This window comes from Heterorhizobium halophytocola (genome assembly GCF_017873095.1).
Taxonomy (GTDB): domain Bacteria; phylum Pseudomonadota; class Alphaproteobacteria; order Rhizobiales; family Rhizobiaceae; genus Allorhizobium; species Allorhizobium halophytocola.
On record NZ_JAGGJU010000013.1, the window covers coordinates 1 to 113,718 of the forward strand.

General features: G+C 58.8%; 103 protein-coding genes and 15 pseudogenes (1 of these 118 only partly in view). 63 read left to right on the forward strand and 55 right to left on the reverse strand.

From position 1 onward, the window contains the following. A pseudogene (locus J2Z17_RS20705) lies at positions 1–893 on the reverse strand (hypothetical protein); the annotation flags it as partial. A 245-nt stretch (positions 894–1,138) separates the two neighbouring features. Between J2Z17_RS20705 and J2Z17_RS20710 the strand changes: the two are divergent. Then, positions 1,139–2,320, forward strand: a complete 1,182-nt coding sequence (locus J2Z17_RS20710; protein ID WP_209947829.1) for a Fic family protein — start codon at positions 1,139–1,141, stop codon at positions 2,318–2,320. A 102-nt stretch (positions 2,321–2,422) separates the two neighbouring features. Here J2Z17_RS20710 and J2Z17_RS20715 read toward each other — a convergent pair. Further along, positions 2,423–4,257 (reverse strand): annotated as a pseudogene (locus tag J2Z17_RS20715) (hypothetical protein). Positions 4,258–4,582: 325 nt separating this feature from the next. Between J2Z17_RS20715 and J2Z17_RS20720 the strand changes: the two are divergent. Beyond that, positions 4,583–5,821, forward strand: a pseudogene (locus tag J2Z17_RS20720) (IS256 family transposase). A 66-nt stretch (positions 5,822–5,887) separates the two neighbouring features. Here the strand turns inward: J2Z17_RS20720 and J2Z17_RS20725 are convergent. Beyond that, positions 5,888–6,193: pseudogene (locus tag J2Z17_RS20725) on the reverse strand (hypothetical protein); the annotation flags it as partial. Positions 6,194–6,394: 201 nt separating this feature from the next. Between J2Z17_RS20725 and J2Z17_RS20730 the strand changes: the two are divergent. Then, entirely contained in the window at positions 6,395–7,501 is a 1,107-nt protein-coding gene (locus J2Z17_RS20730; protein ID WP_209947831.1) for a Fic family protein, read from the forward strand. A gap of 152 nt (positions 7,502–7,653) precedes the next feature. On the opposite strand, the gene J2Z17_RS20735 is transcribed toward J2Z17_RS20730, so the two are convergent. Beyond that, positions 7,654–8,043 carry a RidA family protein gene (locus tag J2Z17_RS20735; protein WP_209947833.1) on the reverse strand — a complete coding sequence of 130 codons (390 nt, stop codon included), beginning with the start codon at positions 8,041–8,043 and terminating at the stop codon, positions 7,654–7,656. Positions 8,044–8,171: 128 nt separating this feature from the next. Here J2Z17_RS20735 and J2Z17_RS20740 point away from each other — a divergent pair, with 128 nt between their 5' ends. The 4 genes from J2Z17_RS20740 (at position 8,172) to J2Z17_RS20755 (ending at position 12,217) form a co-directional block, all read left to right on the forward strand. Further along, positions 8,172–8,783: a TetR/AcrR family transcriptional regulator gene (locus J2Z17_RS20740; RefSeq protein ID WP_465261892.1), complete on the forward strand. Its 612-nt coding sequence runs from the start codon at positions 8,172–8,174 to the stop codon at positions 8,781–8,783. Between the two features lie 72 nt (positions 8,784–8,855). Further along, a complete protein-coding gene (locus J2Z17_RS20745; protein WP_209947837.1) occupies positions 8,856–10,286 on the forward strand; it encodes an MFS transporter in 1,431 nt (476 codons plus the stop codon). A gap of 127 nt (positions 10,287–10,413) precedes the next feature. Next, the gene (locus J2Z17_RS20750; protein ID WP_209947839.1) at positions 10,414–11,169 is read left to right on the forward strand and encodes an SDR family oxidoreductase; all 756 of its coding nucleotides are present in this window, start codon (positions 10,414–10,416) and stop codon (positions 11,167–11,169) included. Positions 11,170–11,233: 64 nt separating this feature from the next. Then, positions 11,234–12,217 carry an aldo/keto reductase gene (locus tag J2Z17_RS20755; protein WP_209948152.1) on the forward strand — a complete coding sequence of 328 codons (984 nt, stop codon included), beginning with the start codon at positions 11,234–11,236 and terminating at the stop codon, positions 12,215–12,217. Between the two features lie 152 nt (positions 12,218–12,369). Here J2Z17_RS20755 and J2Z17_RS25290 read toward each other — a convergent pair. Together J2Z17_RS25290 and J2Z17_RS20760 are read right to left on the reverse strand one after the other, a co-directional pair. Then, positions 12,370–12,674: pseudogene (locus J2Z17_RS25290) on the reverse strand (hypothetical protein). A gap of 152 nt (positions 12,675–12,826) precedes the next feature. Further along, on the reverse strand, positions 12,827–13,036 hold the full coding sequence (locus tag J2Z17_RS20760) for a cold-shock protein (protein ID WP_209948154.1): 210 nt from the start codon (positions 13,034–13,036) through the stop codon (positions 12,827–12,829). A gap of 482 nt (positions 13,037–13,518) precedes the next feature. On the opposite strand from J2Z17_RS20760, the gene J2Z17_RS25555 reads away from it, so the two are divergent. Both J2Z17_RS25555 and J2Z17_RS25295 read left to right on the forward strand, forming a co-directional pair. Then, the gene (locus J2Z17_RS25555) at positions 13,519–13,689 is read left to right on the forward strand and encodes a response regulator (RefSeq protein ID WP_342454443.1); all 171 of its coding nucleotides are present in this window, start codon (positions 13,519–13,521) and stop codon (positions 13,687–13,689) included. 330 nt (positions 13,690–14,019) lie between these two features. Further along, a pseudogene (locus tag J2Z17_RS25295) lies at positions 14,020–14,288 on the forward strand (type II toxin-antitoxin system RelE/ParE family toxin). A 145-nt stretch (positions 14,289–14,433) separates the two neighbouring features. On the opposite strand, the gene J2Z17_RS20770 reads toward J2Z17_RS25295, so the two are convergent. Then, on the reverse strand, positions 14,434–15,333 hold the full coding sequence (locus J2Z17_RS20770) for a LysR family transcriptional regulator (protein WP_209947841.1): 900 nt from the start codon (positions 15,331–15,333) through the stop codon (positions 14,434–14,436). A gap of 116 nt (positions 15,334–15,449) precedes the next feature. Here J2Z17_RS20770 and J2Z17_RS20775 point away from each other — a divergent pair, with 116 nt between their 5' ends. Genes J2Z17_RS20775 through J2Z17_RS20790 form a run of 4 tightly spaced genes read left to right on the forward strand, consistent with a single transcriptional unit; the run spans position 15,450 to position 18,431 of the window. Beyond that, positions 15,450–16,328 (forward strand): NmrA/HSCARG family protein, encoded by an 879-nt coding sequence (locus J2Z17_RS20775; protein WP_209947843.1) that lies wholly within the window; start codon positions 15,450–15,452, stop codon positions 16,326–16,328. A gap of 46 nt (positions 16,329–16,374) precedes the next feature. Then, a complete protein-coding gene (locus J2Z17_RS20780; protein WP_209947845.1) occupies positions 16,375–17,334 on the forward strand; it encodes an alpha/beta hydrolase in 960 nt (319 codons plus the stop codon). 2 nt (positions 17,335–17,336) lie between these two features. Then, on the forward strand, positions 17,337–17,726 hold the full coding sequence (locus J2Z17_RS20785; RefSeq protein WP_209947847.1) for a hypothetical protein: 390 nt from the start codon (positions 17,337–17,339) through the stop codon (positions 17,724–17,726). A 51-nt stretch (positions 17,727–17,777) separates the two neighbouring features. After that, entirely contained in the window at positions 17,778–18,431 is a 654-nt protein-coding gene (locus J2Z17_RS20790; RefSeq protein WP_209947849.1) for an NAD(P)-dependent oxidoreductase, read from the forward strand. Between the two features lie 379 nt (positions 18,432–18,810). Here the strand turns inward: J2Z17_RS20790 and J2Z17_RS20795 are convergent, their stop codons facing one another. Further along, on the reverse strand, positions 18,811–19,716 hold the full coding sequence (locus tag J2Z17_RS20795) for a LysR family transcriptional regulator (RefSeq protein ID WP_209947851.1): 906 nt from the start codon (positions 19,714–19,716) through the stop codon (positions 18,811–18,813). Between the two features lie 115 nt (positions 19,717–19,831). Here J2Z17_RS20795 and J2Z17_RS20800 point away from each other — a divergent pair, with 115 nt between their 5' ends. From J2Z17_RS20800 to J2Z17_RS20815, 4 genes are all read left to right on the forward strand, one after another. After that, positions 19,832–21,148: an amidohydrolase family protein gene (locus J2Z17_RS20800; protein ID WP_209947853.1), complete on the forward strand. Its 1,317-nt coding sequence runs from the start codon at positions 19,832–19,834 to the stop codon at positions 21,146–21,148. Between the two features lie 79 nt (positions 21,149–21,227). Beyond that, positions 21,228–22,391, forward strand: a complete 1,164-nt coding sequence (locus J2Z17_RS20805; protein WP_280923391.1) for an arabinose transporter — start codon at positions 21,228–21,230, stop codon at positions 22,389–22,391. A gap of 53 nt (positions 22,392–22,444) precedes the next feature. Then, positions 22,445–23,218 (forward strand): SDR family NAD(P)-dependent oxidoreductase, encoded by a 774-nt coding sequence (locus tag J2Z17_RS20810; RefSeq protein WP_209947857.1) that lies wholly within the window; start codon positions 22,445–22,447, stop codon positions 23,216–23,218. A 430-nt stretch (positions 23,219–23,648) separates the two neighbouring features. After that, a complete protein-coding gene (locus J2Z17_RS20815; protein WP_209947859.1) occupies positions 23,649–23,912 on the forward strand; it encodes a hypothetical protein in 264 nt (87 codons plus the stop codon). Positions 23,913–23,991: 79 nt separating this feature from the next. Here the strand turns inward: J2Z17_RS20815 and J2Z17_RS20820 are convergent, their stop codons facing one another. Continuing rightward, positions 23,992–24,882 (reverse strand): LysR family transcriptional regulator, encoded by an 891-nt coding sequence (locus J2Z17_RS20820; RefSeq protein WP_209947861.1) that lies wholly within the window; start codon positions 24,880–24,882, stop codon positions 23,992–23,994. A gap of 96 nt (positions 24,883–24,978) precedes the next feature. Between J2Z17_RS20820 and J2Z17_RS20825 the strand changes: the two genes are divergently transcribed. From J2Z17_RS20825 to J2Z17_RS20835, 3 genes are all read left to right on the forward strand, one after another. Beyond that, positions 24,979–26,037 carry an aldo/keto reductase gene (locus J2Z17_RS20825; RefSeq protein WP_209947863.1) on the forward strand — a complete coding sequence of 353 codons (1,059 nt, stop codon included), beginning with the start codon at positions 24,979–24,981 and terminating at the stop codon, positions 26,035–26,037. Positions 26,038–26,526: 489 nt separating this feature from the next. After that, positions 26,527–26,844: an Atu4866 domain-containing protein gene (locus J2Z17_RS20830; RefSeq protein WP_209948156.1), complete on the forward strand. Its 318-nt coding sequence runs from the start codon at positions 26,527–26,529 to the stop codon at positions 26,842–26,844. A gap of 514 nt (positions 26,845–27,358) precedes the next feature. Next, entirely contained in the window at positions 27,359–28,528 is a 1,170-nt protein-coding gene (locus J2Z17_RS20835; RefSeq protein WP_209947865.1) for an alpha-hydroxy acid oxidase, read from the forward strand. On the opposite strand, the gene J2Z17_RS20840 is transcribed toward J2Z17_RS20835, so the two are convergent. The 11 genes from J2Z17_RS20840 to J2Z17_RS20890 form a co-directional block, all read right to left on the reverse strand. Then, positions 28,509–29,456 (reverse strand): SMP-30/gluconolactonase/LRE family protein, encoded by a 948-nt coding sequence (locus tag J2Z17_RS20840; protein ID WP_209947868.1) that lies wholly within the window; start codon positions 29,454–29,456, stop codon positions 28,509–28,511. The two genes, J2Z17_RS20835 and J2Z17_RS20840, sit on opposite strands and share 20 nt — an antisense overlap. A 4-nt stretch (positions 29,457–29,460) precedes the next feature. Next, a complete protein-coding gene (locus J2Z17_RS20845; RefSeq protein ID WP_209947870.1) occupies positions 29,461–30,753 on the reverse strand; it encodes a TRAP transporter large permease in 1,293 nt (430 codons plus the stop codon). Beyond that, positions 30,753–31,271, reverse strand: a complete 519-nt coding sequence (locus tag J2Z17_RS20850) for a TRAP transporter small permease (RefSeq protein ID WP_209947872.1) — start codon at positions 31,269–31,271, stop codon at positions 30,753–30,755. The genes J2Z17_RS20845 and J2Z17_RS20850 overlap by 1 nt, the downstream gene beginning before the upstream one ends. A gap of 1 nt (position 31,272) precedes the next feature. Continuing rightward, complete coding sequence (dctP, locus tag J2Z17_RS20855; RefSeq protein WP_209947874.1) at positions 31,273–32,247, reverse strand: TRAP transporter substrate-binding protein DctP; 975 nt, start codon at positions 32,245–32,247, stop codon at positions 31,273–31,275. 62 nt (positions 32,248–32,309) lie between these two features. Continuing rightward, the gene (locus tag J2Z17_RS20860; RefSeq protein WP_209947876.1) at positions 32,310–33,254 is read right to left on the reverse strand and encodes a tripartite tricarboxylate transporter substrate binding protein; all 945 of its coding nucleotides are present in this window, start codon (positions 33,252–33,254) and stop codon (positions 32,310–32,312) included. Then, positions 33,251–34,294 (reverse strand): amidohydrolase family protein, encoded by a 1,044-nt coding sequence (locus J2Z17_RS20865; protein ID WP_209947878.1) that lies wholly within the window; start codon positions 34,292–34,294, stop codon positions 33,251–33,253. Before J2Z17_RS20865 ends, J2Z17_RS20860 begins: the two co-directional genes overlap by 4 nt. Positions 34,295–34,297: 3 nt before the next feature. Continuing rightward, on the reverse strand, positions 34,298–35,803 hold the full coding sequence (locus J2Z17_RS20870) for a tripartite tricarboxylate transporter permease (protein WP_209947880.1): 1,506 nt from the start codon (positions 35,801–35,803) through the stop codon (positions 34,298–34,300). Between the two features lie 7 nt (positions 35,804–35,810). Beyond that, entirely contained in the window at positions 35,811–36,272 is a 462-nt protein-coding gene (locus J2Z17_RS20875) for a tripartite tricarboxylate transporter TctB family protein (protein WP_209947882.1), read from the reverse strand. A 66-nt stretch (positions 36,273–36,338) separates the two neighbouring features. After that, positions 36,339–37,298, reverse strand: coding sequence for a Bug family tripartite tricarboxylate transporter substrate binding protein (locus J2Z17_RS20880; RefSeq protein ID WP_209947884.1), 960 nt, complete (start codon positions 37,296–37,298; stop codon positions 36,339–36,341). A gap of 27 nt (positions 37,299–37,325) precedes the next feature. Beyond that, entirely contained in the window at positions 37,326–38,006 is a 681-nt protein-coding gene (locus J2Z17_RS20885) for an RraA family protein (RefSeq protein WP_209947886.1), read from the reverse strand. Between the two features lie 10 nt (positions 38,007–38,016). Then, positions 38,017–39,018 (reverse strand): hydroxyacid dehydrogenase, encoded by a 1,002-nt coding sequence (locus tag J2Z17_RS20890; protein ID WP_209947888.1) that lies wholly within the window; start codon positions 39,016–39,018, stop codon positions 38,017–38,019. 123 nt (positions 39,019–39,141) lie between these two features. Between J2Z17_RS20890 and J2Z17_RS20895 the strand changes: the two genes are divergently transcribed. From J2Z17_RS20895 to J2Z17_RS25310, 5 genes and pseudogenes are all read left to right on the forward strand, one after another. After that, positions 39,142–40,098 (forward strand): LysR substrate-binding domain-containing protein, encoded by a 957-nt coding sequence (locus J2Z17_RS20895; RefSeq protein WP_209947890.1) that lies wholly within the window; start codon positions 39,142–39,144, stop codon positions 40,096–40,098. Positions 40,099–40,191: 93 nt separating this feature from the next. After that, a pseudogene (locus J2Z17_RS20900) lies at positions 40,192–40,363 on the forward strand (IS6 family transposase); the annotation flags it as partial. A 445-nt stretch (positions 40,364–40,808) separates the two neighbouring features. Next, positions 40,809–40,974, forward strand: a pseudogene (locus J2Z17_RS25660) (integrase core domain-containing protein); the annotation flags it as partial. A 234-nt stretch (positions 40,975–41,208) separates the two neighbouring features. Beyond that, positions 41,209–41,400, forward strand: a pseudogene (locus J2Z17_RS25305) (IS21 family transposase); the annotation flags it as partial. Beyond that, positions 41,384–41,513, forward strand: a pseudogene (locus J2Z17_RS25310) (IS3 family transposase); the annotation flags it as partial. The pseudogenes J2Z17_RS25305 and J2Z17_RS25310, both read left to right, overlap by 17 nt. A gap of 193 nt (positions 41,514–41,706) precedes the next feature. Here J2Z17_RS25310 and J2Z17_RS20910 read toward each other — a convergent pair. Next, the gene (locus J2Z17_RS20910) at positions 41,707–41,877 is read right to left on the reverse strand and encodes a hypothetical protein (protein WP_209947892.1); all 171 of its coding nucleotides are present in this window, start codon (positions 41,875–41,877) and stop codon (positions 41,707–41,709) included. A gap of 626 nt (positions 41,878–42,503) precedes the next feature. Here J2Z17_RS20910 and J2Z17_RS20915 point away from each other — a divergent pair. The 10 genes from J2Z17_RS20915 to J2Z17_RS20960 all read left to right on the forward strand — a co-directional run bounded on the left by J2Z17_RS20915 (position 42,504) and on the right by J2Z17_RS20960 (position 51,359). After that, complete coding sequence (locus tag J2Z17_RS20915; RefSeq protein WP_209947894.1) at positions 42,504–42,812, forward strand: type II toxin-antitoxin system RelB/DinJ family antitoxin; 309 nt, start codon at positions 42,504–42,506, stop codon at positions 42,810–42,812. Continuing rightward, a complete protein-coding gene (locus tag J2Z17_RS20920; protein ID WP_209947897.1) occupies positions 42,796–43,101 on the forward strand; it encodes a type II toxin-antitoxin system RelE/ParE family toxin in 306 nt (101 codons plus the stop codon). Before J2Z17_RS20915 ends, J2Z17_RS20920 begins: the two co-directional genes overlap by 17 nt. Positions 43,102–43,394: 293 nt before the next feature. After that, positions 43,395–44,276 (forward strand): DMT family transporter, encoded by an 882-nt coding sequence (locus J2Z17_RS20925; protein WP_209947899.1) that lies wholly within the window; start codon positions 43,395–43,397, stop codon positions 44,274–44,276. Positions 44,277–44,685: 409 nt separating this feature from the next. Continuing rightward, positions 44,686–45,090, forward strand: a complete 405-nt coding sequence (locus J2Z17_RS25315; protein ID WP_245224254.1) for a hypothetical protein — start codon at positions 44,686–44,688, stop codon at positions 45,088–45,090. After that, a complete protein-coding gene (locus tag J2Z17_RS20935) occupies positions 45,087–45,374 on the forward strand; it encodes a DUF1488 family protein (protein ID WP_209947901.1) in 288 nt (95 codons plus the stop codon). Before J2Z17_RS25315 ends, J2Z17_RS20935 begins: the two co-directional genes overlap by 4 nt. 448 nt (positions 45,375–45,822) lie before the next feature. Beyond that, complete coding sequence (locus J2Z17_RS20940; protein ID WP_342454444.1) at positions 45,823–46,236, forward strand: hypothetical protein; 414 nt, start codon at positions 45,823–45,825, stop codon at positions 46,234–46,236. A 58-nt stretch (positions 46,237–46,294) separates the two neighbouring features. Continuing rightward, positions 46,295–46,456, forward strand: coding sequence for a hypothetical protein (locus J2Z17_RS20945; RefSeq protein ID WP_245224275.1), 162 nt, complete (start codon positions 46,295–46,297; stop codon positions 46,454–46,456). 97 nt (positions 46,457–46,553) lie between these two features. Next, on the forward strand, positions 46,554–48,833 hold the full coding sequence (locus J2Z17_RS20950; protein ID WP_209947906.1) for a glycosyltransferase family 4 protein: 2,280 nt from the start codon (positions 46,554–46,556) through the stop codon (positions 48,831–48,833). Positions 48,834–48,871: 38 nt separating this feature from the next. Continuing rightward, positions 48,872–50,185 carry a glycoside hydrolase family 130 protein gene (locus J2Z17_RS20955; protein ID WP_209947908.1) on the forward strand — a complete coding sequence of 438 codons (1,314 nt, stop codon included), beginning with the start codon at positions 48,872–48,874 and terminating at the stop codon, positions 50,183–50,185. Between the two features lie 40 nt (positions 50,186–50,225). Beyond that, the gene (locus J2Z17_RS20960; RefSeq protein ID WP_209947910.1) at positions 50,226–51,359 is read left to right on the forward strand and encodes an AGE family epimerase/isomerase; all 1,134 of its coding nucleotides are present in this window, start codon (positions 50,226–50,228) and stop codon (positions 51,357–51,359) included. A 324-nt stretch (positions 51,360–51,683) separates the two neighbouring features. Here the strand turns inward: J2Z17_RS20960 and J2Z17_RS20965 are convergent, their stop codons facing one another. From J2Z17_RS20965 to copC, 7 genes are all read right to left on the reverse strand, one after another. Continuing rightward, complete coding sequence (locus J2Z17_RS20965) at positions 51,684–51,851, reverse strand: SDR family oxidoreductase (protein ID WP_209947912.1); 168 nt, start codon at positions 51,849–51,851, stop codon at positions 51,684–51,686. Between the two features lie 157 nt (positions 51,852–52,008). Next, on the reverse strand, positions 52,009–52,785 hold the full coding sequence (locus tag J2Z17_RS20970; protein WP_209947914.1) for an anti-sigma factor family protein: 777 nt from the start codon (positions 52,783–52,785) through the stop codon (positions 52,009–52,011). Further along, the gene (locus J2Z17_RS20975; RefSeq protein ID WP_209947916.1) at positions 52,782–53,306 is read right to left on the reverse strand and encodes a sigma-70 family RNA polymerase sigma factor; all 525 of its coding nucleotides are present in this window, start codon (positions 53,304–53,306) and stop codon (positions 52,782–52,784) included. Before J2Z17_RS20975 ends, J2Z17_RS20970 begins: the two co-directional genes overlap by 4 nt. A 55-nt stretch (positions 53,307–53,361) precedes the next feature. Continuing rightward, on the reverse strand, positions 53,362–54,816 hold the full coding sequence (locus J2Z17_RS20980; RefSeq protein ID WP_209947918.1) for a YncE family protein: 1,455 nt from the start codon (positions 54,814–54,816) through the stop codon (positions 53,362–53,364). A 13-nt stretch (positions 54,817–54,829) separates the two neighbouring features. Then, positions 54,830–55,333: a DUF305 domain-containing protein gene (locus J2Z17_RS20985; RefSeq protein WP_209947920.1), complete on the reverse strand. Its 504-nt coding sequence runs from the start codon at positions 55,331–55,333 to the stop codon at positions 54,830–54,832. Positions 55,334–55,453: 120 nt separating this feature from the next. After that, positions 55,454–56,338, reverse strand: coding sequence for a copper homeostasis membrane protein CopD (copD, locus tag J2Z17_RS20990; RefSeq protein ID WP_209947922.1), 885 nt, complete (start codon positions 56,336–56,338; stop codon positions 55,454–55,456). Continuing rightward, positions 56,335–56,703 (reverse strand): copper homeostasis periplasmic binding protein CopC, encoded by a 369-nt coding sequence (gene copC / locus J2Z17_RS20995; protein WP_209947924.1) that lies wholly within the window; start codon positions 56,701–56,703, stop codon positions 56,335–56,337. The genes copD and copC overlap by 4 nt, the downstream gene beginning before the upstream one ends. A gap of 201 nt (positions 56,704–56,904) precedes the next feature. On the opposite strand from copC, the gene msrB reads away from it, so the two are divergent. Further along, the gene (gene msrB / locus J2Z17_RS21000; RefSeq protein ID WP_209948162.1) at positions 56,905–57,405 is read left to right on the forward strand and encodes a peptide-methionine (R)-S-oxide reductase MsrB; all 501 of its coding nucleotides are present in this window, start codon (positions 56,905–56,907) and stop codon (positions 57,403–57,405) included. A gap of 111 nt (positions 57,406–57,516) precedes the next feature. Here msrB and J2Z17_RS21005 read toward each other — a convergent pair whose 3' ends face one another. Then, complete coding sequence (locus J2Z17_RS21005; RefSeq protein ID WP_209947926.1) at positions 57,517–58,503, reverse strand: quinone oxidoreductase family protein; 987 nt, start codon at positions 58,501–58,503, stop codon at positions 57,517–57,519. 20 nt (positions 58,504–58,523) lie between these two features. On the opposite strand from J2Z17_RS21005, the pseudogene J2Z17_RS21010 reads away from it, so the two are divergent. Then, positions 58,524–59,096 (forward strand): annotated as a pseudogene (locus tag J2Z17_RS21010) (LysR substrate-binding domain-containing protein); the annotation flags it as partial. A 28-nt stretch (positions 59,097–59,124) separates the two neighbouring features. Here J2Z17_RS21010 and J2Z17_RS21015 read toward each other — a convergent pair. Further along, complete coding sequence (locus J2Z17_RS21015; protein WP_209947928.1) at positions 59,125–60,534, reverse strand: amidase; 1,410 nt, start codon at positions 60,532–60,534, stop codon at positions 59,125–59,127. Positions 60,535–60,644: 110 nt separating this feature from the next. Here J2Z17_RS21015 and J2Z17_RS21020 point away from each other — a divergent pair, with 110 nt between their 5' ends. Both J2Z17_RS21020 and J2Z17_RS21025 read left to right on the forward strand, forming a co-directional pair. Further along, entirely contained in the window at positions 60,645–61,211 is a 567-nt protein-coding gene (locus J2Z17_RS21020) for a TetR/AcrR family transcriptional regulator (RefSeq protein ID WP_209947929.1), read from the forward strand. A 200-nt stretch (positions 61,212–61,411) separates the two neighbouring features. Continuing rightward, a complete protein-coding gene (locus J2Z17_RS21025; RefSeq protein WP_209947931.1) occupies positions 61,412–62,362 on the forward strand; it encodes a sulfatase-like hydrolase/transferase in 951 nt (316 codons plus the stop codon). A 586-nt stretch (positions 62,363–62,948) separates the two neighbouring features. Here J2Z17_RS21025 and J2Z17_RS21030 read toward each other — a convergent pair. The 3 genes and pseudogenes from J2Z17_RS21030 to J2Z17_RS21040 form a co-directional block, all read right to left on the reverse strand. Next, positions 62,949–63,374: a type II toxin-antitoxin system VapC family toxin gene (locus tag J2Z17_RS21030; protein WP_209947934.1), complete on the reverse strand. Its 426-nt coding sequence runs from the start codon at positions 63,372–63,374 to the stop codon at positions 62,949–62,951. Next, positions 63,374–63,616 carry a type II toxin-antitoxin system Phd/YefM family antitoxin gene (locus J2Z17_RS21035; RefSeq protein WP_209948164.1) on the reverse strand — a complete coding sequence of 81 codons (243 nt, stop codon included), beginning with the start codon at positions 63,614–63,616 and terminating at the stop codon, positions 63,374–63,376. Before J2Z17_RS21035 ends, J2Z17_RS21030 begins: the two co-directional genes overlap by 1 nt. A gap of 253 nt (positions 63,617–63,869) precedes the next feature. Beyond that, positions 63,870–64,100: pseudogene (locus J2Z17_RS21040) on the reverse strand (transposase); the annotation flags it as partial. A 150-nt stretch (positions 64,101–64,250) separates the two neighbouring features. Between J2Z17_RS21040 and J2Z17_RS21045 the strand changes: the two are divergent. After that, complete coding sequence (locus J2Z17_RS21045) at positions 64,251–65,279, forward strand: hypothetical protein (protein ID WP_209947936.1); 1,029 nt, start codon at positions 64,251–64,253, stop codon at positions 65,277–65,279. Between the two features lie 64 nt (positions 65,280–65,343). Here the strand turns inward: J2Z17_RS21045 and tnpC are convergent, their stop codons facing one another. The 4 genes and pseudogenes from tnpC to J2Z17_RS21065 all read right to left on the reverse strand — a co-directional run. Next, positions 65,344–66,900: an IS66 family transposase gene (gene tnpC / locus J2Z17_RS21050; protein ID WP_209947938.1), complete on the reverse strand. Its 1,557-nt coding sequence runs from the start codon at positions 66,898–66,900 to the stop codon at positions 65,344–65,346. A gap of 69 nt (positions 66,901–66,969) precedes the next feature. Then, positions 66,970–67,323, reverse strand: a complete 354-nt coding sequence (gene tnpB, locus J2Z17_RS21055) for an IS66 family insertion sequence element accessory protein TnpB (RefSeq protein WP_162732556.1) — start codon at positions 67,321–67,323, stop codon at positions 66,970–66,972. Then, positions 67,320–67,697, reverse strand: a complete 378-nt coding sequence (gene tnpA, locus J2Z17_RS21060; RefSeq protein WP_245224256.1) for an IS66-like element accessory protein TnpA — start codon at positions 67,695–67,697, stop codon at positions 67,320–67,322. Before tnpA ends, tnpB begins: the two co-directional genes overlap by 4 nt. 96 nt (positions 67,698–67,793) lie before the next feature. Continuing rightward, positions 67,794–68,570, reverse strand: a pseudogene (locus J2Z17_RS21065) (IS30 family transposase); the annotation flags it as partial. A gap of 303 nt (positions 68,571–68,873) precedes the next feature. Here J2Z17_RS21065 and J2Z17_RS21070 point away from each other — a divergent pair. After that, the gene (locus J2Z17_RS21070) at positions 68,874–69,611 is read left to right on the forward strand and encodes a hypothetical protein (RefSeq protein ID WP_209947940.1); all 738 of its coding nucleotides are present in this window, start codon (positions 68,874–68,876) and stop codon (positions 69,609–69,611) included. A gap of 6 nt (positions 69,612–69,617) precedes the next feature. Here the strand turns inward: J2Z17_RS21070 and J2Z17_RS21075 are convergent, their stop codons facing one another. Beyond that, positions 69,618–71,039 carry an ISNCY family transposase gene (locus J2Z17_RS21075; protein ID WP_209947942.1) on the reverse strand — a complete coding sequence of 474 codons (1,422 nt, stop codon included), beginning with the start codon at positions 71,037–71,039 and terminating at the stop codon, positions 69,618–69,620. Between the two features lie 737 nt (positions 71,040–71,776). Continuing rightward, positions 71,777–72,013: pseudogene (locus J2Z17_RS21080) on the reverse strand (GDP-mannose 4,6-dehydratase); the annotation flags it as partial. Between the two features lie 583 nt (positions 72,014–72,596). Between J2Z17_RS21080 and J2Z17_RS21085 the strand changes: the two are divergent. The 7 genes from J2Z17_RS21085 to J2Z17_RS21115 all read left to right on the forward strand — a co-directional run bounded on the left by J2Z17_RS21085 (position 72,597) and on the right by J2Z17_RS21115 (position 78,999). After that, on the forward strand, positions 72,597–73,646 hold the full coding sequence (locus tag J2Z17_RS21085; RefSeq protein WP_209947944.1) for an ABC transporter substrate-binding protein: 1,050 nt from the start codon (positions 72,597–72,599) through the stop codon (positions 73,644–73,646). Positions 73,647–73,657: 11 nt separating this feature from the next. Continuing rightward, positions 73,658–74,554 carry an ABC transporter permease gene (locus J2Z17_RS21090; protein ID WP_209947946.1) on the forward strand — a complete coding sequence of 299 codons (897 nt, stop codon included), beginning with the start codon at positions 73,658–73,660 and terminating at the stop codon, positions 74,552–74,554. Then, positions 74,551–75,354, forward strand: a complete 804-nt coding sequence (locus J2Z17_RS21095; RefSeq protein ID WP_209947948.1) for an ABC transporter permease — start codon at positions 74,551–74,553, stop codon at positions 75,352–75,354. Before J2Z17_RS21090 ends, J2Z17_RS21095 begins: the two co-directional genes overlap by 4 nt. Then, positions 75,351–76,436, forward strand: a complete 1,086-nt coding sequence (locus J2Z17_RS21100) for an ABC transporter ATP-binding protein (RefSeq protein ID WP_209947950.1) — start codon at positions 75,351–75,353, stop codon at positions 76,434–76,436. Before J2Z17_RS21095 ends, J2Z17_RS21100 begins: the two co-directional genes overlap by 4 nt. Positions 76,437–76,545: 109 nt before the next feature. Continuing rightward, the gene (locus tag J2Z17_RS21105) at positions 76,546–77,409 is read left to right on the forward strand and encodes a TauD/TfdA dioxygenase family protein (RefSeq protein WP_245224257.1); all 864 of its coding nucleotides are present in this window, start codon (positions 76,546–76,548) and stop codon (positions 77,407–77,409) included. Between the two features lie 5 nt (positions 77,410–77,414). Continuing rightward, positions 77,415–78,095, forward strand: a complete 681-nt coding sequence (locus J2Z17_RS21110; protein ID WP_209948168.1) for an RraA family protein — start codon at positions 77,415–77,417, stop codon at positions 78,093–78,095. A 1-nt stretch (position 78,096) separates the two neighbouring features. Beyond that, the gene (locus J2Z17_RS21115) at positions 78,097–78,999 is read left to right on the forward strand and encodes a carbon-nitrogen hydrolase family protein (protein WP_209947952.1); all 903 of its coding nucleotides are present in this window, start codon (positions 78,097–78,099) and stop codon (positions 78,997–78,999) included. Here the strand turns inward: J2Z17_RS21115 and J2Z17_RS21120 are convergent. Continuing rightward, complete coding sequence (locus tag J2Z17_RS21120; RefSeq protein ID WP_209947954.1) at positions 78,956–79,177, reverse strand: helix-turn-helix domain-containing protein; 222 nt, start codon at positions 79,175–79,177, stop codon at positions 78,956–78,958. The genes J2Z17_RS21115 and J2Z17_RS21120 overlap by 44 nt on opposite strands. 145 nt (positions 79,178–79,322) lie before the next feature. Between J2Z17_RS21120 and J2Z17_RS21125 the strand changes: the two genes are divergently transcribed. The 4 genes from J2Z17_RS21125 to J2Z17_RS25625 all read left to right on the forward strand — a co-directional run bounded on the left by J2Z17_RS21125 (position 79,323) and on the right by J2Z17_RS25625 (position 82,308). Continuing rightward, on the forward strand, positions 79,323–79,757 hold the full coding sequence (locus J2Z17_RS21125; RefSeq protein WP_209947957.1) for a helix-turn-helix domain-containing protein: 435 nt from the start codon (positions 79,323–79,325) through the stop codon (positions 79,755–79,757). 124 nt (positions 79,758–79,881) lie between these two features. Beyond that, a complete protein-coding gene (locus J2Z17_RS21130; protein WP_209947959.1) occupies positions 79,882–80,955 on the forward strand; it encodes an ornithine cyclodeaminase in 1,074 nt (357 codons plus the stop codon). Beyond that, the gene (locus J2Z17_RS21135) at positions 80,952–82,139 is read left to right on the forward strand and encodes an MmgE/PrpD family protein (RefSeq protein WP_209947962.1); all 1,188 of its coding nucleotides are present in this window, start codon (positions 80,952–80,954) and stop codon (positions 82,137–82,139) included. Before J2Z17_RS21130 ends, J2Z17_RS21135 begins: the two co-directional genes overlap by 4 nt. Further along, entirely contained in the window at positions 82,027–82,308 is a 282-nt protein-coding gene (locus J2Z17_RS25625) for a hypothetical protein (RefSeq protein WP_377300004.1), read from the forward strand. Before J2Z17_RS21135 ends, J2Z17_RS25625 begins: the two co-directional genes overlap by 113 nt. On the opposite strand, the gene J2Z17_RS21140 is transcribed toward J2Z17_RS25625, so the two are convergent. Further along, a complete protein-coding gene (locus tag J2Z17_RS21140; RefSeq protein WP_209947964.1) occupies positions 82,241–83,638 on the reverse strand; it encodes an amidohydrolase family protein in 1,398 nt (465 codons plus the stop codon). The genes J2Z17_RS25625 and J2Z17_RS21140 overlap by 68 nt on opposite strands. Further along, on the reverse strand, positions 83,583–84,380 hold the full coding sequence (locus tag J2Z17_RS21145; protein ID WP_209947966.1) for a response regulator transcription factor: 798 nt from the start codon (positions 84,378–84,380) through the stop codon (positions 83,583–83,585). The genes J2Z17_RS21140 and J2Z17_RS21145 overlap by 56 nt, the downstream gene beginning before the upstream one ends. A gap of 247 nt (positions 84,381–84,627) precedes the next feature. Here J2Z17_RS21145 and J2Z17_RS21150 point away from each other — a divergent pair, with 247 nt between their 5' ends. From J2Z17_RS21150 to J2Z17_RS21175, 6 genes are all read left to right on the forward strand, one after another. Continuing rightward, positions 84,628–85,341, forward strand: coding sequence for a winged helix-turn-helix domain-containing protein (locus J2Z17_RS21150; RefSeq protein WP_209947968.1), 714 nt, complete (start codon positions 84,628–84,630; stop codon positions 85,339–85,341). Between the two features lie 148 nt (positions 85,342–85,489). Then, entirely contained in the window at positions 85,490–86,194 is a 705-nt protein-coding gene (locus J2Z17_RS21155; protein WP_209947970.1) for an autoinducer binding domain-containing protein, read from the forward strand. Positions 86,195–86,358: 164 nt separating this feature from the next. Then, on the forward strand, positions 86,359–87,579 hold the full coding sequence (repA, locus tag J2Z17_RS21160; protein ID WP_209947973.1) for a plasmid partitioning protein RepA: 1,221 nt from the start codon (positions 86,359–86,361) through the stop codon (positions 87,577–87,579). After that, positions 87,576–88,577, forward strand: a complete 1,002-nt coding sequence (gene repB / locus J2Z17_RS21165; protein WP_209947975.1) for a plasmid partitioning protein RepB — start codon at positions 87,576–87,578, stop codon at positions 88,575–88,577. The genes repA and repB overlap by 4 nt, the downstream gene beginning before the upstream one ends. A 209-nt stretch (positions 88,578–88,786) precedes the next feature. Then, on the forward strand, positions 88,787–89,995 hold the full coding sequence (repC, locus tag J2Z17_RS21170; protein WP_209947977.1) for a plasmid replication protein RepC: 1,209 nt from the start codon (positions 88,787–88,789) through the stop codon (positions 89,993–89,995). A gap of 645 nt (positions 89,996–90,640) precedes the next feature. Then, positions 90,641–90,964: a DUF736 domain-containing protein gene (locus J2Z17_RS21175; protein WP_209947979.1), complete on the forward strand. Its 324-nt coding sequence runs from the start codon at positions 90,641–90,643 to the stop codon at positions 90,962–90,964. A gap of 35 nt (positions 90,965–90,999) precedes the next feature. Here J2Z17_RS21175 and J2Z17_RS21180 read toward each other — a convergent pair whose 3' ends face one another. The 4 genes from J2Z17_RS21180 to J2Z17_RS21195 form a co-directional block, all read right to left on the reverse strand. Continuing rightward, positions 91,000–91,275: a WGR domain-containing protein gene (locus tag J2Z17_RS21180; protein ID WP_209947981.1), complete on the reverse strand. Its 276-nt coding sequence runs from the start codon at positions 91,273–91,275 to the stop codon at positions 91,000–91,002. Between the two features lie 136 nt (positions 91,276–91,411). Next, positions 91,412–93,334: a Ti-type conjugative transfer system protein TraG gene (gene traG / locus J2Z17_RS21185; protein WP_377299991.1), complete on the reverse strand. Its 1,923-nt coding sequence runs from the start codon at positions 93,332–93,334 to the stop codon at positions 91,412–91,414. Beyond that, a complete protein-coding gene (traD, locus tag J2Z17_RS21190) occupies positions 93,315–93,530 on the reverse strand; it encodes a conjugal transfer protein TraD (RefSeq protein ID WP_209947984.1) in 216 nt (71 codons plus the stop codon). The genes traG and traD overlap by 20 nt, the downstream gene beginning before the upstream one ends. A 4-nt stretch (positions 93,531–93,534) precedes the next feature. Next, positions 93,535–93,798: a TraC family protein gene (locus J2Z17_RS21195; protein ID WP_209947986.1), complete on the reverse strand. Its 264-nt coding sequence runs from the start codon at positions 93,796–93,798 to the stop codon at positions 93,535–93,537. Positions 93,799–94,370: 572 nt separating this feature from the next. Between J2Z17_RS21195 and J2Z17_RS21200 the strand changes: the two genes are divergently transcribed. Next, entirely contained in the window at positions 94,371–95,213 is an 843-nt protein-coding gene (locus J2Z17_RS21200; RefSeq protein WP_209947988.1) for a DUF932 domain-containing protein, read from the forward strand. A 167-nt stretch (positions 95,214–95,380) separates the two neighbouring features. Here J2Z17_RS21200 and J2Z17_RS21205 read toward each other — a convergent pair whose 3' ends face one another. Together J2Z17_RS21205 and J2Z17_RS21210 are read right to left on the reverse strand one after the other, a co-directional pair. Beyond that, positions 95,381–97,096, reverse strand: a complete 1,716-nt coding sequence (locus J2Z17_RS21205) for a thiamine pyrophosphate-dependent enzyme (protein WP_209947990.1) — start codon at positions 97,094–97,096, stop codon at positions 95,381–95,383. A gap of 17 nt (positions 97,097–97,113) precedes the next feature. Then, the gene (locus tag J2Z17_RS21210) at positions 97,114–98,763 is read right to left on the reverse strand and encodes an FMN-binding glutamate synthase family protein (protein WP_209947992.1); all 1,650 of its coding nucleotides are present in this window, start codon (positions 98,761–98,763) and stop codon (positions 97,114–97,116) included. Positions 98,764–99,291: 528 nt separating this feature from the next. On the opposite strand from J2Z17_RS21210, the gene traA reads away from it, so the two are divergent. The 3 genes from traA to J2Z17_RS21225 all read left to right on the forward strand — a co-directional run bounded on the left by traA (position 99,292) and on the right by J2Z17_RS21225 (position 103,760). Then, positions 99,292–102,660, forward strand: a complete 3,369-nt coding sequence (traA, locus tag J2Z17_RS21215) for a Ti-type conjugative transfer relaxase TraA (RefSeq protein ID WP_209947994.1) — start codon at positions 99,292–99,294, stop codon at positions 102,658–102,660. A 253-nt stretch (positions 102,661–102,913) separates the two neighbouring features. Continuing rightward, positions 102,914–103,387 (forward strand): Hsp20 family protein, encoded by a 474-nt coding sequence (locus J2Z17_RS21220; protein ID WP_209948172.1) that lies wholly within the window; start codon positions 102,914–102,916, stop codon positions 103,385–103,387. A 73-nt stretch (positions 103,388–103,460) separates the two neighbouring features. Then, positions 103,461–103,760 carry a DUF982 domain-containing protein gene (locus J2Z17_RS21225; RefSeq protein ID WP_209947996.1) on the forward strand — a complete coding sequence of 100 codons (300 nt, stop codon included), beginning with the start codon at positions 103,461–103,463 and terminating at the stop codon, positions 103,758–103,760. A 167-nt stretch (positions 103,761–103,927) separates the two neighbouring features. Here J2Z17_RS21225 and J2Z17_RS21230 read toward each other — a convergent pair whose 3' ends face one another. Beyond that, complete coding sequence (locus J2Z17_RS21230) at positions 103,928–104,509, reverse strand: hemerythrin domain-containing protein (protein ID WP_209947998.1); 582 nt, start codon at positions 104,507–104,509, stop codon at positions 103,928–103,930. A gap of 79 nt (positions 104,510–104,588) precedes the next feature. Continuing rightward, a pseudogene (locus tag J2Z17_RS25320) lies at positions 104,589–104,767 on the reverse strand (transposase domain-containing protein); the annotation flags it as partial. Positions 104,768–104,792: 25 nt separating this feature from the next. Here J2Z17_RS25320 and J2Z17_RS21235 point away from each other — a divergent pair. After that, positions 104,793–105,284 (forward strand): GyrI-like domain-containing protein, encoded by a 492-nt coding sequence (locus J2Z17_RS21235; protein ID WP_209948000.1) that lies wholly within the window; start codon positions 104,793–104,795, stop codon positions 105,282–105,284. Between the two features lie 325 nt (positions 105,285–105,609). Here J2Z17_RS21235 and istB read toward each other — a convergent pair whose 3' ends face one another. The 5 genes from istB to J2Z17_RS21260 all read right to left on the reverse strand — a co-directional run. Next, positions 105,610–106,404, reverse strand: a complete 795-nt coding sequence (gene istB, locus J2Z17_RS21240) for an IS21-like element helper ATPase IstB (RefSeq protein ID WP_209948175.1) — start codon at positions 106,402–106,404, stop codon at positions 105,610–105,612. Next, positions 106,394–107,926 carry an IS21 family transposase gene (gene istA / locus J2Z17_RS21245; RefSeq protein ID WP_209948003.1) on the reverse strand — a complete coding sequence of 511 codons (1,533 nt, stop codon included), beginning with the start codon at positions 107,924–107,926 and terminating at the stop codon, positions 106,394–106,396. Before istA ends, istB begins: the two co-directional genes overlap by 11 nt. Positions 107,927–108,015: 89 nt before the next feature. After that, positions 108,016–108,456 carry a DUF4365 domain-containing protein gene (locus J2Z17_RS21250; protein WP_209948005.1) on the reverse strand — a complete coding sequence of 147 codons (441 nt, stop codon included), beginning with the start codon at positions 108,454–108,456 and terminating at the stop codon, positions 108,016–108,018. A 48-nt stretch (positions 108,457–108,504) separates the two neighbouring features. After that, entirely contained in the window at positions 108,505–110,283 is a 1,779-nt protein-coding gene (locus J2Z17_RS21255) for a phospholipase D-like domain-containing protein (RefSeq protein WP_209948007.1), read from the reverse strand. Further along, a protein-coding gene (locus J2Z17_RS21260) for an AAA domain-containing protein (RefSeq protein WP_209948009.1) crosses the window boundary here: on the reverse strand, positions 110,277–113,718 show its 3' portion. It continues 164 nt past the right edge of the window; 3,442 of the gene's 3,606 nt are visible here — the last part of the coding sequence; its start codon lies beyond the right edge, outside the window; it ends in the stop codon at positions 110,277–110,279. Before J2Z17_RS21260 ends, J2Z17_RS21255 begins: the two co-directional genes overlap by 7 nt.

A 113,718-nucleotide genomic window follows, 5' to 3' on the forward strand; every position in this document is an offset into this window, starting at 1 on the left:
TAGCGACGATACTCCGTTGATCCGGAAATGATCACCCGGCGCACCCAATCGAGGATCTCTTCGCGTTTGGTGAAAGGCAGACTGCTGAAGTCATCCGGAAGGTGCAATGAGATCCTGCGCCGCTCAGCCGGGCTAACATCGCCGAGATTATGACCGTAAAGCGAACGCGCCTGATGAGGCAGCTTCTCTTTGAAATATCCCTCCGAAAGTCGATAGCGCCGCTCGATGCGGCGGAGGATGTCGAAACTCGCAACAGATCGGGGTACGCGATCGCCCTGGATGCAAGAGAGCAGCGTCTTGTGGTCGAAGGTCTCGTTCAGATGAACAACGGCGCGATAGAGCTGCCAATATGTGTCGCCGAACCGCCGCATATGATAGGCCAGCGCGTCTTGAAAGCTTGCCAGATCCTCTGTCGCATCGAATAATGGTTCAGGGTATGGGCTAATCGGCTTCGGTGCGGGTCCAGGCTGTATCGACGCAGCACGGACAAAGGGATCGTCGGCCGCCGCGCATTGCGGCTTTCTGGTCGAGGATGTGGAGACAGCCTTTTTGGCGAGCACAGTTTTGCGCGGGCTAGCTGTCAGCTTTGGTGAGCGTCGTCCTTCGGCTGCCGGTGGAGCGCCGAGCCACTGGATGTTACATCGAGGCCTGGCCGAAGCTGCTTTTTCAATTCTGCCGTCAACTCGGCCGCGAGCCCACAGGCCTGCTCAATCGTCGTCCAGTCGATATGGCCATTCAGGAGCGGTGGTGATTTTCGGTAGATGATCAAACTGACCAGGTAGGGCCGGATATTCTTCCAACACCCGCCGGCATGCGATTAGCGCGATACGCAGCTCGCAGAATTCAGATATCTTTCGCTGAAAATGATGTGATGAAATAACATTTTTGGTCATGCTTATTCCGTTTCTCTCGGCGCCAATGCCGAGGGCGAGCGGGAATAGGGTGCGAGGTTTAACAAAGGATGTATCGGGCGTGTCACTTTTAATGGCGCCTAATCATCGTATTAGGCGCCATGCCGCCTGGATCAAATCTCAGGAATTCAATGTGAGCGCGTTAATTAAGTGCGCTTATCTAAGTCTGCCGCTTAATTAAATGAAATGCCTCTTGTTTAAATAAGGCGCGCGCCTGATATTGGGTTATGTCTGATTCTAAACCTAAAAACCGCCTGGGTCGCTTCGTCGAAACGGTCGCTGCCAATGAAACAGTGCGCGCGTTCGTCCCTCCACCATTGCCACCCGAGCCGGCGATTGATGTGCTTTCCTTGCTTGAGCGCCTCAGCCTAGCAGAGCGAGCGCTAGGACGCTTGGATGGGATCACAATGCTGCTGCCGCGACAGGAGCTGTTTCTCTACATGTATGTAAGAAAGGAAGCTGTTCTTTCCTCTCAGATTGAAGGTACGCAGTCGACGCTTTCCGATCTTTTGCGGTTCGAAACCGAAGCTCAGGCTGGGCAGCCGGTTGATGATATTCGTGAAGTCTCCAACTATGTCGACGCCATGATGTATGGTTTGGAGCGGCTGGAAACGCTGCCCATGTCGTTGCGTCTGATCCGCGAGATGCACGCCAGGCTCCTGCACAGTGGGCGAGGAGGCACCAAGGATCCCGGAGAGTTCCGCCGCTCGCAAAATTGGATTGGTGGCACGCGGCCCGGTAACGCACTTTTCGTACCACCACCCGTCACTGAAATGGCAGGCTGTCTGGATGCGTTCGAGCGCTTCATGCATGACGATCAATCGCGGTTGCCGGCACTCATAAAGGCTGGTCTGCTGCACGTGCAATTCGAAACGATCCATCCGTTTCTCGATGGTAATGGTCGTATCGGCCGCCTGCTTATAACCCTGTATCTTTGCATGAACGGCGTGCTGCAAAAGCCGCTGCTCTACCTCAGCCTCTATCTGAAGTCCCATCGGAGAGAATATTATCGGTTGCTGCAGGAGGTTCGCGAAAACGGAAACTGGGAAGCATGGTTGGACTTCTTTCTCGCCGGCGTCGCCGACACTGCCAATCAGGCATTTGAGGCTGCCACTCAGATCGTCGATCTTTTCAAGGAAGATCGGGAGAAGATCACGGTGGAAAGTGACAGAGCAGGGTCGGCCCTTCGCATTCACGAGCTATTCCAGAAAAACCCCTTTCACACGGCGAACCAGATTGTTCAGATAACAGGTCTGTCCGCACCAACGGTCAACGCCGCACTCGCAGATCTGGAGCGATTGGGTATCGTTGATGAGGTCACTGGCCGCAAGCGTGGCCGTGTGTTCAGTTATCGACGATATCTTGCAATCCTGAGCGAAGGCACCGATCCTCTACCTCTCAGTTCATGACGAATAGGTGGGCCAAAGGTTCGATCTTCATCAAGGCGAAACAACGACTGCGGCTCGGAAGTAGGCCGTGGTTTACATCCGAGCCGCGCATCTCATTCGAGCTTACGCAGCCTCCCATACCTGATTGAGGATCTTGGCGGCCAGTGCTGCCTTGTCTTGCGGCAGGAAGCGACCGTAGTGCTGTTGCACAACATCGGGCGTGTCCTGAATGGCGTAGCTCGCCTGCTCGTAGGATCCGGTCTGCTTCAGAATATGTGTCGCAAGAATGTCCCGCAGGTTATGGGGTCCGTGCGGCAGCAAGCCCTTGATCGCACCCCGCCCGGTATAAGGATTGTAGATCCCGTAGCGCTGAATAACCGTGCGCCACGCCTCGTAGAACGTGGTGGAGTTGTAGGCCGCGTCGATACTGGTGGTCTTCACCGTCTTGACGAACAGCGTTCCAGGGTCTTTGGCGCCGCCAAGCAAAACACCACGATGGCGGTCGATGTATGCGTCGAGGTATTCGTAGAGATCGAGCAAGTCCGGCATGATGAGCCGGAACGGCTTTTGTCCGAAGAAAGAGGAGCCGGAGTTTTTGAACGCGACCGACGGGATTAGGACCTCCCACCATGGTCGCGATCGCTCCAGCGCAGCTCACCGCATTCCATATCCTCCAGACGGCGTTCTGACGTCGGATAATGTCCACGCGGACAGACACGCAGCTGGCGAAGGTTCTTTTGCCGCAGCCCGAGGTGCAGACCGAGCCGAAGCAGTAGGAATGATCTGACGGCTTCGGCCACCGGCCGTGGGTATCTGTTCTCATCGGGCATCCGCTTTAGGATCTCGTCTGTGATCTTTCGATATTCCGCCAACGGGCTCTCGGCTTCGAGGACACACATGATCGGCTCGAATGGGTCGCGGTGAACACGCATGACGCGTTGGATTTCCTTAGAGCGATTGGCGGCATGTCGGTGAAAGGCGTCGCAGGCGCCGTGCCAATCGCGAGCTGCGAAGTCGATTTCTTCCTGCTCAATCAGGCCGGATATCGGCCTGACGTTTTTAGGCAGCTCCGGGTGCTGTCGTATCCAGCCAACCTCGGCGCGCGAAAGAGCCTGGGCAACCATCAGCATGTCTTCTTCACATTTGGTATAGAAGCCACGGCGTTGTTCCCGCCACTGCAGATACCAGTCCCACACGCCAGGAAAGATGAGAAGGCCAAAACTCAAATGACTGAGCGGAACGCCAAAGCCCTTTATTGCACCGTTTGGTGAAGCGACCAGCGCGCCAAACATGAGGCCTAGATGCTCGATCTTCTGCGACGCCGTTTCTTCTCCCCAGACGCCATTCCGCTGAAACCCAATCGCGGTCAGCGTCGAGGTCTTGAAACGTACGAGATCTGCCATTTCCATGGCAAGCCGCGGTGGCGCGTCCACAACGCCTGATAGCAAATCTGGATCATTAAATTCCGTCGCGTCATTATGATTGGCGCCGACCGCAGGTGCCAAGGACCTCGGTGATAACGAGCTTCCGCCATAGGTGACGCCGGGAAAGCGGATCGCGTATCGCTGCTTGCTGGCCGCCGCCTGGTATCGACGATATTCTGTCGATCCGGAGATGATCACGCGGCGCACCCAAACAAGGATCTCTTCGCGCTTGGTGAAGGGCAGACTGCTGAAGTCATCCGGAAGGTGCAATGAGATCCTGCGCCGCTCAGCCGGGCTGATATCACCGAGTTCGTGACCATAAAGGGAGCGGGCCTGATGCGGTAGCTTCTCTTTGAAATATCCTTGTGAAAGTCGGTAGCGCCGCTCGATACTGCGGAGGATATCGAAACTGGCAACGGATCGGGGCACGCGCTCGCCCTGGATCCAGGATAACAGTGTCTTGTTGTCGAAGGTTTCATTGAGATGAACAACGGCGCGGTAGAGCTGCCAATATGTGTCGCCGAACCGCCGCATGTGATAAACTAATGCGTCCTGAAAGCTTGCCGGATCTTCTGTCCCTTCGAATAGTGGTTCCAGGAATGGGCTGATCGGCTTCGGTGCAGGTCCAGGCCGCGTCGATGCAGACCGGACAAGGGCACCGTCGGCCGCCGCGCGTTGCGGCTTTCTGGTCGAGGATGCGGAAGCTGCCTTTTTGGCGTGCACAATTTTATTCGGGCGGGTCTTTGGCTTTGGCGATCGTCGCGATCGTGTCCCATGGAGTGGTGTAGCTGGATTTCATAGCCATCGGTGATTTCCGGTAGGGTCGGGTTGCTTATGACCAACCTGAGGGACACCACCGATGACCTACGACATGATGAACCTGCGCTCACTCGTTGAGAAGAGCGCCGACGCCGATTTGCTGCGCGAGATGATCGGCTTTGCTGCCGAGAAACTGATGGCGCTGGAGATCGGGACGAAGACCGGCGCGGGCTATGGCGAGAAGAATGGCTTCCGACTTGCCCAGCGTAATGGGTATCGCGACCGGGATTGGGAGATACGGGCGGGCACCGTCGAGCTGCGCATTCCCAAGCTTCGCACTGGCAGCTATTTCCCCAGTTTCCTGGAGCCACGCCGCATGGCAGAGAAGGCCCTGACGGCGGTCATTCAAGAAGCCTACATCCAGGGCGTTTCGACCCGCTCGGTTGACGATCTCGTTAAGGCCATGGGCATGTCGGGCATTTCCAAGGGCCAGGTGTCGCGGCTCTGCGAGGAGATCGACGACAAGGTGAAGGCCTTTCTCGACCGGCCCATCGAAGGCGAATGGCCGTATCTCTGGATTGACGCGACCTATCTGAAGGTCCGGCGCGGCGGTCGCATCGTCTCGGTCGCTGTCATCATCGCCGTCGGCGTCAACACCGACGGCCGACGTGAAGTGCTCGGCATGGAGATCGGCACGTCCGAGGCCGAGGCGATCTGGACCGAGTTTCTTCGAAAGCTGACCAGGCGGGGTCTGCGTGGCGTCAAGCTCTCCGTCTCAGATGCGCATGAGGGCATCAAGGCCGCCGTATCGAAGGTGCTCTGTGCCACCTGGCAGCGCTGCAGGGTCCACTTCATGCGCAATGCGCTTGCCCATGCCGGAAAGAGCGGACGCCGCGTCGTCTCCGCCTTCATTGCCACGGCCTTCGCTCTGGACACGCCGGAGGCGGCAAGCACTCAGTGGCGCAATGGTGAGGCGGGTGTGCGAATGATCCAGTGAATCATTCGCCTGCCGAACGACCAGATCAGGCCGAAGGTGCCCAAACTCGCCACGCTCATGGATAGTGCTGAACAGGATGTGCTCGCCTACATGACCTTTCCCAAGCAGCACTGGGCAAAGCTTCATTCGACAAATCCGATCGAGCGTCTCAACGGCGAAATCAAGCGACGCACCGAGGTCGTCGGCATCTTCCCCAACGACGACGCCATCGTCAGGCTCATCGGCGCGCTCCTCCTCGAACAGAACGATGAATGGGCCGTCCAGCGGTCCCGCTACATGACACTTGAGACAATCGCTACGATGAGCGATGATCCGCTCATCAGCCTGCCAGCCGCAAGCTGACACTCATCCGGCCCTCTGGGATGAGCCGTGGCCGTCTAAGCTACACCACGTCCTGGGACACGATCATCGTCGCCCCTCGACTGCCGGTGGTGCGCCGAGCCAACGGATGATTGCATCCAGGCCTGGCCGGAACCGCTTTTGCAGTTCTGCCGTCAACTCGGTCTCGATCCCACAGGCCTGACCGATTGTTGTCCAGTCGATATGGCCATTCAGGAGCGGTGGCGATTTCCGGTAGATAATCAAACTGGCCAGGTAAGGCCGGATATTTTCCAGCGCCCGCCTGGATGCGATTGGCGCGATACGCAGCTCGCAGAATTCGGATATCTTTCGCTGAAAATGATGTGATGAAAGGTCATTTTTGGTCATGCTCATTCCGTTTCTCTCAACACCAGTGCCGAGGGCGAGCGGGAATAGGAGGCGAGCTTTAACAAAATATGTTCAGGCTAGGTTGGCGGCCTTTCGATCGCTGCTGCTTGGATCGGGGGGTACAGATGCGGTGCCGAGCGATAGATGGACTTGCAATAGCTCATATATGGCAATAATCATGAGCTATAGAAAGGCTGGCTATAGCTCATGAAATGGAACTGGCAGAATGCCGAATGGCCAAATTTCAGGTATGACGCAGCAAGCGTGATACTGTTGGAACAGAAGTTCCTGCAGTCCGCCGGCGAGGTCATTGGTGCCGTCCGGCATTTCAATGAGGATGACAGCAACCAACTTCGCATTGAATTGCTGAGCGACGAAGCGGTCAAGACCTCAGAGATCGAGGGGGAGTTTCTGGATCGCGCAAGTGTTCAATCCTCGCTCCGCCGGCAGTTCGGCCTCAACACTGACGATAGGCAGGTCCGCCCCCAAGAACGCGGGATCGCGGAGATGATGGCGGATGTCTATCGAAACTGGCATGAGCCGCTGGACCGTGAAGAATTGTTCCATTGGCATTCGATGCTTATGGCCGGAAATCGTTACATTGAGACGATTGGTGATTACCGCAAGCATGAAGACGCGATGCAGATCGTATCAGGTCGCTTGGATAAGCCTACGATCCATTTCGAGGCTCCCCCATCTCGCCAGGTTAAAACTGAGATGGAGACCTTCATCACATGGTTTAATCGATCCGGGCCGGATGGCCAAACACCGCTTCAAGCTCTAACGCGCGCAGCAGTGGGTCATCTTTATTTTGAAAGCATTCATCCATTTGAGGATGGGAATGGTCGAATTGGGCGCGCGCTTGCTGAGAAATCCCTGGCTCAGAACATTGGGCAACCAAGCCTCATTTCACTCGCCTTCATGATTGAGAAGAACCGGAAGACCTATTATTCAGAGCTTGAGCGCCACCAGCGCACGCTTGATATCACCGATTGGATCTTTTTCTTTTCAGAGACGATCTTGGATGCTCAACGGGCAACGCTTGAGCGCATAGATTTCTTCATTCAGAAAGCAAAATTCTACGACCGGTTTAGAGCCAAACTGAACGAGCGGCAAGAAAAGGTGGTCGCGCGCATCCTCAAGCAAGGCACAGCGGGCTTCAAGGGCGGCTTAAGTGCAGAAAACTACATCTCGATCACAAACACATCCCGCGCGACAGCGACACGCGACCTCCAGCAACTCGTGGAGATCGGTGTGCTCACGCGTATCGGTGAACGTCGGCATACACGCTACGCGCTGTCATTGCTGAGGTAAATTGATGCCTGTTAGTGAACTTCATCAAAGCCATTATCTAGGAGAACAGCTGTTCGATTCCTCTCAAGAGCAATGGTACCCTCGTTCCATACCGGCATCGCTCTCCGATTGAGGGCGCATTGCCCGCTCCCCAATCGGTGTGAACTTAATCGCTATCGCTTCACCGCGACGCATTTCACCTCGGCAAGTAAGCTAGGATGCGCGAGTTCGGATACGCCAATGCGCGTCCATGCGTAAGTTCCTTTCGGAAAGACTTCGTTCTTTGCCGTCCGGAAAATATCCATGTGCTTCGCCATCTCCACATGATAGCTGGTCATCTCAACCACGTCGTCGAAGGTGCAGTTTGCAGCCTCAAGGACAATGCGGAGGTTCTCCCACATGGCCCCGAACTGTTCTCGCGGGTCCTCAATCACCTGCAAGTTTCTCGTGCGGCCGACTTGCCCGACCACGTAGATCGTATCTCCAACCTTAACCGCCGGGGCATATCCTGCGCGGGCGACGATTTCGCGCATTTCCTCCGGAATAATGACTTCTCGATCCATTGGCCTGCACTTTCCTGTTAAAATAGGCGGCCTAGGTAGAGAAGGGCGGCGCCACGAAATCACGAGCGACTACCTAATGCCAGAAAATATGACTTGCAATAGAAACCGAACGGTTCCATATTGATTGCATGATTATACGCAGTCATACATCCCCGTCCGTTGGACGCCCTCGCGAATTCGTACTCGACGAGGCAGTTCGCAAGGCGATGGGCGTGTTTTGGGACCGTGGATATCACGATGCGTCTTTGCCCGACCTTCTCGAGGGCATGGAGATATCGAGAGGTAGTTTTTACAAGGCATTCGTAGACAAACGTGGCGTCTACCTCCGCGCGCTTGATGTCTACATCGAAGATGCCATTCGCAAGCTTGGCGAAATCCTGCATGCCAACCCGTCGCCAAAAGCCGCAATTCGAGAAGCCTTTTCGCGCCAGGTTGAGGAGTCCTCAGGAAAAGAGGGACTGCGCGGATGCTTTGTCGTGTTGTCCGCCGTTGAAATGCTTCCCGTGGACGAAGAGGTTTCCGCTCGAATTGCACGATTGTTTCGGCGACTGCAGGATGTTTATGCGGCTGCCATCATAAGAGCCCAAGCCCTTGGTGAGATTGATCCTGGGCTGGACGAGCGAACTCTGGCGAGATTCCTCGTGTGTCAGATCCAGGGAATGAGAGTTCTAGGGAAAACAGGAGCGGATCGCGACGACACCAGGGCCATGGTTGACTTCGCGCTAAAGCCGCTCGACTGACTTCAATTAGGAACCGTTTAGTTCCGAACGCGCGCATATTTGCAACCCTCTTGAGCGGTTCCGCTTCTCGATATGGAGAGAAAGTTGATACAATCCCATGATGCCAAGGACACTCTCGATCCGCGCAGGTGGACTGCGCTGGCCATCTTGTTGACCGGGGCTTTTCTGCCACCGCTGGATTTCTTCATCGTCAACGTGGCGCTGCCCTCGATCCGGCAGGACTTTCAGGCCTCCGCCTCGACGATGCAGCTGATTATTTCAGGCTATGCCACCGCCTACGCAGTCATGCTGATCACCGGTGGCAGGCTTGGCGACCTTTATGGTCGACGAAACGTCTTTCTGGCTGGAATGGTCGCATTCGCTGCCGCCTCTGCCTTGTGCGGCTTCGCCTGGTCCCCCTCGGTCCTGATCACCGGTCGTATCCTCCAGGGGTTTGCGGCAGCAATCATGGCGCCGCAAGCTTTGGCGTCAATTAATGCAATTTTTCCCGACCACGAAAAGTCGAAGGCACTTAGCTTTTACGCCCTGACATTTGGGGTGGCATCAATGGCTGGCCTGTTTCTCGGTGGGGCGCTAATCGCCCTGAATGTCTTTGACCTCGGATGGAGAACCATTTTCCTCATCAACCTTCCCGTAATCGCAATAACCGCGCCGGCCGCGCTGGTGATGTTGTGCGAGACCAGATCGGAGCACGCGAGGAAGCTTGATCTGGGTGGAGCGACGCTGATCGCAGTTGCGTTGTTTGCGCTGATCTCGCCGCTCATCGAGGGCCGTGAACAAGGGTGGCCGATCTGGTCGATTTTGATGCTATCGGCTTCCCTGCCACTTCTTCTGCTGTTTTGGCGCTACGAGCTAAAGGTAGGGGCGGTGGGGGGAGATCCGATTGTAGAACCTCGACTGCTTCATGTCCCTGGATTGAAGCGCGGGCTGCTCTCAGCCCTGTTCTTCTACGCCTTTGCGGCTTTCTGGCTGACATTCTCGGTCTACCAACAGGGCGGTCTTGGCCGCACGCCTTTCGAGGCCGGCGTCGCAATCCTTCCCGCGGCCCTTGGATTTGTTTTGGGGCCATTCGCGAGCGGGAGCATCCTGCGCGTCTTCGGCAGGTATTCCGCCGCCGCAGGCATGACCTTGGAAGCGGCTGGATTGTTCGGGACCGCTGCCCTGATCTCATTCGGAGCACCAGAGCTCCTATTCGTTGCCCTGTTCCTTATTGGCGTCGGCCAGGGAATTGCGCTCCCAAATCTCGTGAAGACTGTCGTTCAGCGGGTTGACCCGACGCGGTCGGGTTTGGCCTCCGGCCTGGTCAATTCGATGCTCCAGATAGGTGGCGCTTTGGCAACAACGCTTATCGGCGGCTTATTTTTCTCAATCCTGGGTTCAGCATCCGATGAGAGATCCATCGGCCATGCCTACAGCGTCGCAGCCGTCGCGATTGGTCTTTGTCTTCTCATTGCAGGTTGGCTTTCTGCCGACCTTCCATCGGACGAAGAAGTCCACCGATAAGTGCGAATGTTGAGAAGCCTAGCCATCGGCTCGTCCGTTGGCCATCTGACCATTCCCTCTCTCAATCGGCCACCCTCGGACAATCCATTTCTCCGCCGATCGAATTGCAACATTTTGAGGTAAACCCATGAAAAACAATCCCACTCCTCCGCTTGCGGGAAGGCGAGCGCTCGTGACTGGTGCAGCACGCGGTATCGGTGCGGCCATCGCGTTGAAGCTGGCTGAAGATGGTGCCGACGTCGCGATCACCTATGAGAGGTCGGCGGACAAGGCCGAAGCCCTCGTGGCCGAGATCCGAAGGATGGGCCGCAAAGCCATTGCCATTCAAGCTGACGCCGCGAGCCCAGACGCTGCTAAAGCTGCAGTTGAGCGGACGGTCGCTGACCTTGGCGGCCTCGACATCCTGGTCAACAATGCCGGCGTCCTGTTCGCAGGTGACTTCTCCTCACAGCCACTGGACGAGATTGATCTTCAACTGAACGTGAATGTGCGCGGCGTCTTTCTGATTACTCAGGCAGCGCTCAAGCACATCCCGGATGGCGGTCGCATCATCAGTACCGGAAGCAATGCAGGCCTGGCTGTCCCTTTCGCAGGAATTGCGGTCTATGCAGCGACCAAGTCCGCTTTGGAAAGTTTTACACGTGGTCTAGCGCGCGAACTGGGTCCGCGGGAAATTACCGTCAATCTCGTCCGGCCTGGCCCGATCGATACCGACATGAACCCTGCCGATGGCGCTCTCGCACCTGCGATCTTGCCGAGCTTGTCGATTCCCAGATACGGTCGGACCCGAGAGGTTGCAGAGGCCGTTGCATTCCTTGCGGGGCCAGGCGCTGGCTACATCACTGGCTCGGGCATTCTCGTCGACGGCGGCATAAGCGCTTGAACATTAAGTAAGCGGAACCTGCCGATTGGAAAATCAGGTTCTCGCCGCGAAATTGGAGATAGACATGGAATATACGCGCCTTGGAAACACCGGCCTCGAGGTTTCCCGGCTTTGCCTTGGGTGCATGAGCTATGGCGAGCCCGATCGCGGAAGCCACCCGTGGACGCTAACGGAAGAACAAAGCCGCCCCTTTATCCGCAAAGCGATCGAATTGGGGATCAACTTCTTCGATACCGCAAATGTCTACTCGGATGGAACGAGCGAAGAAATCCTTGGCCGCGCTATAAGGGACTACTCGACGAGAGACGACGTCGTCATTGCCACGAAGGTCAACGGCCGGATGAAGCCCGGACCGAATGGTGCCGGCCTCTCCCGAAAAGCCATTTTTTCGGAGATCGATGCAAGCCTGAAGCGGTTGGGCGCCGACTATGTTGATCTCTACCAGATCCACCGGTTTGATTATCAGACGCCGATTGAGGAGACGTTGGAAGCTTTGCATGATGTCGTAAAGGCGGGCAAAGCCCGTTACATCGGCGCGTCTTCCATGTACGCGTGGCAGTTCTCCAAAATGCTCGCTGTCTCACAGGCGAACGGATGGTCACGGTTCGTATCTATGCAGAACCACCTGAACCTTCTGTATCGAGAGGAGGAGAGGGAAATGCTTCCACTCTGCAAAGCCGAGGGTATCGGCGTCATACCGTGGAGCCCCCTCGCACGTGGCCGTCTAACCCGCGACTGGAATGCGCAAAGTGAGCGCTCTGATACCGACGAGATCGGAAAAGGCCTTTATACGTCGATGACTGCGGAAGCCGACAGGCGCGTAGTAGAGGCAGTGGCAAAGATCGCGACGGAGAGAGCGGTTCCCAAAGCGCAGATCGCACTCGCTTGGGTTCTTGCGAAATCCGGAGTGTCGGCTCCTATCATCGGCGCGACCAAATTGCATCACCTGGACGACGCTGTCGCTGGGCTGACCATCGGGCTCACCGCTGCTGAAATCAGAGATCTTGAAATCAGTTACATTCCTCGCTCTGTCGTTGGATTCTCCTGACGAGAGGGTCTGGTGGCCAAAACTGAAACACGTGAAGATGGACTGAGAATTTGGAGACGATCATATTAGGCGGAATGTCCGCGACTTCGTCCCAAATCTATTACCGGGATGTCAATCGGCGCGGAATGTTGGCTCTGACCTAAATTTGGTGGTCAGAGGCCTATCCGACGCCAATGACGCGGGCTTGAAGAACGTCGATTTTCCCTCGTCAAAAGCGTAGCGACGAAGTTGCTGGCTTTTTCTTTGAAGAAAACTTGTGTCCACTCAGCTGTTGCCCGCAGAGTCAGACCGGTATAGATGCTGTCCACCGCTACTTCGTCAATGCGGTTGATATGCGCGTGGAAAGAGGCTTCGTCTCAAGATTTATAGACATCGCGGACCACCATCCTGAGGATTCCTGGATGACGATCTGCCAGGCCGTGTTACCTGCCTGAGGCACGTTGGCTTGAGCCATCATGCAATGATTTTTCTATTGAGATCGATCGCCGACCAAGTCTGGTCTGCGTGGCTATCAGGCACAAAAAAGGCCAGGCAATCTGCCTGACCCCGGTTGGTAATTTGCTTTCGACAGTGCCAGTACATCCGTGGTCAAGGGAAAGCAGTTACCGATTATGCGGCCTGCAGGTTGCAGGCAGACATCTTGCCCGACTTGTTGTCGCGCTCAAGGTCGAAACCAATCTTCTGGCCTTCGACGATTTCGCGCATTCCGGCGCGCTCTACGGCAGAGATGTGAACGAAGGCGTCAGCGCCGCCGTTGTCAGGCTGAATGAAGCCGAAGCCCTTGGTGGAATTGAACCATTTAACTGTGCCAGTGGTCATGATGAACCCTTTCATAGCAATATAGACGACCGCCACGCGAGAGCGTTGCGGATGATGATAGCGATTGTTTTAAAGGGAGGGTTCGTTCAAAGCGCGGTGCCAATCGCGCGGTAACCAAAGCTCAGCAAAAAAATATCGACGCTCATCTAAATAAGGCTTTGACCATCTCCTGTCAACTTTTAGTTTTCGGTATGGCATAATTCTATCTATGGCTGTATTTGCCAGGCCTACACTTCCACCACTTGAAGCGTTGTCGTGAATGACTGGAATGCTGGTTGCGGAAGTAACGTTATTCACAGATTCAGACGCCTCAGTGGTCGAATAGTGAGCCAGGATCAGACCCGCGCTATCGGCCAGTTCGTGCGGGGTATGAAAGATCTTTTTTCCTCAGGATCATTACATCGCTTCGAGCGTTACCTGCCTTGGCCCGACATATTCAGAAAAGGCATTACGACGGCAAAAAGGGCAGAGGATTGTGAGGGATGGCGCATAATGGAATCGCGGTGCTCGGCGTCGAGGACGAAATTCTCATCCGCATGGATGTCGCAACTTTCCTGGAAGATGAGGGGTTTTCCGTTCACGCGGCGGCTGACGCCGATGAGGCGATCGCTATTCTCTATGAAAAACCCCGACATCCAAGTCATGTTCACTGAGATAGACATGCCAGGTACTATGGATGGATTGAAGCTTGCAGCGGCCGTGCGTGATAGATGGCCACCGGTGCAGATCATCGTGACGTCGGGACATTGGCAGTTGAGTGATGACATGCTGCCCATTCAAGGCCGCTTCTTCAGCAAACCTTTCGACCGTGCCTGCGTCATCAATGCTATCCGAGAGATGGTCGCCGCTGGCTTAGCAAAGGGGAACAGGAAACGAGTCTTGGCGCTTCGAGAACCGCTCTCAAAGCTAAAGCCCAAGACAAGTTAGGCGCATTTTCCCGAACGTCGAGCATCTGCACGTCTTAAAGCTGGTGTGCCCAAATCGTGAAACTTACTTGGTCCGCATTTGTGTTATCGGATCGCGACGCAATCTTCACGTATATCGGGGCAGATCATCCTGCGGCGCCGTTGTGATCGATGAGCGGTTTGTCGCGGCTACCCGTTGTCTACTCGATTTCCCCGCCAGTGGGCGCGTAGGCAGAATTGCCGGGACACGCAAACTCGTCGTCAATGGTACGCCTTACATCGCGGCCAATACTATTACTGAAACGGCAGTTCGAATTCTTCGGGTGCTTCATGGCGCACAGGAATGACCAAAACATATGCCGCCAAGATAACCGACTTACTCGCGCGGAAACTGTGGTTCGATTCCTATCAAGACCGCTATCCCGGCCGTTCGCCTGAAGCGTTCATCCTCCAGTCGACGGATTCAGAAGCGCGTTGCCCCCTTTCTTTCGCTCAAACCGGCGGCGCGACGAAGGTCTTCTGCGGGAACGCCCTTCCAATCACTTCCAGGAATGCGCGGACCTTGGCACCGATCAGGCGGCGCGAACTCTGCAGCGCCCAGATCTCCACAGAGGGACCGGCAAGTGTGCCCCAATAGGTGAGCCTGCCGGACTTTATGTCATCAGCCACGAGCAGTTTGGGCAACAGGGCGGCACCGGCGCCCGCCAGCACGGCATCGCGGACCATCAGCAGCGACGAGAGGCGCAGAACCGGCTCTGGCCGCAGCACGATCTCGGCTTCCGTTCCGGAATTGATCCGCCAGAGGGTCCCCGGTGGTGTTACGGAGAGCAGGACAGCCTTTGTCGTGGCGTCCTCGCCATCCACTCCCGGAAAGGGCTGTGGCATGCCCGGGGGGCCCACGATCAGGCGTTCATCGTAGAGAAAACGTCGCCCGACAAGGCGCTCGTCGGGCGACGGGTCGATGCGAATGATCAGATCGTAGCCGTCATCGATGGGATCGACCTTGCGGTCCTCGGCGACGATTTCGAGCTGGACTTCGGGATAGGCCAGGGCAAACCGTGTGGCGATCCGTGGCAGCGCGACATGCGCGAAGACAACGGGCGCACTCACCCGCAATCTGCCTCTTGGCGTGGATGCGCCGAGCACGACCGCCTCGCCGGCCTCGGCGATTTCACCGAGCAGCCCGTGCGTGCGCTCATGCAGCGAGCGTCCTTCCTCCGTCAATCGCAGGGTCTGGGAGCCGCGCTCGATCAGCCGCACCCCGAGGCTTTCCTCGAGTTCTGCGACCCGCCGCGACAGGGTCGCCTTCGAGCGCCCGGAAGCCCGAGCTGCGCGGCCAAACCCGCCATGGGCGGCAACAAGGTCGAAGTCGGACAAAGCCTGAAGATCCATCGTAGTGTTCCGTATATGAGACATGCAATCTCGATCTTGCTATCTCGTCAACGAAAATGAAACAGATATCTTCGTCCTCACATGATCAACGCACATCATCGCAAGGAGATTTCAACATGAGTATTCTCGTAACAGGCGGCACAGGAACCATCGGGGCGCAGGTCCTGGCTCATCTTCAAGCCCATAATGCTGACGTCCGCGCCTTAACGCGCTCACCGGAGACGGCACAGCTTCCCGCAGGCGTCACGGCGGTCCGCGGTGATCTCGCCGATCCGGACTCGGTGCGCGCAGCACTTGAAGGCGTCAGCACGCTGTTCGTGCTCGCCCCGAATGTCGCCGATGAACTGACCCAGGCCATGCTCACGCTGACGGTGGCCCATGAGGCCGGCATCAAGGGCATCGTCTATCTCTCGGTTTTCGGCGGTGACGCCTATGCCGACGTGCCGCATTTTGCCGGCAAGTACACTGTCGAGCGCATGATAGAGGCGCTCGATCTTCCCGCCACGATTTTGCGTCCCGCCTATTTCATCCAGAACGATCTTCGCCAGAAGGACGGGCTCCTGGAAGCTGGGGTTTATGCCTCGCCTATCGGCGGGAAGGGCGTGTCGATGGTCGATATCCGCGATATTGGCGAAGCCTCAGCGATCGAACTCACTCGCCGTGAACAGGCCCCGGCACCGCTCGGCCGCGAGATCTATTCCCTGGTCGGTCCTGACAGCCAGACGGGCGAAAGCATCGCCGCCATCTGGAGCGCCGCTCTCGGTCGTGCGGTCCGTTATGGCGGTGATGATCTCGTCGTCACGGAGCAGCGCACGAAAACCATGCTGCCCGCCTGGCATGCACTGGATCTCCGCCTGATGTTTGGCCGCTACCAGACCGCAGGCGCCGTGGCGAGCGAAGAAGACCTCGCCCGGTTGACCAGTCTGCTCGGTCGCGCCCCGCGCTCCTATGCCGCTTTTGCCAAGGATGCCGCTGCCCAGTGGGCGAAGGGCTGAACCTGCACTCATCTCACGCACGAATTCACTAACAAGGAGACCGAGGATGACAACGATCCACCCCATCTCTCCCGAAGATGCGTCCGCCGTGGCCGCTTTGCGACACGTCACTTCGGCCCACAAAGGCGAGATACTCGGGCCTCAGGCGCGCCCGATGTTCGATGCCATGTTCGCCTCAACCCCCGCCGCAGCAGCTGTACGGGTCGAGGCCGGAACAGTCGGCGGCATCGCCGGCTTCTGGCTTCTCCCTGCAAACGCTCGGTCGGATGCCCGAATGCTCTATATTCATGGCGGGGGCTACGTTCTCGGCTCGGCACAGGGGCTTTCAAATTTTGTCGGGCAGATCGCCTCCCGTGCCGGCGTCGATACATTTGCCCCGGATTATCGGCTGGCCCCCGAACACCCGTTCCCGGCCGCGATCGACGATGTGGTCGCCGCCTATCGCGGCCTCGTTGCCGATGGCACGGAGAAGATCGTGGTCGCGGGCGATTCGGCGGGCGGTGGTCTGACACTGGCGCTGCTTTCAATCCTCGCCGCCGACGAGACGAAGGGGTTGGTGCAGCCTGTTGGCGTGGCGGTTATGTCGCCCTGGACCGACCTCGCGTTCACCGGCGAAAGCTATCAGACGAGGGCCGAGGCGGACCCGATTTTCACCCGCGATGTCCTTCAGGCCTTCGCCAACATGTACCTTCAGGGCCAGGATGCCACGAACCCCAAGGCATCGCCGCTCTATGCCCCACTCAACGGTCTGCCGCCCGTTCGCATCGATGTCGGCGACAACGAAGTTCTGCTCTCCGATTCGATCCGTTACGCCGAACGGGCGCAGGCATCCGGCGTGGAGATCACGCTGTCGATCTGGGAGGGCATGGCGCATGTCTTCCAGTCTTCCCTCGGCCAGTTCCTTGCGGCCGAACAATCCGTCGTTGCCATCGGCGAATTTCTCCGTCAGCGGCTGGATACTCCGGCCGTTGACGCGATCCCTTCCAACCCCATCAAAGGAGCTTGATCATGACCCGCGTCTTGTTTGTAGGACAGAAACCCGAAACCGTCGATTTTTCCGATCCCGCCCTGCCGCCAGGCTTCGATGCTAACCAAATCCACGCCGGCATCGACCTCGCGGAGGCCACCATGACCGAACGCGGCTGGGACAACGACATTTGCATGATCGCTCCCGACGACAGTGGCATCGCAGTCCTCGCCGCGCAGCTCGCTAGCGTGGACTATGATGCCGTCGTGATCGGCGGCGGCCTGCGCATTCCGCCCAAGGGTTTGGTGTTCTTCGAGAAAGTCGTCAACGCGATCCACCGGGGCGCACCGAAGGCGGCGATCGCCTTCAACACCCGTCCCGAAGATACGGCAGAAGCCGCGGCGCGGTGGACCGGCGAACACCAGCGTTGATTTCACTCAGCTATACCCTCGGGAATGCCAACACAACTACGGAGATTTCACATGAAAATTCTGGTATTGGGCGCGACCGGCGCCACCGGCAGTCTGATCGTCGGCCAAGCCATCGCGAAGGGATACGAGGTCGTTGCCCTCGTTCGCTCCAAGGCAAAATCCGGGGACCTTACCGGCGCCGAACTTGTCGAAGGCGACGCCCGCGATCCCGCAGCTCTAGCCCGCGCCATCGCCGGCTGCGATGCCGTCATCAGTTCGCTAGGCACCGCCATGAGCCCGTTCAAGGAGGTGACCCTACTCTCGACAGCAACGCACGCTCTGGTCGGCGTGATGGAGCAGCAAAATGTCCGTCGTCTGATCTGCATCACAGGCCTCGGTGCCGGTGACAGCCGCGGCCATGGCGGCTTCTTCTTCGACTACCTGTTCCTGCCTCTGATGCTGCGCAAGGTCTATCAGGACAAGGATCGCCAGGAAGATGCGATCCGCGCCAGCACGCTCGACTGGACCATCGTCCGGCCGACGGTGCTCAACGACAAGCCGGCGCAAGGTCACATCAAGGCCCTGACCGATCTGTCAGGCATCCATGGTGGCACCATCGCCCGGGCCGATGTCGCCGAGTTCGTCGTGCTGCAGCTTGCCACCGACACGTGGCTGCGAAAAGCGCCGCTTATCACCTGGCGCGCGACAGGGACACGCGACCTTTAGCATCTCGTGGAAATCGGTGCGATGACGCGTACCGGTGAACGTCGGCATACCCGTTACTCGCTTTCGTTGCAGAGATAAATCGATGCCTATCTGATGAGCTCTATCAACGCCATTATTTAAGTGAACGGCTGTTCAATTCCTGTTCAAGAGCTGCCAATAGAGGAATAGCGCGCCACCGGTTTGTATCCCTTGGAGCGGAGAGGCGAGCAAAAGCTCTGCATTGTCGCCCGGAACTCTGGCGTTGTGACCGTTTAGCCCATGTCTGTCTTTTTGCGTCTCACCACTAGCGAGCGCACCATTTGTGCACGAGAGTGCTCGAACATGGGTCAGTTACAGCTTTAACGACTTCGGCTGTCAGCTTTTCGGGCGTGCCACGAGGCTAGAGACGCGCCGCCACATCAACACAGAAATCGATGAAGGCGCGAACTTTGGCTGGAGCATGCTTGCGTGATGGACGATAGGCAAATAGCGGAAAGCGCTCTCCGTGCCAGTCAGGAAAGAGGTCGATCAACTGGCCGGATGCCAGGAGATCGCCGACGCCCCAGCCGATGATCTGGCCGACGCCGCTGCCAGCCACACATTCGGCCAACATGGTCTTCGGATCGGTGAAGGTGAGTGGCCCGCTGGTATCAACCCCGATCACCTGTCCGTCGCGCACAAATTCCCAATCGAATGGTCTGCTGGTGTGCGGATCCAAGAACTGTAGGCAACGATGGTTGACGAGATCGGAAGGATGGCTTGGGCAGCCATAACGCTCGATATAGGCGGGTGCAGCAACCGTCAGGATCGGTGCCTCGATGAGCTTGCGAGCGATCAGCGAGGAAAACCGGGGGCGGCCGAAGCGGATCGCGAGATCAATCCTGTCCGACACCAGATTCCCTATGTGCTCAGTGGTGATGAATTCGATCGAGAGTTCCGGATAGAGTTCGCAAAACGTCCCGAGCCTGCCCGCCAGGACCAGCGGCAAGAAAAATGGATCAATATCGACCCGTAGCCGGCCCCGCACCGCAGATGACGCGCCGCCCGCCATGAGAGCGGCATCTTCAATGGCCTCAACATGCGGTTTGACCGTCTCGTAGAACCGCCGGCCCTCATCCGTCAGCGACACGGAACGGGTAGTGCGGTCAAGGAGCCTGATGCCGAGCCGGGCCTCCAGCCGGCTCACTGCGCGCGAAACACCGGAATCGGTGATCCCGCTCAGTGCCGCTGCCTTGACGAAGCTGCCCCCCTCCACCACCGCCGCCAACACGCTGATGCCGGAGAGCATTCGGCTGTCGAATGCCATAAAGCTATTCCTGATTTTTAGTCAGTAATCATCTGACAATAGCGCACTTAATTCAAGTCCCGCGTCGGATCATATTCCCTTCAGCGGATCAGCCGGCTGAAAGAGGAGTTTGAACATGAGCCAGGGAAACATACGCACGCTTTTCAAAGGCGCGACCGTCATCACCATGGATTCGGCTGTGCCGAACTTCGAATGCGGCGACGTGCTGGTCGACGGGACGCGGATCGCCGATATCGCCTCTTCGCTCTCTGTAGAAGACGCCGAGGTGATCGATGCCTCAGGCAAGATCATCGTGCCTGGTCTAGTCGATGCCCATCATCATATGTGGCTTGGCGCAATGCGTAGGATGATGCCGGACGTCGATGACCTGTTCGCCTACATCGACGTCGTCGCGGAGACGATAGGTAAACACTATCGTCCCGAGGATATGCACATCAGCACCAAGCTCACAGCTATTGCCTCTCTTGATGCCGGCATAACGACGATCATCGACGCCTGCCATTCCTCTCGCAACCCCGAACACACAGACGCCGCTCTCGACGCACTCGACAACAGCGGCGTCCGCGCGCTGCATATGGTCGGAACGGCAATGGACAAGCAAGCGTCGAGCGCCCACCTGCCTGACGATCTCGAACGGCTAGCCGCGCGTTGGAATCATGATGGAGGGCTGGTGCGCGTCGGCCTGTTCGGCCAGCTGCAGCGCGATTGGTGGCAGGCCGCCCGAGGGCTCGACATGCGCATCCTCACCGAGTTCATCGGCGATCTCTCCAAACTCGGACCGGAATTCGATGGCCTGCTCGGCGCGGATAACATATTCAATCATTGCACTCGCTTGCCCGAAGAAACCTGGAAACGACTTGCCGACGCCGGCGTGAATGTCACCGTCAATCCGCGCTCCGACGCCCTGTTCGGATTCGACGACGACAGCTTTGCCTATCAGCAGGCGGTCGATCACGGTCTGACACCGGCGATCGGCATTGACCTCGACACCGCCTTCGGCAGTGACATGTTTGGCGAAATGCACGCGCTGTTTTCCGGCCAGCGCTTCGCAATGCGTAATCGTCGCTTCCGTGGTGAGGCGGATGTGCCGGCAGCAATTACGGCAAAGGCGGTATTGGAGGCTGCCACCATCAACGGCGCCCGCGCCGCCGGCCTAGATAGCCAAATCGGCACACTGACTCCCGGCAAGCAGGCGGACCTGATCATGCTCCGGACCGATGGCATTGCCGTGTTCCCGGTCACCAACGCGATCGGCACGGTCGTTCAAGCCGTAGAGCGCGCCGATGTCGATACCGTCATGGTCGCGGGTCAGGTGCGCAAGCGGGGTGGCAAGCTTCTCGGCGTCGATGTTGAAAAGCTGAAGGCCGATGTCACCGCCTCGCGCGATCACCTCTTCGAAGCCGGCAATTACAACCCGCCATTCTTTTCTTGATGCCCAGGCGCTGTCCAAGGGCGGCGCTCTCCCTACCTCACCGTAAAAAAAGGAGGCTGTCATGTTAGCAGCCAGCACCATGTGTGAACCAGCGCAGGACACACTCTCGAGACCAGCGCCCGGGGTGATAGCCGCGCTATTCATAGGCTACCTCAGTGTCGGAATGCCTCTTCCGGTTATTCCACTTTTTCTTCACGACCATCTCGGTTTCGACAGTCTTACGGTCGGTCTCGTCATCGGCGTCCAGTTTGTCGCTACCGTGTTGACCCGCGGCTATGCGGGACGGATAACCGATGAACAAGGCGGAAAGCGCTCGGCGCTGATCGGCAGCGCCGTGTTGGGGATTGCCGGCCTGCTATATCTGATTGCCGCTTTGCTCGACTCCTCCCCGGTCGTCAGCATCGCCATTGTCGTCACTGGCCGGCTTGCAGCGGGTTTCGGCGAAAGCCAGTTCGTCACCGGCTGCGTCTCGTGGTCGATCGCCTCAGTGGGGCCTGAACGCTCCAGCATATCGATGTCCTGGACTGGGATAGCCATGTTCGCAGCCCTTGCAATCGGCGCCCCGGTCGGCATGGCGCTATATCAGGTCTATGGCCTCGAAGTGGCGATGATCGCCTGCGTCGCCGCTCCCCTTGTCGCCGCAGCAATCACCTTTCGCGAGCGCCCCTGGTTTTCGCCGGGTGGCGTGCGTGAGCCCTTCTATCGTGTCATTGGCCAGATCTGGCGCGAAGGCCTGGGCCTGATGCTGCAGGGCGTCGGTCTTGCCGGATTGACGGCATTTGCCTCGCTCTATTTTGCGGCGGAGCGTTCGGCCAATGCCGGCTGGGTAATGACCGCCTTCGGCGTCGGCTTCATCTTCGTCCGCCTCACCTTTGGCAGTCTGCCCGACAGGATCGGCGGCTACCGCGTCGCTATCTGGTCGCTTGCCGTCGAGGCCGCCGGCCAGGCCATGCTTTGGCTCGCGCCGAACCCCTATGTCGCATTCTTCGGTGCCTTCGTCACTGGTCTTGGCTGTGCGCTAGTGTTTCCAGGCTTTGGCGTCGAGGCCCTGGAGCGGGTTTCGCCTCCCAACCGTGGCAGCGCTATGGGCGCATTCGTCGCCTTTCTTGATATCGCTTACGCCATCTCCGGCCCGCTCGCAGGCCTCGTCGCAGCTCATTTCGGCTACGGCAGCGTCTACCTGCTCGGCGCTATAGCCGCCGTCCTCGGTATCCTCGTCGCGCGCTCCAGCCGCCCCGCCTGAAATCGATGGCCGGCGGTAAGCCGCCGGCTCCAGCATCTCAAAAGGATAAAGCCATGTCCCGCATCCTCATCACCGGATCCTCCGAAGGCCTTGGCCTGATGGCCGGGCAGCTTCTCGCTGAAGAAGGCCACACTGTCGCACTACACGCCCGCAACGCTGAACGTGCCAAGACGGCACGCAAGGGACTTTCGGGCGCCGAGGACGTTATCGAGGGCGATGTCTCGACCATCGCTGGTGCACGAAGCGTCGCCGAGCAGGCCAATGCACTTGGTACCTTCGATGCCGTGATCCACAATGTAGGAGTTGGCTATCGCGAGCCGCGGTGCGTCGAGACCGAAGACGGCCTGCCGCATGTGTTCGCGATCAATGTCATCGCCCCCTACATCTTGACCGCTTTAATCAAGCGCCCGAAACGCCTAGTCTATCTAAGCTCCGGCCTGCATCACCATGTCGAGCCCCATCTCGACGACGTGCTCTGGAGAAGGCGCCGTTGGAGCGGCATGGAGGCCTATTCGGAAAGCAAGCTCCACGACGTCCTTCTCGCCTTTGCCGTCGCCCGCAAATATTCGGATGTGCTGTCGAATGCGCTTGAACCTGGCTGGGTCGCAACCCGCATGGGTGGGGCCGGTGCCCCGGATGATCTAGATGAGGCCCATCGCACCCAAGCATGGCTTGCGGCGAGCGACGATCCGGCCGCACAGGTAAGCGGCCAGTATTTCTATCATATGGCACCGCTTGATCCCAATCCGCTTGCAAAAGATGCTGTGCTACAGGATCAGTTTCTTGAGATCTGCCACCGATTGACAGGAGTTCAGCTACCCTATTGAAGACTAAAGGAAATTGGAGGGGGCAGTCGCCCAGTGATATTCGCTTGCGGCCAAGGGACCCCCGTGTTGCTCGAACGACCGCACTCCCTTGGCGGGGGCGACGGTCACCCGAGGTACTGCCAAAGCATCTGGTCGTCGCCGGCTTTCATCCAGCCAATCGCAGGAGCACGATATATCATTGCAACGGCGATGAGATTGACGCTGGCCGGCAGCTGCGATGGCCGGATCGTCAGCATATCCGATGAAGCGCCGACGAAGATCTATGAACTGGTGGGACTCGTAGGTCCGCAAATGGAACCTTCGGCCGAGGCAATGGAAAATGCCTGCCACCCCCACGTCGATGCTTGGCTCATGCGGAAACTTGGTTTACGACCGACTGTGAGGACAGTTTATCAAGCCGCGCAGGAGGGAATAATGTAAGCACAGCCCGATGGACCAAGCCAGGCTGACCCCCATCTACAGCGACTATGTCCCCTGCCTCACCGAGGGCGACTGTACGAGGCTTGGAGAGCTTGCTGACAACGATATTGTTCACAATGGGCTTAAACTTGCGTTGGTCTTCAACCGGGCATGCTCGAACGGAACGTCCGACATTTCCGATCTTTGCTTTGAAACGGACCGTCTTCACGAAAGCGATGCGGTGGAGCGGGCAGTTCAGGAAACTATCCGCGATGCGGCAATAGCCTTAAGCTAACCGTGGTCCTCGGGCCGGTTCACATCCAACTGGCCGCGCGCGGTAGTGTCTCTCACGACAGTAATTTCAAGGGCTGGTGCTATCGCCATCGCTTCACATGGTCGACGAGTGCCCGAAGTTTCGGAGCGAGGTTGCGCCGGCTGGGGTAGTAAAGAAAAAAGCCGGCAAACGGAGGACAATACTCCTGAAGGAGAGGGACTAACTGACCAGACTCGACATAGGGCCTGAAGGTGTCCTCCATTCCAAAGGTGATGCCGCCGCCGGCACAGGCTATTCTGATCATAAGCCACATGTCGTTGGTCGAGATGTGCGGGTCGACCGCCACATCAAACTCGTGTCCATGCTGCCCGAACTCCCAACGATAGGGTGCGCGGTTTGGCGCGGGTCGCCAGCCGATGCAGCGATGGGCAGAGAGTTCCGAAGGATGCTCGGGCATTCCGAAACGTTCGATGTAGGATGGCGCAACGAAAGCCCCTTGGCGCTGCTCGCCCGACACTGGAACGGCAATCATGTCCTGGTCGATGACTTCGCCCAGGCGGACCCCCGCGTCATAACCTTCTGCGACAATGTCGAATTCCTCGTCCGTGACGGTCACGTCGACCTGAACGGCAGGAAATGCGTCCGCGAAACGCGCAAGAAGAGGCCCTGAGATGAACCGCTCGGCGATGGACGACACCGCCAGCCTCAGCAAACCGCTCGGTGCGCTGTCGCGATCAGCCGTCGCGTCGAGCGCCAGTCCGACTTCGGAAATCGCCGGCGCCACCCGCTGATACAGTTGCTCACCTGCTTCTGTGAGACTGACACTGCGCGTGGTGCGCTGCAAGAGTGCCACTCCCAGCCGATCTTCAAGACGCCGAATCGTCTGGCTGATCGCAGGCCTTGTGACGCCCAAATTCTCCGCGGCGACGCGAAAGCTGCGCGCTTCAGCGACTGCCAGGAATACGGAAATGCCATTCAGATCAATCGCCATTGGTTAGAAATAGTTACCACGGTCGTCATCATTGGGCAAGTTGTTCGCTCTCATCCACGCGTCTACCTTGGACCTGACAGCTAGGGGACAACTGACATGACACTTGATCGCTACAAACTTCTTGGACGCTCAGGCTTGCGGGTATCGCCGATGAGTCTCGGCACAATGACCTTCGGTTCCGAATGGGGATGGGGTGCTGATGGCGACGAGGCACGCCGCATCTTCGATCTTTATGTCGATCGTGGTGGCAACTTCATCGACACGGCGGTCAACTACACCGATGGCGGGGCCGAACGGCTGCTGGGGAGTTTCATCGGCCACAAGCGCGAGCGGATCGTTCTGGCAACGAAATTTACGATGGCACGCGAACCGGGCAATCCGAACTCTGGCGGTAACCACCGTCTCAACATGGTGCGTTCTGTCGAGCAGAGCCTCGATCAACTTGGCACGGATCGTATCGATCTCCTCTATCTCCATGCATGGGACATGACGACTCAGCCGGACGAGGTCATGCGCGGGCTCGATGACCTCGTCCGATCCGGAAAAGTGCTTTACCTCGGCATCTGCAACACGCCCGCATGGCGGGTTGCACAGTTGCAGACGCTTGCCGAAATCAGAGGTTGGTCGCCTTTCGTGGCGTTGCAGATCGAATACAGCCTGGTCGAACGGACCGTAGAACACGAGCTTCTGCCGATGGCGGAGGCGATGGGCCTCGGAGTTCTGCCGTGGTCGCCGCTCGGCGGCGGCGTGCTCACGGGCAAATATTCCCTTGCCGATGTCGAAGACTCGCAAGAGGCGGCCGTGTCTGCCAGCCGGAAGGGCGTCATAGCTTCGTCCGGTCATCTGAACAAACGTGCGATCGAAATTGCGGAGGAGGTGCGAGCCGTCGCCGAAGAGGCCGACTCGACACCATCACAGGTGGCGCTTGCCTGGACGCTGACCAATCCGAGCATCGTCTCTCCCATCATTGGCGCCCGCACGCTTACCCAGGCAGAAGACAACCTGGGGGCGCTAGAACTAAAGCTGACGCCGGACCAGCTGGATCGCCTGAACCGCATCAGTGCATCGAGCCCCATCTTTCCGACTCGCTTCACGCAACGCCCCCTCGTCCAGCAACTGATCTTTGGCGGTAATGCGGTCGAACGCCGCGACTGACCGCGGAAACGACGTAAGGCCTCTCGACGTGCACTTGGTGTCAGGGCCGGTCGACAGGTCCCATCAAGCCCTTAGTAACAGGACAGGACTGACAACATGCGCACTCTTCCGGCACGCGAGCAGGCCGGCAGCACGGGCCGAACGGCCCAAACCACCCGTCTTGCGACGCCGGTCGTGGCGGAGGGAACACGACATCTTTGCCGATGGCGACACGATTAGCATCCGTTTCGGCGCAACGGGGGCCACGACGTCTGGCCCACCTTATCGCAATCAGTTTGTCCGGATTTTCGAGATGAAGGACGGCCTTATCGCTCATGCAGAATCCTTCCGGGACCTCGTTGCCTACCAACAGGTGGTCGACAAAAACGCATCGCGTTCCCAATGACCGAGACTGCGACCTCGGCAGAACTAAGCGTGTGCCGAAGCAACATCGCGCGTCCAGGCGCGATCGCTTTCACCGAGAACAGTAACGCGCAACGGAGCCTGACCATGCGACAGCCATTTGCCGCACTCATCACAGCTGCCACCCTGTCGATCCAACCCGCACAAGCAGAGGAGACCAATGTGCAGCCGAACCACCCCTACGTTGGAATGTGGGTCACAGACGACAAGCGTGTGCGCCATGAACTTTTACCGAACGGACGCTATGTCGAGGCCCGCGGTCATCGGGAGCGAGCCTATGAGGGTCGCTACAAAGTCAAAGGGACGCATATCGAGTACTGGGATGACACAGGCTTCGCTGCCGACGGCGATTTCGTCGATGCCAACACACTGCACCATGGCGGCATGATCTTGCGTCGCAAGTAGGCCATCGGTTCGTATACGCTCAGCTGCGGGATGTTGGATACCCGGTCGTGGGTTCAGATCCGTTTAAGGCGGAGGCTATTGCAGCTTTGCGCCCGCGTTTCGGTCGTAGTGCGCGTCATCTCCCACGCCTGAAAGCGGACACGGCCTGGAGTAAAGAAGCCGCAACTCTCAAGGAGAACGTGGATACGAGGGTATGCCGTGTTCTTCAAGCGCTCGTCTTGATGAACCTTCTAGCTTAAACCGCCCCCCATTTCGACCCGACAGTCGGCATAAGCAGAAAGGCTTAAGCAACGGGCCGACATGTGCCAATATGCAGATTCACTTGCTTTTATGATAAGAGATCCGCGCTTTCCCTCAGGCCAGTTCCCTTTATAGTGATGTCGGAAGAGGGCCTCTTTGGATCAGCACCATTGGTAGACGACTTATCGAGAAAGCCCATCAGAGGCCCGATGTCGGCGGCGGTGCCTTGTTTGATCCTCCGACCGAACCCTCAAGCCCTTAGAGTACTTGGTAGATGATCCTTAATGTAGACGATTTCGAAATTGCCGCGCGTAAGAAGCTGCCACGTCCATTGTTTGGTTATATCGCGGGTGCTGCCGAGACAAATTCCGCATTTGCAGATAATCGCACCATTTTCTCTGAAATGCGGCTCGTCCCACATGTTCTTCGAGGTGTGGAAGGGCGTTCAATAGGCGCACCGCTGATGGGCCGCATGTGGGACGCACCTTTTGGCATAGCACCCATGGGCATTTCCGCGCTCATGGCATATGACGGCGACCTTGTGCTGGCACGGGCGGCAGCAACGGCGAACGTCCCGTTTATACTCAGTGGCTCTTCGCTCACACCTATGGAACGCGTGGTGGAGGCCTTTCCCGACGCTTGGTTTCAGGCCTATCTTCCAGGCGAAGATGACCGCATCCGCGCGCTCGTGGATCGCGTCGCCCGTGCTGGCTTCAAGACACTTGTCTTGACCGCCGACACCGCGGTACTTGCGAATCGCGAGAACAATCTGCGTGCCGGCTTTTCAACGCCGCTTCGGATATCTCCCCGCCTGATCGCTGATTTTGGGATCAAACCTCGATGGCTGCTCGGCACATTTCTTCGCACTCTCGTTTCCAAGGGAATGCCGCATTTCGAGAATTCTGACGCCGAACGCGGTGCTCCGATCATGTCCCAGAGGGCCGTGCGCGACTTCGGTCGGAAGGATCATTTAAACTGGGACCACGTAGCGAACATCCGTGACCAATGGAAAGGTGATCTTGTGATCAAGGGGGTACTGGCACGTGGCGATGTGGCGCGCGCCCGCACCCTCGGGTGCAGTGGCGTAATCCTGTCAAACCATGGAGGACGCCAACTTGATTTTGCCATTAGTGGCGTAAGAGCGCTGTCGGCAGCGCGATCCGAGGCTGGAAGCATGGCCCTGATGGTGGACGGGGGAATTCGGCGCGGCACGGATGTTATGAAGGCGCTGGCCTTGGGTGCCGATTTTGTGTTCGTCGGCAGGCCCATGTTGTTCGCGGCGGTCGTCAAGGGCGAATCTGGCGTTACGAAAGCCATCGACATTTTGAGGGCCGAGGTGCGGCGCGACCTCGGTCTCCTAGGGCTCCGATCGATCGAGGAAATCAGCGAATTTGTTCTGGAAAGAGCAGCAGACAACGGGAGCGTCAAGCACCCGAATACATAGGGGCGCCAAAGATACCGAGCTCTTCCGGAAATTCCGCCCTGAGAATGCTGCCGCTGTCCGACTCCGTGATAAAGAGCGAGCGACCGTCAGGACCACCAAAGGCACAATTCGTTGTGCCGAGGCCTCGCGGCGAGCGGACAACCGCAATCGGGCGGCCGAGCGCGTCGTGTACCCAGACCAGACCCATGCCCGTCTGGCAGACGACCACCCCGTTCTGTGCGGTCAGTGCGAGGCCGTCCGGCCCCGCCCGTCCACCGGAGAATTGAATGAAAAGGCCAGCCTTGTTGACACGCCCACTCGTCGACAACGGTAGGCGCCAAATCGCGTTCGCTCGTGTCACGGCCAGATAAAGCACATGCTCGTTGACATCGAGCACCAGCCCGTTCGGACTGGGCACTTTGTCGATCAAGCAGGCCAGCGCACCGCTGTCTGGCTGCCAACGATAAACCCTTCCTGTGGGGTCCTGCAGACCGGTCTGGCCCTGATCCGTAAAATAGAGAGCTCCATCCCTACCAAAATGCAGATCGTTACAGCCCTTGAACCCTTCCGTGTCGCAATCGCGGAGTGCATGGGAAATCACCCCGGTTTTCGGATCAAGCTGCATAATCCCGTTCTGGAAATCTGCGATGAAGATGCGCCCATCACGGTGGATCTTCAGACCATTCGGCTGGCCCTCATATTCTGCGACCTGCCGGACTTTGCCGGAAGGATCGCTGCATAAAATCCTACCGAAGGGGATATCGACGAACCACAGATTGCCTTCCAGATCGAAGGAAGGCCCCTCGAGAAAGCTGTCAACTGTCTGCCCACGGCGATTGCGCTCCGCCCAATAGGATGAAACGCCGGTTCGTCGAAGATCCGCCGGCAGTTCGGTAAAGATCTGCGCGTCGATGATCACCGGTTCGGGAAAGGGATAGGTGTGGGGCATGGTCTTATCCGAGTGTAAACGATGGCAGGAAGAGCGCGATTTGCGGGAAGGCGATCATCAGCAACATGAACAGCAGGATGATGGCGAAGAACGGCGCCGTGCCCATGACGACGTCTTCGACCTTCACATCCTTGGAGGAACTGGCGACCACGAACAGGATCACCCCGAGCGGGGGGGTCAATTGCCCGAGCTCGACCAGGATCACGACGAAGACACCGAACCACACCGGATCGACACCAAGCGCCACCAGAGCCGGAAAGATTACTGGTACGATGATTGCGATCATGCCCAACCCCTCCATGAAGCAGCCGAGGATGGCAAAGGTGACCATGATGATCAGCAGGAAGGCGAGGCGCGACACGTTTGCGTCGTCAAGCATCGCAACCAAGCTTTCTCCGACGCCCGAGAGCGCGGTCGCATAGGCAAAAATCATCGACGTGAACACGACGAAGAGGATGTTCCCGCTCATGATCGTTGTGCGTCGCAGCGCCTCAGATAATAACGTTACACTGAGCTTGCGATAGAGGGCGGCGATCAGAACTGCGCCTATCACACCGACGGCCCCGGCCTCAGTTGGCGTGGCAAATCCACCATAGATGCTGCCGAGTACGATCAGGATCAAAAGCAGGAAAGGCACAATGTCCAGCAGTGCGGCACCGAGTTCGGGCCACGTACTGCGCGTGATGTCTCTGGGCGCCAGATTGGGATTGATGAGGGCTCGGACGGCGATGAAGCCCATGTATAAAACGGCAAGCAAGATGCCGGGCAGCATGCCCGCCGCGAACAACCGCGCAATCGAGGTCTCGGTAAAGGTCGCATAGATGATCATGGTGATCGACGGCGGGATCAGGATGCCAAGGGTGCCGCCGGCGGCCAAAGATCCCGCGACGAGACGCTTGTCATAGCCACGAGCCGACAGTTCCGGCAAGGCTACGGTGGACATGGCCGCCGCGGTCGGGGCACTGCCACCCGCGATGGCGGAAAAGATTGCACTTCCCGCGATGTTCGTGTGCATGAGCCCGCCCGGCAGACGGCGCACAAACGGTGCGACACCATTGTAGAGCCGTTTCGAGAGACCTGAACCGAGAAGAACTTCGGCCATCAGCACGAAGAGCGGAATGGCAGCCAGGGTAAAGCTGTTGGCCGAGCCCCAACTGACGATGCCGAGCGCTTTCCAGCCGGCGAAGCCCTTCATCAGCCAGACGTAGAACAGGCCCGCACCGGCCACTGCGAACTGCACCCACATGCCGCCGACGATGAGGCCGATCAGGAGTCCGAATGCTAGAATTGATTCCATCAGGAGTTACTCTTGAACCTGTTAAAGGTCAGTAGGAATTGTTCGATCAGAAAAACCCCAATCACGGCAAATCCGGATGGCATCAAAAGTTGCGGAATCCAGAGTGGCGTATTCAAGACCGTGGGCGCGAACTTGCCGCGGGTAAAAGAGCTCATCATCAAGTCATTGGTCTTCATCATCATCACGGCGCAGATTACGAGTGCGAGGAGGGCGAAGATCCGCGCCATCCAGGCCTGCAGGCCTTCCGGCAGGACGTCGATGATGAAGCGAACCTGGAATAAGCTGCCAGCGCGCAGGGCAATGGCAGCTCCGAAGAAGGTCAGCATCACGACGCAATAGCCGCTGACCTCTTCAACGAAACCCAGAGAATAATTGAAGAGGCTGCGAGAAATCACTTCTGCGGCAACAAGCAGCACAAGAGATATCAGCACCACAGCGGTGGCGATTTTCGTCACCGCTGCGATCACGTCGAACAGAGAACCCGCGCTGGCATATTCGCCGGCAGAATCGTGATTCATCTCACTTACCGATCGCTGCTCGCACGGCCTTCAAGGCTTCCTCGTACTGGGGGCCATTTTCCTTCGCCCAGGTTTCCCAGAAGGGGGTGAGCTTTTCTCGGGCCATGGCAAGATCTCCATCCTTGAGGGGGGTTATCTTCATGCCGGCATCCGCCTGGGACTGCTGCTGGACCTTTTCATCCTCGATGAATTCGGCAGTCGTTTCCGGGCCTTCCTCGGAGACGATCTTGCGCAGGATATCCTGGTCCTTGTCGCTTAGAGCCTCAAAGGCATCCGTGTTGGCAATGATCATCGAGTTGCCGTAGTTGACCGGGAATCGATAATCGTAGGGCAGAAATTCATGCCAGTTCTTCGCGCCGCCCGCACTGGCGGTGAGGACACCTTCAATCACACCGCGCTCCAGCGCGGTGGGCACATCGGTGCCTGCAAGTGTGATCGGAGCGCCGCCGAATGCCTCGACAAACTTGCCTTGCTCTGGCGATGTGACCCGGATCTTGTGTCCGTTGAGATCACCAAGACTTTTCATCTCGAAGGTCGTGAAAATGGTCTGTTCGGGATAACGGTAGCCACCAAGCAGGGTGACGTCCTGTTCTGCGAAGGCCTTCTGCAGGATGGGTTCCATGGCCGACGAGGCCTTGGCCCATTCGTCGTCGTTCTCAATCAGCATGGGCAGGTTCAGCACCCGGGCGATCGGCACGCTGCCGGAGAAGAAGAAGTCTGCTGCGAAATCGACAACGCCATCGCCCACCGCCTGGGTGATGTCGGACGAGGCAATCTGCAGCGTCTTGCCGAGATGCAGTTCGATCTTGAGCTCGCCGTCGGTTTCCTTTCCGACCCGATCTACAATCCGGTTCATGCCCTTGACCGCGGACGTGGTCGAAACGGACGAGTAGGTGTAACCTGTCCAATCGTCGCCGTGGGCGACTGTAACAGATACGAACAATGCTGCGATCGCGCTGAGCGTCACGAGTTTCATGATCTTTTCTTCCTTCGGAGTTTGTCGAGTAATTCACGGCTTACCGATTTTGCGACCGGCTCTTATTTCCAAGGGGTCTTTTCCCAGAGCGCACCCACCACGTTGTCCTGCGTCTCGGCGATATCCCTGAATGCATCGCCGACGGCGAAAGCCATAGGATTGCCCTGGTCGGCCATCGTCTTCTGAAAATCGGCGTCGTTATTCACCGCGGTCAATACAGCCTGCAGCTTCTTAGCAACCTCGGGGGGAATGCCGGCCGGCCCTACGATGCCGCGAAGCGACGACATGTTGACGTCGTAACCAAGCTCTTTGGCCGTCGGAACATCGGCACGGAACGGGGACCGCTCCTTGGATAGAACGGCAAGAACTCTCAGGTCATCCTTGAATTCCGTTGTCTGGCTGAGTGCCATCGTGCCGGCTGCCACATGGCCGCCAAGTAGCGCGGTGCGGGCCATCGCGGCGCCCTTGAAGGGAACCAACGTGAATTCGACGCTGGACGCGTCTGCCATCATGTTGGCCGCAAAATGGTCGTTTCCGCCAAGGGAGGAAAGACCGAAAGTGATCGAACCAGGATCTTCCTTGGCCGATGCCAGCAGATCATCCAGGGTCTTGAACTCCGAGGATGCGCTGACAACAATCGTGTTGGGATCGTCCACGAAATTCGCCAGATAGGTGAAGCTGTCCGCTTTATAGTCCGCCTCGCGGTCCTTGGTTAGGGCCAGGGCGGCAGGCAAATTGAAGGTCCCGAGCGTGTAGCCGTCGGGCGCGGCATGCGCGACTTCCGTAAAGCCGATCTGGCCCCCGGCCCCCGGCATGTTCTTGACGATAACTGAAGCGCCGTTGCCCAGTTCCTTTTCCATGAACTTTGCGACGGTGCGCGCCATGACATCCGTGCCTCCGCCGGCAGAATATCCGACCACGATTTCGATCGGCTTTTCAGGATACTCGGCAATCGCCGGTAAGGTCGAGAGTGCAGTAAAGGCAAGTGCTGCAAGTATGGTCTTCATGACATAGTCCTCCCTCTGTCATTGGCAAAAATCTGATCATCAATGCGGTAGCATCCCGCTGCGCTCCGCCAAAAAAGATCCTCGCGCTCCTCCGCGCTGAGATCGCCCGCGAGCCGCTTGAACGCGTTCCAGAGCGTACGGTAGCCAAACTGACCCTTGTCGACCGGGAAATTGCTCTCGAACATTGCGCGCCGGGCTCCGAAGCATTCAAGACATTCCGCATAAAAGGGCGACCAGTCGGCAGCGAGTTCGGACGACAGGGGTGGCGTTTGCCTCTCCGCATATCGGTAACCCATGACCGACAACCCAAAGCCGCCGATCTTGATACGTGTATTGTGAAGGTCGGCAAGGCGGGAAAGTGCTTCACGCCATTCGGCGAAGGCGTTAGGGTCGCCGCGATGATAAGGGCCGACCCCGAGTGGCCCCCCGCAATGATCGACGATAATCGTAAGCTCGGGAACAGCCTTGGCCAAATGAAATACCTCGTCGAGCTGGGTCTGGTAGGCCCAGACGTCGAGGCTGAGGCCGTATTCCGCGACAATCCGCGCGCCGTCGAGAAACGCGGAGCTGCGCAGCAAGCCATCGGGGGGCGGCTGCGGATTGGACCGCACGGCCGGATGAGGATGGTAGGCGGTGGTGTTGCGTATGCCGCGCACCAGACCTTCACCGGCCTCCGCTAGGGCGTCGAGAACCGCGCGTACGCGGTCGCCAAGCTGCAGATCGGCGAAAGCAACGATGGCCGCGGGGTAGTTTGTCTGATGCCTGCACCACGACCGGATAGTTTCCACTTCGCCCACCGGCTGCAGCGCCGGCGCAAGGTCTTCTCTGTATCCGGTTCGGCACTGCACGAAGATGCTGGCTCTCACGTCATGGCCCGACAAGACGTCGTCGTACAACTCTTCGGCACGGTAACGGCCTTCAGGCCGGTCCCACAGATGATGATGTGGATCGAGGATGACCTGTTCAGGGGCCAGGACCTCCTCGCTGGTCAGGGCAAGCCAGTCTTCACGCACAGGAAAATGGGGGGTACTCGTCGCCATCGATCAACCGCCCGCCGTCTTGGCGCTTTTGGAAAGGCGACGCTTGATCATCGGTCCGACGATGACTGCGATCGTCAGCGCCACGATCACCAGGCTTGTGACGTTGGCGAAAAGGATCGACCAATCACCGCGCCCGATACGCAGCGCGAGCCTTAAATTTTCTTCCGCGAAGCCGCCAAGGATCAGGCCGAGAACGACCGGAGGCAGTGGGAACTTCAACTTGTCCATCACGTAGCCGATCGCGCCGAACAGGAGCATCAGATAGACATCGAACATGCGCCCATGGATGGAGTAGACGCCGATCAGCATCAACACGATGATCACCGATCCGAGGAGCGGGCGGGGCAGATTCAGGAGCCGCGCAAAGCTGTTGGTCGCCAGCGAGCCGCCAAGAAGTACCAGGAGAATTGCGCCGAACAGGAACTGCCACATGAAACCAAAGACGATGTCCGGGTTGTCGCGGAAGAGCATGGGTCCGGGTTGGAGACCGTGGATCAGGAGACCCCCGAGCATCACGGCCGCCACCGCCGTACCCGGAATGCCGAGCGTCAGTGCCGGAATGAGGGCGGATGCGGTGTCGGCATTGTTTGCCGTTTCGGCTGCCGCGACGCCTTCCGCTTCGCCGTTACCCCAGGTTTCTGGCGTCTTGCTGGCACGGCGCGCCTCGTTATAGGACATGAATGCCGCCATGGAGCCGCCCGCGCCGGGCAGAATGCCGATCCAGATGCCGATGATGGACGAGCGGATCCATGTCTTCCAGAAGCGCTTCATTTTAGGCAACGCGCGCCAGATCGGTTCGGTACCAAGCTTGCTGCCGCTGACCCCGTCGGTCTTCAGCGGCACTTCCAGAAGGTCGATCACCGGTGGCAGGGCGTAGAGGCCAACGAGTAGGATGACGATGTTGATGCCGTCGAGCATTTCAAGCTGGCCGAATGTGAACCTGTCCGTGCCAAAGATCGGATCGGAGCCGATGACCGAGACGAAGACGCCGAAACAGGCGCTGATCAAGCCCTTCACCGCGCTGCCGCCCAGCAGAAAGATAATGCTGGCAAGGCCGAAGACAGCCACCCAGAACACTTCCGAGGGTCCAAACAGCAGCGTGACCTTCGACAGAGGCGGTGCGAGCACCATGAGCGCGATGGCGCTGGCAATGCCACCAATCGAGGAGGACACCACGGCAACCTGCAGCGCAAAACCGCCTTCGCCCTTTTGCGCCATCGGATAACCGTCAAAGGTGGTGGCAACGGCGGCGGGCGTTCCGGGAATGCGCAGGAGCACAGCAGGAATTGCCCCGCCATACATGGCGCCATTGTAGATGCCGGCCATCAGGCCGAGTGCGACAAGCGGCGACAGTCCGAAGGTGAACGGCACCAGGACCGAAATTGCCATCGTGGCGCTGAGGCCTGGCATGGCGCCGACGATGATGCCGGCGATGACGCCGATGATGACGGCGGCAAGATTGCTGAGGGTGAGAACCTCGGGAAGCGCGTGGAGAAGTTCGGCATACATGGCTTAATCACTTTCCCCAGAGAAGACCTGTCGGGAATTGCTGCGCCATCGCGAAATCGAAGACCAGGTATATCGTCCCGACGACGATGACCGTGGCAGCGGCAAGGCCAAGCAGGTTCCGGTATCCAAAAATATAGGCGACCAGCGGCACGGCGATGGTGGTGGCCGCATAGAAGCCGATGAGCGAGGTCGCCCCCACATAGGCGACTATAAGCAGGAATGCGCCGGCGACCCGCATGGGTGCCTTGGTCATGGGCTCGGCGACATCGCCTGCTGCCGCCTTGCGCTGATCGGTGATCAGCAGAATGACGGAGAGGACTATCAGGCCCGTGAGCATGGCGACCGGCAAGAGGGCCGAGATCGCTTTCAACTCAAGTGCTGGGATCATGAATGCGGCTGCGACAGCAATGATTCCAACGGCCGTCAGGGTTTCCGGCCGCAGGACACGGGACATACGGGGTTCAGACATGGAACCGGCTCCGTTTAAGAGACTAAAGATGACGTGCGGCGTATCGGCCGCACGTCGGGACGGTCATCAGTTCCAGGGTGTGGTTTCCCATACGCCCTTCGCCAGATCGTAGAGATCTTTCGTCATCTTCTTGAAGTCGTCGCCAGTGACCACTTCGACCGGATTGGCGGTATCCTTCATGGCCTTCAGGAAATCCGGATCGTCCTTCAATTTGCCGAAAGCCGCTTCAAGTTTGGCTCTTGCATCGTCGGGAAGCCCGGCGGGAGCGACGAAGCCACGAAGGGAACCGTTGACCAGATCAAGTCCTTGTTCCTTGAAGGTGGGAAGATCCGGCGCGAACTCCGAGCGCTTGTCGAGTGCGACGCCCAGTATGTTAAGCTGGTCCTGGAATTCCGCGACCTCGGAAATATTGAGGATGCCCATGGCTACGTGGCCCCCCATCAGGGCGGTGCGTGCCGGCGCGGACCCCTTGAAGGGAACGATGGTGAACTCGGCGCCGATCAGATTTTGCAGTTTGATCAACGCAAAGTGGTCGTCGCCGCCGAGGCTCGACATGCCGACGGTAACGGCGCCGGGATTGGCTTTGGCCTCCTCAATCAGCTTGTCGAGCGTATCGAGGCCGCTTGCCTTCGACGTCACGATGACGTTGGGATCGTTCACGACATTGGCGAGATAGGTGAAGCTGTCGACGTCATAGTCGGACTTCCGGTCGATCGTTCTGGCCATCATGCCGGGCAGGTTGAACGTGCCGAGTGTGTAGCCGTCGGGCGCAGAGTGGGCGGTTTGCGTGACGCCGATCTGGCCGCTTGCTCCGGGCACGTTTTTGATGACAACGCTTGCGCCATTTCCGAGATATTTCTCGATGAAGGGGGCGACCGTACGGGCCATGACATCGGTGCCTCCGCCAGCGTCAAATCCCACGATCACCTCAATCGGCTTATTCGGATAATCCGCCGCAATGGCCGTTCCCGTGGCCATCAGGGCGGCCGTCGCAATGGCCGTCGTCTTCTTGATCAATTTCAACATGATAGTTTCCTCCTCCACATGTCGTTTTCAGGTATCCGGGAATGCGCAGCCCAGTTTTTTCAGGGCGGCATCGACCCAGCTTCGATCGTTCGTGCCGGCGGCAATTGCCTGCATTTGTTGAGTTTCCGCGTCCTGTTTGGCTTGAGTCTTGGCAAGAATTTCCTCGGCATCGGCCAGCGGTACGGACAGCACACCGTCGGAATCACCGATTATGATATCCCCTGGCTCGATCACCATGCCACCGATGCTGATCGGCACATTGATTTCCCCAGGGCCATCCTTGTATGGACCGCGATGGGTGACGCCCGCTGCATATGTCGGCAAGTTGGTGGCAACGAATGCATCAACATCGCGAATTGCGGCGTTCAACACAAAGCCGGAGACCCCCTTCTTCACGGCGTAGGCGAGCATCAGTTCGCCCATCAGCGCGTTGCTCAAATCGCCACCGGCATCGACAACGATCACGTCACCGGGGACGGCCATGTCTATGGCCTTGTGGAGCATCAAATTGTCGCCTGGACGGGACTTTACCGTAAGCGCAACACCCGCCATCCCGCCTGAAGCATGCATGGGACGAAGCGTCGGCCCGGCTGCCGTCATGCGCGACATCGAATCGGAAACATTGGCGACCGGAAGCGCAGCAAAGGCTTCAACCAGTTCTTTTGATGCGACTTTTCCGCGAGCGTTGATACGAAAACCGATGGACATTTCTATTCCTTCAATTGGCGAGTGAGGGATTGGCCGCGTCGAGCAGCATCCGGTTGGCGATCCGCGAGGGTGGCAAGGGCTCACCGGCTAGTACCTGGAGAATGCCATTGACAGCATCGATGCCCACGCGCGCGCCTGCTTCGCGAGTAACGCCGCCGATATGGGGGGTCATCACAATCCGCGGCTCCGCGAAGAAGGGGTGGTTCGCCCTGGGAGGCTCTACGGCAAAGGTATCGAGGCCGGCACCGGCAAGGTGGCCGCTCTGGATGGCGCTGAGGAGCGCTGTCTCGTCTATCAAGCCACCACGCGCTGTATTGATGACATAGGCTCCCACCGGCATACGCGCGATCGCTTCCGCATTCAGGATGTCGCGTGTCTGTTCGGTGAGTGGGCTATGGAGGCTGAGGATATCGGAGCGCGCCAGCATATCCTCGAAGCTGATGCAACGTTGGATGCCAAGTGCCTCGAATGCGCTGTCGTCGGAATAGGGGTCGTAGCCGATCACGTTCATGCCGAGCCCCTTCGCCATGCGGCCGGTAGCCTGCGCAATCGCGCCCATGGCCATCAGGCCGAGCGTCGCGCCGGCAATCTCGCGGCCGGAAAAGCCGGGCTTTTCCCATCGGCCGGCACGAAGGCCTGCATCCAGCGGCAGGATGCGCTTCATGACGGTCAGGAGCAGTGCGATCGCATGTTCGGCCACTGACACCGCATTTGCTCCGGCAGCGACCAGCACGGGAATGCCGCGACGCGAGGCAGCATCCAGGTCGATGTTGTCGACACCGACGCCGTGCTTGGAAATGACGCGCAACTGCGGCGCACCTGCCATCACACTTTCATCGATGCGGCCCATGCGCGACACAATGCCGACGGCTCCCGTGGATTGCAGATATTCCGAGATGACGGCGCTGTCTGCATAGGGTGGTGTGTGCACGGCCTCATAGCCATGCTCCATCAAAAGTTTCTTCGCGCTCGGATCAAGGTCCGGTCCGGTCACGAGAATTGTCTTGCTCATTGCACACGTCTCCAAACACACGCCCGGCAAGGCCCGTGTCGATCCTGATATTGTCTGGATTGGTTCGGCGAGCGGCTCCCGACGCTCACCAACAATCCTCCCTGCATCAACGCGTAAGGGAAAGTGTGGCTTCACAAAAGCGAATATTTCTGGTTATTAGATGAAGAAAATCTGGATATTCCTATGGACACACGCCAACTAAAAACCATTGTCGCGATCGTCGCGCAGGGCACATTTGCCAAAGCCGGCGACGCCGTAGGATTGACTCCGTCAGCGGTCAGTCAACAGGTACATGCGCTCGAAACAGAACTCGGCGCGACGCTCTTCGATCGGACGGCTAGGCCCCCGAAACTGACACCTGAAGGTATGCAGGTGCTGGAGATGGCGAAAAATATCCTGCGTGAGGAAGCGGATGCGAAGGCCAGCCTGAAAGGCGAGAAAATTGCCGGAACGCTGATGATCGGAGCCGTCCGCACCAGCGCCCTCAATCTGCTCCCAAGGGCCATGGTGCAGATGCGTGCGCAATATCCGCAGCTCAAGACGAACCTGCGCATCTCACTGTCCTCGCCCCTGATTGCCGATGTTGCCGGGGGTCGACTGGACGCTGCTATTGTTGCCGACCACATGGGCATTCCCCCGTCATTGCGATGGATCCCCTTTCTTCGGGAGCCGCTTTGGTTGATTGCCCCGAAGGAAACAAGTGAAACGAATGCACTCAAGCTTCTGAGGGAAACCCCCTATGTCCGCTTTAGAAGCCCCGTACCATTGGCAAATGTCATCGATGCCGAGATCTCCCGGCTCGGTATCGTGACCCAGGATATTGCCGAGATCGATACAATTGGTTCTATCGTTACCTGCGTTAGACAAGGACTTGGCGTTTCGATCGTACCCCAGGTCGCTCTTCAAGAGCCTGAAGACCTACAACTCGTGAAACTGGCTTTTGGTGACCCTCAGCTTACCCGGCAGATCGGAATAGTGGAACGAACTGTTTCGCCTCGCGCGGAGATCATTGCGCGTCTGCATGATACTCTTGCGACCCTATCTGGTGAGCATGGACTGGCGCGCGCCCCAAGCCTCTAGAACCGCATAAAGGAGCATGTCGCAAATTTTCTCAGGCAACTGCAAGCTGACAACGACGGTGAAATTTCGCTCCCGATGTAGAGGACCGCAGCCATGATTCTGAATGCCATTGCGGCGCGCTGAAGCGCCATTCTAAAAATGATTTCAAGGCGGCATTTTGAATGCCTGGCTCATTGTGCAGGCGGTGACATGGTATCTGCGGTACCCGATCAGCTATCGCGACCTGGAAGAGATGTTCCGGATGCGCGGCTTCGAGGGGCGCCATTGTTTTTACACCGCGAGAGTTTCTTGAGGGACTTTACGACCAGGGGAACGGTGGTTCAAATCCATTCAAGGCGATAACAATTTGATTTACGTGGCGTGAGCCCTGGTAGAATGCCGAAGCGAACGATCGAGCTCATTCCCACGTTGTCCATGAGATTGCGAGGGGCGATACCCATCAATGGCATCGCGGGCTGTTCAACGATCCCGAATCATTCCGATCGACCAGAGCAAAACGTCTTTTGTGCAACGCCTTGCCGGCGGCCAACAGCGCGTTGAACAGCCGGTGTGTGTGGCGACGTCGCGCGGGTCCCTGCTATGGCTTTGATCGACGGCTTGCTCTTATTAGTCGCGCGATGCACCGTCTTGAGCCTGGACGGAAAGCCCCCCGCTGGACGGTCACAAGATAGCGGGCGAGAGTAGTCACAGCGCCTGCCGTATCGATCCGGAATGCTCACTGGTTTTTAAGCCTTGCGGATGCCTGCGAGAAATTAGAGGATTGGCACAGAGACTAGAACGAGTTCCAGCGCACACAACGCGATTGGCAACAAGGTGCCGATATCGCTGATGAACGGCTTGTTGATTTCCATGAGAGCTGACCCGACGCTGGAGTGAACCCCTCGGGCTGGACCACGAGACAGGTAAAAACTGTTACACTCTGCGGGCCTCAATCGGAGAAGGCTGATGAAGTCCCGAGGTCCATATCGAGGGCATTCGACGCCGTTCAAATTGCAGCTTTGCCAGGATATTCGGAACGGCGTAATCGGACGGCGCGACGCTCAGCGAACATACGGCGATTCGGCCAACCTCATACAGCTATGGCTGACGCAGTTCGATCGCGGCGAACTGAACGACGAGGAGGCAGTGCTGTCTGCCGTCGACATGGCACTGAAGTCTGGCGTTCCGACCAAGACGCATGTGCTAAACCTGCTGCATCGGCTCGTTGACGGCAAATCCTTCACGCCGCCGACCCTTGATGCCCCTCAGGCACTGACGCTCACCAATGAACCCAAGGGCGATGTTCTATTGTTCACGGGATGAAGCATTCCCGGAGGTGTTCGACTACATCGAGATGTTCTACAACCCGGAAACGCAAGCATGTAAGATGCGGAATGCTATTGCCCGTCGAGTTCGAGAAGCAGCAGAAAATCTAACCCGAGGGTGTCTAGGAAACTCGGGGCTATTCACCCACTTGTGCATATCGCGCCACGCGAACCTAAAGAAAAGCCCCGGTTGCTAGCTATTAACCGGGGCCTGCGCAAGCCGATTGGCTGGCGTTCTCATTTCGGTACCTGGTCCAAATGTTATGACCCTAATACGCGAGGGAGAGCATAATTTTCTACCCCATCAGTTTTCAGCGAAAAAGCATACCAGTGATTGAATCCCCGTCTGGAAAATGAACGGCACATCGTTGCAGATGTGACGGCCATATGCGTTAAGCTGAAAGGCAGATGCAGGGGAAGAAGAAGAGGCAACAAGAGCCGCCATTACGGCAGCAATTCCGAGATATTTTTTCATATTAGCACCCATCATAAATTAGCTGAATCAGGATTTGACAATAGTCTGATATTGTAATTTCGAATTGTCGTAAATTAACTCATCTGTACTATTGACAATTTCAATGGGGCTGCTCGGCCATCTCGCGCAGAGCGTAAATTAGGATCGTGAAATGTGCAACGATGAGGTGTTGCCGGAACTTTCTAAAATTCTTAAATCCGTCTCCGGAAGCCCCCACAAATCCCGTGGGCAAAATAACAGAAGCGACAACCAGAACACCACCAATGATGCCGCGCGTAGAGCAAGCATCGGGTCTAGAACGCGGTGCAGTTAGTTTCCGGTCAGTGCTGTTGGTTCTGACTCTTTGCGAAGCCCGCCTTGCCAAGTGACGCCGGGCGAGCTTTTCGATGCGCTCGTTGATCAGATCGATGCTGATATCACCCGGCTCAAAGCGTCCGCCATTCCTCCTCGGCGGGGGTGACGTCAGCCACTGAAGCATTGAGACAAAGGGCGTCTGTTTACAACAGGGTGGTTGGTTGGGATCCCATCAAGAGCTTAAAAACGACGCGAGTGAGCGAAGACGACCGAAACCTCGTATTGCGCTTGTCATTCATTTGCATTACTTTCTGGCTGGAATGGAGATAGCTATGGCTGCAAACGCACTCGTCCAAACCCGTATCGATGCCGAAGTTCGGGATCGCGCCTCCGCCGTGCTTGAAAACGTGGGCCTAACGGTATCGGATGTGGTTCGTATCTTGCTCACTCGGACGGCCAACGAGGGTATGCTGCCACTCGAACTTCTTTCAGGCAGTGAGGCCCATGACGCTTGGTTTCGCTCCAAGGTACTTGAAGCATTGAACGATACTCGACCAGACGTCTCAGATGATGAAGTCGAGGACCATTTCGCGAAACGTCGCGCGGCAGCCCGCCTTAAAGTGAATGCGCGCAAATCGTGAAGCTACCTGGTCTGCGTTCGCGTTATCGGATCGCGACGCCATCTTCACATATATCGAGTCAGATAATCCTTCAGCCGCCATCCTTGTCGATGAACGGATCGTCGCGGCCGCTCGTCGTCTGACTGATTTTCCCGCGAGCGGTCGTGTTGGCAGAATTGTTGGCACGCGCGAACTGGTAATCAGCGGCACGCCGTATGTCGTGGCATACGCGGCAACGGAGGCATCTGTTCGTACACTTCGTGTCCTCCATGGTGCGCAGGAATGGCCCGACACTTTGCCAACTAGCTAGACTTTGAGCTTGATGCCTGAAAACAACGGGTCAGCAGTTCGAACTGGTTTAAGGCGCAGGCTATTGCAGCTTTGCGCCCGCGTTTCGGTCGTAGTGCGCGTCATCTCCCACGCCTAAAAGCGGACACGGCCTGGAGTAAAGAAGCCGCAACTCTCAAGGAGAACGTGGATAAGAGGGCATGACTTTTCGCCTGCAGCAGCTTAAGAGACGGCGGCGTTCCCGAACAAAGTTCCTTGTGATCCAACGCTGGAAATCGTTCCCAATCCATCACTCGAAACCTGAAAGCTCACCACATGGATAACAGTCGATCGACCGCCAAGGCGGCGGCGTGGATGGTGGCATCTGTGTTGTTGATACTGCTCATGTCCGTTTCGGGTCGAATTATTACCCGCGAGCTTGACGTTTTCCAGGCAATGGAAATGCGTTCCGTCATCGCCTTTTTTCTGCTGTTGCCGTTAGTTTATCGAGAGGGCGGAATCCGGGCAATGCGAACCAGGATTCTGCCCAGGCACATCGGCCGCAACGTTGCCCACTACGTGGGCCAATATGCCTGGTTGATGGGACTGACGCTAATTCCATTGGCCCAGCTCATTTCGATAGAATTCACAGCGCCCATATGGGCTGCTTTTCTGGCTGCGATATTCCTGAAGGAGCAACTGACATGGCGGAAGGGAGTCGTAATCCTTTTTGGTCTGGCGGGCGTCGCGCTAATTGTGCGTCCGGGCGTAGCCCCTCTCAATCCGGGCCATTTGATAGCGCTTGGAGCGGCTGCCGCATTCGCAATCTCGTTCATCTCCACAAAGGCGCTGACGCGGTCCGACAGTGCCACAAAGATCATTTTCTGGATGCTCGTGATCCAGTCGATCATCGGACTCGCTCCGGCACTGAATGTGTGGCTTTGGCCGTCGGCTTCAACATGGCCATGGATATTTCTGTTCGCGTTCGCCGGTTCATTTGCTCACTTTTGCATGGCAAAGGCGTTGGCCCTTGCAGACGCTACAGTCGTGATGCCGATGGACTATCTTCGGGTGCCATTATCGGCCTTAATCGGATATCTCTTGTATGCCGAGGCCATAACTGGCTTCACTGCAGTCGGCGCGGGTTTGATCGTGGTTGGAAATCTGTTCAACCTGCAACGACCTAATGCCAAGAAAATTGAATCGACACCGAGTTGAAGTCCGCGTTGGGCCCGGCTCAGACCTCGACCGAAAGAACCTCGATGTCGACTTTACCCGCTGGGCGTCATAAAGCCGACAGTCGCCTCCCGGCCCCATTTGCGGAAATGATTTCTGCTGTGCGCCTTCAATTCGGCCATTGAAGGTGTTCGGTTGGATACCCGGAAGCAGTCGGTCCGCTCGCCCTGTCAGCGAAGCGCCGCGAGTGAGCGAGGATGAAACGTTGTGCCCTTGCTTTAACCTGGCGCTCGAGCGGCAGTTATTCCGCATCCATTCCAGGCAAGGTGTCTGGATCACTGTAGCCGCGCTGCTCAGGTTAAACACATGCCACAGCAAGCCATCCCGTCTTTGAGGGCAGCCGGTGAGGAGACTTTATGCGCGCCGGAGAGCGACGCGCGGCGCTGACCACATGACGAAGGCGTCCCCGGTCACGCCCTATGGATGTTTTCGACTGGCCTTGCAAGTTCTGATAAGCGGGCCCATATTCATAGAAGTGGCAGCCATTGACCGGGCACTGCCCACTTTCTGGGCGGCACGCACCCTGGCCCCAATCGAGGAGGACGAAATGTCTTCCGACCTACCCACGCCGATCGACACCTTCGACATAAGTCTCATCCGGGATGTGTTGCAACATGCCGGCTTCCGATATGAAGAGCCCATGCGTCCGCTGGATCGCGATGCGGCCCGCCACGCTCTTGGATTATACCAGAGCGGTGTGCGCAATTCCGAAAGTTTGATCTCTGCCGTCAACCTTTGGGCTGATGAAGCCGTGGCAGCCCGACCGAGCCTCGGGTCTGCCGGAGATAAGCCGTGACTCTTTTGTTTCTCAACCCTACCCGCGCCTATGACGAAACGCGGGGGCTCATCCGTTTCATCGGGCATGACGGTCTGAACCAGGTTCTCTTTCTCTTGCCGGTCGCCGTATTCGATCGTGAAGGGGCAACGGGCCGCGGCAAGGAACGGGATTATCTGCTGGCGTTCGATCGCCTGCGTGAGCACATCCTGACCAAGGCTCGGGCGGCCTATCAGTCCCGACGGCGGCACACGATCGAACTGGATTTCGCGGCGTTTGGGTCCTCCCTCCAGTCGTTGACCTGACCTTCGCCAATCTCGGCGCAGGGAATTCGCAAGAGGATAAGCCATGGCCGACCGTGCTCAATCCAGCGCAGCGTTTCTCTACGACTATGGTCTTGGGCAGACAACTGTCCTGCCATCATGCTGAGGAACGGCAAGCCGGGCGTTCTGGACCGTGACCAGGCGCTCCGAGCCACCCGTCGCCTGCGCAAGGGCGGGGTCTTGCAAACCGCCAAACCCGGTCAGCCGGCCAATGTCCCGTCCGGCGAAGCCGCAGCCTTGTTGCGCTGGGAAGATGAAGGCGGAAGTCCACGGCCCAGCGGCACGGTCGCAGCGACCTGGAAGCGCGGTGCCTGATGGAGACCTCGAACAAGGTGATCATACTGGCTGACATCCGGAACAAGCGGATGACGTCAGCGACCTCCCGGTCGAACGTCTTCGAGATCAGGCCGGGCGCCAGAAGGCAACCGGAGTGCAGTATTCATCGCTTGACGACCAGATCCGCGCTTCCGCCGGAACAAGCCCGATAAGCGCTGCGATCACGTGCCGTTTTGAAACCGATGCCGCCACAACCCGACATTCACCCCAGTCAATGGAGCTTTCCATGTTTACGCGAACGAAGACACGAACAGTGCATTTTGATGCCCCCTTCATGCTTGAAGGTCTGGAGCGCCCCTATCCGCCCGGCGATTACCAGGTGCAGGACGACGAGGAACAGATTACCGGAATTTCCTGGCTCGCCTATCGGCGCGTGGCCACTGTGATCGAAGTCGCAGTCGGGGCGAAGACGAGCTTGGTCACGATAAATCCCTCAGAGCTCGATGCCGCTCTGGAAAAGGATAGGGCCCTTTTCGCCGAGGCCGGAACCGCCGATACAACGCACTGAAAATTGGAGAAACATCATGGCTTCTCACCGTTTTACCATTGGCCAAATGGTTCGTCTCGTGAGCACGCAGGGGCTGTCGCCGGCTGCCGCGGTTACCTACACCATCGCCGCTCCCATGCCGGTCTATCAGGACAGCCCGCAATACAAGCTCTGGAATGCCGAGCTTCATCAGGGGCGCGTCGCCCTGGAGCGGGATCTGGAGGCTGTCGGAACGGTCTGAACCCGATCCCGAGGCGCTTGCATCCACCATGCGGCCGCGCTTTGCGTCCCAGGCTTACCCGGCGAGAACTCGCCACCATGTTCTGGAGGGAACGCAAATGAGCAGACCGACCCGTATCGCCTTCATCGGCAATTCTCTTCCCCGCCAATGCGGGATTGCGACCTTTACCGGGGATCTGTCCCAGGCGCTGCGCGATGCCGTCGAGCCCGTGCAGACGAGCATCGTCGCCGTAACGGATGCGGGGCAGAGCTACGCCTATCCAAGCGACGTGATCTTCGAGATCCGGGAGGAGAGTGTCGAAGACTATGTCACGGCCGCTCGGATCCTGAACGAAGGCCGGTTCGATGTGGTTTCGCTGCAGCACGAATTCGGCATTTTCGGCGGCAGCGACGGCGAATTCATTCTGAAGCTTCTGGAAAACCTTAAAGTTCCGGTGGTCACGACCTGCCACACCATCCTCGCTGAACCGACACCGTCTCAATACCGTGTGCTGCAGAAGGTCGCGGCGCATTCCAGTCGCGTCGTCGTTATGGCGGAGAAGGGACGCACGCTTCTAACGGAAGTATATGGCGTCGCGCCGCGCAAGATTGATGTCATCGCCCATGGCATACCCGACCGTCCGTTTCACGACCCTGACCTGGCCAAGACCGAGCATGGCTATTCCGGTCGGCCACTCATCCTGACCTTTGGCCTGCTGTCTCCCAACAAGGGTATCGAGGTGGTCATCGACGCGATGCCCGCGATCCTCGAACGAAGCCCCGAGGCGCTGTATATCGTACTCGGCGCTACGCACCCGACGCTGCTGCGTCAGCAAGGCGAAGCTTACCGCGACAGCCTGCGTCTGCGCACCGAGCGTCTGGGCGTCGACCATGCCATCCAGTTTCTCAATCGCTTCGTGGACCTGCCGACGCTGCTCGACTTCATTGCAATGTGCGACGTCTATGTGACGCCCTATCTGGACGAGGCGCAGATGACCTCGGGTACACTTTCCTACAGTTTCGGTATGGGTAGCGCGGTCGTGTCCACGCCGTATTGGCACGCCCGTGGCCTGCTGGCGGACGGCCGCGGGGTGTTGGTGCCGTTCGGCGATGCGCCGGCGACAGGCAAGGCGATCGCAGACTTGCTCGGCGATGACGAAGCCAGGACGGCGATGCGAAGACGCGCCTACGATGCCGGTCGCGCGATGATCTGGTCCCATGTCGCCTCACTGTATCTCGACAGCATGACACAGGCGAAGACGGCCTATCGGCCGAAGCTCGTCCGGGACCTGATCTCTTCGCGGATCAAGCGGCCCCCGCATCAAACGGCCCTGAAGCTCGGCCATTTGCACACGATGTGTGATGACACGGGCATAGTCCAGCATGCGGTGTACTCCGTGCCGGACAGGTCGCATGGCTATTGCGTCGACGACAATGCGCGAGCCCTGCTTCTGTCCTCGCTCCTCTCGGCTGCCGGCGAGATGGGTATAGCAGACCGGATGACGGCCTCCTTCGCAGCCTTTGTCGAACACGCATGGAATCCGGACAGCGGCCGCTTTCGCAACTTCATGAGCTACGACCGCCGCTGGCTCGAGGACGAAGGCTCGGAAGACAGCCATGGGCGGACCCTGTGGGCGCTCGGGGCCTGCGCCCTGTCGGACACCGACGCATCGCGCCGTCGCTGGGCGAAAACACTTTTTGCCAAAGGGATGTCCGCTACACTCAAGTTTCGCTCGCCGCGCGCCTGGGCCTTCACGCTTCTCGGTCTCAACGATTACTGCGCCGTCAATCCTGAGGATCCCCATGCCCGTATGCTGCGCATTCGGCATGCTGAAAATCTCATGGGTCTGGAACGTCGTGTCTCGAAGGGCGGGCGCCGCTGGTTCGAGGCGGGGCTGTCCTATGAAAATGCCCGCCTGAGCCAGGCCTTGATCGCGACGGGGGTTGCGACGAAGATTCCGGCCTTTGTCCAGACCGGTGTGGAAACGCTCCGATGGCTGATGACCCAGCAGACGGGGGAGGCGGGTCATTTCCGCGCCATCGGCACGGAGGGTTTCTTCGACATCGGGCAGCCGCCGAAGCCGTTCGATCAGCAACCGGTCGAGGCTACGGCCACCGTGGCCGCCTGCCTCGCGGCTTACGATGCGACATCGGACGGGAGCTGGATCGAGGCTGCGAACACGGCCTTCGATTGGTTCACGGGCAGCAATGATCATGGCATCTCCCTCGTGGACCCGGAGACGGGCAGTTGCCGCGACGGCCTGCATGTGGACCGCCCCAACGAGAACCGGGGTGCCGAGTCCGTACTTTGCTACCTGATCTCCTGCGTCGAGATCGGTCATGCCAACCAGATGCTGAGCCCCGAGGTTCCAAGAGCAGGCGTCAGGCAATTGTCATGACCGGCCCCACCCATGCGAAAACCCCGGGAGGATCAATCTTGTCCCAGTCCAGTCTTGTCAATCGGCAGGCGCTCTATCTGAAGCCTGATCCGACACGGGTTATCGTCCGCCCCTTCAAGCCATCGTCCGAACCTCAGCATCTCAACCCACAGAACAAGAGCAGGGCCAGCAAAATTGTCGATCGCGTACTGTCTCTTGACCCGCCCTCGACGGCAAACCAGTTGCGCGACATCCTGGCCAAATTCGATGGCAGGCACCGTAACCTGTTGCGACAGTTCGAGTTGCGGGCGGATGCGATGGAGGATGCTTTTGCCCACCATAAAAAGTTCAGCCAGCAGCAGAGACAATTGGTCGGCGCCTACTTCCTGAATGAATATTCGTTCGAGTCTGCCGCCCTTTTCAATCCGAGCGTCGTCCCGCATCCGGATCAGTCCGGCGTTACGGCTGGAAGCCGCCGTCTGATCCTCAGTCTGCGGGCCGTCGGAGAGGGACACATCTCGTCGCTCACCTTCCGGTCAGGGGTGATCGATGCAGACGGAGCGGTGGCCATAGATGCGCCGGCGCGACTGGCAAGCCTGCCGAGCGCACGTGCCGGCGACGGGCCGGCGGTCGCGGGCCGCATCGGGCTCAGTTTCAAGGAGGAAAGCGATCTCAGCGAGCGGGTCATCTTTCCGGTGACCGAGGCGCAGTCGAACGGTATCGAGGATGCCCGCTTTGTTGCTTTCGAGGACGAAGGCAAGACGACCTATTTTGCAACCTATACCGCCTATAGCGGCTCTTCGATCCGCTCGGAACTGCTCGAGACGACCGACTTCCTGAACTTCACCATGACGCCGCTGCGTGGGGCTGCTGCCCGCAACAAGGGCATGGCGCTCTTTCCTCGGCGCATCAATGGCCGCTACGCGATGGTCGCCCGGCAGGATAGCGAAAACCTCTATCTGCTTTATTCCGACGACCTGCATCACTGGGACGAAGGCCGGCTGCTGATGAAGCCGGAATTTGCCTGGCAATTCGTCCAGATCGGCAATTGCGGCTCGCCTATCGAGATCGACGAGGGATGGTTGTTGTTCACCCACGGGGTCGGGCCGATGCGGCGCTATGCGATCGGGGTGACGCTGCTCGACAAGCACGACCCGAGCATCATCCTGTCGCGGACGGTCGAGCCGCTGCTGCAACCCGAACCAACGGAGCGGGAAGGCTATGTGCCGAACGTCGTCTATTCCTGCGGTGCCATGCGGCATGGCGATCTGATCGCGCTGCCATATGCCGTCTCGGATACCTATTCCAACTTCACCACGATCAAGATCGGCAGGCTTCTGGACACAATGCATCCCATCGGGACTGCCCTGTGAATGCGGAGAGTGGGTGGGCGGCCCCACCACGCGATCGGTCATGAGCGTCCAGCAATTGAAACGCGTCTTTCTCGACGACATTCTGCCCACCTGGAGCAAATCGGGCTTTGATGAGACCTGCGGCCAATTCGTCGAATACCTGGAGCTGGATGGATCGTCTCAGAAATCAGGTGAGGTGCGGACCCGAACCGTGGCCCGTCAGATCTATGTTCACGCCCATGCGGCCCATCTCGGCCTTGCCCCCTCAGAATCGCTCGCCATGGCAGAACGGGCCTTCGCCAACCTGCACCGCGTCGCCTGGGTCAGCGGGAAGCGCTCCGGCTATGTGAGAGGCTTCAACCGCCATACCGAGCTCATTACCGATCCTGTTCGCGATCTCTACGACAATGCCTGTGTGCTGCTTGCTCTCTCCTGGCTGCTGACGGCGACCGGCAAGGACGTCTACCGACACGACATCGACCAGACGATCCTGGCGGTCGACCGGACCCTGACAGACCCCTTTGGCGGCTGGGCGGAAGACAGCGACGGCACGCTTCCTCGCCGCCAGAACCCGCACATGCACTACCTCGAAGCCTCACTGGCCTTGTGCGAGAACAACCGGACCCCCAAGCATATGAGGTCGGAAGGCAAGGCCTTCGCACTGTTGCGATCGCATTTTCTCGTAGGACCGAATGGGACGCTCCACGAATTTTTTGGCCCCCAATGGGAGCTTGCCGACCGATACGGATCCGATCGGCTGGAGCCAGGTCACATGTGCGAGTGGGTCTGGTTGACCACTCGTCACGATAACCTCGCTCGCAGCGACAACACCAAGACATGCCTGGATCTGTTCTCGACCGCGCTGGCCGTCGGGCGCATGCCCGGCTCGCTTTTCCTGGTCGATACCGTATCCGTAGTAGACAAGGCGATTAGCCCGTCACGGCGCCTGTGGCCGCAAGTGGAGATGCTCAAGGCTTTCATGGCGCTCCATGAGCGATTTGGCTTTCCGGGATATCGGACAGGGGCGGACGACGTGGCCTCCGCAATCCTTGCTGCTTACATGACGGGCGTGCCGCATGGCTGCTGGCACGATCGTCTGGACCTGAACGGCACGCCCTTGAGCAGCACGATCCCGGCCAGTTCTCTGTATCACCTTTGGACGACCATTGCGGCTTCAGCCGGGGATTTACGGTGAACCTGCTACACCTGAAACGCAGAAATTGCTGAACAGTAGGTGGTGTGGTCCGACCTCCAAAGTCTGGAGGGGCGAGCTCAACCATAACGACGAAGAACCCTTTTGCCAGCATTGGGCCGAGCTCGGACCAAGCCGCCAGACTTTTGAATGTCGGTTCCGGCTTGCGGCACCCCAACTTCAGACAGTCCGCTCATGGCCCCGTTCCAGTCATACCGCCGAGTCTAGACTTATGTTCGAGCATGAGAACCTATGCGGACGAGTATCATGACGACGAGATCGCCGGTTCGATTCTGTTCAAGGCGAACGACTGACGAACCATCAGGATCACCAGACAGTCCATCCCCCATCCATCAGGAAATGATGTCCGGTCACCAAATCCGCTCCATCCAATGCATGGAAAACAACGGCAGAGGCGACCTCCGCCATGGTGCCAAGGGGACTGATAGGAATTTGATTGGGCACGTCATCAGCAATCGACTGGTCTTCAAACATGGTCTTGCAAGCGGAGTTTGGAGGAATCCTCCTTGCCGTTGCTGAAGGAGTATAGGCTCTTTCCCCTCCAACCTGCGACGACATTGCCTTTGGAGCTATCGAATCGGCGAAACAATCTCGCCGAGTTGGTTTTTATTAAAAAAACGCCAGCTGACGATCAGGCCTGGTTCTGTACCTGCCTGCGAATATCGTCAGCGAGCGGGTGCAGCGCTTCGGACGGTAACGAGCCGACAAGACTGTAGCCCATTCCGTTCGATGCCCAGGCCCAGCCGTCAACCTTGCCCTGGGAATGGGGCGTCATGGTCCGCGTCTGGTCCACAGCCATCGGTCTCGTCAACATGACAAGGCGCGTGCCCTGATCATTGTCATACATCAGCATCAAACCGGCGCCGTGAGGCGTAGAAACAACGCGCCCGCCCATCAGCCGGTAACCGGACTTCGACAGGTCTGGCATGACAGGTTTCTGCCCCATTCTTTCCGTCGCCCAATCTACCAGCTCGACCATATTATCGGCCCGAAGCTCGACCGGCCTTGTCCGATCTGCTGCATAGGTGACGAAACTGTCAGAGGCTTCCCGGGCGAGGGCGACCACACCTTCGGTTGGGGGGAGCGTCATATCGTGCATGTACCAGCCGCCGGATCCTCCGGCGACCAGAAGCACGACGGCTGCTGCGGCAAGCCGCCAGTTAGAAACCCTGCTTTGCCGCCTTGTGGCGATCATATGATTGAGATTGAGCCTGGTGGGGATCGGCTCGTCGGCGATGGGATCGAAGGCGCGGTGCAAAATTGTGCGCTGGGCGCTGTAGGAGGAGAAACGGTTGGCAACGTCCGGGTGCTTTTCGAGATAAGCGGAAATTTCGTCCCTGCGTGCAGCTTCGAGCCGGCCGTCGGTATAGGCGTGGAGGTCGTCTTCGGTGATTGGCCTGGCTGTCATTTCACTCTCCGCAGATGCGAGCCCGGTCTAGCGCCCCTGGCAGGATTTTCCAAGATGTGCCGGAGCCGCTCACGCGCACGCGACAGTCGCGACATCACGGTTCCGATCGGGATCGCCAGTACGTCGGCGACCTGGGCGTAACTGAGGTCTTCGACCGATACCAGTAGCAGCACGCTACGCTGCTCTTCCGGCAACTGTTCGATTGCCGAGACGACATCCGCTCTTGCAAGCTCGTCCTCCTGTGTCGGAGGATGGGACATCAGACCTTCCCCTATCTCCTCCATGGTGACCTGTCGACCGCGTCGGGCGGCTTGCCGCAGTCGGTTGACCGCGAGATTATGCAGGATTGCGAACACCCAGGTACGGGCGTCATCGTTTTTGCGCCGGTACCAATGAGAGATCACGCGTTCAAGGCAATCCTGCACGAGATCGTCGGCGGCAACCGCGTCGTGAACAAGACCCCGGGCATAGCGCCGCAATGCCGGGATCATCGGTTCGACCTGAGAGAGAAGATCATCCATCGCACATCCGCTTCCCGTGGGTTGGCCCGCCCCTGTCGGGGCGGGCCAGTTTCACTTAATCTGCCTGAACCTGAACAATCTCGCCGGGCTTGCCGTCGGCCGAGGTGGCGACGACGAGATAGCGCTTCTCGTCCTTGTGCTTGGCTTCGACAATCTGCCGGATCGGACCGACAGCATTGACAATAGCCGAACCGGCCGGATTGGTCATGAAAGCAGAGAGACTCTGAAGCTCGCCGCTACCGTCTGGCTTGTCGGCAAGAGCCAGGATGTAGGGCTTCTTGGGATCCAAACCGGCAACTGCCGCCTGGACGACCTGCGTCAGCCCTTGATTGAACAAGGTCACGCTCGTCGCCTGCTTCTTGTTCTTGTCTCCCTTGGTTGCAAGCTTCAGATGGGCAGCATGACCCGCAGCACCGAGCTGCACGAGATTCTGCATGCCATCGCCTTCCGGCACGGCGTTCGGAACATAGGCGACGGCCTGGGGCGCCTGGCCGATCGGGATGTTGACGATAACCTTATTGGTCAAAGTATCGATGACAGCAAACTGGTCGGCATTTTCGAGCCCAACATAGACCCGCGTGCCATCGCCCGACGGCCAGATACCGTGCGGCAGGTTACCGACCGGGATGGTCGCGACCTGTTCGAAGTTGTCGGTGCGGAACACCTTCACTTCGTTCAGGCCACCGACCGTCACATAAGCAAAGCTGCCGTTCTTGTTGACGACGAGGTTGACGTGGTTGGTGATCGGGCCGGTGTCGAGCGTCTTGATGAGGTCAAAGGGTGCCTCGGCATTGAAGACCTGCGTCTTGCCGACATCCTTCAACGTGAACCAGACCTGCTTGCCATCGGCGGAGGCGGCGATATTGGGGCAGAAAGGGCTTGCCTGCTCCACATGGCCGACAATCTGATGGTCTGCGACGGTGACGACGGCGACATCCGGATTAAACGATGAGCAGATATAGCCGTACTTGCCATCCGGCGAGAAGATCTGCATGCCGGGGCCGGGAGCAACCTTGATGCGGGTCTTCTCTTCGAAAGTGCTCGCGTCGATGACGGAGATATAGTCTTCGCCCCGCACAGTCACCCAGACTTCCTTCCCATCAGGCGTAAAGAAAGCCTCATGCGGGGAGCGGCCGACATAAGTCGTGTGCTTCACGGCATTGGTGGCTGTATCGATAAAGGTCACCGAATTAGAGCCGATCGAGACGACGGCGAGCGTTTTGTGATCCGGGGAAAACCCCAAGCCGTGGACGAGGACCTGGCCCTTATAAAGGGGGCTCAGATTGCCGGGCTGTGGATCGCCGAGCTTGATGACACCAAGCAGTTTGTTGTCGACCGGATCGGAGACCGACACCGTATTGGAGAACTGCTCCGCCGCATAGACGCGGTCCTTGTGGCTGATCGGAATGTCCGGATCGGAGGCGAGGCCGGGCGCCTGGCCGGCAAAGGCTGCCACGGGGGCAAGAATGGTGCTTGCCAGTAGCGCAAGGATCTTCAGGTTGGTTCGCATGTCTCGGTCCTTTTCAGTTGGCCGGTTTCATCATCATCATCTGCATAGCCGGGGCCTTCGATGACGGCTCTTGGTCAGAGTTCTGTGCTGTCTTCGCATCGTTCGGGTCGACCTGCGTCGGCACCGCGTCGGAGGCGGGAAGCGGATCACCAAGCGCCAAGCGCATGGCAGCGATTTCCTGCTGCTGATCGACGATGATCTCCTGGGCTATCCGCTTGAGCTGCTCGTTGTTGCCGTAGCGCAGATAGGCAACGGCCATGTCGATCGCCCCCTGGTGATGCGGGAGCATCATCTCGACGAAATCGCGATTGATATCGCCTGTCGGCTTGACCGCCATGTCGTTCATCATTTTCACCATGGCTGCGTCGTTTTCCTGCAGGAACGGTGCTTCGTCCGTCGTGCCGGAAACGGCTTCATGATGGTGAGTTGGGGCATCTTGGGCAAAGGCCGACACTGAGACGACGGCGAGCAGCGATGTGGTTACCAGAATGCGGGTACTGCGAAAGAAGGCGGTCATTCTTATCTCCTGGTGTCTCTCGAAGAGTTCAGAAGGGTAGACACCGCGCATCCCGGATTATTCCGGACGTGCTGAAATTTTTCTTGAGGACGCCGAACCGGGTGGCGGCGTCCTGCTGCATCAAGAAGGATCCATTGTTCCGAACGCGGCAACGAGCGCGATAACAAGCCCGCCAAGCAAGAGCTCGAAGGCTGCGCCTGCCAGCAATGCTGTTTCTGCAAACCGTCGCCTCCTCCGCAATAGGGGAACGAAAACATAGCGATTGACGATAGCCGCGAGTGTCATGATCACGACAAGCCCGATCTTGACGAGGAGCTTTGTTTGATAAGGCGACTGCAGGTTTGTCGGCAGGTGACCGAGGACGAGCAAGATGTTGGCCACGCCGCTGAAGATCGCCAGTGCGACGGCAACGTGGCCCAGTGTCGAGAACCGGGACAAGGCGACTAATGCGTGAGGGCGCTGCGCAACATCATGCGTCGCCGCCATCACAAATACAAAAGCGACAAGACCGCCGAGCCATGCTCCGGCGGAAAGAACATGGACGATGTCGACGCCTGCATGTAGAGCGCCGACAAGGCCGGTCGTCATCGCCGCATGCCCTGTGAGGGAAAGGCTCGCCAAGCAGCAGCCGGCCAGAACCGTGACAAGAGCATGGCGGCGCGGCTGAAGCCAACGGACCAGCCCAAGCAGTAGCGAACCACCGGCAAGCACATCCCAAACCCGCCCACCGCTCGTAAGCATGAGAAATGACCAGAGCGTTTGCGGATCGACGGTCGCGTGCCAATCGGCGGTCACGACCGCGATCTGCGCAGGGACGATCGCCACGACGCCTGCGGCCAACATCATCGTGCAGAGTGCGGAGATGCCCGCTACGCGCCGCGCAAGTACGGGGCGTAGCGCTGGTGGTGTGACAGTGGACAAGAATCCTGTACATCCCCAGAGCAACATGAGGGCCGTGTCGATAGCCACACGGCCCAAGATCCAAAGCCCTTGCGGATCAATCAAGGCTTGACCGTGAAGCCATAGCTACCGTCAGTCTTGTGACCGTCGGTGGAAAGAACATGCCATTTCACGGTGTAATCGCCGGGCTTCAGCCTTGACTGCAGAGGAATGGTTAGGGTGTCGTCTCCGTTCGATAGCTGCGCCTTGCCCTGCTGAACCGGCGAACCTGAAGCGTCCAGCAGATCGGCCCCGGAAAAGGCAAGGTTAAGACCCTCTGTGAAATCGAGGGTCAACACCGTCGGCGCGGTCGATACGACCGTCTCGTCGGCGGGGTTCGCGCTCTTGAGATGGGCATGCGCGAATGCTGGGCCGGCGGCAAAAAGGCCACCGAGGCCGGCGAAGGCGAGGAGAACAGAAGCATGTTTCATTCGAGATGTCCTTCGATGCATGGAGTGATTTCCAGCGATGTGGACATCCGGGAAGCGCGTTTATTCCACCGGCTTACGAAAATTGCCGGCGTGATGTCGCAGGAGTAAAAAAAATCGAGCCGGCTGGAATAATTCGAAGCCTGCGGTGTCTACTCATGCAGACGGCCCCAACCGGGCCACCTGGCGGCATTGGTGATGGACATGAGACTCAACAGACGACTTCTTATCCTGGCAGCCGGCGTCGGCGCTGTCGGACTTCGTGTCGGTTTGGCGGCAATCTCCGGTACCGCGAGGGCCGCCGAGACTTTTCCCGTAAGCCACACAGATGAGGAGTGGCGGATGCTCCTCACCGGCGACCAATATTCGATCCTGCGGAAAGAAGGGACCGAATACCCGTTCACAAGCCCGCTGCTCAATGAGCACCGCAAAGGGGTGTTCAACTGCGCCGGTTGCGGCCAGGATGTCTTCTCCTCCCAAACCAAGTTTGAAAGTGGCACCGGCTGGCCGAGCTTCTGGGCCCCGTTGAATGCTGGTGTGGTGGGAACGACCCGCGACATATCGCTCGGTATGATCCGAACCGAGGTTCATTGCAGCCGCTGTCGCGGGCATCTTGGCCATCTATTCGATGACGGCCCTAAGCCAACCGGTTTGCGCTACTGCATGAACGGCGCGGCTATGGCCTTTCGCCTATCGGTCTCCTGATCCGAGGGCCTTTTGTACTCGTCTATCCCGGAGGCGTGCTCACGACAGAGAGACTGCGCATCCCTCGGCCCAACCGGTTCCTGGACCAAGGGGTCCAAAACTAACATTCGGCTATTGCGGTGTCAGCACGATGCGGCCGTTCAGGTCGCGGCTCTCCATCCGTTCGTGAGCGGTCGCGGCCTCACTGAAGGGGAGCACATCGACGGGAGTGTCGCACAGTCCTGAGGCAACCGCTTTCAAGGCTGCCTCAAGGCCTGGTCGAATTGCCTCTGGATGCGACGGCAGAAAGGCTCCTGCATTGAAGCCGGCCACCGTCATGCTGCCCAGCCAGAGGTCGTTCGTCTTGACGGCATGGGTCCAGTCACCGCCAGCATTGCCTGCCACGATGAGACGGCTGCCCGGCTTCATCAGTGCGAAGCTTTGATCTCGGACGGCTCCGCCGACGGGATCGATGATGACATCGAACCTTTCGCCTGCGAGCACGCCGGGCAACTCGGCGGAATCGATGATCCGATCATAGGGCAGTTTCGTGTTTGCCGCAGCTTCCAGCTTGCCCGAACGGACCGTGCCAACGACGCGTGAAGCGCCAAGCTGCCTCGCGATGCCGGGGAATGCGGAGGCGAAGCCGCCAAGGGCGCCGTGTATCAGCACGCTTTCTCCCTCGGCGAGCTTGGCAATCAGAGCCAGCGCGACGTGGGCCATCGCGGCGTTGGGAATCATCGCGACAGCGAGAGCAGGATCGACATGAGAGCCCTCGATTGACACAACGCCCTGCACGGGCGCGATGTACACGGAGGCATACCCCCCGGTGCCGGCGCCAGCCGACATCGGCACGACCTTCTCGCCGATCGCAAACCCGGTTACCCCATCGCCGAGCGCTCGCACCGTCCCGGCCGCTTCCAGGCCGGGAACGAACGGCGGTTGCGCCATGCCGGGGACATCCTTGAACTGCCCCTGGCGGAAAAGAATGTCGATGAGACCGACTGCCGCGTGGCTGACGTCGATCGCAATCTGGCCCGGCCCCGGCGTGGGATCAGGGAGGTTGACCACTTTGAGAACACTGGGGCTGCCGAACTGGGCGGCTTGGATAGCTTTCATTTAAATTGATCCTTTTTTGACTGAGCAGGCTGCGGGAGATCGCGCCGGGGATCCGGCTGCGCCTAACGCCCTTTGGCAACGAGTTGGTGGAGACTGGCGCTGTCTCGGGTGCAACCGAAATCGTGCTCGGGAGGATCGTCGATCCCCCCGACAACATGGTGGTGCAGCACCTGATGGACGACGGCCTGGCCTGTGTGGTGAGGAAGGATCATCTGGATGTGAAGGACCACCTGACCCAGGAGCAGTACGAAGCAATGAAGCACGTCAACGTGCTGCCGCCCGGCCGGATGCGCGCCGGCCTTTTCCAGGCTCTGCAGCAGCGGGGTGTCAAGCGCGAAGTTGCGGTGTCAGTCACGCACTTCCTGGCGGTCCCGGAAATGATCGCCGTCAGCGACTACTGCGCGACGCTGCCACGCCTGATCTGCCAGCGCCTCGCTCGAGACGAAAGGCTCAAGGTGTTGCCGGCGCCGGTCGATCTCGGCACGTTTCCGGTGGAGCTTGCCTGGCATGTGCGTTATCGCAGCGATCCGGCGCACCGATGGCTGCGGTCTCTGATCGCTGATGTGGCGAAGGAGCGCGGCCTTCCCATTTGAGAAGGCCGTGCAGGATCGTCAGTAGCATTCAGAGCTGAGGACGTAGTCCTCGCGTCGGGCTGACGCTCTCCAGAAGCGAGGCAACATGAAGGATGGTCGACTCCGCCTGCCATGCGCCGACGATCTGGACGTTGATTGGTAGACCTTCTTTGCTGGTGCCGAATCGCATTGAGACGCCGGGAAGGCCCGTAACATTCAAAGGCACAGTGGCGCCCTGGAGATAGGTCGCATCGACCTTCTGACCGTCGATTACGAACTCTTCGACCCCGTGCCTGTGGGCGGGAATTGGCAAGACGTGAGTGATGAGAGCGTCGTAGCGGGAGAAGTAATCGGCATAGCCATCACCTAAGCGCTCGGCGGCCTGTTCGGCGTCGATGTAGTCATCCATGGAGGTGTCGGGCAGGGACAGCATTGTCTTTGCCATCTTGTAGAGTTCGTCTTCTCGACGACCTGCGGTCGCCTCGCGGAAGGCGGGCTTCATCTCCATGACATGCAGACGGTTGAAGACGTCGAGGGCGAAGTCCTTCTCCAGAGCCGGGATGCCGACATGGTCGACCGAGACACCCAGGTCTTTCAACGCACCGGCAGCAGCCCGAACGGTGGCGGCAACTTCTGTATCGACGGGGCCGAAGCCCGGTCCAACCATCCAACCCACGCGAAGCTGCCGATATGGCAGTCGACCGATACCAGCATCGAAGGCAACGGCGCTTGAGGCGAACGCGTCCTGTCCATCGGCTCCTGCAAGCTGCGAGAAGGCCAGTGCGACGTCACGCACCGAACGAGCCATTGGACCGACATGCCAGAAGCGACGCGGTGCACGTGGCCAGATGCCGGTCATCGGTACCCGCCCATGGGTCGCTTTCATCGAGGTGATGCCAGTTTGTGCAGCGGGACCACGGACGGAGATTGCAAGGTCAGTTCCCAGGCCGATCGGCGACATGCCAGCAGCAATGGCCGCGGATTCACCGCCACTCGAACCACCTGGCGTGCGCTCCAGGTCCCATGGATTGTTGGAGCGCCCGGACAGCAGGTTGTCGCTTTCAATCCAGTAGGAGAATTCTGGCAGGTTGGTCTTGGCAAGAAGGATGCCACCTGCCGCCTTCATGCGGGCGACACTTGTGGCGTCACGGTCTGGCGTACGACCTTTGAAGATCGGCGAACCACGCTGCGTCAGAACGCCGGCTGTGTCGATCGAATCCTTGGCGGAAAACGGCACGCCGTGCAGTGGGCCCAACTCCTCCCCAGCAAGGACGGCGGCTTCTGCTCGGCGGGCGGCTTCAAGCGCTCCGTCGGCGACAGTCACGATTGCATTGACCTGGGGGTCGACTGCCTGGATGCGGTCGAGATGTGCCCGAACGACTTCGACAGGCGATACGTCTTTATTGCGGATGAGTTCTGCCAGCTTGGTGGCATCGGAGAAGATCAGTTCATTGCTCATGGCGCGGTCTCTCTAACTAACAGTTGGTAGGCAGTGCAGAGCTAGCGCTTTACAAATTGTCCGTCAACCCCTATCTAACATTCGTTAGGATGAAGCGGAGTTTGGGAATTATGTCCGGGAATGCGAGGGAAGCCATAGTGGCCGCAGGGCGTTTAAGCGCTCAAGCGCACGGCTATGGGGGGCTAAACATGCGCGAGCTAGCGGCCGAAGTCGGCATCAAGGCGGCCAGCATCTATCACCACTTTCCAAGCAAGGCCGATCTCGCAGCCGCAATCGCAAAGCGCTACTGGCAGGACACGAAGGCGTGGCTCGAAGACGTCGCCGACATAAAAAGCGATCCGAAGGCTGCTCTCCGAAAGTATCCGGAGACGTTCCGGATGTCGCTGGAGAACGGCAATCGCCTGTGCCTCGGTAGCTTCCTCGGCGCGGAGTACGACGATCTTCCTGAACAGGTCAGGACAGAGGTGCAGACCTTCGCTGACGTCAATATCGCCTGGCTAGCGGAACGGCTTGTCGATGCTGGCCTGGCAGATCAGAAGGCGAGCGCGGCGCGGGCGCGCGCGATCTTCGCCGCCGTCGCGGGAGCGCAGCTTCTTGCCCGAAGCCGGGCCGACATCTCGCTGTTCGACACGATGATCCAAAGCTATCAAGAGGCAGGCTTGTTGCCAGGCGGATAGGATTCCAGTCGATCTAAGCCGATCTACGTTGAACGGCCGCTCGGCACGCCGTCCCAACGTGGGGAGACATTGCGCTGGAACTTTGCAACTCGTTATCGGGAAAGCCTACGACGCAAAAGAGCGAAATTTCAAACCTTAGTTTAGAGTCAAGCGGGTCGGTGGTTCGAGTTCCCAACTACATGGTGCAATGAGGCTTCCACATGAGCAGGTTCCGTGAGGCGGATGACTGGTTGTTGCAGATCGAGACCTTCGATCCGCACGAACCGTTCTTCGCCCCCGACCGCTTCAAGGCGTCGTTCGCCACGGGCTGGAACGGTCCAATCCGTGACTGGCCACGCTACGGACGAGTGGAGGAATTGCCGGAAGAAGCTGCGGAGCTTCGGGCGAACTACTATGCGATCGTGTCGCTCTGCGACTTCCTGCTCGGTCAGTTGCTCGACTATTTCGACCAGCACGATCTCTGGAAGGATACGGCTTTCGTGGTTACCACCGACCACGGCTTTCTGCTAGGCGAACATGACTTCTGGGCCAAGAACCGGATGAACATGTATCAGGAGATCGTCCACATCCCGTTGTTCATCCATGACCCCCGCAATCCCGGCCACGGCCGTATCGACCGGCTGACGCAATCGGTTGACATGGCGCCGACCTTCCTCGACCTTCACGGACTTTCGCCGGCTGCGGAAATGGAGGGGACATCCCTGCTGCGCGAAAATGCGCGGGAGGCGCTGATCTTCGGGTATTTCGGTGGGGCGGTAAATGTCACGGATGGCCGCTTCACCTATCATCGATACCCGCAGGACCTGAGAACCCAGGAAATCTATCAGTACACGGTGATGCCGAGCCACATCAACAAGCCGTTCACCCCGCTGGAACTGTCTGCCGCGACGCTGGCCGGGCCGTTCGACTGGACGAGGAACGTGCCGCTTTTGAAGGTGCCTGTGATCGAGCGTTCCCCGATGTTCGACAATTACTGGCCGGGGGCCATGCTCGAAAACGACACGCGGCTTTACGATCTGAAGACCGATCCGGGGCAGGAGCACTCGCTCGACGATGCCGAGGCCGAGGCGCGCATGATCGGTTACATGAAGGCGTTGATGACAGCCAACAGTGCGCCGGCGGAGGCCTTTGCGCGTCTGGAGCTAAGCTGACGAGCAGGTTGTCGAATAACCAAAACGAATAATCCAACCGAATGTCATGGATTTGCCTTTCGGTCTTCTGCCGCTCGTTGAACTGGGGGCCATGCCGGCATTGCGATGCCGCTGCATGAAAGCGGTGTGGAATTGTTCTCGGCGCTTTACGGCTATGTTTCCGTTCGGGAAACGGCATTCTCGATCGCGTAAACCTGCAACAGACAGTCATGGTCGGGATCATGGGCAGTCTGGCCTGAAGCTGCCGCACCCGCCTGGACGCTCACTGCTCCGGGCGGGCTTGAACTGTCGTAGCTGGATTGATCCTAATATGCCGCCTTTCTAAAAAAGGTATGGCTCTTGCTGGCGCCACAATGAAAAGGATCGATCTCGTCTATCAGACAATGCTGGCGGAGCTGGGACAACGTTCAATGGATGTGGCTTGGACCGCCGATTTTCCGACGGAAGGACGCTTTCAACGCGTCGTAGTCAATGTCATCAGCAAGCATCGCGAAATAATCCGCCACGATCGCGTCGTTCTGCTCGCCGGCCAGTCACCGGTCATGGTGGCTGTCGAGCGAGCTGGCCAAGCTGGAAAAGGCCCGGATCATGCCAGCAACTGCGCAGGGACACCAAGCACTGGCCCGGCTTCAGCCAGCCGCTGGTCAAGCGTATACACTGTGGCGGCATGCTCCGACGCGATGGCGAGATGCAGTGCGTCTCCCGCACGCAGCCCAAGCGCATGTTGATCGGCGAACCTCGCCGCTGCCCGGAACTGACCGCCCGTCACCGGCAGCATGGTGAAACTCTCGACGACGAGCTTGTTGAACATGGCGAGCGCCGCAGCGCGCTGCTCGAGGGTGATCTGTCCGGTCCGCAACTTGATCGCCAGGGCCGACGACATCTCGGTAACGGTCCAGTCGCTAATCGAGAGCCGAGCCGGCTCCTGATCAGCCAGCCAGACCTGAACGCGCGACGTCGTTGCTTCGTTGGAGAGCGCAGCAACGATCAGCGACGTATCGAGATAAAGCATCAGTAGCGATCGCCATCCCGCATCGACCGCACGAGATCGGCAGCACTCTGGGATTGGGGCGGCATTGCCGCGGTAAGCAAGTGAAGCAGCGCCGCATCAATCGGCTTGCGGGGCCTTTCCACCGCGATGAGCCGAGCGACTGGCTTACCGCGGCGGGTGATGTTGATCGAGTCGCCCGCTTCCACCCGGTCGACCAGTTCACTCAGATGAGCTTTGGCATCCGCCAGATTTATTGTATGCATGTAATGCTCCTGACCATCTAGATAGTCATATAGCAGGTCGAGCTCAAGAATTCCAGCAGGGGGCCAGATAGAATACACCATTTTCTTGTCCGATGCCCCTATTTGGGACAACAAGAGCAGGACACCCCGGTTAAGCGCAAACCGCTGTGTGTTGCTAATTTAGAGCGTTTCCCCGTTTTTCTGAATCGTCTGAGTTGTGAGTTTTTGGAGAAGCTAACCCAAGTGCATCATGCCTGCGTTGCAGGGTAGGGGATCACGAGTTTGCGTGCAAATGTGCCAGTAAGACCTCTGCCGGCGTCTTGTAGCCCAGGCATTTGCGGGGCTGATCGTTGAGATGTCTTGCAAGCGTGCTGAGGTCGCGTTGTGAAACCGACGCCAGATCGGTGTTGCCGGGCAGAAAGCGGCGAAGGCGTTTATTGGTGTTCTCGACCGTGCCTTTCTGCCAAGGTGCACTGGGATCGCAGAACCAACTGGATGCGCCAATTCGTAAGCGGTGTCTTGCTAGCACATTGATTGAGGTTCGATAGTCGATATCCGGGATAGCAGCGGTGATTGGCGCGGCAGCTATTCGTCCTTTGCCGTCATTCTTGAAATCGGTAGTATTCCAAGCCATCGTCAATGAACTGGTTGAAGCATGCTGAAAATAGATAGCGGGCGATTACAAGACCCGAAAATCCTTTCACCGATTGAGATTGCCAAGGAATGCGAGACGCGTGGACGATTGATTGTTCAGTTCAGCAGGCCAGAAGCCTATACGCCCGCGATTTTGGCGTCGCTGAACGAAGCCTGCGGGCTTGTCAAAGATCGCCTTCAAGTGCGATTCTATGGGCACTACGGCGGGCGTTTCGATGCAATGACTCTCCGTCATCTGCCTGAAACACGTAACCTCGCAGTCGATTGCCTGACTGCAATCGACAATGAGGAGGAGATTGGACGGCTCCCAAATCTGAGGTTGCTAGACTTCGGGGTCTTCGAGCTGGACCGCCCCGACTTTCTGAGAACGATAGAACTTCGCCATTTGGCGCGGCTTTCGCTCGGTGAAAACCGCAAGCGGAACTTTGATCTTTCACCTTTGGCCGACTGCGAGTTACTGGACAGCCTTTTTATCCAAGGCCACTCAAAGGGTATCGACGGGTTGGAAGGCGTGCCTCGGTTGCGGACGTTGACGTTAAGTGGTTATGCCAAGAAACATGCACTGAATTTTGTGAACGGCATATCGACGCTGAAGGAGCTGAAGTTGATCTTGGGAGGCCGTGCCGACCTTGACGACCTGTCGAGCAAGTCTCTTGAAATTTTGCAAATTATCCGCGTGCAGGGCTTGGCAACGATGGGTGATCTGTCTCGGTTGCCCGCACTATCAGCGCTTCGCATTGAGGACCAGATTCAACTAAAGCAGGTGGACCTGAACGGAGCGAGCCTGAAGCGACTTGCACTGATCAATTGCAAAAACCTGGTGGAGTTGCCTGGTCTGGAGACGCAGGATCAACTTCGGGAATTCTCAGCGTCCCGCGTAGCACTCGATCTTGACGGCCTGCGTGATCGGGAGTGGCCTTCAGCTACGCGATCCGTCAGGCTTTTCTCCGGCAAAAACAAATGGAACGATGACGCCGCAGCTCGGCTGACTGCGCGAAATCTCAACGAGAGGGGCGACCTCTGGCTTTGATCCGCCGCAGGTCTCATCAGGCTTGATATGGCCACTTCGGGCCGACTGCTGTCCCCTTCGGGCGTTATACGGCCAGATGATTCCACGGCATCAACTCATCGATCCGGTTTTGCTTGTGGCCATTGACGATGGCGGTGAGCGTGTTGGTCAGATAGGCCAGCGGATCAACCGCATTGAGCTTGCAGGTCTCGATGAGCGAGGCGATGGTGGCCCAGTTCTCGGCTCCGGCATCGTGCCCCGCAAAGAGTGCGTTCTTTCGGTTCAGAGCAATCGGCCGAATGGTGCGCTCGACGCTGTTGTTGTCGATCTCGATGCGGCCGTCGGTCAGGAACAGCGTCAGGCCATCCCAGTATTTGGCGATGTAGGCCAAAGCCTCGCCGAGTGGGGACTTGGTCGCGACACAGGCACGGTGATGGACGAGCCAGGCATGCATGTCTGCGATCAGCGGCGCTGATCGTTCCAGCCGTCCGGCAAGTCGAGCCTCCGGATCAAGGCCACGAAGTTCTGCCTCGATCCGATACAGTTCACCGATCCGTTTGACGCCGTCCTCGGCAATTGGTGCTGTTGCGTTGCGGGTGATCTCCACCAGCTTGCGGCGAGCGTGTGCCCAGCAATAGGCAAGCCGAATGTCGGGACCGACCCTGTCCGGTGCGATCAGCCTGTTGTATCCGGCATAGCCATCGACCTGCAGGATACCGGAGAAGCCCTGCAATATTCGTTCGGCATGAAGGCCCCCGCGACCGGGAGCATAGGTGAAGGCCACGCCCGACGGTGCGCCGCCGCCCCAAGGACGATCATCACGCGCGAGTGCCCAAAAGTAACCAGTCTTGGTCTTGCGCGAGCCGGGATCGAGAACCGGAGCATGGGTCTCGTCCATGAAGAGCTTGGTCGAGCGCTTCAGGTCAGCAATCAGCGCATCGAAGACGGGACGTAATTCGAACGCGGCCCGACCGACCCAGTCGGCCACCGTGGAGCGGTCGAGATCGATGCCTTGGCGGCTCATGATCTGGGCCTGCCGATAAAGCGGAAGGTGATCGGCATATTTGGAAACCAGCACATGGGCGACGGTCGCTTCCGTCGGCAGGCCTGCCTGGATCAGCCGTGCCGGAGCCGGAGCCTGAGCGACGCCGTCGGTGCATGCACGACATGCATATTTGGGACGGTGCGTGACGATGACGCGGAACTGCGCCGGGACCACATCAAGCCGCTCGGAGACATCCTCGCCGATGCGATGCAAGCAACCGCCGCAGGCGCAGATCAGGCTTTCCGGCTCGATCACCTCTTCCACACGGGGAAGATGCTGAGGAAGGGAGCCGCGATTGCTCGCTCGTGGTTTTGAGACCTTGGTCCCGGCAGGAGCGTCTGCCTCATCCTCGGCATGGATCGCTGCCATGGCCGTTTCCAGGTCTTCCAGTGCCAGATCGAACTGGTCGGGATCGGTCTTCTCGGATTTGCGCCCGAAGGCTGCCTGTTTGAAGGCCGCAACCAGCTTCTCAAGCCGTTCGATCCGCTCGTCCTTGCGAGCAATCTGGGCGTCTTTCCCTGCCTCGCGTGCCTGCGCCGCAATCAGCATTGCCTTCAGGGCGGCAACATCATCGGGAAGATCGGCGGCATCCAACATGACCGGAGCCTACCAATACCCAGCCGCTTTTGCCTCCGGAATCTGATGTGCTGAGTCATCGTGCCGCAGCTACTCGATGGTCTCCGGCGCTCTCGTCTCGACAGCACGAACCCGTCTCCAATCGAGGCCCGCAAACAGAGCTTCGAACTGAGCGTGGCTCAGTGTCATAAGGCCATCCTTGATACCGGGCCAGGTAAAGGTGTGCTCTTCCAGCCTCTTGTAGGCCAGGACGATACCGGAACCATCCCAGTAGATCAGCTTCAGCCGGTCTGCCTTGCGGGACCGGAACACGAAGACCGTTCCGGTGAACGGGTCCCTGCGCAGCTCGTTCTTCACCAGCGCCGCCAATCCGTCATGCCCCTTGCGGAAGTCTACTGGTTTGGTCGCCACCATGATCCGCACGCGATTCGATGGAAAGATCATGTCGCCGCCGCCAAGGCACGCGCGATGGCCGCGATCCGGGCCGCAGATGCTCCTTCCTCAAGACGGATGGTGACCGCACCGACGACGATCTCGGCGCGGGAAACTGCTTTGACAGTCGGCGGCTCCTGCGCGGGCGTCTCGACAACCATGGCCGCGAATTCGACTGCATCTTCCGGCTCAGGCAAAACCAGCTTGCCCTGCCGTGCAAGGGTTCGCCAGGATGACAGGTGGTTGGCCTTCAGACCGTGGCGTTCCGCCACTTCGTTCACCGTCACGCCCGGACGCAGGCTCTCCGAAACGATCCGCGCCTTGACCTCGTCCGACCATCGGCGATGAGCCTCACGTCGGCCCTCCCGCATCGTGAGAACCTCCAATGTAGTGTCCATGGAGAAACTCCTTGTCGCTCGTCCATGGAACGTCGATCACAGATCAGGCGACAGCAGGCAATGTGGGGGCAGAACACCGGTTACGCCAATTCCATCTTCCAAAGCCCTGAAACCGGCGAACTCGGTACCACGGTCAAAGGTAAAGCTTTGGCGTGCGAATGCCGGTAAGGGTGAGAATGATCTGATGATCTTGTCCATGATCGGACCGGAGTGCCGGCTTGGGTTCTTGATCAGCACGAGGTAGCGGCTCTTGCGCTCGACAAGCGAGGTGATGTTTGCTTGGCCGAATGGACGCTCAAAGATCAGCAGGTCACCCTCCCAATGACCGAATTGCAGGCGTTGCCCAACGATATCAGGTCTTTTTGAGATCCGATGCGTCGATGGAAACGCACCGTCGCGTGGTTTCCTCGAGCGCAATGGGCGACGTTTGCGACGCGCTTCCGGCAGGTATTCATAGAGCGCTAGGCCGTAGTCCTCCTTGTTGTAGATGAAGCGATAGATCGTTTCCTTGCAGACACGAACCAGGCATACGCCGTCCGCAATCAGGCGTCCGGCAATCTGTTCCGGTGACCAGCGAGCCTTCAATTGGCTGATAATTTCCTCGCGCAAATCGGGATGGCGTCTGAGCTTCCTCAGCCTGCATCGCCGTTCCCGAGCCAGATCATTGGCAAGCGTGCTGTAGTAGCCATCATAGTCCGGCAGTTCACGATCATGGAACGTATTGCGCCTGATCTCGCGATAGATCGTCGAGCGATGACGGCCAAGTAGACGCGCAATCTCGTTGATGGACACTTTCGCTGTCATCAGCTGTTGAAGGCGTCGGCGATCGGCGAGGGTGATTTGCGTGTAGCATTTGGACATGCCAAAATCTCCAAAGTGAAGCCATTGAAAATACTGGCATGTCGCACTTGGAAATAGAATGTACCCCCCTTACATCCGCTGTCAAAGCTGGATAGGGCTGCGACGCTGTCGGCCAGTTAGAAATGCGACACTGGCTCTGACGATCAGCTCCCGATCCGACCGGCTGGGCCGGGTTGCAAGGGAGGAGCGGGGGCGGGTGATGACGCTCCCCTTCGGCTTTAGCTTTCTCAGTGGTAATTGTTCCGTCGCCGGCTGATACTCGTGGGCACCTGCATGGAGCGGGGTAGGGATCAAAGTCGCACGATGCTTCCGGAAATCAAGCTGCAGGGTGACGTCGATGTCGCCGCGCTGTCACCTCTTCTTCGCGGCATGCTTCTGTCCGTTGCTTATGCTGACGGTGAGGGCGGCATAGGATTGACCGCGACCGGCGCCATGAAGCGCAAATTCGTGCATTGGGCCGCTGTGAACTTCCTCTGGCCCGACTTCACGGCCGAAGACCTCTACAGCATGAACAAGGTGCTCAATGAACGCGACATGCCGCCGCTCTGGGTCGTGCGCGACATGACCCGTCATCTGAAGCTGCTTCGCCGGAAAAAGGATGTGCTGCTGCCAACCAAACGAGGTCGCGAGTTTCTGGTGAACCCGCAAGCCTTCTTCGATCTGATCGCCACGGATTATCTCTATTCCTATGTTCACGTGACCGATCGGCAAGAGGACGTTCAGGCGCGATTGCGCTGGTGGCGCATGTTCCTCAACCTTCTCAACATCAAGGCCAGAGAAGGGTGCACGCCATTGCAGATTGTCAAAATCCTCAAGCCAGACTTCGCCCCCCTGTCTGAGACCGAAATGACCCTGGAAGCCTGGGAGCTTAAATCCGATATCCTATATGGCGTCCTGCGGCGCCTGTGCTGGTTGGGCCTGCTCTATGAAGCAAGAGAAGGGCTCACGCTTTTCCAGGACGGCTCCTTCCACAAAACGCCGCTCTGGGCCGCCTGTCTGCAGCTGGAATCAGATACGCAAAGCGACATCGGCGTGCATTGACGATCCTTATTCCGCCGCTGGCCGCCTCAATAACGCTTTCTCTCGCCGTGCAATCACTGCCGGATCGTTCATATAATCTGTCCTCGGCTTGCGGCTACGCTTTTGATAGCCGTTCGCCGTACTGCCGTCCCGAATGCCGAACATATGATCTTTCTGCCCGGTCCGTCGGGGGCCGCCCTTGCTGCGTTGCTGTTCGCGACCAGCCTGCATCTCGGCGACAACAGATAACATGTCATCCAGTCGCTTGTTGTCGACGACTTCGGCGCGATGCACCGAGCGCAGCGTATCGAAAGTTCTATAGGGCAGGGCATAGCTCTCGTGCATGATCTCAAGCCGTCCGTCCGGATAATCACAAACGATCACCTTCTGACCGGCCAAGGGTCTGGAGACGTCGGTCGGATCGAGAATGAACAGCACCTTGTCGTAGCGCAGCGTCAAAGCCTGCGACAGCGTGCGAACTTCCTTACGGCACATGGCGCCATCAAGGTTCTCGTGATCGGCCAACGGCCGGTGCATGTCCTTCGGATTACGCGGTTGTTTGCCGAAACGCGCGTTGAAATCCGCAATGAACTCAGGTGCATAGGCGTTGGCTTCCTCGATAGTGTCAATACCGCGAAGCCGCATCTCCTTGACCAACCGATCCTGCAATGTCTGGTTGGCACGTTCCACCCGGCCCTTGGCCTGCGGGGTGTTGGCGCAGATGATGTCGATGTTCAGTTCATAAAGCGCCCGGCCGAACTGCGTCAGGCCGCTCGTGCGGTCCTTCTCCGAGGCATGCGTGGAGCGAAAAACACCATGCTTGTCACTGTAGAAGGCCAGCGGTTTGCCCCATTGCTGCAGATAAGCCTTGGTCGCGTGCAGATAGTCGAATGTGTTCTCCGATCCGGCAAAGCGCAGATGCAGCAGCTTGCCGGTCGCGTCATCGATATAGACGAGCAGGGCGCATTTGGGCCCACGGTTCTCCAACCACCAGTGATGCGAGCCATCGATCTGCACCAGTTCGCCAAAGCAATCACGTCGGCCGCGTGGCTGGAAAACCCGTTTCTTGCGTTCCCGACGCGAGACCCAGATACCGGCCTCGGTCATCCATTGCCGCAGCGTTTCCTTGGCGACAGAGATCCGGTGCAACTCGATCAGCTTCTCACGCGCCAGCGTCGGACCGAAATCCAGATAGCGTTCTCGGATCAGATCCAGCGCCGCATTGCGAAACTCCTCGCTGTGGCGCCGATTGCTCGGCCGTGATCGCTTCTTCGAAACGAGCCCGGCCGGACCATCCCGGTCATAGGCCTGCAGCAGCCGATGGACCTGACTTCGACTGAGGTCGAGCCGTTTGGCCACCTCGACGACGGTCAGGCGTTCGTCACGGATCTTCTGGATAAGCTCGAGGCGATGCAATTCTTTCTGCGATATGGTGATCAAACAGGACATGACGACTCCGACCGCTCATGGTCTCGACCAGGCTGAAGATCGTCATCCTTGCTCCCAACGTTGGCTTTGACCAGTGCGTCGAGAGGCGAGACTGTCGCATCTCTAACTGGCCCAACTGTCGCATTACTAAATAGCCCTTACATCCGCTGAGCGCATAATCTATCTTATGGAACTGCAATCTGAGGCGCCAAAAAGCGATCTGCATAGCGCTGCGCAGAGCCGAAGCATCGAGGCGGTGAGCGCGTTCGAGACGGAGAAGAATCAGATTGATGGGGCCAGGATCGTGGGCTCCGGCGGCGTGACCGGATCGGTCACTGGAGACGAGATATTCATGTCCGGGCGCTTGGAGCGCGGGAAGGACAAGTCCGGACGGGGCTCTCTCTCTCGACCACGCAGACTGACCCGTCCGGGTCCGGCCCCTCTTTGACTCTTCCCCATGGGCCCCCATCCCTCCTACGCGAGGGCGAAAGCGACTCCAACATCAGCTTTCGTAAGGCGCGTTGATTGTAATCAATATTCATGAGATAGGCTGATTTGAAATCAATGATCGGGGCGGGGAGCTAAAAGTCATGGAGCGCGCGCAGAGTAAGCCGTTTTCAGGGCCCGTAACTGTTTTTCAGGAGCGCTGGCTTCCTGAGGAGGCCACACCAACGGGCTATGCTGCGTTGATCGATGCCTACGCGCTCGCAACACCCGTGCCGCGTACACTTTCCGCCATCGGTCCACGTCACAAGGTCTACGAGCTGAATAACCCGGCAAAGGTTCGTCGCATCGGTCAGATCGCCGAAATGCAGGCGGAACCGTGTATGGCTGTGCTGCGGATCCTCATATAGATGATCGATGCGCGCCGTGTTGAATGACGAGGAGCGCCGCTTCAGCCCATGAACGACATAGCCCTTCTGCAGCAGGAGATTGCTGAGATAAGCCCCGTCCTGACCCGTCACGCCGACGATCAATGCAATCCTGTCACCCAAGCACCCATCTCCATTCCATCGACTGCGGCTCTGCCGCGCATCTGCAGGACTATAAAGGATTGGCGAGACCTGACATCTTGACGAAATGGCGTGTTCCCCTTGCAGATACCTCCAATGGTGGTATCTGCCAAAGGCCTAAGCGTGACCGGTTTCCCTGAATGCATCGATTCATCGGGGCCTGCAGAACTGAGTCAGGATCCTGACGCAGCGCCGTTGTCTCGGATGAGGGTTCTGCTGAACGAACAGCTAATCCGCTCATGCAACAGCTGTTTTCGCGCAAGCTTGGCACCGCCACGCTAACGGCGCCGTAGCCTGTGCATCCATCGCCGGATCACGCTGTCCGATCTGATGCGGCGGAGACCGTTAACCCGCCGCATCTTGAAACCGGGCATGCCGTTCGAAGGGTCATGGAGCATGGCGCCTAACATCGGCCTTGCCCACACCAACTGGCTCGGCTACTTCGCGACAATCTACAGATGATTGATAGAATGTCCGCATAAATCTGCGGTGATTGCTATTGGACGTTGCAGGGTCTGCTCATCAGTCTCGGGATTGGGAACCACACCAAAAACGAGAACTTGCGATGAATTTGAGACAATCCTTTAGTGTCGGACTTCTTGCGCTGGGTATCAGTGGATCGACGCATCCGCTGCTGGCCGAAGACCTTATTGTCAACAGCTACGGCGGTCCCTATGAGCAGATCATTCGATCGACCATTCTTGAGCCGTTTGAAAAGCAGACGGGAATAACCGTCGTCTATGATGCGGTTGGTTCCGCTTCCCAAGACTATGCCAAGATCAAGGCGAGCAACGGGCGTCCAGGCTTCGACGTCGTTGTCATGACGGCCTCGCAGGCGCTTCAAGGCTGCAGAGAAGGACTGCTTCTTCCGCTTGAGAGTTCCGCTATCCCCAATCTTCGGGCGATCAACCCGGCGATTGCTAAGGCGGCAGGTCCGTGCGGTGCGGTGCATGAGCTGCAGTATATGGCCCTGCTGTACCGGACCGATCATTTTCCCAAGCCACCGGCCTCCTGGGACGTCTTGTTTGCCCCTGAACTCAAGGGCCATGTCGTCCTGCCGACCTTCCAGAACAGTATGGCGGTGGACCTGTTGCAGGTTCTGTCGGTGATGCGTGGCGGTGATCTTGTCGAGAACACAAGTCCCGGATTTGCAGCCATGCGGCAGTTGGCCGGCCAGTCGATCGGGTTCGAGCAGTCTTCCGCTGTGCTGGAACGCTATATCCGAAACGGGACGGTCTGGGCCATGCCCTTCTGGAATGGACGTGCACAACTGCTGGTCGATGAAGGTCTCCCCATCGACTATGTGCGGCCCCGTGAGGGCACCGTGCCGTTGATTGCCACGATGAGCATTCCCTCGGGCGCCGAGCACAAGGATGCTGCGCGCAAATTTATCGATTTCTTTCTCGAGAAAGGCCGTCAGGAGGCATGGGCGACGGCCTATAAAGTTGGCAGCGCTCGCTTGGATGTCGAGTTGCCGGAGGACCTGCGAGATCGGCAAATTAGTAGCGAAGCGGACATGCGCGCGCTTCTCCTGCCGGATCTCGAGGCTGTCTCGCGTCATCTGCCGGAATGGGGTGAGCGTTGGGAGCGCGACGTCGTTTCGGCTCTTCAGTGAGGGGGCGAGTGATGACGTATCGTTCCGAAACCTTCGCAGTTCCCGTGCGCGCGCCGAGGCGCCGTGGGCCTGTCTTGCTGTTGTCTCCCTCCGTGCTGTTTCTCATTTTGGCCTTTGGGCTTCCCATGGGGCTGATGCTCGGCACAAGCTTTGTCGATCTGTCGACGGGGAGCCTGACGTTACGGCACTATGAGCGTTTTTTGACCGATGGGCTGTCCCTCTACGGACTTGGGCGCACGGCCGGCATGTCGGCAATGGTTGCCGTCTGCGTAACGTGTCTTGGATATCCCCTCGCCTATTACCTCGCCCGTTCATCGGGACGTGTCCGCGCCATCGTCTTTGCCCTTGCGCTGGCGCCCGAATTGGCAGGGGTCGTGCTGCGAACCTACGGCTGGCTGATCATCCTGGAAGATCATGGTGTCATCAATCGAAGCCTGATGACATTAGGGCTGATTGCACAGCCATTGCCTCTTTCAAAGAACCTGTTCGCCGTTGTTGTCGGCTTGACGCACGTCATCCTGCCCTTCGGCGTTCTGGCGTTGATGGCGAGCATCCAGAGTATCGATGTGAATCTGCAGCGCGCGGCTCAAATGCTGGGCGCCTCCCCGATTTCGATCCTGCGGCATGTGCTCCTGCCCCTGTCTGTGCCTGGCATTGTCAGTTCCTTGCTGCTTTCCTTCACGATGGCAGCCAGCGCCTATGCAACCCCTGCCCTCCTCGGCGGAGCCGGTTTCAAGGTTCTGGCAACGATGGTGGCGGACCAGGTCCTGTTTTACCTCGATTGGCCATTCGCTGCTGTGATGGCGACAGTCCTGCTGGTCATGATGAGTATGATCTCCTTTCTCGGCCTGCGATTTGAGCAATCCCGGCGCTTGGATCAGCACGTCAGACTGGAGCGCGCGTCATGATCCGTTGGCATCTCTGTCTCTACCGGCTGGCACTGGTCTTGATACTCGGGTTCATAACCCTGCCGCTCATCGTGGTCCTGGTCGCCTCTCTTAGCCCGACCTCCGAGGTGACGTTCGATGCCACAAAGTGGTCGCTCGCCTGGTATGGTCAACTGGCGTCGGCACGATGGATCTCTCCGTTTCTCCTCAGTGTCCGGATCGCGTTCATCGTCGCCGCCCTCAGTGCCGTGATCGGCTTTCTGGCAGCGATTGCGGTGGTAGACGAACGGCTGCCCGGCAGCGCTGCCATCATGTCCTGGCTGATGTCCCCTCTTGCCGTGCCACAGATCGTCAAGGGCGTTGCAATCGTTCTGTTTCTGTCGCGGCTTGGATGGCAGGCGCAGTTGGGCATGCCCGCGCTTGTCGCCGGCCATCTGGTTTTGGCCCTGCCCTTCGTTACCCGAATGATCGCGACGTCGCTTTACGGATTTGACCGTCGCCTGGATCGTGCCGCGCAGATCCTTGGCGCCTCCAGGCTCCAGCGCCTCTGGCATGTGCTGCTTCCAATGGTCAGACCCGGAATCCTGTCTGGTGTGACCTTCGCCTTTGTTCTGTCCTTCAACAACATTCCCTTGTCCGTTTTTCTGGCGACGCCCGGCCATACGACGCTGCCGATAACGGTGATCAACTATCTGGAATACAGCCTCAATCCGGTCATGGCGGCGGTCAACATCGCATCGATGATGTTCATCCTTGCCGTGATTTTCCTGTTTGAACGGATCGGTGGCTTTTCCGCACAACTCCATGGTGGGAGCAAATGAACCTTACGGATATTGAACTGTGCTCGGTAAGCAAGGATTTTGGTGGCACCGCGGTCGTTAAGAATCTCGACCTTCAGATTCCGCAAGGGGAATTTGTCAGCGTGCTTGGACCGTCCGGTTGCGGTAAAACCACGACCCTGAACATGATCGCGGGTTTTAGCGCTCCGTCTGCGGGCGAGATCCGCATTCGCGGGCGAAACCAGGCGGGTGTGCCACCCGAACGGCGCAATCTGGGCCTGGTTTTTCAGAACTACGCGCTCTTTCCCCATATGACTGTCGCCGAAAACATCGGTTTCGGTTTGAGAATGCGCCATTGCGCGCGATCGGAGATCGAAGATGCGGTCGCTGCTGCGCTTTCCCGTGTCCATCTGGAAGGCTATTCCCACCGCTATCCGCGGGAGTTGTCGGGTGGACAGCAACAGCGCGTTGCACTGGCGCGAGCGATCGCTCCCGGCCCGTCCCTGCTGCTCCTGGACGAACCGCTCTCCAATCTGGACTTGAAGCTGCGCGAAGCCATGCGCATTGAGTTGAAGGAAATCCAGGAACGCTTGGGCATGACATTCATCTATGTCACCCATGACCAGGAAGAGGCGATGGCCATGTCCGACCAGATTGTCGTGATGTGGCAGGGGGCCGTCGCGCAGGTGGGGCCCCCAAGTGACATCTACGCGCGGCCGCAGTCCCGATTTGTCGCCAGCTTCATCGGCAAATCCAACATCTTCCCGGTCGCTGTCAGTGCCACGCGTTCTCCTCATGTCGAGATCGTCCTGGCCGAGAGTGGGCCCAGGCTTTTGGCAGACATGCCGGCTGATCCGAAGGCAACCCGATTTTGCTGCATGCGGCCCGAAAACATCAAAATCATCGATCCGCAAGCCGCCGCGATGCCTGGCGATAATCGGTTGCAGGGCCGGCTGGTGCGGGTCGTGACCCTTGGCGCCTACGTTGAAGTTCTGGTCGAGGTGGCCCCTGGGGTCGTGCTCACATCCTTGATGCGCTCTACGCGTGCCGGCGCGCTACCGGCGATCGACGGGCCTTTGACGCTCTCGATTCCGGCCGCCGAGGTGCAGCTGCTCACGCACTGAAACGAATCCATCGTCTGCGGCTATCAATCTGGCCGCATTGCTATTGGAAGCGACGATCCTTCCGACCTTACCGTCAAAGCGTCATCAAGACATTTCAAGGAAGAACATCATGTTGCTGAACCGTATTCGTGCCTCTCAGGATTCGACCAATGTATGTGCCGACATCGAGGGGTTTGACTTCAAGTCCTATACTGAGCGCGACATCGCTGAAATCCGGCGGCTATGGCTGGAATTTGGTGTCTTGCGCTTTCGCGCCACCCATATCAGCGACCAGGAGCAGGTTCGGTTTTCGCGCCATTTCGGAGATTTCGTCATCCATCCGAAACAGTTGCAGGAAGGCGGGCATCCGACCCATCCGGAAATCCTGGTGATCAGCAATGAGATGAAGGATGGCAAGCCGAGCGGCGCTCTCGGCAACAGTGAAGCGACATGGCACACCGATACCTGGTTCTATGAGCGCCCGCCTGCCGGTGCGATTCTGCGGGCGATCAAGGTCCCGCCGACGGGGGGCGACACCTATTTCCTGTCGACATACAAGGCCTATGAGAGCTTGCCGGCAGCGCTGAAAACCGTCGTCGATGGTCGCCAGATCTTTTTCCAGAACGTCTTCGACAAGACCGGAAAGCTGCGTTTGGGGCATTCCGAGCCGAAAAGTGCGGATTTTCGGGAATGGAGCGGGATTGTGCATCCGCTAGTGCGCACGCACGGCGAGACCGGTCGTAAGGCCCTCTATCTCGGCGGGACCATTGAAGGCGCCTGGATCGTCGGCATGCCCCTCGACGAAAGCGGCGACCTGCTCTCCGAGCTCTGGGCCCATGTGACCGAGAAGAGCGAGGTCTTCGTCCAGACCTGGCAGGTGGGTGACATCATGATGTGGGACAACCGTTGCACCATGCATCGGCGCGACGCCTTCGACCCCACATTCATCCGTGTCATGTATCGCACGACGACGTCAGGGGAGCGGCCGGTGTGACGCAGATGAACCCCTCGCATGCCTGCGAGCCGGCTTCTGCGCAAGAATTCTACAGGATGGCTGGCCGCCATCCTGCCTTGTCCGCGGAACTGGTCTCGCTTCTAAGCTCGGTCGAGACAGCCACGATTGGTCATGTCGAGTATCTCGGCTTTCTGGATCCCTCCATCCGGCCCCTACAGGCCTGTCGGATCGTGGGGTCAGCCTTTACCGTCGCGGCGCCTGGCCGCGACGGATCCATCATCTATCAGGCAATCGATCTTCTGCAGCCTGGGGATGTCCTGTGCATCTCGCGCCTTGATCGTGATGACGTGGCATGCGTGGGCGGAGGTGTCGCAACGGCGGCCAAGGCCAAGGGGGCCGTCGGCATTATTCTGGATGGTCCCTGCACGGATCCGGTCGAAATCATTGAGATCGGCCTGCCGGTCTGGAGCCGCGGCGTCTCGGCAAAGACGACCAATCGGAAGATCCATATCGGCGGCGCCATCAACGTGCCGATTGCCTGCGGCGGCGTTCCTATCCTGGCTGGCGACGCCGTACTGGCCGATGCGAGCGGCGTATTCGTCTGCGACCGACATCTGATGCAGCGGCTGGGAAAGATAGCTGTCGAACGCCAGTCGCGGTCTGCCCAGCTGAGGCCACATCTCGCCGCAGGCCGTTCCATTTTCGATTACAAGCCGGAGACCTGACATGAAGATTGCTCTCATTCAGATGAATGCGGTTCCCGACCGGGCGGCGAATTTGAGGCAAGCCGAAGATCTGATGTATCAAGCTTTAGCGGCGGGCAAACCAGACCTCATTGTCTTGCCAGAGCATTTCGACTGGATCGGCGGAACGGCCCAGGACAAAATTGAGGCGGCCGATCGGGTTCCAGGTGGTGCGGCGTTTGAAATGCTGCGGCGGTTCAGCCGTGACCATGCCGTCTGGATCCATGCAGGCAGTTTGCTGGAACACGTGGCGGAAACCTCGACCACCTACAACAGTAGCATTGTCTTCGATGACCATGGCCGCATGGTCGGTCGGTATCGCAAAATCCATCTGTTCGACATCACCACGCCCGACGGTAAGGTGTACCAGGAGTCCGCTTCTGTGGCGGCCGGCGATCGGCTGTTGGTCTATGACATCGGGAATGTGCGTATCGGGTGCGCAATCTGCTACGACCTGCGCTTTTCCAGACTGTTCGATCGCCTGGCCGATTGCGGCGTCGACATATTCATTCTGCCGGCAGCGTTTACGCGACAGACGGGCCGCGATCACTGGGAGGTCCTGTGTCGCGCCAGAGCGATCGAATTCCAATCCTATCTGGTCGCATGTGGTCAATGCGGCAGCTATCCGTCACCGGATGGATCTGAGCGCCTTCTGTTCGGCCATTCGCTGGTATGCGATCCCTGGGGGAAAATATTGAACTCACTCGGGGATATGCCGGGCGTTCTGACGGTCGATGTGGACACGGATCGATTGGCAGACGTGCGGCGGCGCCTTCCCATGAAAAGCCAGCGTCGTTCGCTGGACGACCTACCCGTCGACGTCGGCCGAAGCTTCGGCTGTGTTAATCCTGCTCTTTGTCCGTGCGGACAAGTTCGATGTGACTGACACCCAGGGCCTGTGAGAGTTTGAAAAGGGTCACGACAGTCGGGTTTCGTCGACCGCGTTCCAGCCCGCTCAAATATTGTTGGCTGAATCCGGACCGCGCGGCAATCTCCTCCTGCGTGAGGCGCCTTTCCTCACGCAGGCGGGCAAAATTGCGACCAACCAATCTGCGCATGTCCATGCGAGAGTGACGGCAGGCTGCGGCCTGTTAGTTTATCAACTATAGTATGTATCGATGCGGCCGCTGTCTTTCCGGAGGCTGACTGACGAACGTTTGTCATCCGAGCCTGCCACTATCCACCCATTGGGCGACAGCAAGACGAGTGATGATCATGAAAGGTTCTGCCCGCCAACCGACATCCGCGGATGTCTTGATTGGCAGCCAACTTGCCATTCGTCGGCGCAGCTTGCACATCAGTCAGCGCCAACTTGCCTGCCAATGCGGAATCGCCAGCATGCAATTAGCGCGATACGAGCGTGGCACGGGCCGCATTCCTGCTGCGCGGCTGGCCTTGCTGGCCAAGCTGCTGGACGTACCGCTATCCTATTTCTTTGTTCGCCGAGCCGCAGCGCCAGATAAGGACCACGCCCTGGCCGCAGATGTTCAGGAATTGAACGCGGCCTATCAGCGGATTGCCGATGCGCACGTTCGGCGTGCTGTGTTGGCGATCATCGTGCATTGGAGCCATGACACCCCGGCCCCGCCTCGGGCCATCCCAGCCCCGGAACCGCCTTGCTCGGTGATCGCGGGCAAGCCTTGACGAGGCACGGCTTGCCGCCGCTCGTTCCGTCTTACTCAAAACTTCACCGATCCGTCTCCAACACTTCGCCACCATCCCCTGGCTCCAGGTTTAAAATATGGGGCCGACGGACGGAGGAGCGGCCATGCCCAGACAGCAATTCGACACGGATTATGCGCTGATCAGCGCACAGCAATTGACGGATCTGCAGGCTCATCTCGATCTGCGAGAACTACATCAGGTGATGAAGGAGGCCTGGATTGCGATCCGGAGCGGGCAGTCGATCGGCGGCAAGGCCGTTCTCTCTCTTGACGGCGTGGATAGCTGGGGCGCAAGCGATCAAATCGGGCTGCACCCCCTCGACGGTGAACGGCTCGGATGGAAACTGTCTTGTCTTTATAGTGTCAACGAGCGCCATGGCGGTGTGAAGGTTGTCGGCGCCAATGCGGTCAACCGGGCGCACGGCGTTGCAAGGTCCTGTTCGACCTATCTGCTGTTGGACAAGTTCAGTCTGCGTCCCGTCGCCATCCTGGAGGCAAGCCAATTGTCTGCTGCGCGTACCGGGACCTATGCCAGCGAAGTCCTGAGACGATTCCGTCGCTCAGAGAGGCGCCTTAGCGTATTCATCTTCGGCGCCGGTCCCGTTGCTCAAGCAACAATCCAGAGCCTGGATCATGTCATGCACGACAGCTTGACCGCCGTCTTTGTCAGGAGCCGCAGCTTAGAAACCGCAAAGCTTGTCTCACACGATCTTTCCGGCAAACTTGGGCTCCCCATCGAGGCGGTCGAAGACAATGCGATGCTGGCCCGATGCGAGATGGTCGTCACTGCCACCAATGCCGCAGCACCGGTGTTTGCCGAGGGCCAGCTTCATCCAGGTGCCTTGACCTTGCATCTTGGCGGTGACGAGGTTCCCGAGACCTATCTTCGGCGGATGCTGCGGGAGGGCCGTGTGGTCTGCGACAGTCTCCACCTGGTATCCAAGCGGAATTCCCAGAGCCTGGCGCTCTATTTTTCCAGGATGGGGCGCTCGCTTGAGGAGATTGGCCCTCTCATCGGTGTGCGTGAGCTTGTTTCACCGGAGCCGCCCGATCTTGCGCCAGATGAGCCTGTTTGCGTTACCTGCGTTGGCCTGCCGATGCTCGACCTCTTTGCTGCAGAGGCTACCTTCAGCAAATATCGCCGGCAGCTCGACGCCAAGGCGGGCGGCAAGCGATGACGCGGCAACATTTGTCGCTCACGCTGGCGCAATTGGCGGCCAGCGTCGACGTCGCCGAACTCACTCAAGAGGTTCGAGATGTCACCATGCGCTGCATTCTCGACCTGATCGGTTGCGCGGTGGCAGGATATAATCTGCCTGGACCTGTCGCCGTCCGGAGGGCTTTCCGTGAGATCGACGGGCGCGGCGGGCATGCAATTTGGCTTGGCAGCGACCACGTCCCCGCGCTTGCTGCCTTGCTCGCCAATGCGGCAGCGGCCAGCGCGTTGGACCTGGATGACGGCAATCGCGCGGCGCGCGGCCATCCCGGCGCGGCCGTTATTCCTTCCGTTCTGACGCTTGCAGACCGAAGTTCGACCGATGCCATGGACATCATGTCTGCGATCGTTGCAGGCTATGAAGTCGGGGTGCGGGTTGCTGCCGCGCAACGCAGCGATGCGATCCTGTCTCGGCAAACGGGGCGTTGGGCCGCCATGGCCGTGGCCGCGGCGATCGGCCGGCTCCTGAAGCTGCCGCCTGAGCCACCGTCGCAAGCCTTGGCGATCGCGGGTGTTCTCTCGCCGAACATGCGCGCCAATGGCAGTTCTGGTTATTCAGCGCTTTCGGGGAATCTGATAAAAGAAGGTATTCCTTTTGCCGCGGTGACGGGGTGGCAGGCAGTCCTGCTGGCGCGGGCGGGATTGACCGGGCCGCTAGATATTTTCGATCACCCCGCAATCTTCGATCCCGCTCTGCTCACCCAGGCCCTGGGACAGGACTGGATGATCCTTGACACCTATTTCAAGCGGTATTCCTGTTGTCGCTACATCCACCCGGCCCTGGATGCTTGGAATGACTTGAAACGCGCGCACGGTCTTGTCGCCCAAACCGTCATGACCATCGGCGTCCACACGTTCGGCTGGGCGCTAAAATTGAGCAATCAGACCGATCCGGCGGATCTGATTGGCCTGCAATTCAGTCTGCCCTATTGTCTTGCAGTCGCCGCGATCTTGGGCGGCAGATGCCCTTCTGCCCGCCAGGCCGACGCTGCTCAACAGGAAACACTTCAGAGAGATGGCCCAGAAGATCACCCTGTATCAAGACCCGGTTGCCGATGCTGCCTTTCCAGCCCGCACGCTTGCGCGGCTTCACGTAAAGACAACGACCGGTGCCTACATGTCGGCCTGGACCGACCCGCTTGGTGATCCGATCCGGCCGTTGCAGCAGGACGATATTGCGTCGAAATTCCGTCGTGTCACCGATGGTGTCCTGGATCAGGAGACGCAATTCCTGTTCCTGCAAGGCATCAATCGGTTGGGTCAGGGGGATGCACAGCCCCTTCTGGCAGCTCTGAGCACACTTGGCCATCAATAACGACAAAGCGCCCATTCGAGATCACATGCCGCACACGGGAGAAATTGTGTGCTTCCGCGATGACGATATCGGCGCGCTTGCCCGCCCGAAGAATACCCCGGTCGCCGGCCAGCGCCGTAAATAGACGCGCTACATTGCCTGTCGCAAGCGCGATTGCGTCTGCCGGCCGCATCTGGCCTTTTCGTACGATGCGCTGGACTGCCCCCAGGATACTGTCCCAGTCGCCGCCGGCGAAATCGGTCGAGATGGTGTCGACCAGGCGCGCTTCAATCAGGGCATCGAAGGTGTCGGGTGTATTGCGCCAACGGGTCTCGATACCGTCCAGGGTCGAGACATCGATTGCGACGTTGAGCGCGCGCAGCCTGCGCGCTGCATCCACCGCTTCTGCTGTCGAAAAAGAGGGATGATTGGCATGACCGGCAATCATGCGAGCGTCACGATAGGTGGCCGCCAAGCGTAGAAGGGTGTCGATCGTCGGCGCCGCCGTATGGAAGATGGCCGGTACACCGATCTCGGCCGAAAGCCGGGCCAGCTCTTCAAGCCCGTCCATCGCAAGCTTGACGGGCGGCATGACGGTGTCTGTCACCAGTGCGCGCAGGGCAGAAACGGCAATCCTGTCCGACAGATCCGCCTCCTCCATGATAACTGCTAGTTGCGTGTCGCTGTGTCTTCCTTTGCCATCGAGCTTCGCCCCCAAAATGGCATCCTTCAAGCGTCTGGCCTGGAGAGGGTGGACCTGGACACCAGTGGCCTGTCGGATTGCCTCCGGGATGAAACGATAGTCTTGGGCGCTTCCCCCGAGCGTCTGCCCTCCCCCTGCTTCTCCGAGCGCCTTTGCTCCAGCGGCCATGATAAATCTGGCATTGGCCTGCATATGCTTGTCAAGAAGGCCCGCCCCATCCACGGCCTTGGCAGCGGCGATCGAGGAAGGGCTATGGGCGGTGGCGACATGAACATCGAGCGGGTGAGGCAAGCAGCCGGCGTCGATGTCCTCGGGCAGGACAAGGCCGCAGACATTCAAGGCCGTTGTCGTGCCTGAAAGCAGATGTCGATTGCGCTGGTAGTGGACGGCGGCAGCTGGAAAAGCGCGCGAGCCGCTTGGCATGGACGGCCCTCCCGTCAGCCCATGGCTATGGGCATTGATGATGCCGGGCAGCATCGCGGCGCCCTCCAGATCGATCACCGTAGCGTCGCGGATTGACGGCGCGCTGCCTGTTCCGACGCGTTCGATACGATGCCCCTTGATCAGCAGAAAGCCGCAGGACATGTCGTTCTCACCGGCCTGTTCCCCGGTGATGATCCGGGCGTTCTTGAGAAGTAGCTTCTCCATTATTCTGACCGTTCTCTGGTTGGGAGACGTCCTCCAGGCCGAAGGCATAGCCGGCGCCGCGAATTGTTCGCACCAGTGTCAGTCCGGTTGCCGCGCTCAGCTTGCGCCTGAGACGGCCGACATGAACGTTGACCGTACGCGGATCGACGAAAACACGGGCGGGCCACGCGCTCTCTGCCAGTTCCCGCCGAGACAGGACCAACTGGGGTGTTGCCATAAGGCGTTGTAACAGGTTGAATTCGCGTTCGGTGAACGTCAGGCGCTTTCCGGCATAGTCTATGCGTCGCGTGCCGCGGTCCAGGCGCAACGAACCGTAGTGCAACACGGTCGGAGCTGGCTGGATCCGAGCGTGCCGTTTGGCGTCTAGCAATCGGCTCAGCGCCAACAGATAGGTGTGCGGCTCAATCGGACGCGTGAACCAGACGTCGACTACCGTATCAAGCAGTCCTGGCTCGGTCTTTGCCGCACCAGGCCCGACGAGAGCGACGATGCTTGTCCGGGTGAGGCCTGCGTCTCTGCGTAACGCGCTGATAAAGTCTACCGCGTCGACGCCACCGAGGTCCAGCAGGATGGCGTCGGGCGCTGTCTGCTTTGCCAGATCTGCAATGTCAGCCAGGCCCACGGGAACACCTGAGAATCCTTGGCTCGCCAGCATGTATCGCAGCATCAAACCACGCTCCGGTTCGTCCGATCCAATGAGGATCACCCGGCCTGCATTTTGTTGTGTTGTCTCCTCGCTCATCTGCTGAGCCCGTCTTTGCGTTTGCCCGAGGCATCCTTGGATGCTCGGCCCATATGGCTGCAAAATCAAATGGTTTGCGACGCGCAAGCGTTAAGAATCATGAAGCCCTGAAGGGACCTCGCCCTCTCAAAAGTGCCAGTTGAAGTTGCGTGACAGTTAGGGCGCAATGTGTGGAGGAGCACAGCTTCGCGCCCGGCGCTAAGGGTGCGCCGAAGAAAGAACAGGATAAAGACAGGGGGACTGCGACTTGTCGATCATTCTGGTTTCCGATGATGCCGCGCTTGCGGATCGTATAACGGCAACGCTTCCGGCGTGCCGGCGCTTCATACACCTCGATACGCATGCCAGTCTGAGGGCTGCCTTGCATGCCCACCACAGCAGTCTTCTGATCGTCGATGCCTCGCGGACGACAATCGACGTTGCGGATCTTTGCCGCGAGGTGCGCCGATACAGTCGTGTGCCGATCATCGCGCTTATCGATGTAAAAAATACCGAGCGACGCGTGGAGACTTTCGATGCGGGAGCTGATGATTGCATCTCGCCATCGGCGGATGGCCGCGAAATTGCAGCCCGTATCAACGTGATCCTCAGAAAGTCCGACGACGTTGCCGGGCACCGTCAGGACATGTTGATGTTCGACCAGTGGTGTCTTGATCCGAACACGCGTCAGCTATGGGATCCGGCCCACAGCCCGATCAGATTGACCGGTGTGGAGTTCGACCTTCTGGAGGCATTTTGCCGCCATTCCGGAATGACCCTCTCGCGCCGGCAACTGATGGAATTTACCCATGCCGGTATTTCTCAGTCGGTCGAACGCAGCATCGATGTCCATATCAGTCGGCTGCGCCATAAGATTCAGGACAGGGGCGCCTCCCCTCGGCTGATTTTGACAATTCGTTCGGGCGGGTACCGCTTTACGCCATTGGTAGTGGGCGTGCCGCCCACCGACTCACAATGTTAAATAGTGTTACAAATAGCAACAAGAGGTTGCAAAGCCGATCTTGCAAGAACAGGGTTGGACATAATCGATAGCGATCTAATGATTTTGAAGTCTTTGCATCACCTTTTGATATTCAATCGGCGTGCTTATGCCCTGAGGACATCCGTTCATGGCAAACAAGCTGTTCTATGAAGATCTGATGGACGCCTGTACGACCTTGCAGGACACGTCTCGTCTTGACATGACGCTAAAACGTCTTGGTCGTACCTATGGCTTTGACTACCATGCCTATATCGAGCTCGCAGGAGGGCGTCTGCATGGATCCTCCAGCTACCCGGATGCATGGAAGCAGCGTTATCTCGAGGAGGGCTATCTCCAGATAGACCCAGTGATTGCCATGGCGCGGCGCAAAATGCAGCCGTTCCGCTGGTCTGGGGAAAGTAGACGCGGGCGGATCGATTCGTGTCGAGGCTTTTTTCGCGAAGCGCGTGACTTCGGTATTTATTCGGGCGTGTCATTGCCAATCCCGCTCCCCTTCGGTCAGTTCGGTCTGCTGACGCTGGCCAGTGCTTTGCCGGACGGCGTGCTCGGAGATACGGAACTCGACGCCGTCTGGGCGAGCGCTGCCGTCGCCCGGGTGCATGCCAGCCTTTCCATGTCGGCGGCCGAGCAACAGGCTAAGGTCGAACTGACCCCGCGCGAGCAGCTGTGTCTGAACTGGTTGGCCGAGGGCAAGTCGATGGTCGATATTGGCCTTTTGTTGGGGGTCGAGTACTCCACGGTGCGATTCCACATGAAGCGCGTGCGGCAAAAGCTCCATGTCGTCACTCTCACACAGGCGATTTCTGTGGCGATGAAAATGCAGCTGATATGACACGGACCGGCGTTTTTCGTGTCGGTCCCGCCATAGCAAGACAGGCATGTGGGGCGGTTAAGGTTTCGTTAACCCTCTTTTCCTTGCGGAAGCCTGGGAATCATGGTCTAGCTTTTTGGCGGGTAAAGCCCGATAAATCGGGGATAGGCCGCTAAGAGGAACGGATGTCGACAGTTCAACAGGCCAGCGTGGTCAACAAAACTCCGGAGGATGCGGGCAGCAAGATCATGCGCCACGCAAGCCTTCTATCTCGCCAACTCCAGCAGTTGCGATCGCTGATGTACCCGCCGCGGGCGGAAAAGACGCTGCGCCCGTTTTTGACCAATGAAGTGTCTAAGCTGACCACCATTCCCGATTCGACCCTGAAGCTGCTGTCGCGCGAGGGGCGCGGTCCGGTGCCGGGGCGACTAGAAAACAATCACCGCGCCTATACCCTACCGCAGATCAACGAATTGCGGGAGCTGTTTGCACAGCAAAAGCCATCCGAGGCCCTGCGCTTTTTGCCGCGTCGGCGTGAAGGCGAAAAGCTTCAGATTCTGGCGGTTGCCAACTTCAAGGGCGGCAGCGCCAAGACAACGACGTCCGTCCATCTCGCACATTACCTGGCGCTTGAGGGCTACCGTGTGCTGACGCTCGATCTGGATCCGCAGGCCTCGCTGTCGGCCATGTTCGGTTTCCAGCCGGAAGTGGATGTCGGTGCAAACGAGACCATTTATGCGGCCCTTCGCTACGATAGCGAACGCCGCCCGATCCGGGACGTCATCCGGCGGACCTATTTTACCGGGATCGATCTGATTCCCGGTAATCTCGAGGTGATGGAATATGAACACGATACGCCGCGGATGCTGGCGGGGCGTTCGGGCACCGGGGCGCTTTTCTTCGAGCGCCTGAAGCTGGCACTGGATGAAGTCGAGCAGGATTACGACGTCGTCATTCTCGACACGCCGCCATCGCTTGGCTTTTTGACGCTGGGGGCAATCTATGCCTCGACCAGCATGATCATCACCGTGCATCCGGCGATGCTGGACGTCGCCTCGATGAGCCAGTTCCTCCTGATGATGGGGGACCTTATCAACGTGCTCAACGAGAACGGTGCAGATCTGAAGCAGGATTTCATCCGCTACCTTGTGACCCGCTACAATCCGAATGACGGTCCGCAATCGCAGGTCATTGCCATGCTGCGCCATCTCTTCAACGACGATGTGCTGGTGCCGACGCTCATCGAAAGCACCGCCATCGAAGCGGCAGGGCTTGCCAAGCGATCCCTCTATGAGCTTGAGGCCGGCCAGATCAGCCGGGACACCCATAAGCGGGCGCGTGAAGCGGTCGATGCCGTCAATGCAGAGATTACACGGTTGCTCAACCAGGTCTGGGGACGCGAATGACCAAGAGTCCGAAGAAATCCATAGTCGCGCAATTTGGTCTGATTTCTGCTGAGGTCGAGGGGAGCCAACCTGTAGCCGCCCAACAGGCGCCAGGTCGGGTCAGTGCAGGGGTCATCGGCGCGACCCATAGGGCGATTGACGACATCAGGGCAGAGCGCGATCGGCTGCAGGCCATCGTCGACGCCGGGGGCGGACAGATACTGGAACTTGATCCAAAGATCATCGATCCCTCCCCCTACCGCGACCGTTTGCCGGATGAAGATCCGGGCGCTTTTGAGATGTTCAAGACCTCCTTTGACCAAGAGGGACAGAAGGTGCCGATACAGGTACGCCGGCATCCCAAGCAGGCTGGTCGCTATCAGGTGATCTACGGTCATCGACGCAGTCGGGCAGCACGCGAACTCGGAAAGATGGTGCGCGCTCTCGAAGTCGAGATGACCGACGAAGAGCTCGTCGTTGCCCAGGGGATCGAGAACGCAGCACGCCAGGATCTTAGCTGGATCGAACGGGCTCTGTTTGCTGCCGAGATGGATGCCGCAGGCATCAAGACACGGGACATCTATGCAGCCCTCAACATCAAGGATGAAGAACTGGCGCGCATGCGTGCCGTCACCCGCGCCGTGCCGATTGCCGTGATCGAAAAAATCGGGCGGGCGCCGAAGATTGGCCGGCCCCGGTGGCTCAATCTCGCCCGGGCGCTTCAGGAGCGCGAAGACGGCGCGGCCTTTGTAGAAGCGCTGTTGTCGAAGGCGAGTTCTGCCGGTTCGTCCTCGGACGAACGGTTTCAGCGCGTGCTCAGCGCTTTGCAACCTGGCGAGAAAGCGGCCGCTGGCGTTGACGTCAAGAGCCGCGACGGAAACAGACTTGGCGTGGTGTCGAACTCCGGAAAGGAAATGCGGATTACCGCCAAAGGCCCGCAGGGCCCTGATTTTCTGCGCTTTCTGGAAGAGCGCCTGCCCGCTTTGGCCGAGAGTTTTCTCGTCCGCGACCAAGATTGAGGGGCCTGACAGCTGTCAGGCTCTGCAAGAGAAACGACTTGAAAGGATAACCCGCAAAAGAAAAAGACCTCCGCAACGTCACCGCCGTGGAAGCCTTCCTCTGAACTAAGCACCCAGAGAATCGCATTTCCATGAGACATCGTCAAGAGTCTTTAGCGCCGTTTTGGTGAGTGGATTTCTTTTGCCTGATCGAAAGGTGGAAGACACTGATGAGACAGGTAACGACGCCCTTTGGGCGGCGGCCGATGACGCTTGCCCTGGTGCAACGTCAATTGGCCGCCGATAACATCAAGGCTGACAAATTCGTCGATAAATGGGCGGTATTTCGCGATGCCGCCGAGGCGCGCCAGGTTCTCGGTCTGCAGGACCGAAGCCTCGCCATTCTCGATGCCCTGCTGTCCTTTTACCCTGACAGGGAACTTCGAGAGGGAAGCCAGTTGGTTGTCTTTCCCTCCAATGCGCAATTGGCACTTCGCGCCCATGGCATCGCGGAGGCTACCCTTCGCCGCCATCTCGCTTTGCTGGTCGATGCAGGACTGATCGTGCGCCGGGACAGCGCAAACGGCAAACGGTACGCGCGGAAAGACGAGGGTGGCGTGATTGAAAGCGCGTTTGGCTTCGATCTCTCTCCGCTTCTGGCACGCTCGGAAGAACTCGCGCTGCTGGCCCAGCAAGTGGTCAGCGACCGCAATCGCTATCGCAGGATGAAGGAAGACCTGACGATATGCCGACGAGACGCCCGCAAATTGATTAGCGCTGCCCTGGAAGACGACACCGAAGGCAAGTGGCTCGCTGTCGAAGACATGTATCTGGCAATTGTTGCGCGAATTCCTCGGGCACCATCGCTCGAGCAGCTTGCAGCGCTCGTCGAGGAGATGGAGATGCTCCTGGAAGAGGTGGTCAACATGATGGAAAATCGGCAGAAATCTTCAAAATCCAGCGGCAACGCCGATCAAAATGAGCGGCACATACAGAATTCAAATACCAACACCTTACATGAATCTGAACTTTGCTCTGGAAAAGAGCAAAAGGCCGAACCTGTGAAAATCAGAAGCGTTGAGGCCGGCACAACAAAGGCGTTTCCGCTGGCTGTGGTTTTACAAGCCTGCCCCACGATACATGATTATGGACCGGGCGGCGGTGTTGGCAGTTGGCGTGACCTGATGAGCGCCGCGGTGGTCATCAGGTCCATGCTGGGTGTCAGCCCGTCGGCTTACGAGGAGGCCTGTGCGATCCTCGGGCCGGAGAATGCGGCCATCGCGGTGGCTTGCATGCTGGAGCGAACGCACCTGATCAATTCACCGGGCGGATATTTGCGCGATCTAACCCGGCGGGCAAGCCGCGGCGAGTTTTCGCTCGGGCCGATGGTGATGGCACTGCTGAATGCAAGAGCAACAACAAGACGGTCGGCGGGATGAACTTGGGATGGGGAAAAGCCATGGCCGGCCTCTCCCACGCTTGGCTTGGCGCAATCCACGGGATCGATGGAGAAGAGGCCGAGGGGGAGGGACGGCCAATGCGGCCAGCCAGGTCTCACGTCTGGCAATTATCGGACGGGGAAATGCATGTCACTCTGTGTGCATCATCCATGCCGACGTCTTCGGTAATTTCTGTCTGTGAACCCGGATGTCTGGCAGGTTAACCCCGAATTGCCGCCCGGCAAGGTGCGATCTGAAACACTCGGCGGTGGCGAGGATTGGAGGATGGTGATAACATACCGGGACGGCCGATCTGTTGCAGCATGTGTGTTGCGCGGAGCATTCAAGCCCTTGTTGATTGACGGTTGAGCAAGCGCGGCAGGCCATTTCCCCCGTTGGTCAGGCCAACTGCCCGACAGGGCCTCTTTGCAGGCTGGTCTGACACCGAACAAGCCTTTACCTGCAACAGCTTTACCAGTCTTCTTCCCCTGCCGCTTCGCAGCATTCCTCGCGAACCAACAAGACTGGCTGCGCTGTCCTTCGCATTTGCTTCGGTCCAGGGGATGCAAGCCGGCTCATTCGGCATCGTTCGACCGCCATCGAGGCCGCATAGGGCAGCTTCGAAACCCAATCAGGAGAACGACAATGGCTACCATCGGCACTTTCCAGCAATCCGGCGGCGAATTCACCGGCGAAATCGTCACCCTATCGCTCCAGGCCAGAAAGGTTCGCATCGTCGCGGACTTGCGCCCCAACAGGGAAAACGCCCCCAGCCACCGCGTGCTCGTCGGCCGGGTCGAGATCGGGGCAGCCTGGACCAAGACATCTGCGGAAGGACGAAACTATCTCGCGGTCAAGCTCGATGATCCAAGCTTCATGGCGCCGATTTACGCCAATCTGGTCGAGGACGACCAGACCCGCAGCTTCAGCCTCATCTGGTCCCGGCCGAGCCATCGCGCCAGCGATTGACAGATTGCAGCGTGACGCCCTCGACCCCGGGGGCGTTACCGCGAAGTCCGTTCTTCGGTCGCCGATGGCGACAACGGTCTGTAACCGCGGCTTCGCTTTTGGCGCAGCAGATCCAGAAACAAAGCCACCGCCTCTTGTTCCTGCGAGAAGTGATGGACCATCGTCTGCCCGCGGGTGCCAATCCGGCCCCATCGCCTTGTAAGACAAGGCTCGCCAAACAGATTGCAATCGATCGCCAGGGCGTAAAAGCGCGCCATGTTGCGACCCGTTTCAGTGCGCTCGACATAGAGATGATAGGGTTGGGTGATCATGAGCGCAGAATCGTGATTTTGCGCGACCGCGTCCAACGCGAGTTTTGAATCGCTGGCGTGTCATCGATTCACGAAAATGATGGAAGGGCCTGCTCGAAACGCGGCCAGTCGTATTGAACTCTCTATTTATCCCCGTTCACCGCCTCGTTTGAAAACGGCTTTTCCCGACAAGCGGAATCATGTCGGCCCTGCGGAACCAGATGGCACGACCGCATCTCAGCGGCGGGTTGCCGGATGTGAAGACGATCTGCTCATCAGCGCGCATGCGCAGCACTTCATGGGGTTGGATCAACGGTCTTGCCGAAAGTTGCCGCGAGCGTGTGCGCGACGACCCGCGCGACTGGATGGCATGGCTCACCTGTTCGACCTCGACGGTTGTCATGCCACATCGCCTGGAAATGTAGTGGGCCGTTTCCGGGTCGTTGATAGCGGAAAATGACGCCCAGCTCGCGCTTTCGAACCACGTGCTCATTGCATCCTGGCTGCCATAGGCTTCGCGCAACTGGCCGATCGACTGGTAAAGCATCAACAGGGTGATGCCATATTTGCGGCCTGCATCCCGCGCGGTTTCCAGGATCGGCATATATCCAAGCCGGGCGGCTTCATCGAGCAGGAAGAGCGCCCTGCCCTCCTGCCTGCCATTGCGATTGTAGATTGCGGTCAGCAGTCCGCCGATGATCACGCGCGCCAACCCCGCATGGGTTTCCAGGGTTTTCAGATCGATGGTGATGAAGATGTCGGTCTTGCCGCGCGCAATCGCCTCGGTCGAAAAGGTCGAGCCCGACACCAGGGCCGCGTAGTTCGGATAAGACAGCCAATGCGTTGCCCTGGTCATATTGGCATAGACACCGGAAAACGTCTCCGGCGTCATGTTGACGAAGGTCGCGACGTTTTCCTTGACGAAATCCGACGCCGAGGATTCCAATATCCGCGAGAGACGTTGCTGCAGCTTCTGTTCGGGCTCAGCGAGATGCGTTCGGACCTGTCTGAGCGTTCTATCACCCTCGGGTACCTCACCCGACAGGCAGACATCGGCAATCATCGCGGTCAGCAACTGCTGAGCGGAGGTTCGGAAGAAGTCGTCTCGACCACCGCCTGATCGCTGCTCCCCGCTCATGATCCAGGATGCCACGGCGGCGATATCTTGTTCTCTTGTGCTGCCGTGGCGCCCGATCCAATCGAGCACATTGAGGCCCGTCGCCGGCTGCTGCGGGTCTAGAACGTAGACGTCTCGCCCACACTTGCGACGATGGTCTATTGTCATCGGCGCCACTTCGCTGGACGGATCCAGCACGATCAGCGCCCCACCCCAGCGAAGCGCTGTCGGGATCGTCACCGAACTCGTCTTGAAGCCGCCCGAACCGGCAAAGACCAGCCCGTGGGAGGAACCGAAGGAACCGTCGAAACATAAAAGTGGGGCGCGGCCCCCCTGGCCCCAGGTCATGGACCGCTCCGGTCTAAAGGCGCTCTGCGCCAATGCGTCTTGATCCACCCGGTAATTTTCGCCGATGATGATCCCGCCGGCTCGACCAAACAAGGTGCGGGCCTCTTGCGATCGCATCCAGCAAGCCTCTCCATGGATGGCGCGCTTGCCGCGCATGCGCCTTGGCTCCCGGCGTGGAAAGGCCGCCTTGCCAAGATGCAGGACCCGACCGGCAAACGCCATTGCCATCAGGTTCATCGTCATGCCGAACACAGTCGCAACATCGATAAAATCGTGGGGGGGCCTGTGGGAGGTGACGTCCGGCACAAGATCGAAACCATGCAGGCCGTTGCCAAATGCGGCGATCAGGCAGATGACCAGTCCACCCATCAGCACGCCAGCGCTTGCCCTTTTGGAATGGTGCGACGTCGCCGTGGCAAACAGGCAACCGACACCCGCTCCCGCGGCCAGGGCATAGGGCGCGGCGGTGTCTATCTGAGCAAACAACGTGCGAACGGCATCCGTATGTCCCCAGCCTGCAATGCCGGGTTCAAACCTGGTAGCTGCGCAGAGCGTACCCAGCATAACGGCCATGGGTAAGATGACGGGCAGGATCCTAGTCACGATCTTTGTCAAACGCCCGCGCCCCGATCGCCATCAGGCGCTGACGCTCCGACTGCTTGGCCTCCAGCTGTTGCTTCAGCTCGAGCAAGGCCCCAAGCAGGAGCGCGGGCTTCTCGTCGCGCAATCCTGCTTTGACGACCAGGCCGCCAAGGGCGATCTTTTCCCGCGTATCCTTTTTGCGCGCGTTTGCACTCTGTATTCTTGCCATCCGTTCAAGCCTCCACCGTGCCGATCGGAGACGCGAGAGCTGGGTTTTCCGGATCGGAACCTGGCTTCCGGCTTCTGTCCTTGGTGCGAAAGCGTATGGCAACCTGTTCCAGGGCGCCTTGAAGGGCAATCTCATCGATTTCGATCTCTCCCAGTCCGGCCTTGAGCGCGATCCGCCCGATCCGCTCGGCCTCGCGCAATTCCGCTTGTCGCAATTGTTCTCTCAGCCTGCCGATATCCTCTCGCAATTGGTGGGGCGACTTCCTCATGGTCCTGCTCTTTCTCCTGCGCCATCTCAATGTCTTCGCCGTGAGCTTGTACGCGGTCGGCCAGCCGGTCTACTGACACAAGTGAGAGGTCATGAATCTGGCTGTCTCTGTCCGGCGTGGCCAAAGGCACCGCTGACCTCAGGCTTGCCAAGCGGTCCCGCGCGCCGGGGGCAGTCGATCCCGGATTCCGGCCTGCGGCCGTCGCTATGCTAATCCTCCTGCGGCTACCCGTTTAACCGGTCTTGCGGGTGGCGAACGGCTTGCGCGCCTTGCAGCCGCTCCAGCTGGTATGCCCATTCCTGTTTTAGGAAATTCTGTTCACTGCGCGTCAAAGCCGCCTGTTTGCCCAGGCGGCCGGCAGCTTGGGGGTCTCCCCCTGGCGCGGATGCAAGGGGCGCTATCGCTCACGCAGGCCGGCTTCCCCAACCTTCCTCTCCATGCGGCTCGTGCAGGATGGGTGATCCCCCTCCGACCTGCTTTGCCCTTGCACCTTGCACCCCCCGGTCTCGGCGACGGCCAGGGTTGCAGCGCAGCGATAGCGCTCCAACCCAGACCAACAAAGGATCACGGACATGACCTATACTCTTGCAACCCGCTTCTCGCGCAACGCTCACCAGATCAGCGGCCGGGACGCGCTCGACAACGAAACGCTCTACAGGCACGTGCCATCGATCTTCGCCGCGGAGCGGCATGACAGCCGATCACAACGCTATGTCTATGTCCCAACGATCGAGATCGTCGAGCAGCTGCGGCGCGAGGGCTGGTTTCCGTTCTTTGCGGTGCAGGCGGTGCCGCGCGACGGCAATCGTCATGGGCATGCGAAACATATGCTCAGGCTCCGCCGCGAGGACGGTATCGGCAAGGCAGAAGCGGCCGAGGTCATCCTGGTCAACAGTCATGATGGCACCAGCGCCTACCAGATGTTTGCTGGCATGCTGCGCTTCGTGTGCACCAACAGCATGATCGCGGGCGAGCGGTTCGAGGAAGTGCGGGTGCCCCACAAGGGCGATATTCAGGATCTGATCGTCGAAGGGGTCGACACGGTTGCCCGCGATTTCCCGCGGCTGATGGAGACGGCCGAGACAATGAAGGAAACGGTCCTGTCGAGAGACGAGCAAATTGCCTTTGCCGAGGCGAGCCTCCTTGTACGCTATGGCGAGGCGGACGCGCCGCTTGGAGCAGACCAGATCATCACGCCAAGACGCTGCGAAGATAAAGATCGGACGCTTTGGACGTCCTTCAACGTCATCCAGGAGAACCTGGTCCGCGGCGGACTACCGGGACGGCGTACGACGCCGGATGGTCGTGTCAGGCGTAGCCGTTCCCGTCCCATCAATGGCATCGATCAGAATATCGGGCTGAACCGGGCGCTCTGGACCTTGGCCGAGGCCATGCAGAGATTGAAATCTGTCTGAGCGCGGATGCCCTACCGTCGACAATGCCATTGCGAATGACGGTCAGTTCCCCGCCTACCGAAGCTCAAGCGCCGGCAGCGCCGGCGCTTGAGCTTCTGAGCATTCGAGCCTGTCGCTCCAGGTCGTGGAGGTGCGAAACGAGGCGCAGAGGGCCCCGGTCTAGCCGGTCAGCGCAGAAAGTTGTCGCGCAGCAGCGCGACCACTTCGCTTGCCCGTCCGTTCAGCACGGCTTTGGCACCGAAGAGCGCTGTCGAGGCGACCTGGGACATCTCCACCTTGGGCGGCATAATAAGCTCCATGCGGTTGACCTTCACGTCGAGCAGTGCCGGCCCGTCCGTTGCCAGCCATTCGCGCATCTTTCCCTCGAGCTCGGACGCGCGCTCGACCCGTCCACCCCAAAAGCCGCAGACTTCGGCGAGCTTGGAGAAATCGGGGTTCTTCAACTCCGTATAAGCGTCCAGCATGCCTTCGACGCGCTGCTCCATCTCGACAAAGCCGAGCGAGGCGTTGTTGAAGATCAAAAGCTTGACCGGCAGCTTTTCCTGAACGAGCGTCAACAGGTCACCCATCAGCATGGTCATGCCGCCATCGCCGCAAAGTGCGATCACCTGACGGTCCGGGTGACTGGCGGCAATTCCCATGGCCTGCGGATAGGCGTTTGCCATGGTCCCGTGCAGCAGGCTCACCAGAAAACGCCGCGTGCCGTTAGCCGTGAGGTGGCGCAGGCCCCAGAGCATGGGGCTACCGCCGTCGGCGGTGAAAAGCGCATCCTCATCCGCCAGCGTGTCCAGCATCTGAGTCAGAAACTGAGGGTGGATCAGAGTGTCGTCTTTCTCCTCGGCCGACTGGGTATAGGCTTCGCGATCCAGTTCCCACTGTTTCAGCGCTGACTCGAGATAGGAAAGACCGGTCTTGTCCTCCAGCATCGGCAGAAGAGCATCGAGCGTGTCGGCAACGTCGCCGATAAGGCCGAGGTCGATCGGGCTGCGCTTGCCGAGATTGTCGGGGTTGATATCGATCTGCGCGATCTTCGCCTTCTTGGGATAGAATTGCGAGTAGGCGAAATCCGTGCCCAGCGTAAGCAGGAGATCGCACCTGTCGATCGATGCCATGCCTGCGTGATTGCCGAGAATACCGTTCATCCCGACATTGTAGGGATTGTTCGGCTCGATGAATTCTTTTGCGCGGGTGGTGTGAACCACCGGCGCCTTGACCTTTTCGGCAAGCGACACGACTTGGCGGTGGGCGCCCCGCGCGCCGATCCCCGCATAGATCGCAATGTTCTTCGCCGCGTTGATCATGTCGGCGAGCTTGCGCAGATCCGCCTCGCGCGGACGGACCATGGGGCTCGACAGATTGACGTTCCAGTCCAGATCGTCCGGCACCTGTTCAGAGAACATGTCGCCATTGACGATGATCACCGCCACCCCGCGATGGGCAAGAGCAGCCTGCGCCGCCATGGCGGTGAGCCGCCGTGCTTGGCTTGGGTGGGTCATCTGCTTGCAGAACACCGAGGTCTGTTCATAGATGCGCTGCTGGTCGACCTCCTGGGGAAAGTCGAAGCCCACCTCGGCGCGATCGACATTTGACGCGATCAACACCACCGGCGCGCCATTGCGGTGGCTCTCGAAGATGCCGTTGACGAAGTGCAGGCTGCCGGGCCCGGTCGTGCCGGCGCACACGGCGAGTTCGCCGGTCATATAGGCCTCGCCCCCGGCCGCCAGTGCCCCGGTCTCTTCGTGACGAACATGGATCCATTCAAGCTCGGATTTGCGGACGGAATCGACCAGATGATTGATGGTGTCACCGACAATGCCATAGCAGCGCTTGGCGCCCGCCTTGAGCAAAGTATCGACGATGGCTTCGGAAACGCTGGTGGACATGGGCTACTCCTTGAGGGTCATTCGGCTGCGGCGGGCTGAGATGTCTTGGCTCGCACGCGTTCAAGGTCTGTGCGGGGCTTGAAGCTTTCCGCTGTCGCTGCTTCCCACCAGTCGGCATAGATCGTGTCTTGCGGAGCATCGATCAGGATCCGCTCCGGCAGGAAGGCATAGATATTGTCCATCGTATTGGCCTTTTCGGGCCCTTGCCGGTGCATGACATTGTGCGGCGAAAGCTCGGCTGGATGGGTAAGACCGGCCGCAGCGACCATGTCCGCCAGGGATTCCAGCGTCTTGGCATGAAACCGGGCGGCGCGTTCGGCCTGCACCTGTGGCACCAGCGCGCGCATGCGGGCGGGATCCTGCGTTGTGACGCCCGTTGGACAGGTGCCTGTGTGACAGCGCTGCGCCTGGATACAACCGACAGACATCATGAAGGCGCGCGCCGCGTTACACCAGTCTGCGCCCATGGCCATGTTGTATGCGATGCCCATGCCGGAATAGACCTTGCCTGAGGCCGCCAGGCGTATCTTGGGCTTTAATCCTGATCCTACCAGTGCATTGCGCATCAGGATCAACCCCTCCTTCAACGGCATGCCCACCCAATCCGACAGTTCGAGCGGTGCTGCGCCGGTGCCTCCCTCGCCGCCATCGACCACGATGAATTCCGGGATAATCCCGGTCTTGAGGATCGCCTTGATGATGGCAAAGACTTCGTGCGGCTGACCGACGCACAGCTTCAACCCTACCGGCTTGCCGCCGGACAGGTCGCGCATGCGGGCGGCGAATTCCAGCATCTCGATCGGGGTGGAAAAGGCCGTATGACCACGCGGCGACAGGGCGTCCTGATGAACTGGAACCTGTCGGACGCGCGCGATCTCTTCCGTCACCTTGGCCGCTGGCAGCAGACCGCCATGGCCGGGCTTGGCACCTTGGCTGAGCTTGATCTCGGTCATCTTGACTGCCTCGTGTGCCGCACCGTCGCGAAACTTTTCCGGGTCGAAATGTCCGCTTTTGTCGCGTGCACCGAAATAGGCCGAACCCAGCTCCCAGACGATGTCGCCACCGCCGGCCAGGTGGTGATCGCTCAGGCCACCCTCGCCAGTGTCGTGATAGAAGCCACCCTGCTTGGCGCCGAGATTGAGCGCCTTCACAGCATTGGCGGACAGGGCGCCAAAGCTCATGGCCGAAATGTTGAGGATGGAGGCACTGTAGTGCTTCGTCGTTTGCTCGTTGCCGACGGTGACGCGCGGCGACTTTTCCGGATGTTCTGCGGGTGCGATGGAATGGGAGAGCCAATGGTAGTTGTTCTGGTCGGTGTCGCGCTCCGTCCCGAAGGGGTGCGTGTCGCTTTCGCCGCGGGCGCGTGCATGGACCAGGTTTCGTGCCTCGAAGGAGAATGGGGTGCCGTTCAAATCGTCTTCCACGATATAGGCCCTGAGATAGGGCCGCAGGTCGTAGAACAGCCAACGGATGCGACCGGCCACGGGATAATTGCGTGTGATCGTCCATGTCTGCTGAAAGAAGTCGTAAAGCCCGAGGATGACGATGACGCTACAGACCCCCGCGAGCACGATCCACCAGGAACTGTGTTTCAATTCGACGAGGCTGACGATCAAAAGGATTGCGGCGACAAGCGGAATGATGATGCGGCGCAGGAGTGCTACCATGGACTGGCTTCCTTGACAGGTCCGTCCCCGCGGAGGTGCGGACAGCAGATCGCAGGCGGCAGGTGGGGATGGCGGTGTGCTTAGCCTACAGGTTTCGGCAAAGTGTGAAGCCGAAACGTGTGGCCTGGCGTTTTGTTTCAAACGCGCGGATGCAACGTTTGCCGGTCAACCGAACGTCCCGGCGTCGTCACGTGGGACTGCCGCCAGAGGGCGCGATAGCTTTGTTGTGCGTCGAATCTTGGCCAATCTAGGGAGTGTCAGGAGCAATTAGGTCATCCATGCACCAATCGCCGCTTGGTTCCTCATGTGGGTGAACGGTCGGGCGCGCCATGGTTGTTTTCCGCCTCCCCCTCACTTTTGTCAGTAGAGTGAATGTGCGCCTTGGCGCAGGATCCCGGCCGTTCGAAGGACGGCATCCAAGGGCGCAATTATACGTCGCAATGGCGACGTGTTGCTTCCGAGCGAGCCTGGAGGGTGGGCGGTCCGTCGAACGGAGAAACCCGGTTTCGACAGGATCGAGGGAACGCCATGGCTATCGCGCATTTCTCCGTCACCCTGGTGGCGCGCGGCTCCGGCAGGAGCGCCGTGATGTCGGCCGCCTATCGCCACTGCGCCAAGATGGCGTTCGAGCGGGAGGCAAGAACCGTCGATTATTCCCGCAAGGCAGGGCTCGGCCATGAGGAATTTGCTGTCCCCGATGACGCGCCGGCCTGGCTGCGCCTGCTGATGGGCGAGCGTTCGGTTGCTGGTACCTCGGAAGCCTTCTGGAACAGGGTCGAAGCGTTCGAGAAGCGCGTCGATGCACAATTGGCCAAGGAGATGACGATCGCCGTGCCGCGCGAGCTGAACCTGCAGGAGAATATCGCCCTGATGCGCGACTTCGTGGCGACCCACATCACCGCAAAGGGCATGGTGGCGGACTGGGTGATCCATGACATTGCCGGCAATCCGCATGTGCATCTGATGACGACTTTGCGTCCGCTGACCGACGATGGCTTCGGCCCAAAGAAGATCGCGCTCACCGGAGCGGACGGCATGCCGGTTCGCAACGATGCCGGCCGGATCGTCTATGCGCTCTGGGCCGGGGGCGGCGATGACTTCAATGCCCTGCGCGATGGCTGGTTTGACTGCCAGAACCGCCATCTGGCGCTTGCCGGTCTCGACCTTCGCGTCGATGGCCGCTCCTATGAAAGCCAGGGGATCGATCTTCTACCGACGCTGCATCTGGGTGTCGGTACGAAGGCGATCGAGCGCAAGGCTAACGTCGAGGGACAGGCGCAGTCACTCGATCGGCTGCGGGAACAGGCGGCCCTGCGTGCCGCAAATGCCAGGCGCATCGAAGCAAAGCCCGGGATCGTGCTTGACCTGATCACCCGTGAGAAGAGTGTCTTCGACACCCACGATGTCGCCAGCGTGCTGCATCGCTCCGTCGATGATCCCATGCTGTTCCAGTCGCTGATGGCAAGGATCCTGCAACACCCCGATGTGCTTCGCCTCGAGCCGGAGAGATTGGAACTTGTAAGCGGCGCCCGCGCGCCTGCCAGATACACGACCCGCTCGCTGATCCGGCTGGAAGCCAGGATGGGCGCCCAGGCCAACTGGCTCAGTCGGAGAAGCTCTCATGGCGTGCGAACGGCGGTGCGCGATGAGATACTTGCCCGCCACGTCCAGCTTTCGGACGAGCAGCGTGCGGCTATCGGTCATGTGACGGGACCCGAGCGCATCGCGGCCGTCATCGGCCGTGCGGGTGCGGGCAAGACGACGATGATGAAGGCGGCAAAGGAGGCATGGCAGCTTGCAGGCCACCGGGTGGTCGGCGGTGCCCTTGCCGGCAAGGCAGCAGAGGGACTTGAACGGGAGGCCGGCATTCCGTCGCGCACACTATCGTCCTTCGAGCATGGCTGGGCGAAGGGGCGTGACCTCCTGGACGAAAAGACCGTCTTTGTCCTCGACGAGGCCGGCATGGTGTCCTCCAGGCAAATGGCATTCTTCGTCGAGACGGTGGTCAACTCGGGGGCCAAGCTGGTGCTGATCGGTGACCCCGATCAGTTGCAGCCGATCGAGGCGGGCGCGGCGTTTCGGGCGATCGCCGATCGGATCGGCTACCGGGAGCTGGAGACAATCTACCGCCAAAAGCAGGACTGGATGCGAAAGGCCTCGCTCGATCTGGCCCATGGCGCCGTCAGCAAGGCGCTAGACGCCTACCGGGAGCAGGACAGGCTGGTTGGATCGGCGCTGAAGGCGGATGCCGTTGAGCGCCTGATCGAAGACTGGGACCGGGATTATGATCCGGCCATCCCGTCTCTTATCCTGGCGCATCTGCGTCGCGATGTGCGCCTGTTGAACCGGCTTGCCCGGGAGAGGCTGGTCGCGCGTGGTGTGATCGAGACGGGTGCCCCGTTCAAGACAGCCGACGGCGAGCGTGCCTTTGCCGCCGGTGACCAGATCGTGTTCCTGAAGAACGAGGCATCGGTCGGGGTGAAGAACGGCATGCTGGCAAGCGTGGTCGAGGCGTCACCGGGCCGGATCCTGGCTGAGCTCGTTGATGGCACGCACCGACAGGTGACAATAGAGCAGCGCTTCTACAATGCCGTCGATCATGGCTATGCCACCACGATCCACAAGGCGCAGGGTGCGACGGTCGACTGGGTGAAGCTCCTGGCTTCGCTGTCGCTCGACCGGCATCTGACCTATGTGGCCATGACCCGGCATCGCCAGGATCTGCGGGTCTATTATGGTCGCCGCTCGTTCGACAGGGCCGGTGGTCTGATAGCCATGCTATCCCGCAGCAATGCCAAGGAGACGACACTCGATTATGCGGATCGTCCGCTCTATGCGCAGGCGCTGCGCTTTGCCGAGGCCCGCGGCCTGCATCTGATGCGCGTTGCCAGAACCGTCCTGCGCGACCAGCTGGAATGGACGGTGAGACAGGGACAGAGACTGGCCGAACTGGGACAGAGACTGGCGGCGGTCGGACAAAGGCTCGGCCAGGAGATCGGCCCGCGGCTTGGGCATGGATTGCAGCCGCCAGCCGACGGGCAAGTCTCCGCATCCGCCCGTGCAATCAGGACACCGGCCCCGATGATTGCCGGCATCGAGACCTTCCCCCGGACGATCGAGACGGACGTGGAAGAGAAGCTTGCGCAAGATCCGGGCCTGACGCGGCGATGGGAGGATGTTTCCTTGCGCTTCCGGCTTGTCTTTGCCGATCCTGAGACAGCCTTCAGGGCGGTGGATGTCGATGCCATGCTGGGGGATGCCGGCATCGCCGCTGCGACCCTCAAGCGATTGGTCGAGGATCCGGAGCGCTTTGGCGCGCTGAAGGGGCGAACCGGTCTGCTGTCGAGCAGAGAGGATCGTGAGGCGCGCAAGACGGCCAGCCTGAACGTGCCGGCACTTGCGCGCAATCTCGAGCGCTATCTGGCCCTGCGCGCAGAGACTGGCGCACGCTACACAAAACAGGAGGAGGACCTGCGAACACGGGCAGCGATCGACATTCCCGCCCTGTCGCCGAAGTCTTTGAAGATGTTGGCAGAGGTGGCGGAGGCTATGGAACGCGACCCGCTATCGGCGGCTCGCGATCCGCGACTGGGCGACCGACAGCTGGCAGCGGAGTTGGAGGCCTATGCGGCCGCCGTGTCGGCCCGGTTTGGCGCGCGCGCGTTCCTGACTTCCGAAGCAAGTGATGTGACGGGTGAAGCCTTCCAGGCCGTCACGCGCGGTTTGAACCAGGCGCAAAAGGCGGAGATCGCGTCCTCTTGGGACACGATGCGGATGGTGCAGAGGATTGACGCTCTGCGGCTGACAGAGCTGGAGGCAAAGCAGGCGGAGCGGGTTCGTGCCGCGAAGGTCGAGGGGGATCCCGAGCTCACGCCGCGGCCGCGATATACGCAATGAGATCGGCGAGACGCCTCCTACGGCGAGAGCAAAGCCTCCCGAAACAGGCATGGGAGACGGGAACCCCTTCGATCTTAGTATGATCGCGCGACAGTGCTGACGGGAACAGGCGAAATTTTTTCTGGCGTGGCTCTTGAACCTGAAATTGTCAAAAACCAAATCGATTTTTGCCAGTCGCTGCAGAGGACTGGTCTTGCTGGAGGCGCCGCTTTCGGCGCTTCCGTACCCATGTTGCTTCAAGGAGGATATGGCTATGGCAACATCTTATGACTACGCACCGTTATACCGTTCGAGCGTTGGCTTCGACCGCGTCTTCAATCTTCTCGAGAATGCGCAACGTGCCCGTTCGATCAGCGATTGGCCGCCCTATGACATTGTCAAGACCGGTGACGACAACTACTGCATCTCGATTGCGGTCGCGGGCTTTGCCCAGGACGAGCTTGAGATCACTTTCCAGTCCAACCTTCTGACTGTCATCGGCAAGAAGCCGGAGACATCCGCCGATGGCTATCTGCACCGCGGTATTGCTGGCGGGCCGTTCGAACATCGGTTCGAGCTTGCAGATCATGTCCGGGTGAACGGAGCAGATCTAAGCAATGGTCTCCTGTCGATCAATCTTGTTCGCGAGATCCCCGAGGCACTGAAACCGCGCAAGATCTCCATCCAGAGCGATCCCGCTTTGACGTCGGTTGCGCCGGCGCAGATCGAAGCGCAAAAGGCGGCTTAAGCTATATTTCCGCAGGGCGAGGGCGCCGTGGCGACGGCGCCCGTCGGCATTCCGGGTTTGAAAGGAGAGAGCGATGAAACCCGATATGTTCAAGCAACCTGTTTCCATTGTTGTCGGGCTTGGCTTCCCGGCCGACGTGCGCAGCGTGATGGACGCCTACCGGCATCTCACCGAATGGCCGGTCTCGCTAAGAGATGCCGCGCACTCGGTGGCGCTCAAAGCATGCAAAGCCGCGTTGTGCGGTCAAATCGAGGCCGAGACGGCGCGCGGTCTGTTTGTTGCTTTCGCCGACAAACATGATTTGCTTGCGCCGGAAATGAGCGGGATTGCCGGGTCACCTAATTGGTGCGATCCAGATACGCATGCAAGGTGAGGTAATGATGTGAGCCATCGCTAAGCGGCCACGAACGGGCGTCTGCCGCCCAGCGAAAGTGGGAAGAAATTACTGAAATTTTTGCCAGCAGACGGCTTGGCTGGTGAACTGAAGGAGCTAAGAGTTCTTCTCTTTAAAGCACGGCAGGAGTCGCACTGAAGGCGAAGTCAGATCGATCCGAGGTAGTATCCGATAACCTCCTCCAATTCGGTTTCCTCATAGCCGAAATGTGAGCGTACCACCTCTTCCAGTTTTCGGAATGTGTTGCCGGCCTGAATGAAATTGGCCTCCGAGGGGGCTTCCGCCAATGCATCTGCCGCACGACTTAGGCGGATGATCAACTCATGAACGACCTCGTGCTCCGCCTTCAGCTTCGCCACGATCTGGCGAAACCTGCCGCCACCCGCTGCTTCGATCCGGGGAAACATGTCGGCGCTTTCAATGTCGTGGTGAAACTTGAGCACTTGGCATTCACGGCCGCAAAGCGATCCGAACGCTAGAAAATTCTCAGCCATATCGAGGGAAAGCACCAGCTGCTTCAGGTGCTCAGGCGGAGCGTCCCGCGCTTCGATCATGGCGAGGATCGCGCCGATTTGACCCATTTCTCTGAGATGATGACTGTGGATTGCAGCTAGTTGTCGACCTTGGCGACGGTGCATGGCTGTTGCCTCAGGCACGGGCGGGGCTTGGGGTCGCGCAGCCTCATCGACACTCAGTTCGTCCAGCGGTTGGGTCGAAAGATCAGTCATGGAAGATGATATTGGTGTGTTATACGCCAAGTCAACCACGTCCGCTCCGGGCCGGTAGGGGGCTTTAGCCGTTTGACCGTCAAGAAAAATGCCACGGCATCAGAGCCTCGATCCGGCTCTGACTGTGGCCATTAACGATGGCGGCCAGCTGGACGCTCAGATAGGTTTATGGATTGACAGCGTTGGCTTGCACGTTTCGAGGCGCGAGGCGATGGTTGCCCAGTTCTGGGCTCCGGCATCATGTCCGGTAAAGAGAGCAGGACAAGGAGAACGGGAGAGGCCGATGCTAACGATGCCGGAAATGGTCGAACGCGAACCACAGCGTTATGTCGCTGTTCGTCTGCCAGTTGTGATCCCTTTCGACGAGGAGGTCGATCCTGCTTTCGACGAACTGTTCGATGCTTTCGCGCAAGCTGGGGTTGCGCCGGACGGTGTCGAGTTCATCAAGTTCAACCTCGTCGACATGCCGCGCCTCGAGATCGAAACGGGTATGACCACAGATGCGTCCATTCCTCTTTCGGGCCGTCTGCTTGAAGGGATGCTGCCCGGAGGGCGATATGTGCGAATGACCTACACTGGCCCATACGAGGGGCTTTACGATGCCACCGCCATGCTCGTCGGATGGGCAAAGGAGAAAGGCTTGATATGGGACTCATCGAGCTCGGAGGCCGGAGAGCTGTTCGCGTGTCGTCTCGAGATACACGACAACAATCCCTCCATCGAACCTGATCCAAGCAAGCTGATAACAACCTTGCTGTTCAAGCTGGCAGACTGATGAGGCAACTGCCGGATGGCCGCCGTTCGCACTGAGCAGCAGACGCCTTTCGGCCCTTTGCGGTCATGAAGGATGTTCTCGTCCGACAGCGGTTTTGCGGGCGATGTAACTTTAAATTGACATCGGATGCCGGGGAGACGTTCGGCCTTGGGGATTGATTGCAGGCCGTAGTTCCGGCCGCAGCATTCCACTCTGCGGCCGCCTGGGTGCGGTGAACGCGGTTTTGCAATGCGGAGCGGGGTGAGACGAAGAGTGTTGGTTTCCACGCGGAACTGAGCCGGTTTTTCCACCGAGAAGTGAGCCACCTGTGAGTATGGTTTTCTGATCAGGCTTTGGTCAAGGGATTGGCCTTTTCTCCTCTCTTCTGTGCTGCTGCTGCCGAACTGGCCTTGAAGCGGAAGCTGTCGTTACCGGTTTCCAAGATGTGGCAACGGTGTGTGAGACGGTCCAGCAGAGCCGTGGTCATCTTGGCATCGCCGAAGACCGTGGCCCATTCGCTGAAGCTGAGGTTGGTGGTTATGATGACGCTGGTGCGCTCATAGAGCTTGCTCAGCAGGTGGAAGAGCAGCGCTCCGCCTGAGGCACTGAACGGAAGGTATCCGAGCTCATCGAGGATCAGCAGATCGAGCCGAACCAGCGTTTCGGCAATCTGGCCTGCCTTCCCCTTTGCCTTCTCCTGTTCGAGTGCGTTGACCAATTCGATGGTCGAGAAGAAGCGGACTTTTCGGCGGTGATGCTCGATAGCCTGAACACCGAGGGCAGTCGCGATATGGGTCTTTCCTGTGCCCGGCCCGCCGACGAGGACAATGTTCTGCGCTCCGTCCATGAACTCGCATCGATGCAGTTGGCGCACCGTCGCTTCATTGATCTCGCTGGCGGCGAAGTCGTAGCCGGAGATGTCCTTATAGGCAGGGAAGCGCGCAGCCTTCATATGATAGGCAATCGAGCGGACCTCGCGCTCGGCCATCTCGGCTTTCAGCAATTGGGACAGGATAGGTACGGCCGCATCGAAGGCTGGTGCTCCTTGCTCGATCAGGTCCGCAACCGCTTGAGACATGCCATACATCTTCAGGCTACGCAGCATGATGACGACGGCGGCGCTGGCGGGATCATGACGCATCGCGACCTCCCACGATCCGGACACGTAGGCCATCATAGCGCTCCACGTTTGCTTTGGGTTCGCGAGCCAAGGTCAGCGCCTGTGGCGTGTCGATATCAGGACCGTCGGTTGTCTTCCCATCGATCAGACGATGCAGCAGGTTCAGCACATGCGTCTTGGTCGCGACGCCTTGATCCAGAGCCAGCTCCACAGCCCTGACGACAACCTGTTCGTCGTGATGAAGCACCAGAGCCAGGATGTCGGCCATCTCCCGATCACCACCGGGACGGCGAAGCATCTGGTCCTGCAGTTGTCGAAAGGCTAGCGGCAATTCCAGGAAGGGAGCACCATTGCGCAGGGCACCAGGCTTGCGTTGGATAACGGCAAGGTAATGCCGCCAATCATAAATCGTTCGCGGTGGTTTGTCGTGACTGCGTTCTATGATCCGCGGATGCTCGCAGAGGATAATGCCCTCGGCTGCAACAACCAGTCTCTCGGGATAGATCCGCAGGCTGACGGGCCGGTTCGCAAATGATGCTGGCACACTGTAACGATTACGCTCGAAGGTGATCAGGCATGTCGGCGAGACCCGCTTGCTCTGCTCGACGAAGCCGTCAAATGCAGTCGGCAACGCCATCAATGCTGCCCGCTCATCAGCCCAAACCTCCCCGATCGTGCCGGGCAGGCTCCCATGCGCAGTGTCCCGCCATAGGTCTTGGCAATGCTGTTCCAGCCAGACGTTTAAAGACCGCAAATCAGGGAAGTCCGGCATCTGTTGCCACAGCCGTGGTCTAGCATCCTGGACGTTTTTCTCGACCTGTCCCTTCTCCCAGCCAGCGGCGGGATTGCAGAACTCAGGCGCAAATACGTAGTGGTTCGTCATCGCAAGGAACCGGATGTTGACCTGTCGCTCCTTGCCGCGGCCAACGCGATCGACCGCCGTCTTCATGTTATCGTAGATGCCGCGAGCAGGCACGCCGCCGAACACACGGAAGCCATGCCAATGGGCGTCAAAAAGCATCTCGTGCGTCTGCAGCAGGTAGGCCCTGACCAAAAACGCACGACTGTGCGATAGCTTGATATGCGCGACCTGCAGCTTCGTCCGCTCGCCGCCGATCATGGCATAGTCCTCACTCCAATCGAATTGGAATGCTTCGCCTGGGCGGAAAGACAGCGGAACGAATATGCCGCGGCCCGTCGTCTGCTGCTCACGTTGCCGGTCAGCCCGCCAATCACGGGCGAAGGCGGCAACCCGACCATAGGAGCCGGTAAAGCCGAGAACCACCAGATCGGCATGAAGCTGCTTTAGAGTTCGACGCTGTTTGCGTGACCTCCCGGCCTCGGTCTTCAGCCAGGCCGCCAGCTTATCGGCAAAAGGATCAAGCTTGCTCGGTCGTTCCGGCATCGTGAACGTCGGCTCGATCGTACCGGCGTTCAGATACTTCGCGATCGTGTTGCGCGACAGCCCGGTGCGCCGGCTGATCTCCCGGATCGACTGCTTCTCACGCAGCGCCATCCGACGGATGATATTTAAAAGTCCCATGTGGATCACTCCGTTGCCCCCGTCGCTCACCGCGTTGGGGGAATGTTCACATGGCTCAATTCTCAATGGAAATTATGCGCCTAACCGGCTCAGTTCTGCGTGGAAACCAACACGAAGGTGACTGTCAGCGTGTCCTGCTCGGTCCAATTTAAGCCCTCATGCTCATAATGGCGCAGAACGCTTTCGACAGTTGCTATCCGTAGCGAGAACGTGGGCAGATGATACGCCACAAAGACGCTGTAAGGCTGCGCGAGGAGATAATTGAGGTTTGTGCGCTGGACCGAGATACTCAGCGAACCGTCGGCTTTGAGCGGGCGCTCGGTCCCCTTCAACTGGACGTGAAGCCTGACATTCGTCGGCTTTCCCTGGTCGAGTACCTCGATTTGGCAATCGGTCCCATAATCCTTTCGGTCGGCCCGCTGCAGGATGAAATGTTCGCTTCGCGCGAGCAAAGCCTGAAAGGCGCTCTCAGCTTTTTCCTCAATCGCATGATTGGGTCCGCGGCCGGGCAGATCGTCAACGCTACCCATGGCAGGTTTGCCGGCAGACGTCTGCTATCGCTCTCTTTTTCATGTCTGTCACCTGTTCGAAATGCCGATCTCCCGGTTCTCACCCACCTCCGGGAAAATGCGCTCCAAGATGTTCATAGCGTGTTCAGCGATACCGTCTAAGGCGATGTGGACACCGATATCAGCTTGCGGAAAATCCAGATCACTCGACGCGGACGCCCAATTAAGGCTTGTAATCACGATATTATCGTCATCCCAAGCAACAAACTTCCCATGCAATGGGATGTCGCCAGCTTTAATTAAGCGAACGCCATTGGTCTCCGCTTCTTCTGCCAATTTGCGGGCGTGGCGGTTCTTCAGGGGACCCGACGGCATCGTGTAGAGGAGCGTGGTACCGATATTCGCTCTTTCGACTGCAGTCTCCGCTTGTATTACGACGCCTGGTCTCGCCGTTGACCCCAACCTGTGGCTCCCCACGACGACGCGGCTGTTCGCCGACCCACTCGCCGTCCTCATGATAACGTCATGATTATCACCAAACACGAGAGATATCTTCGCTGGACCGCCCTTCGAGGAATGCCGCCGCAAATCGCGTGCAACGATAGCCATCTCCGTTGCAATGTCATCCGAAAGGCCGCGCCGCCCAACCATTCGTTGTAGGGCCACGGCAACATCAGCGACGACAGCTGGATCACGAAGGACAGCTGTCAGTTCGACTGCCCTGAACGGCGTGGAGAGCCAGTTGCATGAGCCGATGGCGGCAATCCAGTCGCCTTCCGCCGTGTCCGCAAGAAGAATTTTGGCATGGGACCCAGTGCTGCGCATGTGCACGCGAAAACGCCGCGCGACATCGCGGTCGTCGCGAACCATCTTAGCGATTTCCACAGCGGAGGCACTATTGCGTGTTTCTTCTTCGTCCAATGACTCTGCGCCCCAAAGCATGTCAAATGTCACACCACGAAGGCAGGCGGCTCGGATGTCTGGAAACAGGTCCTTGAAGCGACGATGGTCGAGAAAGGTCGAGTGAACAATCACGCGGCTATCAGCACTCGCGAGCAACTTACGCAAGAATTCAAGTTGGGCCGATCCGCCGATAACAATATCAGCCGGGTCGAATTCACAGTTGTGAGCCGTCGGCTCGGGCTCAGCCTCTTGAGCCGAGCCGCCATAGCCGACAGAAACTTGGGTCGTTCCTTCCGGCAGTGAAGCCGCTTTGTCGATAACTGCTCGCAGTCCCGTCGAGGCGCTCTCCGGGACGTTCCGAGGCACCCCATCGACCACACGGATCATCATGAACTCGGCGCGAAGCGACGAAGTTCGTCCATCAACTAGCGCAACCTGCTCTTCCCATCCTCGGGCGGCAATCTGCGACAGCCGGCCAAGATTTGCTTCGTGTGACATCGACGGACCGCCGCCTTCAACAACAACGAGTCTGAGATCGGGGTCTGTTTCGTTGGCCAGGGCGGTCTCCGAGATCACTCGGACCTGTCCAGTCGGAAAGAACCCTCCTGTGGCTCGTTCGATAACAAAGCTGACACGTTTGACTTCACGTTTAGGAAAGAACGGCAGCGGCCGACCGCTTGCAACCACCTCTTTGCCATATTCACTAGCTTGAAAGGCTGCCCCATTGCTCTGAACAGTGAGCTCAATGAGCCGAAAGCGCATAAGCCTTGCGATGGAGGCAACAATAATTTGGCGAGGCAAACCCGAGTCTGTCGAAAGCTGCGCGATCGTCCGTTTCTGTTGGGCCGTCGCCCAAAGGATCATCTCGTCGATTACGCTCCAAGCTCGGCCCTTATCAATGCCGACATTGCAAGAAAGCCGAAAGGCGGGAATGGCAATCAGCATGAATGGTCCCCCCCGCGCAAGATGGCTGGGTCAATGACGCTTGCCAACTTAATATCCTTCCCACGCACCTCCCGTGATAGCTCATCAATCGTGTCAGCGACCACGGTCAGAAATGCGAGGTCATGCTTGCCAGCGTCAGGGTTCACTCCGCGCACGGCTTCGCGCAGAAATGCAAGACTCCCGACAATAACGAGTTTTGACTTTGCTCGGCTCAAAGCAACGTTCATGCGTCTCCGGTCCCGCAAGAAACCCAACGCACCCGCGCCCGTCCCCGAGTTGTTTCTGACGAGAGACAGGACCACCAGATCCGCTTCATTTCCTTGGAAGCCGTCAACTGTACTAACCCATTTGTTGCTTCCGAGCACGGGCTGGAATTCCGACAGATGCGCAAGTTCGCCACTGCGGATCCCGGCATCTATTCGCTCGCTGAGTTTTTCGACCTGCGCTTTGTAGAACGAAAGGATGACCAAGGTTGGAGGCTTTTCGCTCGCTTTCGACGCACGGATGTGTCGAAGCACGTCGTATGTGGCTGATACTTCACTGGGATTGTGCCAACGCGGGCTCATCTTCTCGGCGCGCGCACCAGATCCTGTTGCACTAATGTGTTTGAAGTTCACCACGACGACAGGAGATTTTGGTAATGGGCTCCGAACTTCGAACGGCGGCGGCACTTCCTCGGCGGCTCTTGCACGGGCAGCTTGTGTGTTGAGCTTGTGCTCATAAAATGCGGCCGACACGATACGAGCGATCGCCGGATCCATGCGCCGCTGTTCTGTCAGGGTAGAAGATATCGGCCGATGATTGGTGTTACCGAGTAGCCGACGCTCGTCTTCAACTACGAACGTCCGGAACGGCTCGAATAGTCGCAGCGCCATGTCAGCGACTTCTCGCAACGATGCGGGGTCGCGTGCAATGTGGTCCAGCTCTGCGATCTCTCCATCTCGCATCAGGGGGCCAACGTACTGCTCGGCTAGCTTTAGCGCTTCGGCGACCAAGCTGTGGTCGCGAAGAACCTTGACGAGGCGGTCTGCCTCGAAAGGTGGTAGCTGATGATGATCTCCGATCAACAATCGCCGCCCTGAGAGCATGAGTGGACCAATCAGTTCGGGTCCAGTTGCCTTGGCCGCCTCTTCAACAATGACCCAGTCAAATTGTTCGCGAGCCTCGACCAGCCGCTCTATGTCGGGAGAGTTCGCTGTCGAAATGACGATATTCGCGGCATCCAGGACTAGGCTTGACACCGCATTCAGAGCGACGCGATCATCCTTCTCAACAGCGTCTTTGGATTTCGTCAGCCGCCCGGCGGACGCTGTCAGGCTGTGGACGCGGTCGCGAAGTGGACCTGGGGCATCCCGCGTCAACGGGCTCTCCGAAAGAATTTTCAGGTAGTCCAGTCCAGCCTGATGAACGTCCTCGTCACTTGTCGGCCGCCGTTCAGATGCAGTCGACCTGACGATAATGACGTCATCGAGCTTGTTCTCCTTGAGGGTGTCTTTTATCTTCTCCTGCAAGTGATCAAGCGCATCATGACCTTGCGCCGTCAGCAATAGGCGAGTGGATCGGTCGTTCGAAAATCGTCGCCTTACGGTTTCGGTTGCCAAGCGCGTCTTTCCAACACCGGGAGGACCGACAACGAAGTAGGATGGCAACGTCGACCACAGACCGAGAAGGGCCTCCTGCTTGGGCACATCTAGGTCTTCGAAATGTTCGTCTGCTTTGTCATCGTCATCGAGGGTCTCACGACTCGATCGGCGAACTCGCCAAGGGTCATCAAGCATTTCGGTAAGATCTACCCGCGTTGTCAGTGCTTTGATGTTGCGCAGGCGTCGCGCTATAACTCCCTCCGTACCGGCATCGCGTTCCGGCCTGAGAAACAGCTGTCCCCCGTCGGAAGGGAGATCTTCATCGATCTCAAAACGGTAGGCCGTGCGGCCTCGATGCTCTTGGACATCCGCAAATGTGGCAGTCACGTCGTTGCGGCGGCTGGCGCCAAGACTTGCCGCCTGCGAGAAACGCCATTGGGCATCCGCATCGCGATGGTCGTCTTCAAACAGTCGTTTAAGCGCGGCCGACGCCTCGGTCAAACCGATGCGCTTTGCGATCCGGTCCCTCTCGTTTTGAGGCTGTGCACGTACCACTGCGTAACGTCTGCCACTGACCTGCTCACTTTCAAGCACCTCTACCGGATATACCTCCAGTGATTTTACGACCGCTTCGATCACCTGCACGAGCAGGAGCGACCGTCTGATCAGGTCGGAACGATTGGGAGCGCCCTCGCCGCCACGTGGCGCTGCAAACGCGCTCCAATCGAGCGCATCCGGCCCAAGGCGGGCACGGGTATCCACCGCATGACGGACGGAAGTCACCACCTCAATCGGCTGTACTAGATCATGCTCATCTTGATCGCCGATCCGGAGAGCTTCTGGACGTGGCTCCGCACGTGAGCACACCGCTACGTCCCAGGCTGCAGAGCCATCTTGTCTCATTGGTACAAGCGCATAATTCATGGTTGAAGTCACGAGATGCATCTTGTCTTGGAGAGGGTCGAAGTTGCGCTGCACCATCAATGTGGCGCCACCATCTAGGTCGGCCCTCACCCATTCCAATTGGTCCCGATACTCATCGACAGGTACTGCGCCATCGCTGACTGCATAAACTGCTTCACCAAGCCCAGAAGTCTGCGAAAACATCATGATAAAGGTGCCGGCCCGGGACGCTACGGAACGACCCACATCCGCGATAATGTCATCCACGGATCGCGCTATCGAAATTGCCTCTAAGCTGTCCATTCTCGTTGGGCTTACGAGGCGCTTCAGGAATACCCTTTCGGAAGTGCTAAGGACAATCTGCGTTTCCGAACGTCCTAAAGCCTGAACATCACCTGATGCTCGAACGACGGCGTCGAGGCAATGTGCAGCCAACTTGCCCAACGCACGCCAATCTTCAGCGAAAGAGTAGCGATCCGCCCGAATAGCATCGGCGTGAGCACCTAGTTTGGCATGGGCCTTCTCTGATTTGTCGGCGGAAAGCCAGAGGCTCCATTCGAAACCCGTAAGTTGAAAATCAGGTTCCTCGGAGCCTTCGGTCATTACGCTGTCCGACGAGATGCTTCCGTGAACCAAACCTTGCGCATGGACGATACCCAATGCAGTAACAAGGCGCTTAATGTTCCGCCAAAAAAGCGTACGAGGACGGGGCGCTCCCAAATTTTTCAGCCAATGCTGACGAGAAACCCTGAGCAACTTGGCAGAAAGCGGTTGGCCGGCGTGCTCAAGGAGGACACCGAAGTTTTCAGCATCTTCCACGAACTCGAGTATATCAACGATCACTTCGCGAGCGCCAGCGTAGGACATTACACGCTGAACCTGCCGCATTTCATGCAGCCAGAGTTGGCGTAGATCCGCATCGACCGGCTTACCGGTTTTCTGCCAAAGC

Bases quoted from the DNA above. Each gene is read 5' to 3' on its own strand.
- J2Z17_RS20710 (WP_209947829.1), top strand. From the start codon at position 1,139: ATGTCTGATTCTAAACCTAAAAACCGCCTGGGTCGCTTCGTCGAAACG.
- J2Z17_RS20730 (WP_209947831.1), top strand. From the start codon at position 6,395: ATGAAATGGAACTGGCAGAATGCCGAATGGCCAAATTTCAGGTATGAC.
- J2Z17_RS20735 (WP_209947833.1), bottom strand. From the start codon at position 8,043: ATGGATCGAGAAGTCATTATTCCGGAGGAAATGCGCGAAATCGTCGCC.
- J2Z17_RS20740 (WP_465261892.1), top strand. From the start codon at position 8,172: ATGATTATACGCAGTCATACATCCCCGTCCGTTGGACGCCCTCGCGAA.
- J2Z17_RS20745 (WP_209947837.1), top strand. From the start codon at position 8,856: ATGGAGAGAAAGTTGATACAATCCCATGATGCCAAGGACACTCTCGAT.
- J2Z17_RS20750 (WP_209947839.1), top strand. From the start codon at position 10,414: ATGAAAAACAATCCCACTCCTCCGCTTGCGGGAAGGCGAGCGCTCGTG.
- J2Z17_RS20755 (WP_209948152.1), top strand. From the start codon at position 11,234: ATGGAATATACGCGCCTTGGAAACACCGGCCTCGAGGTTTCCCGGCTT.
- J2Z17_RS20760 (WP_209948154.1), bottom strand. From the start codon at position 13,036: ATGACCACTGGCACAGTTAAATGGTTCAATTCCACCAAGGGCTTCGGC.
- J2Z17_RS25555 (WP_342454443.1), top strand. From the start codon at position 13,519: ATGGCGCATAATGGAATCGCGGTGCTCGGCGTCGAGGACGAAATTCTC.
- J2Z17_RS20770 (WP_209947841.1), bottom strand. From the start codon at position 15,333: ATGGATCTTCAGGCTTTGTCCGACTTCGACCTTGTTGCCGCCCATGGC.
- J2Z17_RS20775 (WP_209947843.1), top strand. From the start codon at position 15,450: ATGAGTATTCTCGTAACAGGCGGCACAGGAACCATCGGGGCGCAGGTC.
- J2Z17_RS20780 (WP_209947845.1), top strand. From the start codon at position 16,375: ATGACAACGATCCACCCCATCTCTCCCGAAGATGCGTCCGCCGTGGCC.
- J2Z17_RS20785 (WP_209947847.1), top strand. From the start codon at position 17,337: ATGACCCGCGTCTTGTTTGTAGGACAGAAACCCGAAACCGTCGATTTT.
- J2Z17_RS20790 (WP_209947849.1), top strand. From the start codon at position 17,778: ATGAAAATTCTGGTATTGGGCGCGACCGGCGCCACCGGCAGTCTGATC.
- J2Z17_RS20795 (WP_209947851.1), bottom strand. From the start codon at position 19,716: ATGGCATTCGACAGCCGAATGCTCTCCGGCATCAGCGTGTTGGCGGCG.
- J2Z17_RS20800 (WP_209947853.1), top strand. From the start codon at position 19,832: ATGAGCCAGGGAAACATACGCACGCTTTTCAAAGGCGCGACCGTCATC.
- J2Z17_RS20805 (WP_280923391.1), top strand. From the start codon at position 21,228: ATGTGTGAACCAGCGCAGGACACACTCTCGAGACCAGCGCCCGGGGTG.
- J2Z17_RS20810 (WP_209947857.1), top strand. From the start codon at position 22,445: ATGTCCCGCATCCTCATCACCGGATCCTCCGAAGGCCTTGGCCTGATG.
- J2Z17_RS20815 (WP_209947859.1), top strand. From the start codon at position 23,649: ATGGACCAAGCCAGGCTGACCCCCATCTACAGCGACTATGTCCCCTGC.
- J2Z17_RS20820 (WP_209947861.1), bottom strand. From the start codon at position 24,882: ATGGCGATTGATCTGAATGGCATTTCCGTATTCCTGGCAGTCGCTGAA.
- J2Z17_RS20825 (WP_209947863.1), top strand. From the start codon at position 24,979: ATGACACTTGATCGCTACAAACTTCTTGGACGCTCAGGCTTGCGGGTA.
- J2Z17_RS20830 (WP_209948156.1), top strand. From the start codon at position 26,527: ATGCGACAGCCATTTGCCGCACTCATCACAGCTGCCACCCTGTCGATC.
- J2Z17_RS20835 (WP_209947865.1), top strand. From the start codon at position 27,359: ATGATCCTTAATGTAGACGATTTCGAAATTGCCGCGCGTAAGAAGCTG.
- J2Z17_RS20840 (WP_209947868.1), bottom strand. From the start codon at position 29,456: ATGCCCCACACCTATCCCTTTCCCGAACCGGTGATCATCGACGCGCAG.
- J2Z17_RS20845 (WP_209947870.1), bottom strand. From the start codon at position 30,753: ATGGAATCAATTCTAGCATTCGGACTCCTGATCGGCCTCATCGTCGGC.
- J2Z17_RS20850 (WP_209947872.1), bottom strand. From the start codon at position 31,271: ATGAATCACGATTCTGCCGGCGAATATGCCAGCGCGGGTTCTCTGTTC.
- dctP (WP_209947874.1), bottom strand. From the start codon at position 32,247: ATGAAACTCGTGACGCTCAGCGCGATCGCAGCATTGTTCGTATCTGTT.
- J2Z17_RS20860 (WP_209947876.1), bottom strand. From the start codon at position 33,254: ATGAAGACCATACTTGCAGCACTTGCCTTTACTGCACTCTCGACCTTA.
- J2Z17_RS20865 (WP_209947878.1), bottom strand. From the start codon at position 34,294: ATGGCGACGAGTACCCCCCATTTTCCTGTGCGTGAAGACTGGCTTGCC.
- J2Z17_RS20870 (WP_209947880.1), bottom strand. From the start codon at position 35,803: ATGTATGCCGAACTTCTCCACGCGCTTCCCGAGGTTCTCACCCTCAGC.
- J2Z17_RS20875 (WP_209947882.1), bottom strand. From the start codon at position 36,272: ATGTCTGAACCCCGTATGTCCCGTGTCCTGCGGCCGGAAACCCTGACG.
- J2Z17_RS20880 (WP_209947884.1), bottom strand. From the start codon at position 37,298: ATGTTGAAATTGATCAAGAAGACGACGGCCATTGCGACGGCCGCCCTG.
- J2Z17_RS20885 (WP_209947886.1), bottom strand. From the start codon at position 38,006: ATGTCCATCGGTTTTCGTATCAACGCTCGCGGAAAAGTCGCATCAAAA.
- J2Z17_RS20890 (WP_209947888.1), bottom strand. From the start codon at position 39,018: ATGAGCAAGACAATTCTCGTGACCGGACCGGACCTTGATCCGAGCGCG.
- J2Z17_RS20910 (WP_209947892.1), bottom strand. From the start codon at position 41,877: ATGAAAAAATATCTCGGAATTGCTGCCGTAATGGCGGCTCTTGTTGCC.
- J2Z17_RS20915 (WP_209947894.1), top strand. From the start codon at position 42,504: ATGGCTGCAAACGCACTCGTCCAAACCCGTATCGATGCCGAAGTTCGG.
- J2Z17_RS20920 (WP_209947897.1), top strand. From the start codon at position 42,796: ATGCGCGCAAATCGTGAAGCTACCTGGTCTGCGTTCGCGTTATCGGAT.
- J2Z17_RS20925 (WP_209947899.1), top strand. From the start codon at position 43,395: ATGGATAACAGTCGATCGACCGCCAAGGCGGCGGCGTGGATGGTGGCA.
- J2Z17_RS25315 (WP_245224254.1), top strand. From the start codon at position 44,686: ATGACGAAGGCGTCCCCGGTCACGCCCTATGGATGTTTTCGACTGGCC.
- J2Z17_RS20950 (WP_209947906.1), top strand. From the start codon at position 46,554: ATGAGCAGACCGACCCGTATCGCCTTCATCGGCAATTCTCTTCCCCGC.
- J2Z17_RS20960 (WP_209947910.1), top strand. From the start codon at position 50,226: ATGAGCGTCCAGCAATTGAAACGCGTCTTTCTCGACGACATTCTGCCC.
- J2Z17_RS20965 (WP_209947912.1), bottom strand. From the start codon at position 51,851: ATGTTTGAAGACCAGTCGATTGCTGATGACGTGCCCAATCAAATTCCT.
- J2Z17_RS20970 (WP_209947914.1), bottom strand. From the start codon at position 52,785: ATGACAGCCAGGCCAATCACCGAAGACGACCTCCACGCCTATACCGAC.
- J2Z17_RS20975 (WP_209947916.1), bottom strand. From the start codon at position 53,306: ATGGATGATCTTCTCTCTCAGGTCGAACCGATGATCCCGGCATTGCGG.
- J2Z17_RS20980 (WP_209947918.1), bottom strand. From the start codon at position 54,816: ATGCGAACCAACCTGAAGATCCTTGCGCTACTGGCAAGCACCATTCTT.
- J2Z17_RS20985 (WP_209947920.1), bottom strand. From the start codon at position 55,333: ATGACCGCCTTCTTTCGCAGTACCCGCATTCTGGTAACCACATCGCTG.
- copC (WP_209947924.1), bottom strand. From the start codon at position 56,703: ATGAAACATGCTTCTGTTCTCCTCGCCTTCGCCGGCCTCGGTGGCCTT.
- msrB (WP_209948162.1), top strand. From the start codon at position 56,905: ATGAGACTCAACAGACGACTTCTTATCCTGGCAGCCGGCGTCGGCGCT.
- J2Z17_RS21005 (WP_209947926.1), bottom strand. From the start codon at position 58,503: ATGAAAGCTATCCAAGCCGCCCAGTTCGGCAGCCCCAGTGTTCTCAAA.
- J2Z17_RS21015 (WP_209947928.1), bottom strand. From the start codon at position 60,534: ATGAGCAATGAACTGATCTTCTCCGATGCCACCAAGCTGGCAGAACTC.
- J2Z17_RS21020 (WP_209947929.1), top strand. From the start codon at position 60,645: ATGTCCGGGAATGCGAGGGAAGCCATAGTGGCCGCAGGGCGTTTAAGC.
- J2Z17_RS21025 (WP_209947931.1), top strand. From the start codon at position 61,412: ATGAGCAGGTTCCGTGAGGCGGATGACTGGTTGTTGCAGATCGAGACC.
- J2Z17_RS21030 (WP_209947934.1), bottom strand. From the start codon at position 63,374: ATGCTTTATCTCGATACGTCGCTGATCGTTGCTGCGCTCTCCAACGAA.
- J2Z17_RS21035 (WP_209948164.1), bottom strand. From the start codon at position 63,616: ATGCATACAATAAATCTGGCGGATGCCAAAGCTCATCTGAGTGAACTG.
- J2Z17_RS21045 (WP_209947936.1), top strand. From the start codon at position 64,251: ATGCTGAAAATAGATAGCGGGCGATTACAAGACCCGAAAATCCTTTCA.
- tnpC (WP_209947938.1), bottom strand. From the start codon at position 66,900: ATGTTGGATGCCGCCGATCTTCCCGATGATGTTGCCGCCCTGAAGGCA.
- tnpB (WP_162732556.1), bottom strand. From the start codon at position 67,323: ATGATCTTTCCATCGAATCGCGTGCGGATCATGGTGGCGACCAAACCA.
- J2Z17_RS21070 (WP_209947940.1), top strand. From the start codon at position 68,874: ATGCTTCCGGAAATCAAGCTGCAGGGTGACGTCGATGTCGCCGCGCTG.
- J2Z17_RS21075 (WP_209947942.1), bottom strand. From the start codon at position 71,039: ATGTCCTGTTTGATCACCATATCGCAGAAAGAATTGCATCGCCTCGAG.
- J2Z17_RS21085 (WP_209947944.1), top strand. From the start codon at position 72,597: ATGAATTTGAGACAATCCTTTAGTGTCGGACTTCTTGCGCTGGGTATC.
- J2Z17_RS21090 (WP_209947946.1), top strand. From the start codon at position 73,658: ATGACGTATCGTTCCGAAACCTTCGCAGTTCCCGTGCGCGCGCCGAGG.
- J2Z17_RS21095 (WP_209947948.1), top strand. From the start codon at position 74,551: ATGATCCGTTGGCATCTCTGTCTCTACCGGCTGGCACTGGTCTTGATA.
- J2Z17_RS21100 (WP_209947950.1), top strand. From the start codon at position 75,351: ATGAACCTTACGGATATTGAACTGTGCTCGGTAAGCAAGGATTTTGGT.
- J2Z17_RS21105 (WP_245224257.1), top strand. From the start codon at position 76,546: ATGTTGCTGAACCGTATTCGTGCCTCTCAGGATTCGACCAATGTATGT.
- J2Z17_RS21110 (WP_209948168.1), top strand. From the start codon at position 77,415: ATGAACCCCTCGCATGCCTGCGAGCCGGCTTCTGCGCAAGAATTCTAC.
- J2Z17_RS21115 (WP_209947952.1), top strand. From the start codon at position 78,097: ATGAAGATTGCTCTCATTCAGATGAATGCGGTTCCCGACCGGGCGGCG.
- J2Z17_RS21120 (WP_209947954.1), bottom strand. From the start codon at position 79,177: ATGGACATGCGCAGATTGGTTGGTCGCAATTTTGCCCGCCTGCGTGAG.
- J2Z17_RS21125 (WP_209947957.1), top strand. From the start codon at position 79,323: ATGATCATGAAAGGTTCTGCCCGCCAACCGACATCCGCGGATGTCTTG.
- J2Z17_RS21130 (WP_209947959.1), top strand. From the start codon at position 79,882: ATGCCCAGACAGCAATTCGACACGGATTATGCGCTGATCAGCGCACAG.
- J2Z17_RS21135 (WP_209947962.1), top strand. From the start codon at position 80,952: ATGACGCGGCAACATTTGTCGCTCACGCTGGCGCAATTGGCGGCCAGC.
- J2Z17_RS21140 (WP_209947964.1), bottom strand. From the start codon at position 83,638: ATGGAGAAGCTACTTCTCAAGAACGCCCGGATCATCACCGGGGAACAG.
- J2Z17_RS21145 (WP_209947966.1), bottom strand. From the start codon at position 84,380: ATGAGCGAGGAGACAACACAACAAAATGCAGGCCGGGTGATCCTCATT.
- J2Z17_RS21155 (WP_209947970.1), top strand. From the start codon at position 85,490: ATGGCAAACAAGCTGTTCTATGAAGATCTGATGGACGCCTGTACGACC.
- repA (WP_209947973.1), top strand. From the start codon at position 86,359: ATGTCGACAGTTCAACAGGCCAGCGTGGTCAACAAAACTCCGGAGGAT.
- repB (WP_209947975.1), top strand. From the start codon at position 87,576: ATGACCAAGAGTCCGAAGAAATCCATAGTCGCGCAATTTGGTCTGATT.
- repC (WP_209947977.1), top strand. From the start codon at position 88,787: ATGAGACAGGTAACGACGCCCTTTGGGCGGCGGCCGATGACGCTTGCC.
- J2Z17_RS21175 (WP_209947979.1), top strand. From the start codon at position 90,641: ATGGCTACCATCGGCACTTTCCAGCAATCCGGCGGCGAATTCACCGGC.
- J2Z17_RS21180 (WP_209947981.1), bottom strand. From the start codon at position 91,275: ATGATCACCCAACCCTATCATCTCTATGTCGAGCGCACTGAAACGGGT.
- traD (WP_209947984.1), bottom strand. From the start codon at position 93,530: ATGGCAAGAATACAGAGTGCAAACGCGCGCAAAAAGGATACGCGGGAA.
- J2Z17_RS21195 (WP_209947986.1), bottom strand. From the start codon at position 93,798: ATGAGGAAGTCGCCCCACCAATTGCGAGAGGATATCGGCAGGCTGAGA.
- J2Z17_RS21200 (WP_209947988.1), top strand. From the start codon at position 94,371: ATGACCTATACTCTTGCAACCCGCTTCTCGCGCAACGCTCACCAGATC.
- J2Z17_RS21205 (WP_209947990.1), bottom strand. From the start codon at position 97,096: ATGTCCACCAGCGTTTCCGAAGCCATCGTCGATACTTTGCTCAAGGCG.
- J2Z17_RS21210 (WP_209947992.1), bottom strand. From the start codon at position 98,763: ATGGTAGCACTCCTGCGCCGCATCATCATTCCGCTTGTCGCCGCAATC.
- traA (WP_209947994.1), top strand. From the start codon at position 99,292: ATGGCTATCGCGCATTTCTCCGTCACCCTGGTGGCGCGCGGCTCCGGC.
- J2Z17_RS21220 (WP_209948172.1), top strand. From the start codon at position 102,914: ATGGCAACATCTTATGACTACGCACCGTTATACCGTTCGAGCGTTGGC.
- J2Z17_RS21225 (WP_209947996.1), top strand. From the start codon at position 103,461: ATGAAACCCGATATGTTCAAGCAACCTGTTTCCATTGTTGTCGGGCTT.
- J2Z17_RS21230 (WP_209947998.1), bottom strand. From the start codon at position 104,509: ATGACTGATCTTTCGACCCAACCGCTGGACGAACTGAGTGTCGATGAG.
- J2Z17_RS21235 (WP_209948000.1), top strand. From the start codon at position 104,793: ATGCTAACGATGCCGGAAATGGTCGAACGCGAACCACAGCGTTATGTC.
- istB (WP_209948175.1), bottom strand. From the start codon at position 106,404: ATGCGTCATGATCCCGCCAGCGCCGCCGTCGTCATCATGCTGCGTAGC.
- istA (WP_209948003.1), bottom strand. From the start codon at position 107,926: ATGGGACTTTTAAATATCATCCGTCGGATGGCGCTGCGTGAGAAGCAG.
- J2Z17_RS21250 (WP_209948005.1), bottom strand. From the start codon at position 108,456: ATGGGTAGCGTTGACGATCTGCCCGGCCGCGGACCCAATCATGCGATT.
- J2Z17_RS21255 (WP_209948007.1), bottom strand. From the start codon at position 110,283: ATGCTGATTGCCATTCCCGCCTTTCGGCTTTCTTGCAATGTCGGCATT.